Raw genomic sequence first — 85,567 nt, 5'->3', positions numbered from 1 at the left:
CCAGATCGCACCCCCCCTGCCCTTCATCCCGCCCGACCGCCACGGCGACACCTTCATGATCCTCGTCCCCTGCTTCAACGGCTCCGACGACGACGGCGCCGACCTACTGCGCACCTTCCGTGACATCGCAGAACCGGTCGCCGAGCACGTCGGACGGATGCCCTACCCGGCACTGAACAGCGCGTTCGACGCGCTGCTGCCGCCCGGACTGCAGCACTACTGGAAGGCCAACTTCGTCCCCGAACTCACCGACGAGGCGATCGCTGCGCACCTCGAGCACGGGCCGAGCGTGCCGGCGGTGCAGGCCACCATGCACCTGTACCCGATCGACGGTGCGGTCCACGATGTCGACGCCGATGCGACCGCGTTCGCGTTCCGCGACGCGTCGTTCGCCGCCGTGATCGCCGGGATGTGGCCGGACGCGGCAGACAACGCCGCGAACATCCGCTGGGTCCGCGACTACTACGAGGCCCTGGCGCCGCATTCAGCCGAGGGCGGGTACGTGAACTTCATGTCCGACGACGACCACGCCCGGGTCCGGGCGAACTACGGGGACAACTACGGCCGCCTCGTCGAGATCAAGAAGCAGTACGACCCCGACAACCTCTTCCACGTCAACCAGAACATCGACCCGTCCGGGGCCTGACCCGCGGTGTCCCGGCGAGCCACGACGCTGCGAAGGAACGTCGAAGTAGCCCAAGTCACTCAAAACGAAATGGAGGAAGACATGAACAGGATCCGCGCTTCTGAACGTCGCACTCTTGCCTGGAGCCCCCCGGGGCTTCGCGGACCACGTCAACGATCGAGGAGTGTGTTGTGACCCTGACCTTCAACCCTGTGCAGTACAAGACGACAACCCGGCAGCAGTGGCAGGACGCGGCCGAGGCCTGGCACCGGTGGGCGCCGACGCTGGAGGCGTGGCTCGGCGAGGCGACCGAGCTCATGCTGGACGAAGCGGGCATCGGGATCGGTAGCCACGTGCTCGATGTCGCGGCCGGCGCGGGCGGCCAGACCCTCGCCGCAGCGCGTCGCGTGGGACCCACCGGTCGGGTCCTCGCGACCGACATCTCGCCAGCGATCCTGACGTTCGCCGCCAGCGAGGCCGCGCGTGCAGGCGCCACCAACGTCGCCACCAGGGAGCTCGACGGCGAGAACCTCGATCTGCCCGAGGGCACCTTCGACGCCGTGGTCTCCCGCGTCGGGCTCATCTACTTCCCGGACCAGCAGGGCGCGCTGGCCGGCATGCATCGAGTGCTTCGCCCCGGTGGCCGCGTCGGTGCGGTCGTGTACTCGACGGCGACGAACAACGAGTTCTTCTCGATCCCCGTGTCGATCATCCGGCGACGGGCGAACCTTCCACCGCCCGCCGTCGGGCAACCGGGACCCTTCAGCCTCGGTTCGCCAGGCGTCATCGAAGACGCGCTCACCGCGGCCGGGTTCTCCGACGTGAGGACCCACCGCGTGGCTGCGCCGCTGCGCATGCCGAGCGCCGCGGAGTGCGTGCGGTTCGAGCGCGAGTCGTTCGGTGCGCTGCACCAGATGCTGTCGGCGCTCGACGCAACCGAACGCGAGGACGCGTGGGACGAGATCGTGGCAGAGCTCGCACGCTTCGAGGCTGGTGACGGGTTCGAAGGGCCGTGCGAGCTGATCGTCGCCTCGGGCGCCAAGGGAGGGACCGACCGATGACAGCGACCACGACCGGGGCGCGCAAGGCCCCTCGCCGCCTGCACCTGCCTTGCTCGGCCTGCTGATCATGGCCGTGCTGGCGAGCAGCGTCCTGACCGCCGCCGCCAACGAGCCATCGGCAGCACCGTCCAGCAGTGGTGTTTCTCCGGCAAGCTCGGGAAACGTCGCCACTCGCTGGATCGAACGGTCCTTCGATGCGGTTCGATCTGGGAACCCTGGACTACACACCGCAACCCCCGGTGCCGGGCGCTCTTATGCGATGACCACCGCAGCGATGTACGACGCGGTCAACGGCATCGAAGTCGCTGATGGTCTGTCGACGCGAGGCCGTGCCCTCGTCGCTTCGTACGACGGCGCACCCGCGGGAGGCAGCCGAGAGGCCGCCGCGAGCGCGGCCGCACACGCCGTGCTGTCATCGCTGTTCGCGTCCAACACGACGGTCAAGGACGCGCTTGACCAGGCACATGCCGAAGAGCTTGCCGCGCTGGGATCGGATCCCGCAGTCGAGGCCGGACGCTCCTGGGGAGCTGCCGTCGGCAGCGAAGTGGTGTCGATCCGCTCCAACGACGGGACCCAAACGGGCGAATCCAAGCCCGGGGGCACCGGTCCCGGAGCGTTCCCCCGCAACTTCGGCTCGACCCAGTTCCGCAACATGACGCCCTTCGGCGTGAACTCAGTGGCCGGTCATCTATCGAGTGGACCACCCGACCTCACCAGTGCTGAGTACGCCGAGGACTTCAACGAGGTCAAGGCACTAGGAAGCTTCACCGACGCCGATCCCGAGCGCGCGGCGATCGCGCGGCACTGGCTCGCCGAGGGCGGCACGGTCAAAGAGACCGGAATGTGGTTCAAGGTTGCGCTGAACGTGATCTCCGATCAGGACACGGCCGGGTCGCTGTCCGACACGACACGCCTGCTGGCGCTGCTCAGGATGGGCATCGCAGACTCCGTGGCCACGACGTGGAGCGACAAGTACAACTTCCATTTCTGGAGGCCGGGCGATGCGATCCGTCAGGCGAGCACCGACGGGAACCCCGCGACCGAGGAAGACCCGAACTGGAACCCGCGGCCCGGGATCTGTTCAGCGACGACAGTGCCCTTCTGTTCGGTCTTCGGAGGGACGCCGGAGCACACCTCGGGGACGTCGATGTTCGCCGGCGCGGCATCGGAGATCCTGGCGAGCTTCTACTGCACCGATCACATCGCCTTCTCGTTTACAGACGAGTCCGGCTCATCGACGCGCGCCTACGAAACGTTCAGCGCCGCGGCGCGCGAAGCCGGTCGCTCACGCATCTACGGCGGGATCCAGTTCCAGTTCACCAACGACGCCGGGCGGGAGGCCGGCAAGGAGATCGCTCGCGAGATCGTGAGGACGCGGCTGCTCGAAGCAGGCACCGGCGCAGGCTCCAGCGCCTGCAAGAGAGATTGAACGTCCGGGTCGACGGCTAGAACGTGATCGTTCGCCCCCCTAGAAGACACGCAACCTAACCAGGAGGAAGAGTCATGCGGCGAATATGGACAGCAATACTGATCGGGACTTTGCTTGTGGGCGGGTCCTTGCCGGCGACGGCCGGTTCCCCCTCACGTGAAGAGGTCCGTACGTTTCCCGGGCCCGGTTCGGTGGTAGCGGGAGCCGACGCGACGCTGGTTCGGCAACCCGATGGGGTCTCGTTCACCTTCAGCGGAAATGATCTGACGGCGGGAAACGCGTACACGATCTGGTTCGTCGCGTTCAACGACCCGCAGACATGCACGTCGCCGATGATGGACGGGGCGACCGTGATCTCCATGTGCGGAGTTCCCGACCTGTTGAACAACCGAGGCGAGCCCACTGCACTGTGGAGCGCCGGGCACGTGGTCGGAGACAGCGGGCAAGCAAGCTGGGGTGGGCGCATGGCCGTGGGAGACACTTCAGGACGCACTGAACAGGGACAGCTCCTGCACAACGACGGCCTCACCGATCCCCAAGGCGCGGAGATCCACCTCGTGCTGCGGAGCCACGGGCCGATGATCCCGGAGTTGGTCAACGAGCAGATCCACTCCTTCAACGAGGGCTGCTACAGCGGACAGCCCAACGTTGGGCAGTGCACGAACGTGCAGTTCGCCGCGTTCTTGCCGTAGCCGAAGAGAGTCGTAGAGGAGCGGAGGGGTGGGCGGGATCGCCGCCCCTCCTCTCGATCAGGCGGTAGGCGTCGGCAAGACCTCGTCTGGGAGTGTGAACCAGCGTAGGTGTTCGAAGTCTTCGCTGAGTTCCGGCTTGTCGGCGGGCCCTAAGTCTCGTGTATCCGCCTCTTCGAAGATGTGACGTGCATTGCGAAGGTAATCCTGTAGTGCCGACTCCGGCCGCTCCGCCGATGAGACGAGTAGGTCAGCCGGCCCGTTTCATAAGAGAGATCCCTCAGGCTCATCGGAGGCTCGGCGAGACCAAGCCTGTTGAACCACAGGCCGGATTGCGGCTCGAAGCCATAGTGCGGCAATAGTCGCCATCCGTCGGTCGCGACGAGATGGACCGCCTCGAGGATGTAGTTGAGAACGGCCTCGGCGATGAAGTAATTGAAGTTGATCCGAACCCATCCGGGCTTTATCCCTTCGCAGCCGCGCGCGATCTCTCGCTCGAACCGATGTGATCGCTCGATATCTATTCCCAAGAGACGATGCCCGTAAGGTGACACGCGGAAGCGCCATCCGCTCGGGCCGGGACATGCGTATCCGGGGACTCCTCGAGGTGCTCGCCCCTCCGAACGACGGGTGACGGCCGGTCACGTCGCTACTTCGGTGGCCATCGCGGAACGGCAGCGCAGCGCCCGACGAGACCGGAGCCGTCACGGACCAACGGTGGAGGCGTTGTGCTGGAGATCGCCGACCTCGCAGGCGTGGCCCTCCTCGACCTCGTGCCACGTGTCGACGCCGGCGCCGCCGTCCAGCACGTTGCGGCCGTTGTCGCCGTTCACACTCACTAATTTCGCGCGTCTGGGTCGATCCACCTGCCGCCCCGGCGATCGCGGTTGCGATGGTCATGCAGGCACCCTGGACAACGCCTGCGGATGACACCTGTCGAGATCCGTCGTTCCCCGACGCCGCCGAGCCAGGGGGACGTTGCGAATCATGCGCTGCTTGGGCCACCTGGTCCACCCGACCACAACCACGGCTTCGAGCGGTGCGGCTTCGCGCCTCGGACCATGATCCGCTCTGGACGAGTCCTACAGCCGCGGATCTACGGGGTCGCTCTCGAGGGCGAGGATGCCGAACACAGCTTCGTGAACGTCTCGGAGCGGGCGTCGGTCGACGAACCGTTGGAGCGCCTCGATGCCGAGCGCGTACTCGCGCAGGGCGAGGGAGCGTTTGCGTCCGAGTTGGCGGGCGGAGCCGGTCGAGGTGGAGGGTGTACTCGGGTCCGTAGATGATGCGGAGGTACTCGCGGCCTCGGACCTTGATGGCGGGCTGGACGAGCCCCTTGTCGCCGCGCACGGTGAACTGCAGCGCCGTCGTCGCTGCCGTCTCGGCGTGCCGGAGGCTAAGTGCGCACGAGGCGGGATCTCGGACCGTGTGGTCGCAGGCCAAGACGGTGGTGCGTCGAGGGCGATGGTGCGCCCGTGCCCTCTCACGCTCCGGCGAAGTTCGCGTGACAACGCGCGCCGAGGTGTGTACGTTATTCGGACTTCAGTTCACTATGTGAACTCGAGCGAAGGGTCCGCTCTGGGGGACGGAGCGAGGGAGACGAGTACTTCCGACAGGCCATCCTCGTCGGTGGCCGCCGCCCCGATGTCTTGGCGCGAACTCGCTCGCGCACGCGAGGAGTTCCTGACGAGCCGAACCACGCCCACGGGCGTGCGACTCGAGATCGTCAAGTCGTGGCGCCGTTCGGCGATGGTGGGAGCGCAGCCAGAAGGTGCGCCGAGTTTCGGCGACGTCGACGTCGACAGCTACCTGTACGGGGTCGCGGCCCCGGTTCTCGACCGCCTTTCGGAGCGACTGGCTGACTCGCGGACAGCGATGCTGCTGGCCAACCGGGATGCCCGCATCGTCGGTCGATGGGCCGGAGACCACGGCGTCCTGCGGATGATGGATCTGACCGGCTCCGCGCCTGGCTTCGCACTTCACGAGGAGGCGGTAGGCACCAACGGCCTCGGTTCCGTCATCGAGGAACAGCGCCCCCTGTACGTCGTCGGCCACGAGCACTTCGCGAAGCAGTTCGTCGGCTACGCCTGCTTCGGGGTCCCCATCCACCATCCCGTACTGCGGCGCATCGAGGGCGTGCTCACGCTCGTGTGTAAAGCAGACGAGGCGTCGCCCCTCATGCTGCCCTTCGTCCGACAGGTTTCCGACTCCATCCAGGACCGCATGTTCGTTCGCGCCACGGGTCGAGAGCGGATCCTTCTCGACAGCTTCTCAGCTGCGGTGCGTAGGCAGCGGCATGCGATCATGGCCGTCAGCGAGCACACGGTGATCTGTAGCCCGGCCGCATCCCGTCTACTCGACGCCAGCGACCATGCGATCGTCTGGGAGGCAGCCGCAGACGCGACGCAGTCCCGGCGGCGATCAGAGAGTGAAGTCACGCTCAAGAGCGGTAGAGGGGTGCGTGCCCGGTTCACACCGGTCGAGTTCGGGACGGAGGTCGCTGGCGCTCTCGTGGAGTTCGAGACTCTCGATGTGGCTACGGAAGGCTCCCCCCGGCGTGCCCATGCGGCACGGGCAGCATCTCCGGACGAGGAGCTGTCTCAGCACCTGCGGGGTCGTAGCTCAACGTGGAGGTCGGTGCTACGGGAGATCGCACCGGTGCTGCGTAGCTGCGAACCCGTACTCGTTAGCGGCCCCGCCGGCAGCGGCAAGACCCGCGTGGCGCGGGTGATCCACGAACTCAGTGGCCGCTCGGGACGTCTCGCCACGCTGGACGCGGCGATGCTGCCGGTCGACGGGACGTCCAGTTGGCTGAGGGCCGCGCGCCAGGCGTTCGAAGACTCTGATGCATTGCTGATCCGCCACCTGAACCTCCTAGACGACACCGCCGGTTCTGCCGTGATGGCCCTGGCCGACGCTCACGATGACCAGTCCCCTCGACTGCTGGCGACCGCGACTCTGGACCGGGACGTGATCGAACCCAGGGCCCGCGTGATCGAGCGGTTCGCGGTGCACGAAATCGCGATCCCCCGACTGATGGATCGGGCAGAGGACGTGCCTGAGCTCGTGGAGCAGATCCTGACTGACATCGGGCACGCAGGACTCGAGTTCGCGCCCGAGGCGATGCAGGCACTGCTGCGCGCGCCGTGGCCTGGCAACGTCCGTCAGCTGGAGCGCGTCCTGCGCGCCTTGGCGGGCACTCGTACCAGCGGTGTCGTTCGACTGTCGGATCTGCCGTCTGATCTGTTGCGGTCGCCACGTCGAGCGGGGGGCCAGCTCGAAGAGGTGGAACGAAGGGCCATCGTGCGAGCCCTCGACGATGCCGACGGGAACAAGACGGCCGCGGCGGCCGAGCTCGGGATCTCCCGCTCAACGCTCTACCGGAAGCTGCGTTCATTCGGGAGCGACCTGGATCGCACAACGTTCTAGTCGCGCGGCTCTGGCGTTGAGCCCGCAGAGAGCGTCCCAGCCCTGTCAGCACGTCCTGTCAACTCGTGCGACACCACTGTCCCGAACTGCAACAGTCCCTGATGTCCTGGCTGCTCCAACATCGACCTTGACGGGATGTCCGACATCCCTCTCGTAGCGCTATCAGGAGCGGAAAGGCTGAGTGTGCGGTACTCGAAGAAACGACATGGGAGTACGTCGGTCGTGGCGTTCGCAGCGATCCTGGCACTCGCTCTGGCCGCCTGCAATGGCGAGGGCGATGGTGGCGACGGAGGTGATCCCACGTCGCCTGAGCAGACCACCGGCGTAACAGGCAGTCCCACCGAGGACGCAGCCGGGCTCGACGGCGAGGCAGACCCGGAGCTGCTCCAGAAGGCACTGGGTTCGGAGTCGGCAGAAGGTGTTCCCGAGACTGTTCTCGCTGCCGTCGAGCGGGCCGGCCGCCCCATCACCCAGGACGTCCTGGACAAAGCGCTGGAGTGCTGGCGGGAGAAGGAGTGCGAGACCGGTACCGGTGGTGACGTGAGTGTGGCACTCGCCGACGGCTTCGGTGAGAACGTCTGGAGGGAGGTCACCTACATGGAGTTCATCCTCCAGGCCTTGACCTACCCCGAGATCGGCGAGATCGTCTACACCAGCGCTCAGGGGGACACCCAGAAGGCGATCTCTGACTTCCGGGCCCTGATCGCCCGCCAGATGGACGTCATCGTCACGTTCGTCGACGCGGGTGAGGCGCTGCTCCCGACGGTCCGTGAGGCAACGGAGCAGGGCGTCGTCGTCGTTCCCTACATCTCGGGGCCTGCCGGCACGCCCGGCGAGGACTACCTGTCGTTCGTGGCCGAGGACCTGTGCCAGCTCGGTGAGAACTTCGCAGAGGTCATGAACACCGAGGTGGGCGAGGGCAAGGTGGCGTTCCTCGGTGGAACTCCAGGCAACCCTCTGTCGGAGGCGTGGCAGTCCTGTGAAGAGCCAGCCCTAGCCGACGGTATCGAGGTCGTCGGCAAGGCCGACACCAACTGGACACAGGAGGGGACCCTCCAAGCGGTCTCCAGCCTCCTGAGCCAGCACCCGGACCTCGCGGGGATCAGCTACGAGTACGCTGATGGCTTCCTTGGCGGGGTCCGTGCGTACGAGGCCGCGGGAGTACCGCTGGACGTCGTGTTGACGTTGCGGACGGACGAGGCCGGCGTCTTCTGCGCCTGGGAGGAAGCCGAGAACCCCGACTTCAAGATCTTCTTCTCGTCCGGCGGCAGCTTCGACTCACGCATCGCGCTCACAGCGGGGATGATGAGCCTGGCCGGCGAAGAGGTCGAACCGAACATCGTCGTTCCGGCTCAGATGCGGCAGGTGGACGAGTCGCACTGCAACAGGTCGATCCCCCTCGAGGCGCCTGCCTCCACCTTGGTGCCCGACGAGGTCCTCACTGCGATGTACGGGGACTGATCATCGACGTCCGGGGTGGGCGCTTCGACCGGGCCCACCCCGGATACCACCGAAGGGCTCTACGAACGCGTGAGTGATGTCTCGTCGCATCCGATGGACCTGGCGCGCCCCGGCGCTCGCTGGCGAGGGACGCTGCTCGGTGCAGCCGGCTTCGTGCCGGTGTGGATCGTGGCTGCGCTCCTGCTCCTCCTCGGCTTGGTCCTCGTGCCCCGATCCCTCAGCAGCGCGTCGTGGTCTCAGATCTGGCCGTTCACGACGTTCCTCGCCGTGGCGTCGCTCGGTCAGATGCTGGTCGTGCTCACGGGCGGGATCGATCTCTCCGTGCCGTCGGTTATCACGATGGTCAGCACCGTCCTCATCGGACTCTCGGGCGGCCCGGATGGCCGCGTTCTCAGCAGCATCGCGCTCTGCCTCCTGCTGGCCGGCATCGTGGGCGCGTCGAACGGCTTCTTCGTCGCCTACCTGCGGCTGAACCCGCTCGTCGTCACCCTCGCCGTGGGCCAGATCGTCCTCGGCCTAACGGCCGGCTATCGGCTCACCATCGCCAACGAGTCCCAAGTGCCCGCGACGCTGGCTGACTGGGCGAGTGGCCGCTGGCTCGGGATCACGACGGTCATGTGGGCGGGGGTTGCCGCAACGATCATCGTTGCGATCGTCCTGACGCGATCGACCACCGGGAGACGGCTGCGAGCTGTAGGCGCCAACGGCGAAGCGGCCTGGATATCCGGGATCGACGTTCGTCGCTTCACCGTCGGCGCCTACGCTGCCGCGGGGATCCTGTACGGAGTCGCTGGGATCCTCATCGCGTCCTTCATCCGTACCCCCACGCTGGACGTCGGTGCCCCGTACCTCCTCGGTCCCATCGCGGCTGTCGTCATCGCAGGCGCCTCGTTGACCGGCGGCGTCGCCAGCTCTCTGTCGACCTGGGCGGCTGCCCTCGCTCTCACGTTCCTCTCGACACTGCTGCGTGTCACGGGGCTGCCGTCTGCACTCCAGTTCGTGGTCTTCGGTGTGGCCATCGCTGCCGGCATGGTCATCTCGGGAGACCGCATCGTGGGGCTCGTTGGGCGGCTGACGCTGAGGAGGGACGCCTCGACGGTCGGCGAACGACCCTCCGTTCCTGGTGCGTCGCGATGACCGGGGCCCCTGGCTCCCCGGTGCGGGGACCGCGACGTGAGGAGGTCGCGGCTCCACCGACCGTGCTGGCGGTTCACAACGTCTCGAAGCGGTTCGGTGCAGTACAGGCGCTCTCGGATGTCAGCGTTGACTGTCGAGCTGGTGAGGTCCACGCGGTACTGGGCGAGAACGGCTCCGGCAAGTCCACGCTGCTCGGCATCATGAGCGGCGTGTTGGAACCGGACACCGGCGAGGTTCGGATCGGACGCCACAGGGTCGAGTCGGGACACGTGGACCGGGTCCGCGATCTCGGACTCGCCATGGCCTACCAGACCTACTCGCTCGTTCGCGACCTGACCATCGCGCAGAACCTCTTCCTCTCGGCCCCGCCGTCCGTCCGGCCACCGCACGGCGAGACCTCCGCCTGGGCTCGTTCCCAGCTGGAGCGGTTCGGGATCGACCTCGAGCCCCGAGCTCGAGTCGCTGGTCTCCGCTTGGCGCAACGTCAGTTCCTGGAGGTGGCCAAGGCGCTGGTCGGTGATCCCAGCGTCCTGCTCCTAGACGAGCCGACGACCGCCCTCGGACCAGGCGACGTCGAACGTTTGCACGCGCTGGTGCTCAGTGAGGTCCAACGCGGCGTGGGAGTGCTGTACGTCAGCCATCGGCTGCCCGAGGTGCTGGGCATAGCGGATCGGGTGACCGTGCTTCGGGACGGTCTCCTCGTGGAGACGACGGATGCGGTAGGAACCGACGAGGACCGGCTCGTGTCACTCATGATCGGGCGGCCGGTTCAGCAGGCGTTCCCGGACACCGCCGGAGGTGAAGGTGCGGGCGTGGCCGTCGAGATCGATCACCTGACCGGCGATCAGTTCGGGCCCGTGTCCTTGTCGATCTCGAAGGGCGAGATCATCGGGCTCGCCGGTGCGGAAGGCAACGGACAAGACGGGTTCATGCGGAGCGTGGGTGGGATCAGCCAGGAGCGGGGAGGTCGGGTCCGAGTCGACGGTCGAGACGCCCGCACCACGTCACCCGCCTCGGCCATGAAGCAGGGGGTCATGTTCCTCAGCGGCGAGAGACTTCGCGAGTCACTGTTCCCGGTCCTGGGAGTGCGGACGAACACCACCGTCCAGATCCTGAGGCGCGTGAGCAGGCTGGGATTCATCCGATCTCGCTACGAGGCGCGGTTGGCAACAGGCGCGGTCACGGACCTCAAGATCCGCACCCCGTCGATCGAGCAGCCGATCCGGTTCCTGTCCGGAGGCAACCAACAGAAGGTCGTGCTCGCGCGTCCGTTCCTGCGTGACGTACGGCTGCTCCTCATGCAGGAGCCCACGCAGGGCGTCGACGTGCGCTCGCGGTTCGAGATCTACGACGCTCTGCGGCTGCGGGCTCAGCAGGGCACCGCGATGCTGATCCAATCGTCAGATCCCATCGAACTGGCCGGCGTCTGCGATCGCGTTCTCGTCATGTCCAGGGGGAAGATCACCGACGAGATATCGGGCGAGGAGCTGACCGAAGGGCGGATCGTCGACGCCATCGTTAGGGCCAAAGGACCCCACGAAGGATCCCCGGCGAGCGACACCGACGCGGCTTCCGCGGAAGGCCCTCCACCCGACAAGCCAGGATCCTGGCGAGCGATGGCGACCCTGGTCCTGTTGATGCTCCTCGTGGGTGGGTACGCCGCCAGCCAGTCCTCAGCGTTCTTGAGTCCCTACAACCTCGGCTCACTCCTCCAGCTGACGGTCCCCCTGGCGCTCGTCTCGATGGGCCAACTCCACGCCCTCTTGCTGGCCGAGTTCGACGTCTCTGTGGGTGCACTCATGGGGTTCGGGGTGGTCGTTGGTTCGTTCTGGTTGGCTCGCCCGACCTTCGGGGCGGTGTTGTTGGGAGCCGCAGCCCTTCTCCTGATGTCGCTCGTCGTCGGGTTGGTGAACGCCACGCTGGTGCGCGCGCTGGCGATCCCGTCGATCATCGCGACCATCGCAACGTTGAGCGTGCTACAGGGGTCGGCCCTCATACTGCGACCGACCCCGGGCGGAGCCATGAACTCCGACTTCATGCGGTACGCCACCGCCTCCGTCGGCTTCGTCCCGTACGCGTTCATCGGCGTGGTTGTACTGGCGCTTGGGCTCGACCTATGGCTCTATCGGAGCCGGGACGGACTCGAGACGAGGGCGGTGGGCTTCGACCGGACGTCCGCTGGGCGCGTCGGACTGAAGGTGGGCCGTCGATACGTCCGTGCCTTCCTGCTGTCCTCGCTGTTCGCCGGCGTCGGTGCGCTGTTCCTTGCCGCGCTCGTCGGAGTCGGGGACGCGAGACTGGGCGGAACGTTCACCCTGCCTTCCATCGCCGCAGCTGTCATAGGCGGCGCCGCGTTGAGCGGCGGCAGGGGCTCGTTCCTCGGGGCGGTGAACGGGGCACTCTTCTTCACCCTGATCCTCAACGTCTTGCCGTTCCTGGGCTGGTCCAGCTCCTGGGGCGACGTGAGTCGGGGCGCCATAACGTTGCTCGCGTTACTGTTGTTCGAGCGCCGTGGATTGGGTGCCATGACCGCGGGTCTACGTTCCCGTCTGATGGCGAGGATCGAGTCTGATCGGTCCTCGGCCTCCGTCCAGTAGCGGCCGATCCGTGATAGGACACGGGCGTCCCACTCTGCAACATCGCGACGATGCCGTCGTCGGGGAACATGGATCGAGTCACCCATCGAGGAGTCGTTCCGGCGATGGGTAGGTCGGCCGCCTAGGTCTGGAGGAGCCACATGACACACCTGGACATCGCCCCGCGCGCTTCGGCACTACCGACCGGCGCCGCTGACGGTTTCGACGTCGAGGCCGACATCGTTGTGGTGGGCGGAGGCGGAGGCGGTCTCCCGGCTGCCCTGTTCTCCCGCTGGCTCGGCAACGACGTCATCCTGCTCGAGAAGGCGCCACAGCTGGGAGGAACCGCCCGGAAGGCGGCGTTCTGGTACTGGATCCCCAACAACGTTCCGATGAGGGAGCTCGGGATCGAGGACACGGAGAAGGGCTGCCTCAAGTACATGGCGCGGCTTTCGCGTCCGCAGTCCTACGACCCCGATCACCCCACGTACGGCATGACGCAGTGGGAGTACGACCTCTGCCGAGGGATCTACCAGTCGGCCTCGGAGGCGACGGAGCTCCTCCACGAGAAGGGAGCGCTCGTCTACCGCCACTGCGCCGATGTCCCGGACTACTGGTCGAACATCGACGAGGACAACGCACCGAAAGGACGCGTCCTCGTGCCATCGGAGGCCGCCGAGTCGATGTCGGATGGCGGAGCGGTCGCGGTCCGAACGATGAGCGCCGCGGCGGAACGCGACGGGGTCGATGTCAGGACGGGACACCGGGTCCAGCGCGTCATCGTCGAGAACCGGGAAGTGGTCGGCGTCGAGGCGGGCACGGTGGCTGACGGAACCCTCCGGGTCCGCGCACGGAAGGCGGTGATCTTCGCCACGGGCGGCTTCACGCACGACAAGGAGCTGCGGCAGAACTTCCTGAACGTGCCGGTCTACGGGGGGTGCGGGGCCAACTCCAACGAAGGCGACTTCATCCGCATCGCCACGCCTGTCGGTGCGCAGCTTCGCAACATGCAGTACGCCTGGATGTGTCCGGTCCCCTTGGAGAAAGCGGTGCGAAGCGACCCCGACATCTCGGGCATGTTCTCGGTATCGGGCGATTCCATGATCTTCGTCAACAAGCGGGGGGAGCGGGTCTGCAACGAGAAGCTGCCGTACAACGAACTCGCCCACACGTTCTTCGAGTGGGACGGCGAGGACGCCGAGTACCCGAACCTGATCCTCTTCCAGATCTGGGACCAACGGAGTCAGGACCACTCGGCGAGCGACGAGTACGGACGGCTCATCGTCCCCGAAGGTTCCGACGACCGCCACGTGATCAAGGGGGACACGCTCCCCGAGCTAACTGAAGCCATCGCCGACCGGCTCGAGGACTACGAACACGTCACCGGGGGCCTACGGCTCTCCGAGGGCTTCCTCGAGACCCTTCGATCGACGATCGACCGCTTCAACGAGCTGGCCGCTGCGGGGGTGGACGCGGACTTCGGCAGAGGAGAACGCGAGATCTCGCTCATCTTCAACGGGCCGGTCAAGGAGGAGCCTGGTCGGGCCAACCCTACGATGTGGCCGATCAGTGACTCCGGTCCGTACTACGCCGCGCTCGTGACCGGTGGAACGCTCGACACGAAGGGGGGCCCCAAGACGACGCCGGACATGCAGGTCGTCGACGACACGGACACGCCGATCCCTGGACTCTTCGGCGTCGGGAACTGCGTGGCCTCTCCGTCGGCGCAGGCGTACTGGGCGGGCGGTGCCACGCTCGGACCGATCCTCGCCATGGCCCACCGCGCGGCCAACGCCGCGCATGCCCAGACGGTCAGGGAGGTCTCGGCCGTGACCCGAGCTGGCCAGGCCTGAGAACCGCGTACCACCCGCAAGGAAGACGCACAACGAACCGTGGAGGTACAACACATGGCAGTGTCAACGAAGAACATGACCGACGAGCAGCGCAAGTCCGTTGCGTTGGAGTACCTGAAGGCGTTCGACAAGGGCGGAGTCACGTCGACCGGCGGATCCGTACTCGACCTGTTCGCCGACGACGCTCAGGTGTACTTCCCGAAGTGGGGGCTCGCCAACGGCAAGGAGGAGATCGGGCGGCTCTTCGGAGACGTCGGAGGGACGCTCAAGTCGATCAAGCACGACTACGCCAACTTCAACTGGGTCATGAGCGGGACCGACACCTTCGCTTGCGAGGGAACGAGCTTCGGTGAGCACCAGGACGGTGAGTGGCGCGCAGGTGTCACGCATGCCGGTCGCTGGTGCGACGTCTTCGAGGTGAGGGACTTCCTGATCCAACGCTGCTTCATCTACCTCGACCCGGACTACGCCGGACTCGACACGGATCGCTACCCCTGGCTCTCGGCCGAAGGGCGCGACCCCGCTCAGCCCTTGGGCTGATCCGCCCTGCGTATCGGGGTTGGGCCGGCTCAGTCCCCGACTAGGCAGCGCCCTCCGGATCCCAGGCGACGGTCAGGTTCTCGTCCAGGTCGTCCAACCGGCGCAGGTCCTCGGCCGTCAGCTCGGCCTCGCCCGCCAGGGCATTCTCACGGATCCGCTCGGGGTTCGAGGACTTCGGGATCGTGATCCATCCGTGTTGCAGGGCCCAGGCGATGTGCACCTGCGCCGGGGTCAGCCCATGCTTGTCCGCGACCTGCTGGACGAGCGGGTGCCCCAACCGTTCGCCGCGTGCCAGGGGACTGTACGCAGAGACCGTCATCCCGTCGGCCTCGCACCGTTGCACGAGGTCGCGCCGTGACCCGAACACGAACGGATGCAACTCGATCTGGTTCACGGCCGGGAGCGCCAGGCCCGCCTCCTCGAGCTCGTCGAGATGCCGCTCGACGAAGTTGCTCACGCCCGCTGCCCAGATCAACCCCGACTCCTGCGCCTCGAGGAGAGACGCGTAGCTCTGGACGCGCGCTGGAGGTTCGGGCCAGTGCAACAGGACGAGATCGACCTGATCAACCCCCAGAAGCTCCAGACTGGCCTCCACCGACCGGCGGACACGATCCCGACCGACGTCCTCGCGGGCCACCTTCGTGGTGACGAAGACCCCGTCGTCGCCGTGCTGCCGGATGGCCCGTCCGACACCGGCTTCGTTGCCGTACATCGCCGCCGTGTCGATGTGGCGGTAGCCAGCCTCGAGCGCGACCCCCACGGCTTCGTAGGTGGGGTCGCCGGGCGGTATGCGGTACGTGCCGAACGCGAGCCGCGGCGCTTCCACGCCCGGGGCGATGGTCACCGACGATGGTGGCATGGGCATCGGCGCTCCTGAGGTCAAACGATCTCGTAGACGGCGTTCTCCAACTGCCGCAGGTTGCGCACCTCGAAGACTCCGTCGCAGACACGGGCGTACTCGCCCATGACCGAGTCCTTGGTGTCCCACTCCGGACGGGGCTCAGGGTTCAGCCAGTAGATCTTGCGAACACGGCGCTGGAGCTGGCGCAGTCGCTCCACGCCGGCATCGCGGTAGTTGGTTCGAGCATCGCCGGTGATGATGAGCGTGCTCTTGCTCGACAGATACCCCTCGTACTCCTCCCAGAACTGGTCGAGAACCTGCCCGTAGTCGCTGTGGCCGTCACCATGGATGACGTCGGCAGCAGCCAGGACGTTGCGGGTGTGGAGTGTCGGCTCGCCGGGTTCGAACAGGTCGGTGACCTCGTCGACGGCGTCGACGAAGGCGAAGGAGCGCAGTCGAACCAGTTCTTCGCTCATCGCGTGCAGGAAGGACATGGTGAAGCTGGCGAACTCGGCCATCGAGCCGGAGATGTCGCAGAGCAAGGCCAACTCCGGTTTCGAGACCTTCGGACGTTTGAAGGCGGGATCCAGCGGTACCCCCCCCGTCGACAGAGACCGTCGCATGGTGCGGCGGACGTCCAAGCGTCCGCGTGAGTGACGCCGGTGCTTCGCGGCTACGCGCGCCGCCAGCTTCCGTGCGAGGGGACGGACGGCATCCCGCAGCTCTTCCAGTTGGCGTGGGGACATCGCCGCGATGGCTGCCTCCTCGAGGAGATCAGGCCCCAGCTTCTCCGCGGCGTCGATGCGCCCCGCGACGGCGGTCATCTGGCGCCGGATCTCCTGAGCGATCATCTTCCGAAGCGACTCAACGCGTTCGGACAGCTCCTGTTGTTCGAGCCGACCCTCGAGCGATCCGGGATCCTCGAGTCCGGCGCGGATCGCCGCTTGGAGCAGGTTCGACAGCTCCACCTTCCGGAGGACTCGGTAGAGGTAGTACCGCTCCGATGCTGACCGTTCGCCATCGATGCCCCCGAAAGCCGCGACCGCGTCCCCGGCCAGTTCTCGGAGAGCGTCGACATCCCCCGCCTTCAACGCGTCGAGCAGGGCGCGCATGAGTGTGTCCGATGGCAGGTCCTGGGACGAGGCGTCCGGTCGCCGCTCGTCGCCCGAACGCTCCCCGCCGTGATCGTCGTCCACGCTCGATGACGACCGCGTCGCCTCCGGATCGGCGGTAGCCCGGACCTCGGGTCCGGGAGCGAAGTGGAGATCGAAGATGCGATCGAAAGTCGCCCTGTGGGCCGCGTTCTTCACCATCGTGGCGCCAAGCGCCCCCCGGATGTGTTGACGATCGAGCAACTCGAGCTCATGGAGGGCGCGGATGGCGTCTATGGCCTCGGCGAGCGACGTTCCCACTCCGGCCTGGCGCAGCCGGTTGGTGAACTCCACGACCGTTGCGGTCACCGTCCGAGGTACGGGGTCAGCGGGCGCTTGCATGGGGTGGAACCTCCCGGCTAGATTCGTTCGCAATACGGACAACTATCCGCATAGCGAACGTAGCGATTGGTCTCCTTCTCGCCCACGGAACCACCGACCGGACGACTCGTCCGCCTCTCTGTCGTACTGACCACCCGCCTGCCGCCTGGCCGACTCGAGCAGTTGAGCATGTTGAGCGATCGGGCGGGGATGAACGCCGTTTGGGTGCGGGAGGAGGGTTCGCCCTCGGGCGACCTGACACCGACCGTCAAGGTGCTGGCGTCGAAGTTGCAGCGCGCCCAGATCGGCTTCACCGTGGACGTCTCGACACACGGCGTGGAGGAGGTCGCGAACATCGGCCGCGCGGCAGCCGGCCACCACAACGTCGAGATCGGACTCGCGACAGCGGCGCTCGGCAGGTCGCAGTCGTCCCCGCCGTCTCTCGGCCCCTTCCTCAGAGTCCTGCTGACGGCGTGGCAGCATGAACGTCGTCCGCGGCTCTCCGTCGTTGCGACGGGGTCAGAGCATGTGGCGGAGGCAGTCCGCTACGCCGACGACGTCGTGCTTCCGGTGACGGCCATCCCCGACGTCGCCGTCGCCGTCCGTCAGGTCCACCGGGCCTGCACGGACGGGGGGCGACCGACAGCGTCCCTCGGGATCGCCCTGGAAGCCCCCGTGTCGATCGGTCGTACGCATGCCGAAGCTCTGGCGCGTGCGGAGAACGATCGCCACTTCTCCGTCGCAGCAGCGGCGTCTCCGGTCGGCATCATCGGGCGCCTGGAGGACTGTCAGGAACGGGTGATCGAACTGGCCCACCTGGGGGTAACCGATCTGCGGTGCGTGCTGCCCGACGCCCGGGACATCCACGATGCGATCGCCCAGCTGAACGCCATGGTGATCGGAAGCCGCGACCTGCTTGCCCCAGGAGCCCCGCGCTCGAAGGATCCTGACCCTCCGGCCGGTTGGGGCGGCCCACCGAGGTCAGCGTGACCCCGTCCACCGACGGGCCAGTTCCTGGTTGATCGTTCGCGCTGTCTCGAGAAGGGGAGGCAGGAAGCGGTCCCGCATGTGCCCCAGCGTGACGCGTCCTGCGTGGCCGGAGACGTTCAGTGCAGCAACGACCCGGCCCCCGCCGTCCCGGAGCGGGGTCGCAACGGATCGCACGCCGTCCTCGAGCTCCTGGTCCACCAGCGCCCATCCTCGTTCGCGGGTTTCGTCGAGTATGGCCCGGAGCTGCCCGACGTCGGTGACCGTGCGCTTGGTATGGGGGTGCAGGTCCATCGCCTCGAGGTGGCCGTCGAGCTGGTCCGGCGGTAGGGAGGCGAGCAGGACCCGGCCCATCGACGTGCAGAAAGCAGGGAGGCGAGTTCCCAGATCGAGAGAGATCGTCATGATCCGGTGGGTGGGGATCCGCACGACGTAGACGATCTCGTGGCCGTCGAGGACGGACGCCGACGTGGACTCGTGGAGCTGTTCGGCCAGCCGCTCCATGTGGGGATGCGCGACGTCCCCGATGCCCAGCGATGAGAGGTAGGTGTAGCCGAGGTCCAAGACGCGGGGGGTGAGCTGGAACCGCCGCTCACAGGACTCCACGAAGCCGAGGTGCTCGAGCGTGAGCAACAGCCGGCGAGCCGTGGCACGACTGAGCGCGGTGTGCTCGGCTACCTCGCTGAGGGTCTGCGACGGCCGATCACGCGAGAAGGCCTGGATGACCTCCAGCCCACGGGCGAGGGACTGGACGAAGTCAGGTCCGAGCTCGTCTCTTGACACGCTGAGAGCACCTCCGTAGGTTGGGTACGCATATAGAACTATTGTTCACATAGCGTACAGGAAGCCGTGGGGCGGGTCGAGGGACCGCGCCGTCGGGGAGGAGAGTCGTCGATGGCAACCAGTTACCAGACCAAGTTCGGATCGCTCAAGGATTACGAGAAGGGCCGTCTCGACATCATCAACGATGAGGCCAAGCACTACGCGTTCTCGAACGTGTTCGAGGTCGCCAACAACTCGGCACCCTACGAGAAGGTCGCTGTTGCACGCAACCGGGAGTACGTTCTCGAGGCTATCCGAGCCGAAGGCACCTCCGAGTGGCGGGTCGCCTCCCACGACGAGTTCGTTCTCTGCATGGACGGACAGGTGACCATCGAGCTCCACAAGGCGGGTGAGGGACAGGTTCCGCCCAAGGACAAGAAGGGATCGCTCGAGCTCGGCGCTGACCCCGCTGGCCCCCGGATGGGACGCATCATCGTGGGGCGCGGCCACCAAGCCCTGCTCCCGGCCGGCGCCGCCTACCGCTTCCACTGTGACGACGTCGCAGCACTGATCATGCAGACCATCGAGGGCGACGGCACGGTCTACAAGTGGCGTGAGATCGTGGCCACCGAGCTGTGACGTCCCCGTAGTCCGATCAGATCCGAGAGGAGTGCCCATGACCGTTGTTGAGAGCCCACCTGAGGTCCGGTCCGGCGATCCCAACCAGTTCGGTTACCCGTCGTTCGAGTTGGGCGAGTTCACCTTCTCCCGTGACGAGTACTTCGTGTACATCGAATGGCCGACGGGTCACCACATCATGTCCGCAGATGCGTTCCTCCGTGCGCTCCAGCGCGACGTTGCTTGGGAGTTCTTCTACGGGATCGTCAACTTCGACGGAGTCATCGGGACCGTGAACCATTACGGGACCGTCGACCTGTTCGCTGGGCGCTACAACGACTCCTACCGCAAGGCGGAGCTGGATCACGTCGAGAACTTCGAGACGCCGGACATCAAGGCAACCTTCCAGCGCATGCTGGACGCTTGGACGAACGAGACCTTCGACCCCTTCGCGGCCCCGGACGAGACCGGGACTGCCTTCGGTCCGAAGAACGGCGACAACCGCGATGCCATCAACCGGCACCGGGTGGCCGCGAAGCGGATGGTGAGCTGCCCCGGCGACGAGGAGCTGCGGTCCGACGAGAAGGGCTTCCCGGTCAACCGTGCCTTCGCGGACGTACCCCAGGACGAGCCGACGATCGAAGCGGAGGAGGGGTTCGAGGAGGAGTTGAACGCCTTCAACCTGTTCGCGTACCTCTCCCGCTCTGATGTGACGTGGAACCCGTCGGTGGTGTCGGCATGCGAGAACAGCCTCTTCTGCCCCACGACGGAGGAGTACATCCTCCCCATCATCCACGGGAACGACCGCGTCGAGTGGTTCGTGCAGCTGTCGGACGAGATCCACTGGGAGGTCGAGGACCGCGACAGCGGAGGAGTCCGCGCCAAGGTTGTCATGCGACCCGGTGATGTCGCGGCCATGCCGGCGGACATCCGACACCAGGGCTACGCGCCCAAGCGTGCCATGCTCCTCGTGTGGGAGAACGCATCGGAGGACCTGCCCGGACTGATCGCCAAGGGTGAGATGCGCACCTATCCGGTCGACATCTGACCCCGGAGGATGTGAAGGGTCCGGGACAGAGCCGTCCCGAACCGGCCGGTCGCGGGCGGAAGCACATGACCGGAACGTAACTGCACGCCCAAGTGCACAGGAGGACAAGCCGTGGCGATCGCACAGCAGACCATGACTGATGAGCAGCGGAAGTCGGTAGCGCTCGAGTACCTCAAGGCGTTCGACAACGGCGGCGTGACATCCGACGGAGGCAGCATCCTCGACCTCTTCGCCGAGGACGCCCAGGTCTACTTCCCGAAGTGGGGACTCGCGACGGGCAAGGACGAGATCGGAAAGCTGTTCGGGGACGTCGGGGGCACGCTCGAGGGGATCACGCACGACTACGCCACCTTCAACTGGGTCATGTCCGGCACCGACACGTTCGCATGCGAAGGCACCAGCTACGGCCAGCACCGAGACGGGTCCTGGCGGGCGGGTGTCACCCATGCCGGGCGGTGGTGTGACGTCTTCGAGGTGCGCGACTTCCGCATCCAGCGCTGCTTCATCTACCTGGACCCCGATTACGCCGGTGAGGACACCGACCGTTACCCGTGGCTCGGCGAAGGCGGTCGGGATGCCTCACAGCCCCTCGGCTGACCGACGACGCTCACCCGAGACCGAACGGAGGTCCCTTGAACATCCCGACCAAGCTGTACATCGGCGGTGACTTCGTCGATGCGATCGCGGGCGGGACGATCGAGGTCCTCAACCCCCATGACCTATCCACCATCGCACACGTCGCCGAGGCTCGCGCCGAGGACGTCGACCGCGCTGTCGTCGCGGCTCGGGATGCCTTCCCGGAGTGGTCGGCCACTCCGGCCATGGAGCGTGGCCGGCTCCTACTGAGACTCGCCGACGCCATCGAGGATCACGTCGACGAGTTGGCGGAGTTGGAGGCACTCGACGCGGGCCATCCCATCCGCGATGCACGACGACTCGACGCCCCACGCACGGCGGCGACGTTCCGTTACTTCGGGGGTATCGCGGACAAGTACCAGGGCAGCGTGGTGCCGGTCGAGCGGGGGTTCCTCAACTACGTCAACCGTGTGCCGGTCGGGGTCGTGGGACAGATCGTGCCCTGGAACTTCCCACTCATGTTCGTCAGCTGGAAGCTGGCGCCCGCACTGGCCGCCGGAAACACCGTCGTGATGAAGCCAGCCGAGCTCACGCCCCTGTCGAGCCTGCGCGTGGCCGAACTCATAGAGGACGTCGGCTTTCCCCCCGGAGTGGCGAACATCGTCCCTGGCTACGGCCACACCGCCGGCGCGCGTATCGCCGAGCATCCCGACGTCGACAAGATCTCGTTCACCGGGTCCACGGCTGTAGGTCATCAGATCGTCGAAGCCTCGGCCGGCAACCTCAAGCGCGTCCATCTCGAACTGGGGGGGAAGGGCGCGAACATCGTGTTCGAGGACGCCGATCTCGAAGCCGCCCTCGACGGCTCCGCCTTCGCGATCTACCACAACCAGGGCCAGGCGTGCATCGCAGGCTCGCGGCTGCTCGTTCAGGAGTCGGTGGCTGACGAGTTCACGAGGAGGTTCATCGAACTGACGGAGTCGATCAGGCTGGGCAACCCTTTGGACCCGACGACCGAGATGGGTCCGCTCACGTCACCCGATCATCGGGACCGGGTCCTGGCGTACGTGAAGGTCGCTGAGGACGAGGGCGGCGAGATCCTCACCGGTGGCCGTACGCCAGACGACGACTCTCTCGCGAAGGGGTGCTACGTCGAGCCGACCGTGGTCCGCGCGGATCCTGCCAGCCGGGTGTGCCGTGAAGAGGTCTTCGGACCGTTCGTGACGATCACCCCGTTCAAGGACGAAGAGGAGGTGCTCGAGGTCGCCAACGATGTCGAGTACGGCCTCGGTGGAGGGCTGTGGACGCGTGACCTCTCGCGGGCCCATCGTGTGGCCGACGCGCTGTTAACGGGGATGGTGTGGATCAACAGCTACAAGCGCGTCAACCCCGGCTCGCCCTTCGGCGGGATGAAGCGTTCTGGATACGGGCGCGAGATGGGTTTCGAGGCGATGCACGAGTACACCGAAGCCAAGTCGGTCTGGGTGAACGTGGGCGCGGAGCTGCCGCGCTGGTTCGCCGGCCCCGAGAGCTGAGCCGTGGCCGAGGTCGTGACCCTCCGCGCGGCCGTCGCCGAACTCGTCCGCGACGGCGACACGGTGGCGCTGGAGGGCTTCACGCACCTGATCCCCGTCGCCGCCGGTCACGAGATCATCCGCCAGTCACGGCGTCGTCTCCGCCTGGTCCGTCTCACCCCCGACATCGTCTACGACCAGCTCATCGGCGCCGGCTGCGCGCGCGCCGTGGCGTTCTCCTGGGGAGGGAACCCTGGGGTGGGGTCGCTACGCCGGTTCCGGGATGCGGTAGAGAACGGATGGCCGCAACCGCTGCAGCTCGAGGAGTACAGCCACGCCCAGCTCACCAACGCGTTCATCGCCGGCGCGTCGCGGATGCCCTACGCCGCCCTTCGCGAGCACCCCATCCACCCGAGCGATCACCTCACCGAGGTGGTGTGTCCTTTCACGGGCGAGGTACTCGTCGCCGTTCGTGCGATGAACCCGGACGTGACGATCATCCATGCGCAGCAGGCCGATCGTGCCGGCAACGTGATGCTGTGGGGCATCAGCGGTGTTCAACGGGAAGCCGTGCTCGCGGCCGAACGCGTCATCGTCACGGTCGAGGAGATCGTGGACCAGTTCTGGCCGCGCACCAACGGCGTCGTCCTCCCGACCTGGACCATCGATGCGATAGCGGTCGTCCCAGGCGGGACCCATCCCTCCTACGCCCACGACTACAGCGAACGTGACAACGACTTCTACCGGGGATGGGAGGACGTCTCGCAGGACCGTGAGCGGTTCGCGTCGTGGATCGAGCGACACGTCATGGGCACCGAGGACTGGGCCGACTACCGCAGGAGTCTGATCCGAAGTCCGGCTTCCTCGCTCGATGGGAGTCCATCGTGACGAGTGCTGAGCTGTCGCGTACCGAGGCGCCGGCCGCGCCCGGCCCACACGAGTACACCGCCGACGAGATGATGACCGTGGCCGCCGCCCGGTGGCTCCGCGACGGCGAGCGAGTCTTCGTCGGTATCGGCCTCCCCAGCACGGCAGCCAACCTCGCGCGGCGCAGCCATGCACCGAACCTGGTGCTCGTCTACGAGTCCGGGACGATCGGATCCAAACCCGAGGTCCTGCCGCTGTCGATCGGGGACGGCGAGCTGGCGGTCACCGCTGACGTCGTCGTGTCGGTCCCCGAGATCTTCAACTACTGGCTGCAAGGCGGGTGGATCGACGTCGGCTTCCTCGGCGCAGCTCAGCTGGACCGCTTCGGGAACCTCAACACCACCGTCATCGGCGAATACGCCCGCCCTGACGTCCGTCTACCCGGGGCCGGAGGCGCCCCCGCCATCGCTACCTCTGCCGGAGAGGTCGTGACGGTGATCCCGCACAGCACCCGAACCTTGGTTGCGGAACTCGACTTCGTGACGACCAGCGGCCACCTCGACGGCGGTGACGCCCGAAGGCGTCGCGGGCTACCGGGCCGCGGCCCCACGGTGGTCATCACGGACCTCGGGATCATGGAGCCGGATCTCCAGTCGAGCGAGCTGACGCTGACGAAGCTGCACCCCGGCGTCGAGGTCGATCAGGTGACGCAAGCGACGGGTTGGCCACTTCGGATCGCGGACCGGCTGTCTCGAACCGATCCGCCGTCCCGGGCGGAACTCGACCTGCTGCGCGAACTGAAGGCTGCGCGATGACCGCCACCGACTTCACCTACGACGCGCTGCCTGGCCGGATCGTCTTCGGTGCCGGACGAGTCTCGGAGGCCGCCGACGAAGCGAGGAGGTTGGGCTCGCGAGTGCTTCTGGTCCACGAACCCACCGAGAAGCACCTCGCGGATCCCATCATGGAGGGACTTGGCGACTCGTACGTCGGGACCTTCGACGAGATCCGCCAGCACGTTCCTGTCGAGGTCGCCGAGACCGCTCGAGCCCGCGTTCGGGAGACCGATGCGGACGTCCTTCTCACGATCGGCGGAGGCTCATGCACCGGCTTCGCGAAAGCCGTCGCGCTGGAACTGAACGTCCGCATCCTCGCGGTCGCGACCACCTACGCGGGCAGCGAGGTCACCCCCATCTGGGGCATGACCGAGAGCGGGAAGAAGACGACCGGGCGGGACATCCGAGTCCTGCCGGCCACGGTTGTGTACGACCCCGAGTTGACGGTGACGCTCCCGCGGGAGCTCAGCGCCACGAGCGGGCTGAACGCCTTGGCACACGCGGTCGAGGCTCTCTACGCCCCGGGGGCCAACCCGATCACGAGCCTCGTGGCCGTGGAGTCCATCCGAGCTCTCGCCAGCGGGCTGCCGCGGGTGGTGCTCGACGGCGCCGACCTCGACGCACGATCCAAGTGTCTGTACGGGGCGTACCTCGCCGGGACCACCCTGGCCGTGGCCGGAACGTCGATCCACCACAAGATCTGCCACGTCCTCGGCGGCGCCTACGACCTCCCCCACTCACCGACCCATGCCGCCCTCCTGCCGTACGTGATCGCGGCCATCGCGGACCGGATCCCGGACGCGCTCCCCAAGATCGCCGACGGGCTCGGAGCCGAGGACGCCGTGGCAGGACTCTTCGAACTGCAGGACGCCGTCGGCGCCCCGACCACGCTTCGGGAGGTGGGCATGGCAGAGGCCGAGTTGGATCCGGCGGCCGAGCGGGCAGCCGTCGTGACCCAGTCCGTGGGGATCCCGATGAACCGCGCGGAGATGGCGGACCTACTGGGTGACGCCTACCACGGCTCCGCCGTCGGTACGCGACGATCTCTGGATACAACGGGGGACAGGGAGTGAGACACATGCGAAGCGCACAGAGAGGGAGCGGGGACGGAGATCGCACCCGGCTTATCCGGCTCGTGGCCATGCTGGCGATGCTGGCCCTCACGCTCGCCGCGTGCGGCAGCGACGACACCGGCGGGTCGGAAGGTGACGGGGATGGCACCGACACCCCCACGACCGGCGACACGGAAGCGGGCGGGAGCGACGGCCGGACCATCAAGATCGGCTACGTCTCGCCCCAGACGGGGGCGTTAGCCGCCTTCGGCGAGGCCGACAGCTTCGTTGTCGATGCGATCAACCAGCACCTCGGCGAGGGGATCGACATCGGGGGCGCCAACCATCCCGTCGAGATCCTCGTTCGGGACAGCCAGTCCGACCCGAACCGGGCGGCGGAGGTCGCGGCTGACCTCATCCTCTCGGACGAGGTCGACCTAGTGCTCGTCGCATCGACCCCGGAGACGACCAACCCCGTCTCCGACCAGTGCGAAGTCAACTCGATGCCGTGCATCTCGACCGTCGCCCCTTGGCAGCCGTGGCTACTGGGACGAGGCGGCGACCCCGAGACCGGCTTCGAGTGGACCTACCACTTCTTCTGGGGGCTCGAGGACATCATCGCCGTCTTCACGAACATGTGGTCCCAGATCGAAACCAACCAGGTGGTCGGGGCGCTGTGGCCCAACGACGCCGACGGCAACGCCTGGGGTGACCCGGAGGTCGGCTTCCCGTCGGCCCTGCAGGAGCAGGGCTATGAGATCGTCGACCCCGGACGCTACGAGAACGGTACGGACGACTTCTCGTCGCAGATCTCGGCTTACAAGAACGCCAACGCGGAGATCGTGACGGGTGTGCCGATCCCGCCCGACTTCACCACCTTCTGGACGCAAGCGGCCCAGCAGGACTTCCGACCGAAGATCGCCTCGGTGGGCAAGGCGTTGCTGTTCCCGTCCGCAGTCGAAGCCCTCGGCGAGCTCGGCGAAGGTATGTCGACTGAGGTGTGGTGGTCACCGAACCATCCTTTCAGCTCCTCACTGACCGGACAGTCCGCTCAGGAGCTCGCGGACGCGTTCGAGGAAGCGACGGGCCAGCAGTGGACCCAACCGATCGGCTTCGTGCACGCCCTGTTCGAGGTCGCCGTCGATGCGCTCCAGCGGAGCGGGGACATCGACGACCCCGCGGCCATCCGGGATGCGATCGCCGCGACGCAGCTCGACACGGTGGTGGGGCCGATCGACTTCAGCCAGGGGCCGGCGAACGTGGCCAAGACCCCGTTGGTGGGAGGCCAGTGGAAGGCGGGCGAGGAACACAGGTACGAACTCGTGATCGTCAGCAACGAGACGGCGCCGGACATCCCGACGGGTGGTGAGCTCGAACCGCTGCCCGGCAGCTGAACGCACCGGTATGGACACGCTGTTGAGGGCCGAACGCCTGACCAAGGTGTACGGGGCCGATGCCGTTGTTGACGAACTGACCTTCCACGTCGACGAGGGCGAGGCGCTGGGCGTCGTGGGGCCCAACGGGGCCGGCAAGACCACGACGCTCGGCCTCATCGCCGGCAGCGTGACCGTGGACGGGGGCCGGGTGACGTTCGCGGGGCGTGATGTCACCCGGATCCCTGCCCGCAGCCGGACCCATCTCGGGATGGCACGTACGTTCCAGATCCCGCGGCCCTTCGCCGGCATGACGGTGTTCGAGAACGTCCTCGTCGCCGGGACGTACGGGGCCCGGGAAACGGGCGACACCGAGGAGCGGGTGGCGTCAGCGCTGGAGCGGACGGGCCTGGATGACGTCGCCAACACCGTCGCCGGGTCGTTGCCGTTGCTGCGACGCAAACGGCTGGAGCTGGCGCGGGCTCTCGCGACCGGACCTCGGCTGCTGCTCCTCGACGAGATCGCGGGCGGACTGACCGAGGCCGAGGTCCGAGAGCTGATCGCGACGATCAAGTCGTTGCATGGGGAGGGCACCACGATCGTCTGGATCGAGCACGTCGTCCATGCACTGCTCTCCGTGGTCGACCGGATCCTCGCGATTGACTTCGGGCGCATGCTGGTGGAAGGCGATCCGCATGAGGTGATGGCGAGCAGCGAGGTTCAGCGCGTGTACCTCGGCCTGGAGGAGTAGCCACATGGCGTTGCTCGAGGTATCACGCCTCGATGCTGGTTACGGAGACTTCCAGGCCCTGTTCGGCATCGACGTGCACGTGGGCTCCGGGGAGACGGTCGCGTTCATCGGGGCCAACGGCGCTGGCAAGTCCACGTTGCTCCGGACGATCGTCGGAACCGTCGAGCGGACCCGTGGCGACGTCCGGTTCGACGGCGAGTCCGTCGTCGACGTACCCACGCACCGACGGTTGGAGCGCGGGATCGCTCTCGTGCCGGAGGGAAGGAGGGTGTTCCCGTCGCTCAACGTGGAGGAGAACCTTCTCGTCGGCGCCTACAGCAGACGACCGGGGCCTTGGAGCGTCGATCGGGTGTTCGATCTCTTCCCGTTCCTCGGTCGCCGCCGGAGCGTGGGCGCCTCGAACCTGTCCGGGGGCGAGCAGCAAGCGTTGGCGATCGGTCGTGCGCTCATGTCCAATCCGGCGTTGCTCCTCCTCGACGAGGTCTCGTTGGGGCTCGCCCCCGTGATCGTCAAGGGCCTGTACGCGGCCATGCCGGCGGTCAAGGAGGAGGGCACCACGGTCGTCCTCGTCGAGCAGGACATCGGGCAGGCGCTCGCCGCTGCGGATCGCGTCTACTGCCTGCTCGAGGGTGCGATCTCGCTTCACGGGAGGCCCGCCGATCTCGTTCGCGACGACATCACCGCCGCGTACTTCGGCGTCTGAGTGACGGAGCTGCTGAACGCCGTCGCCCAGGGGATCCTCCTCGGTGGGCTCTATGCTCTGTTCGCCACGGGGCTCTCCATCGCCTTCGGGGTGATGAGGCTCGTGAACCTGGCTCACGGCGACCTCTCGATCCTGGCGGCGTTCGCGGCGTTCAGCCTGGTGAGCGTCACGGGCATGAACCCGCTCCTGTCCGCCCTCGTTCTCCTGCCGGTCTTCTTCGTGCTCGGCTACGCGCTGCAACGCTGGGTCCTGAACTTCACGCTCACCGGCGACGTGCTCCCGCCGCTCCTCGTGACCTTCGGTGTCGCGGTGATCATCCAGAACCTGCTCCTCGAGACGTACTCGGCCAACAACCGGGGGCTCGACATCGGTGGACTCGAGACGGCGAGCGTCCGGTTGACGGACTCACTCGCGATCGGGTGGTTCCCGCTCATAACGTTCCTCGTCGGCGTCGCGGTCCTCGTCACGTTGCAGTTGTTCCTGTCGCGGACGCGGCTCGGGCGAGCGTTCCGGGCCACCAGCGACGATCCTGAGGCGGCTCGACTCGTCGGCATCGACAACCGTCACGTCTTCGGCCTCGCGTTCGGGGTGGCGATCGCGACGGTCGCGCTCGCCGGGGTCTTCCTCGGCATCCGTACCACCTTCACCCCCACGATCGGTCCCGCGCGGTTGATCTTCGCCTTCGAGGCCGTGATCATCGGCGGGCTCGGCTCGTTGTGGGGGACCTTGGCTGGAGGTGTCGTGCTCGGCATGGCCCACACGCTCGGCGCCATGCTGTCGCCAGGATGGAGCATCCTCGCCGGGCACCTCGTGTTCCTGACGGTGCTCGGGATCAAGCCGAACGGGCTGTTCGGGAAGGGAGAGCCGACGTGACGGCCACCCTGACCGTCCAACGGTCCACGCGTGCGAGCCGAGTGGGCTCGGCGCTGGGGGTCGTGACGCTCGGGGTGCTGGTGACGGTTCCGTTCTGGCTGTCGTCGTCGGGCATGCGGACCCTGGTCGAGTTCCTGTCCCTCCTGGCCCTGGCGCAGATGTGGAACCTCCTGGCGGGCTACGCAGGGCTGGTGTCGGTTGGTCAGCAGGCCTTCGTGGGCGCCGGCGCCTACGCCTTGATCGCGTTCGGGAACCTGTGGGGCGTGAACGCCTTCCTGTCGGTTCTTCTGGCCGGCATCGTGGCACTGGCACTCGCCATCCCGACGGCCTTCCTCGCGTTCCGGTTGCGGGGCGGGTACTTCGCGATCGGGACGTGGGTCATCGCGGAGGTCTATCGGCTGGGCGTCATGAACAACAGCGCCCTCGGCGGTGGAAGCGGAACCACACTGACAGCGGTCGCGGGGATCGACAAGGCGACGCGGGAAGCGGTCACCTTCTGGATCGCTCTCGCCATCGGTGCGGGTGCGATCGTGGCTGTCTACGTCATCCTCCGCTCGAAGTTGGGTCTGGCTCTGACCGCCCTGCGAGACAGCGAGACCTCCGCGGACAGCGTCGGGGTCAACACCTACCGCGTGAAGTTCGTGATCTGGTCGGTTGCGGCCTTCGGGACCGGGCTGGCCGGAGCACTCATCTACCTCAACCTCCTGCGCGTGCAACCGACCGCAGCCTTCGGTATCGAGTGGATGATCTTCATGATCTTCATCGTGCTCATAGGAGGTATCGGAACCGTCGAGGGACCAATCTTGGGCACCATCATCTTCTTCGTCCTCCGAGAGTCGCTGGCGGACTACGGCACCTGGTTCCTGATCCTGCTGGGCGTGCTCGCGATCGTGACGATGCTCCGCGCCCCGCACGGCGTATGGGGGCTGATCACCAGCCGCTGGCACCTCCAGCTGTTCCCTCTACAGCGCCGACTGGTCTTGGCCACGCCGCTCGACGAAGATGAGCCGATCCCCCCGACGGGCAAGGCGCCCGCTGAGCTTGGCGAGGAGCTGGACCCCGAGGCCCGGAAACCGAACTAACCGAGAGGATCACGTGACCCACCGCTTCGCGAGCCCCGAGGACGTCGCAGAGGGACTCCGGTCCGTCGACTACCTCCCCGATGCCCGGATCGCTCGAACCATCTTCTTGGCTGACCGGCTCGAGAAGCCGGTATTGGTCGAGGGCCCTGCTGGGGTCGGCAAGACGGAGTTGGCGAAGTCCTTGGCGCGGCTGCTCTCGGCCGACCTCATACGGCTCCAGTGCTACGAGGGGCTCGATGAAGCCAAGGCCCTCTACGAGTGGAACTACAAGAAGCAGCTCCTCCGGATCCAGGCCGACCAGGGATCCGGCCGCAGCTGGGACGACGTCGAAGAGGACATCTTCGCCGAGGGTTACCTGCTGGAACGGCCGTTGTTGCGTTCCATCCGCTCCACCGCCACAGCCGTACTGCTCATCGACGAGGTCGACCGTGTCGAGGCGGAGACCGAAGCTCTCATGCTGGAGGTGCTGTCGGAGTTCCAGGTCTCGATCCCCGAGCTCGGCACCGTGACGGCGGGCCGCTACCCGCTCGTGCTCCTGACCTCCAACAACACGAGGGACCTCTCCGAGGCGCTCAAGCGACGCTGCCTGTTCCTGCACCTCGGCTACCCGCAACCGTCACGGGAACGAGACATCGTGCGGGTCCGTGTGCCGGACATCGGCGAACATCTGGCCGACCAACTGACCCAGCTCGTGGCGCGGCTCCGGACAATGGATCTGAAGAAGAAACCAGCGATATCGGAGACCATCGACTGGGCGCGGACGTTGGTGCAGCTGGGAGCCGATGAGCTCAACCGACAGCTCGTGGAGGACACGCTCAACGTCCTTCTGAAGTACGAGGTCGACATCGAACGCGCCGTCGAAACCCTGCTCCCGACGATGGGTGACTCGTAGGAGGTGACGATGGTGGAGACCAACGAGAAGCTCGATCAGGTGGTCGCGAGACTCGTGGAACAGGTCCGCTGGTTGATCGACGAGCTCGACGTCACAGCGGACGAATGGATGCAGATGCTCGCCTTCCTCACCGAGGTCGGCCGAGCTGACGAGTTCGTCCTGCTCTCAGACGTCCTCCACCTGTCGGTCTACGTGGACGCGAAGGACCACCACGGTGAGGACGGGACACCCACCAACGTCGAGGGTCCGTTCTACGACGACGACTCGCCGGAGCTCGAGCCGCCGTACCGGATCGGCCGTTCGGTCGAGGATGCCCCGTTGCTCGTCCTCTCGGGGGAGGTGCGGAACGTCTCGGGGAGGGCTGTGCCTGGCGCGACCATCGACGTGTGGCAGTCCGACCATCACGGGCTGTACGACCACCAGAACCCGGCTCTTCCCGAGCACGATCTCCGTGGGAAGCTGCGCGCCGACGCCGACGGATGCTACGAGTTCGTGACACCGATACCCGCCCCGTACGAAGTGAAGAACGACGGACCGGTCGGCCGTCTCCTCGAACGATTGGGACGGCATGCCTTCCGCCCGGCTCACATCCACATCAAGGTGGACGCACCCGGTCACCAGGCGTTGACGACCATGCTCTTTCTCCCCGGTGACGCCTGGCTCGACGACGACACCATCGATGCGGTCAAGGATGAACTGATCCTCAAGCTCGAGCATCCCGACGAGCGATCCGAGATGACGGCAGGCGGTCGCGGCCAGCCGCACGCGACCGCACGCTTCGACTTCGTCCTGAACCCGCTCGCCGGGAAGCTCAGGTCGTAACGTCGCGTGGATCGGTCATCCGGCGGAGGCGGACGTCACCACCCCTGGACGAAGGTGAGCGATCGTTCGGAGCGATCGCTGACTGGGGCCCGGCTGAGGACTGGTCGGACTGGGCTGATGCAGCGGGGTGACATCTGGTTCGCCGCCACGCCCGGCGGCGATCGTCCCGTGCTGGTGGTCACCCGTGACCCTGTCGCTGCCCGCATCGGATCGGTGGTGGTCGCCGCACTCACCCGCACGCGGCGGGGACTCGTCTCCGAGCTCGACCTATCGGCTGTCGTGGACGGCGTTCCCACGGACTGCGTCGTCAACTTCGACAACATCCACACGCTGCCGAGAGAAGTCTTCCGGCAGCGGGTGACCACCCTCTCGGCCGCCAGGCTCACTGAAGCCTGTGGGGTCCTGGCAGCCGCGGCGGGGTGCTGACGACCGCTCTCGTGGGTACGTGCCCTCGCCGGGTTCCTCCCGGTCCCGAGCTCATACCCCGGGCGTCTACCGGGGCGTTCGGTCATCCGAGGCGGTGCGTCGGCGTTGGACGAGCAGCGTGACGGCGGCCACGGCCAGGACGGCCCCGACCCCGATCGCCAGCCAGGGTGCGCGGTCACGACCCAGCTCGGTCCGCACGATGTCCGGGTCGGTCGAGAACGGGGCGTTGCCGGTGTAGCTCTGGTCGCTCTGCGCGGCGACGAAGGCCGCCCCGAACGCCCACGCCTGCTCAGGGAGCTCGTCGACCCGGGCGGCGATGTCCCAGTCGAGCAGCCGCGCGTCGCTGCGCACGTCGATGCGCGTCAGCGTGAACTCCGTCGGGACCCAGTCGGCGCGGTCGTCGCTGGTCAGGTCAGCGACGAGCAGCGAGTCGGCCCCGTAGTCGCGCTGGAACGTGACGGCCGTGCCGGGCACCTGCCCCGCGAGGATCGTCGGCGTGCCCGGGGTCATCAGGAACAGGTCGGCGACGACGACATCGGATGCGGGCTTGTCGAAGGTGAGCACCTTCACGGGGATCCACGCCTGGTCCTGGTCGGTGAACGAGAACTGCACCGGGATGCCTTCGCCCGCACCGAGCTGCTGCTCCGCGGCGCGCTCGTTGTCGAAGCGGATGGCCGCGAAGATCGGCGAGCGCTCGGCGTAGAAGTCGAGCATGGCGACGGCGTCGGAGAGGTCGTCGGGATCGCCGTCGCCCACTCCGAGGTCGAAGCCGTTGTCCTCGGCCCAGGACAGGACGTCGCCGCCACCGCCCTTCAGCACCGTGATGTCGAGGGCGTCGACCTCGTAGACGGCGATGACCTCGGCGTCGCTCGACGCCGACAACGCGGCGCCCGCCTCCTCGCGAGGCGCCGGCAGCGGCGTGGTCTCGCGCACGAGCCGCTGGAGGAACCAGCCGGGTGCCTTCTCCACCTCGGTGGGCACATCCGGCAGCGGGATGATGGCCCCGAACGCGTCGGGCGAGCCGCTGAACGAGAACGCCGTCACGTAGTGCGCGTCGCCGTCCTCGGTCAGGATCGACGCCGCCGTGAACGTCTCGAGGCGGATCGCGCCGTTCTCCGCCACGAGGAACCCGCAGGCGTACGCTGCTCCGGCTGGAGCGAGCACCGCCGCCACCACCATCGCCGCCATCCCACCGAACCGTCGCATCGCGCCGCCTCCCATCGCTCCTGGACGGTCGGACGTCGGGGCGCGCGCGATGGTTCCCTCCACGTGGAGCATGATCAGGCATCCCGCGTGTTCGCGCCTCCGCGTCAGCGGCTGGGTTCTCGGCGCCTGAGTGGGTGGGTGACGGGGGTCTCGACCAGGACGAGCTCGACACCGTCGGGGTCGACGACAGTGCACTCGATGAGCCCCCAGGGTTCCAGCTTCGGCTCCGAGGCCAAGACCACGCCCTTCGTGCGCAGCTCGTCCGCGGCGGCGTGGATGTCGCCGACCTGCAGCCACAGCCGGAAACCCTTCGGGGTGACGGAGTCTCCGCCCTCGTTCAGTTCGAGGTAGCCGCCCCCGAGGAAGTACACAACGCCCCGGTGGGGACGCTCGCCCCAGTCGCGGTAGCGCACCAGGCCGAGCCGGTCCTCGTAGAAGTCGATCGAGCCATCGAGGTCACGAGGCGCGAGCAGCACGCGGGACTGCAGGACGTGGACCAAGCGCTCGCCTTCCGTCGGGAGGTCCAACCCTACGACGGAGCTGCTCGACGTGGCGCCCACGACGTCGGAGCTCGCCGATCGGTTGCGGCTCGGTCGCTGCGCGCGCACCTCTACGGCCCTGGCAACCGCCGCGGAGGTCGCGACGTCCGATGTCCGAACCCAACCCACAGGGAGGACATCAGCATGACCACCGGAACCGAGACCGGCAGCAGGACCGACCACAAGGCCGCGGCCGAGAGCAAGCTCTGGACCATCGTCGCGATCGTCGCCGCCATCGCGTTCGCCCTGGCGGGGATGGTCTACCGCGCGGGTGGCGACGACGAGGGTGACCCGACGGGCGACGCCGCCGCTCCGATCGCTGACGGCGACCATCACGGGTACGTGCGTGTGATCGACGACGGAGGCATCGAGGTCGACCTCGTCGAGGTCCTGACCGGTGAGGAGGCCGCCGATGCTGCGCACGAGGACGGGGTCCTCGAGCCGTCGGAGCCCTCGATGCCCAACGACGTGTACATCCGGAACGCCGAGACGAAGTGGGTGGAGGTCGACCGTGCTGCGGACGCCTCGCTGGCGCTGTACGACTGCACCACCACGTGCCAGCCCATCGCCGCGGATTGGGGCGCGTTCCTCGGTGGAACGGCCTCCGCGTACAACGGTGACCTCGCCGTGTACGAGTTGACAGTCGCCGACGGTGAGATCAGCGAGCTTGCGGAGATCTACCTCCCCTGAGCACGCACATCGCCACGGACCGGGAGCGGCCCTGCGGGGCGACTCCCGCCGTTACGGGTCAGGCGCGCCATGCGGTCGGCACGACCGTCGCCATGCGGTCGGCACGACCGTGACGTGTGCGAGCAGACCGTCCCGCAGAACCTCGACGTCGAGCCGCTGCCCGACACGGTCGTGGGTCAGGATGCGGTACAGGTCGGCGCGCTCATCGATCGGGTCTCCGTCGACCGCGACGATGACGTCACCGGGGCGCAGAGGCGATCCGGGGTCGTTGACCCGGGCCACGCCCATCCGGGTCACCTCCGCCCGCTCGAGGCTGACGGTGCGCGGCTGCACGACGATCCCGAGGGCGGCGCGTCGCACCTCGCCGTCGGCGATCAGGCGGGGGGCGACGAACGTGACCGTGTCGGCGGGGATCGCGAACCCGATGCCGGTACCGCGGGCGTCGATCTGCACGTTCACGCCGAGGACCGCCCCACGCGCGTCGAGCACCGGGCCACCGGAGTTCCCGGGGTTGATCGCCGCGTCGGTCTGGACGGCGCGCTCGATGGGTCGCGTACCGTAGCGCAGCAGCGTCCGTGCCACGCCCGACACGATCACGAGGGCGACGCTCTCGCGGTAGATACCGAACGGGGCACCGACGGCGATGCACAGCAGAACAACCGAGCGCTCCGGATCGCCGCGTTGAGCTCGTTGAGGTGCTCGAGCAGCTCGGGGGACTTCGGCACGCCTTCGACGACGACGGCGTACACGCGCGCGGTCACGGGGAAGTCCTCCCGTTCGAGGAGCCGCACGTAGGCGACCGTCGAGCCGTAGTCAGGATCGCTGCGTGGAGACCTGTGCTCATAGGTGAGGTCAGGTCTCCACGGAGCGGGGGTCGTAGGCTGGATGCGATGGCGACCCGGCAGACCAACCTCGCGCTCCTCCTCGCTCTGCTCGGGGCGCTGGCGACCGGGGTGGCCGCGTTCGCGGTCGGGACCGGCTGGGTGCTGTGGGTCGTGATCGCGCACGGCGTGCTCGGGCTCTGCGTCGTCGTGCTCGCCCCGTGGAAGTCGGCGATCGCCGCGGGAGGCATCGATCGCCGCCCCGCCGCCTCCACCTGGCCCTCGATCGTGCTGGGAGTGTTGGTCGTCGTCACCGTCGTGAGCGGTGTCCTCAGGACCGCTGGCGTGGTCCGCTCCTACGGGCCGCTGACCGACATGCAGGTCCACGTCGGGGCGGCGGTCGCGGCGGTGCCGTTCGGGCTCTGGCACGTGGTGAAGCGCGGACCGCGTCCCCGCCGACGTGACCTCAGCCGGCGCAACCTGCTGCGAGCGGGCGCCGTCGTCGGGACCACGGGCCTGCTGTACCTCGCGCTCGAGGGCGTGTGGCGCCTGCTGTCGCTTGCGGGCGGCGACCGCCGGGCCACCGGGTCGCACGACCGAGGTTCGCATGATCCCTCCGCGATGCCGGTCGTGCAGTGGTTCGACGACCGCGTCCAGCACCTCGACGTCGCCGCCTGGGAACTCGCCGTGGTCGCCGCGGACGGGACCGCGAAGACGTGGAGCTACGGAGAGGTCGCCGCCGCCGATGACCGGATCACGGCGACGCTCGACTGCACCGGTGGCTGGTTCGCGGAACAGGACTGGGAGGGGATACGTCTCGGTCGGCTCCTCGGTGACCTCGGCACGGCACGGTCCGTGCAGGTGATCTCCGCGACCGGCTACAGCCGCCGCTTCCCGGTCCGAGACGTCTCCGGTCTGCTCCTCGCCACCCGGCTGGCGGGCGAGCAGCTCTCGGCCGGGCACGGCGCCCCGGTCCGGCTCGTCGCTCCGGGACGCCGGGGCTTCTGGTGGGTGAAGTGGGTCACGCGCATCGAGCTCTCGCAGCGCCCGTGGTGGCTGGACCTGCCCTTCCCGATCACGTAGTCGGCCCGACCGATCACCGCTGTGGCAGCGCGTTCGCGGTGTCCTCCGTCACGCCCGTCGTCGCGCCGGGGTGGCTGATGGACGTTCTCGTCACCCACCACCGCTGTCCGGGACGCGGATGGGGAACCAGGCGCTGACCAGCACTCGCAACCCTCCTGTGGCGACGCTCCGCAGTACGCGGGCCGCCGGAGTGTCCGGTAGCTCGTCGGCGTCGGCCACCACTGGGACATCGACCTCTAGCGCGCCATCGACCTCGACCGCCCCGTCAGCCCCGAGTTCGCGGAGAAGCTCGAGCATCGGCTCGTTGTCAGGGAGCACGTAGTTGCGGAACGCATCGATGCCGTGCTTCGTGGCGGTACGTGCGAGGAACCCGAGCAGGACCGTGCCCAGTCCCCGGCCCTGGTACTCGTCGACCACGGTGACCGCGGCCTCGGCGACGGTCGGTTCATCGTGGAGTCGGACGTAGCGAGCGACACCCATCCCGGGGTGGTCAGGGCGGTCCTCGTCCAGCGCTACCCAGGCTGCGTGGTCGATCCGATCGACCTCGGTGAGGTAGCGCAGGTGGTCCTCGGTCAGGTGATCGATCGCCGCGTGGAAGCGCAGGTAGCGCGAACGCGGCGAGAGCAGTTCCATGCCACGACGGAGGCGATCCTTGTCGTCAGGGTGGATCGGACGCACGAGTGCGCGGGTGCCGTCGCGCAGCACCACGTGGGTCTCGAGCTCGGGCATCGGCCCATCACCGTCTGAGCGTCGCGTCGCGAGCAGCCAGCGTACGGGACCCGGTGGACGCTCCCCCTGGGGTGCCGCCCACCCTGCCCGGTGCCGCCCGCGGCCACGACGCCGTGGACCGCACTGCCGACGTAGGCTCCGGCATGGCCGACCTCGACGACCTGCTCGAACTCGTGCGGCGCGGCTTCGAAGGCGAGTCGTTCGAGGCCGCGGAGGCCTTCTGTGACGACGCCACCTTCCGCGACAACGTGGACCGACCCATCCTCCGAGGTAGCAACGAGATCGTCGACCACCTCAGCGCGTACGGTGGCCGGAGGGAACGTGCGTCGATCGAGGTCGCCGTCCGGGACGGCGATCGGGTCGCGGTCGAGGTGGTCGTGCGCTTCCAGGCCGACTCCGGCGCGTACGCGCAACGCGGACTGGCGCTCGTCGCGCTGCGTGATGGCCGCATCGCATCCTGGCATGGAGTTTGGATCGAGACGTCCGAAGACGCGGCACGCTGGTCGGGGTGACCCGCCCGCGGGGAGGCGCAACAGAGGGACCCCGCTCCTGAAAGAGCGGGGTCCCTCGCTCGTGCTGGGTAGGTCAGCTGGTCGGCGTCTCGCCCACCGTGGGCACCTCAGTGCCCGTGGTCGTGGTGGCGTCGTCACCGCCGGTCGTGGTCACCCCTTCGGTCACATCGACATCCTCCACGGTGTCATCGTCGTCGTCGCAAGCGGCGCCGGTGACCGCGAGCGCGCCTGCAAGCAGCGCAGCGGTGATGGACCTCTTCGAGCGCAGTCGCATGTTCGGTTTCCCTTCCGGTAGGTGGATCCGGTCTATCGGCTCCGAGTCGGAACGATGCCGCCTCGGCGACCCGCTCCGCTGTCACCTCCTACCGTCGTAGGAGGCCCGCCTTCCGTACAGGGTCCGAACGCCGGTACTCCCTGGTCCGTCCGACCGGGGGACGCCGTATCAGATCCAGCCGGGTCGGATCCACCACCGCTGCCGGACAAGGTCATCGGCCATCGGGATGCCTGACAGCACGGGGTAGAAGTAGATGAACAACCCCACCGCCGCGACGGCCACACCGGCCGCCAACCACACGCCCACCGGTCGGTGCCGGACCCAGGCCCGGTCCCGCTCCGGCACGCCCCGATGGACCTCGAGGTCGCGATCAACGAGCGCGCCGATGGCGCCGCCGACCAGCCAGCCCACCCCCATCCACACCCACCAGGTCGCGCGCGACGAGTCCGCGATCGCACGGACGGCGAAGCCGACGCCGAAGCCCGCCGCCGCTCCGAGCAGCGCGCCTGCGAACAGGCCCAACAAGCGCCGAGGCTCACTGAGCCAGACGGCGGCGTAGGCCACGCCCAGTGCGAGGAACGGGACCACCGGGACCATGTAGAAGAGGAAGACCGGTCGTGACACGAACAGCCACGGCACGAACTGCAGCGCCCAGAACGTGACGATGAACGCGGCGCGCCGATCACGTCTCACGAGCCCCGCCACGAGCGTGAGTGCCGCCCCGATGAAACCCCACCACAGCGCCGGGTTGCCGAGGGCGATGATCTCCGCCGCGTCCCCCTGCGCGACGACGCAGGGATCGGGAACCTCCACCTCGCCGTCCTCGTCGGTCTTGGGGACGCCACGCGCACGGTCCTCGGTGCACGTCTCCCAGTAGTACACGACCGGGCGAGCGAGCACTGGCCAGGTGTACGCGGGGGCGCGGTAGGGATGGTCGGCGGTCAGGTCGCGGTGGAAGCTCCACACCGATGCCTGGTAGCGACCCCACCCCTCGATCCGATCGAACAGCGTGGCGTCGCAGGGCTCCTGGAGCGTGCCGTCATCCTCGAGGCACTCGTCACCGCCTTCGGTGGTGTGTTCGTAGTTGGCCATCCAGGGCATGTAGCTGACGACGTACACGAGCACGGGGACGAGCGCGAGCGAGGCCAGCACCATGACGATGGCGCGACGCAGTGGTGCATCGAGCAGCAGCGCGACGATCCCGCCGCCGCCCGCTCCGAGCAGGGCGATCGTGACATCGACGCCGCCCAGGACCACCGCACCAACGATGACGCCGACGATCGCGCCGATGCCGACGCCGATCATGCCGAGGCCAGCGACGCGTCCCAGCGTCGTCAGACCCCACCCGCGTCGGAGCGCCACCTCCCATCCCAGGCTCACCAGGATCGCCGCCGCGATCGCCAGCGCGGCCGACCACTTGGTCGCCGCCGCCAAGCCGAACGAGAGTCCTGCCAGCCATCGGAACAGGTGACCGCGTCGCGGGAGGGGGGGAGGATGTTCTTTTCGTGGATCGCCACTGTCGCCGAGGTCGGCCTCGAGGTCGGTCTCGAGGCCGGGCGGTGCTGCCGAGAGCCCGCTCGCGTCGTGGTCGACGACCAGCAGCCACGCGCCGAGCATCACGAACAGCGCCAAGAAGATGTCGAGCATCGACGTGCGGGCCTGCACGAAGAACAGACCGTCGGTCGCGACGAGCAGTGCCGCGAACGCGGCGACACCCCGGTGGCGGAGGAGCCGGGTCCCTGTCAGGTACGTCAGCAGCACGATGACGGCACCCGACAGGGCACCTGCGGCCCGCCACCCGAAGGCGTCGTCTCCGAGCAGCGCGATACCGGCGGCGATCATCCACTTCCCGACGGGGGGGTGGACCGCGAACGAGTCCTCGACACCGTGGTCGAGGTAGTCGCGTGCGTCATCGACGTAGTAGGTCTCGTCGAAGATGATGCGCGATGGCTCCCCGAGTTGGAGGAACAGCACGGCAGCCGACGCCAGGAAGAGGAGCGACGGGACGGCGAGGCGGAGCGCGTGCGAGCGGTCGGTCACGGGGGCGGAGACTACCCACGCCTCGCACCGACCTTCCTCACCGGGTCGTCGGCGCGCGCTGCAGCGACGGTTGGAGCGCCGCGAGCCCGGGGTCATCGGAGGTCGAGCGGTCGATCGACACCGACGTCGTAGACGAGGCGATCGTTCGCGATCCGTACTCCCTCGGTCGGTCGATGCGGGGCGAGTCGGCCGTCGTGCATCAGGTGGTGGACGTCGGCGCGGTGCAACAACGTCGCCGCGTCGGCGATCAGGCGCCGATGGCAGCGCCACCACAGGCTCTCGGCGCACATGACCGCCACCGTGGTCGCCGTGTCGAGTGCGAGGACCCGCTCCAGGGCGGCCTCGAACGGTTCGCTCGTCATGTGGTCGGCGTAGGCCCGGAACCCGGGGTCGCGGATGGCGATGTGCGGTGAGTCGGCGACGCCGGTGCGGCGTCCGCCGAGGTCCTCCTCCCAGCTGTAGCCGATGCCCGCAGTGGCGAGGGGTTCCGCCAACCTCTCTCGGTTCACGTGCGGATGTCGGCGGCTGGCCGGGAAGCGGCGCACATCAACGAGGTGTCCCACTCCAGCCGACCGCAGCAGCGCCATCAACGCTCGCTGCTCGAGGGTTCCATGGCCGACCGTCAACATCAGCCGGAGCGTACGGCGCCGCACCGCACCACATCCCCCTGCCACGTCGACCTAGTGTTGGGCGAGTGAGCACGACCCCGGGACGTCTGATCGTCGTCGCGACGCCTATCGGCAACCTCGGCGACGTGTCAACACGCGCCCGCGAGACGCTCGCGGACGCCGACCTCGTCCTCGCCGAGGACACCCGGCGCACCGGGCGGCTCCTCGCCCACCTCGGTATCGCAACGCCGCAGCGGTCGCTGCACGAGCACAACGAGGACGCCCGTCTCGGTGAGGTGCTCGCGCGCCTCGACGACGGGGCGACGGTCGCGCTCGTCAGCGACGCCGGGACGCCGGGTGTGTCCGATCCCGGCTACCGGCTGGTCCGAGCGTGCATCGACGCTGGGCACGTCCTCGAGCACGTACCAGGCCCCTCCGCGGTCCTCGCCGCGCTGGTGGTCTCGGGTCTGCCGACGGACCGGTTCACGTTCGAGGGCTTCCTCCCGCGCAAGGGGTCAGCCCGTGCGGAGCGCCTCGCTGCCTTGGCCACCGAGCGTCGAACCATGGTCGTGTTCGTCTCGCCCCACCGTGCAGCCGACGATCTGCACGACCTCGCGGCCACGCTCGGCCCCGACCGCCCCGCGGCGCTGTGCCGTGAGCTGACCAAGCTGCACGAGGAGGTGCGTCGCGACCGCCTTGTTGCGCTGGCCGAGACGGCAGACGACCTGCGTGGCGAGGTCACCCTCGTCATCGGTGGAGCACCGGAGGAGGTCGGGCTCGTGGACGCCGATGACCTCGCCGCGGCCGTGCACGTCCGTCAGGAGAGCGGGATGACCAAGAAGGCTGCGATCGCCGACGTCGCCGCGAGCCACGGGGTCCCCAAGCGGGTCGTCTACCAGGCCGTCGTCGAGGACGGTGCGTCCGGAGCAGGCTGACCGGGCCGCTCCCCGGAACGGTCGTCGGCGGGCTCCGCAGCCTCGGGCGCCGGTGCCTCACGGCCGTTGGGGGAGCTGTCGGGTTCCTGGGTCACGGCCGGGCGTGACGGGGCGGGGGCGTCCCACTCGGGCAGCCCCGTGTCCTTCGGCTGCTCGCGCTCCTGGACCTGTCGCGCCAGCCGCAGACGCTCGTCGAGCACACCGACCGACGCCACACACGCGCGGCACATCGCCTTGCTACGGAACTCCTGCAGGTCCTCGTCCGTGCCGCAGAACACGCACCGGTCCTGGGGCTTGGCGAGGATGACCTTGTCGCCGTCCACCGACACGTCCATCGCATCGCCCTCACGGATCCCGAGCGTCTTGCGGACGCCCGCGGGGATCACGATGCGGCCGAGATCGTCGACCTTGCGGCGGATGCCGGTGGACTTCATGCGTGGGCCCGATGATCGGCGCAGGACGGGGGAGCAGAGCGGGCAGCCTACGGCTGCGGTCAGCGAACGGTCAACGCGATCACGTCCCGCGGGGACCCGCCGGGGCGGTGAGGACGGAACGCAGCGGTAGCCTCGGCGCCCATGACCCGTCACGTCCTCGTCGCCGTTGCCTGGCCCTACGCCAACGGCGTGCAGCACCTCGGCCACATCGCTGGCGCCTACCTACCCGCCGACATCTTCGCGCGTTACCACCGCATCACCGGCAACCGCGTCCTGATGGTCTCGGGCTCGGACGCGCACGGGACGCCGATCATGGTCGCGGCGGACGAGGAGTCGATCACCCCGGCCGAGGTCGTCGATCGCTACCACCCGCGCATCGTCGAACAGTGGGACGTGCTGGCTATCACCTTCGATCTGTTCACGAGCACGCGCACCGACAACCACCGCGAGGTCACGTGGCAGATGTTCCGCGCGTTGCACGCCAACGGGTACCTCGAGACGCGCACGACGGAGCAGTTCTTCGACCCCGAGCGCCAGCGCTTCCTTCCCGACCGGTACGTCGAGGGGACGTGTCCGTACTGCGGGAACAGCCAGGCGCGGGGCGACCAATGCGACAACTGCGGCCGGACCCTCGATCCCGTCGATCTGATCGACCCCCGCTCCAAGCTGTCCGGGGCGACGCCCGAGCCGCGCGAGACCGAGCACTACTTCCTGCTGCTGACCAAGCTGCAGGAGCCGGTCGCGACGTGGTTGGACGGCCTCGAGGGCTGGCGCAACCACGTCATCAACTGGGCCCGGGGCTTCCTCGGCGAGGGTCTGCAGGACCGCGCTATCACGCGCGATCTGGACTGGGGCGTGCCCATCCCGCCCGAGCTCGACATCTCCACCGAGGCGAGCGAGAAGCGCATCTACGTGTGGTTCGAAGCGGTCATCGGCTACCTGTCGGCGTCGAAGGAGTGGGCCCAGCGCTCCGGCGACGCGGAGGCGTGGCGGGCGTGGTGGGAGGATCCCGACGCCGAGACCTACTACTTCGTCGGCAAGGACAACATCCCGTTCCATGCGGTCTTCTGGCCCGCCCAGCTCATCGGATCCGGTGACCTCAACCTGCCTACGAACGTGCCCGCCAACCAGTACGTGACGTTCAAGGGCGAGAAGGCATCGAAGTCGCGCGGCATCGGCACGCCGGTCGTCGCGTACCTCGACACGTTCACGCCCGACGCGTTGCGCTACGGCCTGGCGGCGAACCTGCCGGAGTACACCGACACCGACATCTCCGAGGCCGAGCTGGCGCGGCGGGTCAACGACGAGCTGGCCAACGACTGGGGCAACCTCGTCAACCGCGTGTTCGCGCTCGTGGGGCGGAACTGCGACGGGCGCGTACCTGAGCTGGGCGAGTTGGACGGTCCCGACGCGGAGCTGCTCGACCGGATCGATGCGCTGCTGGGGGAGGAGGGCGAACTCATCGAGCGCGTCGAGCTGCGCGCCGCCCTCAAGAAGGCGCTCGAAGCGGCGCAGGCGACCAACGCCTACCTCAACGCCCTCGAGCCGTGGAAGACCGCCAAGACCGACGCGCCCCGAACCGCCCAGACGCTGGCGGTGGCGTTGGCCGCGATCGCCGGCATCGCCGTGGGCTTCGCCCCCTACACCCCGTTCTCGTCGGACCGGGTGCTGCAATGGCTCGGCGTCGGCGAGGCCGTGCGGGGCGAGCCCGGCGGGGCCGGCGCCCCATCAGGTGTCTCGGGGTGGCGGCGCCCCGACCTCGTCCCCGGAACCCAGCTCGGCGACGCCGAACCCCTCTTCCCCAAGATCGAGCTACCCAACGAGTAGCCGCGGGGCGTATGACGGAAACGCGCGTGGGCGCGCGTTGTCGTCGGTCGGTGTGGTGGCTGGGCCGCAGGACGTGACGGAAACACGCGTCGGCGCGCGTTTCCGTCGTTCCCGGGCGGTCAGCTGGCCTGGGCGTCGAGACCGGGGAACTGGTCGAGGGCGGCCCGCACTTCCGACATCGACGCAGCGGCATCGCGGATGTCGGCTGCCGTGGCCGCGATGATTTCGGAGCTGGCGGTCATCGCGCCCCGCGTCTCCCCGAGCGAGGCGGTCGTGCGGTCCAGCGAGTCCCTTACCTCGTGCAGGGTCGTGTCCATGTCGCGCAGGGCCGCCTCCATCCGGTCCATCCGCTCGACCACGGCTTGCAGCGCCGGTCCGAGCTCGCCCACCGACCGGAGCGCCTCGATGAGCTTGTTGTCGCTGAACACGGGGCCCTTCCGGTCGCACGGCGGCGCAGAACCTAACGCGGCGTCAGAAATGACGCACATCGCGCCCCGCACGTCCTTCCCCCGCGCCCCGACGCGAACTTGAATGGTCGGGTGCACTCAGGCGCCCCCAAGTATGCAAGTTTGCGGCCCTCGGCCCGGGCGAGGTCGTCTCAACCCCCGGCCCGGCTCGTGCGTCGGGGAGGGTGGAGGCGCGCCGGAGCCCGACGAGCGTCGGGGCGCGGCGACGGACCGAGATGGGAGTGAGCGTGCTGGGAGCGGCACGCGGCGCATCCGCCGCGGCGGGTGACTTCGCCGCTGTGTTCAACGCCCATCACCGCGACGCCGTGCGGCTCGCGTACCTGTTGACCGGCGACCACCACCAGGCTGAGGACATCGTCAGCGATGCGTTCGCTGGCGTGTACCGCCAGTGGAGGCGCGGCCGGGTCGACAACCCGCGGGCGTACCTGCGTCGTGCCGTCGTCAACACCGCCAACAGCCGGCTGCGGCGGCGCTACCTCGAACGAGCCGAAGCGGCCAAGCGGTCGGGTGATGAGCGAGGCGTGCGTCGTGTCGACGAGCACGCCGCCGATCACGACGAGGTGTGGCGCGCCCTCGGCCGCCTGCCCGAGCGGCAGCGAGCGGCGATCGTCCTGCGCTACTACGAAGACCTCTCCGAGGCCGAGACCGCCGACGTGCTCGGAGTCAGCATCGGGACGGTCAAGTCGCAGGTGTCCAGAGGACTCGAACGGCTCCGGGACCTGGTTCCCGGAGGAGGTGTGACATGAGCTCCATCGAGGATCGTCTTCGCGAGAGCCTGCGCGACCGCGCGACCGACGTCGAACCCACTCCCCAACTCTGGGAGCGTGTGCAGAAGGAGACCCGCCGGCGTGCACAGCTCACCTGGTTGTTCGCGGGGTTGAGCGTGGCTGTTGTGGTCGGGGCGCTGACCGTCGCCATCCCCGCCGTCCTCGACGACGACGCCCTACCCCGTCCCGGCGTGCTCGACACACCACCCGCCGACGCTCCGTCCGACCAGCAGACGCCCACCGGTACCACCGGCCTTGGGGTGTACGGCATCGTCACCACCGACGGCGAGGACATCGTCGTCCGCGATGTCCACGGGGTCGGACAGGCGACCCTGCTCGACCTCGATCAGTCGGCGTGCGAGTGCGAGATCGCCTACATCGCCGTGAGTCCGCAGTCGACCGACACCGACGTCCTCGTGGTCTACACCGTCCTCGCGGAAGGGAGGTGGGAGCAGCGTTGGCTCCGCGCGACGGGCAACGATCTCGCGGATCTGACCACGACGAGCGGCGACTACTTCCTCGACGACCACGCGATCACGTCAGATACCGCCCCAGCCAGCACGCCTGCCGCTGCCTTCTCTCCAGACGGCGAGTACGTCGCGTGGGTGGAGATGCCCGCGCTGGAGGCTGCTTCACCGATGCTGCGCGTCGTGGGCTTCGGGACCCAAGGCCCGACCGATGTCACCGCCTCGTACGCACTCACCGACCTACCCAACCGCGGGTACGCGGCACAAGACTGGAACCGCGACGATGCCATCGTCATCACGACGTACCAGGAGGGCTTGGAGGCCTACCGCGTTCCGGTCCGGCTCCATGGGAACGCGGTCGAGTTTGGGGCGGTGACCCCGCTCGAGGTGGTCGGTGGTCGCGTGCCGATCGACATCGTCGACGTCGGCATGGGCCTGGACGAGTACCTGTGGGCCGTCGAGGGTTCTGGCGAGGGTTCCGTTCGGTTCTCCCTGACGATTACTGGTGGCCCGGAGGGACCCCGTGACGTGCCCCTGCCGGCGGAGCTGGCGCAGACGTCGGACCCATCGTCGGTGTGGATGACGGCAGAGGCCACGACCGTGCTGCTGGGACAGGGGGGTCGTGCGTGGCTGATCGATGCGTTCAACGGCAACACGGTGGAGGTCCCGGGCACCGCTTCCGCGGGAGCGTTCGTCGGCATGAACTTCCCGCCGCCACCCCCGCCGCCAGGTGAGGAGCAGCCGACCGCACCGCCCACCGGCGAGACTGCCCCGACCGTCGCGATCGAGGGCCTGGGCGACGTCGTCGTGCGGGACGGCACGGGCCGCGTCACGGCGACGTTGTACGACTCGCCCTGCACCGATGCCGAGGACTGCGAGTTCCGCCCCGCGCGCCTCGCCGTCCGTCCCGGCTCGACGATCGCTGACCTCACCGTCCTCGTCCTGTGGCTGGGCGACGGGGCGGAGCTCGGTTGGATCTCGGTTGTCGACGGTGAGCCGACGCCGTACACGCCGTTCCCGCAGCAGCACCAGATCTCGGCCAGCGTCGTGGGTAGCGGCTCCGAGCCGGTCGCCGTGTGGTCGAGCGACGGCCGCCACATCGCCTGGATCGAGGAGGACACCGGGACGGGCACCTTCGGCTTGCGCACCGTCGGCTGGTCCGGTGGCCCTGGCACGGGCCGCCTCGCCGATGACAACGCCAGCTGGGAGATCGATACCTCGCGGCTCGGCAGGGACCTCGACCTCGAGCTCGACGAGTGGGGACCGTGGACCACGACCGAAACCGGCAGCGAGGTGGCCTCCTTCACCGCCCGCTGGCGCAGCAGTGGGGGCGAGTTCGACCTGGCGGAGGGGCTGTGGCTGGAGCGCCAGTCCGATGGGGCGCTCGCGCTCGTCGACGACAGCCTGACGCCTGTCCCGGACGAGTAGCGGCTGGTACGCTGCCTACGCGGCCCGCCCAGTAGTGGCGGGTCGTGCCACGCCCCGCCGTCTACGACCACGGTCGTTGACCGCGGTCGAAGACCACGCGACACCGAGCCGTCGACGGGAGACGGCTCGGATCCGACGGGGCGCGAGCTCGAAGCCACATCAGCAACCGCCGGGGGAACACCGTGCCCGCCTACGTCGACACGCACTGCCACCTCGAGATGCACGACGACCTCGATCCCTCCACGCTGATCAAGCGTGCGCACCAGCAAGGGGTCACGACGCTCATCACCGTCGGCACCGACATGGCGCGGTCGACCCAGGCGGTCACCCTCGCCCACCGCCACCGTGAGGAGGGCGTGTACGCCGTCGTCGGGGTCCACCCCAACGACGCGATGGAGGCCACCCACCACGTGATGGAGGTCATCGAGCGACTCGCGGGGCAGAAGGCCGTGGTGGGGATCGGCGAGACCGGGATGGACTTCTACCGACGGGGCGCGGCTCCGGGCGTCCAGGAGCGGTCCTTCCGACGCCACATCGAGCTGGCGAAGAAGCACGACAAGACCCTCGTGATCCACTGCCGCGACGCGTGGCCGGACACGCTGCGCATCCTCGAGGACGAGGGCGCCCCCGACCGCGTGGTCATGCACTGCTTCTCGGGGGACCTCGACGTCACCGACCGGTGCATCGACCAGGGCTGGTACCTGTCGTTCGCCGGCAACGTCACGTTCAAGACCGCCGACGAGCTGCGCGCCGTCGCGGCCAAGGCGCCAGCCGAACTGCTGCTCACCGAGACCGACACTCCCTTCCTCAGCCCCGTCCCACACCGCGGGCAGCCCAACGAGCCAGCGAACATCCCCCACATCGTGGCCACACTCGCCGAGGTGCGTGGCGTCGAGCCCTCTGCTCTGGCGGACCAGATCTCGGACAACGCGCGGCGAGCGTTCGACTTGCCCTCCACGTGACCGGGTACTTGACGCCGACCGACGTGCGGCGTCTGCTCCAAGAGCACGGCCTCGCGCCCCGCCGCAGCGCGGGGCAGAACTTCGTCACCGACCCGAACACGGTCCGCAAGACCGTCCGCGACGCGGGGGTCGGGCCGCAGGACACGATCGTGGAGATCGGGCCCGGTCTGGGTTCGCTCACGATCGGACTCGCCGAGGTCGCGCGCCAGGTCGTCGCCGTCGAGGTGGACGCCGGGCTCGTACGCGCGCTCGCGACGACGGTCGGTGACTGTCCCAACGTCAGGATCGTCCACGCCGACGCGCTGGAGATCGACCTCGGCGAGCTGGTCCCCGACCGTCGTGCTCGGCTGGTGGCGAACCTGCCGTACAACGTCGCCACTCCCCTCGTCATGCAGGTGCTCGCCGGTGACCGCATCGACGAGCTGTTCGTGATGGTGCAGCGTGAGGTAGGGCAGCGGTGGGCTGCACGGCCGGGGAACGAGGCGTACGGGGCGGTGAGCGTGAAGATCGCGCTCGCCGCCGATGTCGCGCTCGTCGCCGAGGTCCCGCGACGCGTCTTCCACCCGGTGCCGAAGGTGGCCAGCGTGACCGTCCGTCTCACGCGCACCGGGTCGCTCACACGTGAGGAGCGAGCGGCGATCGGCGGGGTCGTCGACGCGGCGTTCGCATCGCGACGCAAGACGATGCGCAACAACCTCCGACGGATCCATCCCGACGTCGAGTCGCGGCTGCAGGCCGCCGGCATCGACCCCGGTGCGCGCGCGGAGCAGCTCACCCCGGTGGGCCACGTCCGGGTCGCCGTGGCGCTCGATGCGGTGTCGGAGGACGTCGTCAGTAGGCTGCGGCCGCGCGATGCGGGCCACGGGAGCGTCTAGCGGAGTCGGTGAGGGACGGGCGTGAGAAGTCGTCAACGCAACGGACCTGCCGCCCGGGTACGAGTCCGGATCCCCGCGAAGATCAACCTCTTCCTCGCCGTGCGCGGCCGCCGCGACGACGGCTTCCACGAGATCGTCACCGTGTTCCAGACCGTCGCCCTGCACGACGAGGTGGAAGCTGCGCTCGAGGGGGAGTCGGTGTTCCACCCCGCGGCGCGGCGGCTCATGTCGCTGGTGTTCGAGCACGACGGAGGCGCGCTGGTCCCTGACGACCGTTCCAACCTCGCCGTCAGAGCCGCGTGCGCGCTGGCGCGAACGATCGGCGTCGAGCGCATCGACGAGGCCGACAGCGACTCCGGGCCGGTCACGCGGTTGCGTCTCACCAAGCGGATCCCGGTCGCGGCCGGGATGGCGGGCGGGTCCGCGGACGCTGCGGCGACGCTCGTGGCGCTGAACCGCCTCTGGGACTGCGACCTCGACCGCGACGAGATCCGGGCCATCGCCGAGCGGCTCGGCGCGGACGTGCCCTTCTGCGTGGTCGGTGGGACCGCGCTGGCGACCGGGACGGGCGCCGCGACCGCCCAGGTGCTGTGCCACGGCACGTTCCACTGGGTCGTCGGCGTGCACCACCCTCCGCTCGCCACGGCGGACGTCTACCGCACGTGGGACGAGGTGGCGGCACCGAGTCAGGTCGAGCCGGATGCGGTCCTGCAGGCACTCCGCACCCGGGATGCGGAGGCGCTCGGGGCGGCGCTGCACAACGAGCTTGAACCCGCGACCTTCCACCTCCGGCCCGCGCTACGTGACGCGCGCGATGCGCTGCTGGAGGCGGGGGCGCTCGGGGCGGTCGTCAGCGGCTCGGGCCCGACGGTCGTCGGACTCGCCCCAGATGCCGTGTCCGCCGCCACGATCGCGGAGCAGGTCGCCGGACGGTTCGATCGCGTCCACGTCGTAACCTCGCCGGCCGGTGGGCCCGAAACGTTCGCCTGACGCGACAGCGGTGCGCGCGACGAGAGCGACGAGGACCCTGCGGCTACCCTCGACGCAGGATGCGTGTGCGTGCGAACGTCGCCGTGTCCACCCCTTGGGAGGTGGTGTAACTGGCAACACGCCGTCCTTTGGAGTCGGTATTCAGGGTTCGAGCCCCTGCCTCCCAGCCACCGCCAACCGTGCACGCGTCCCTCGCGGGCGCGCCGGATCCTCCCCTGCACGTCGTGGGCCGCGAGGTCAGTCCCGTCGTGTGATCGGCGTGATGGTCACGCTCGCGCCCGTGAACAGCCCGTGGGGCGAGGTCCGCACCGATTCGCGCTGGCTCCCGGCTGCGAACGTGATGCGCCGGTGCTCGAGGACCTTCGGGTCGATCACGACCGGCACGTGCAGCAGCGACGGCAGCGGGGGCACCGCGCCGAGCTCGAACTCCGGCAGGTCCGCCTCGATCTCGTCCTCGGTCGCCAGCCTCGCGGTCTCGTCGGCGAGCGCCTCACGGATGAGGTCGAGGTCGAGCCGGCACGAGGCCGGGATGACGCCCAGAGCGTGTCCCGTCTCGATGTCGAGGACGACCGCCTTGATGACCTCGTCGGGATCGAGCCCCAGTTCGTGGGCTTCGCTCATAGCGGTGACGGTCCGTGCGTGAGGCAGGACCTCGAAGTTGATGCCTTTCTGTTCCAGATGTTCGGTGACAACGGTCACGTGCACCACCTCCTGTCTGCGATACGACCGTGCGCTCATGCGCGCACCGTCGGTCACATACTCGGCCCTCTCGCGGCGGACGTCCAGGGCCGAACGCCCCGGGGTCGGATGAGCGCAAGGAGCGGGCGATGCCGGATCGTGACCGCATCGCGCGCGGTAGGTTCCGGGCGGCACGGCACGGATAGGTCGAAGCGAGAGGGCGACCAGCGGCCGCTGCTGCCACCACTCACGAGGAGCTCCGCGTGACGACCCGCCCCGACCTCGCCGTCGTGATCCTGGCCGCCGGCAAAGGCACGCGTTTCAAGTCCGACCTGGCCAAGGTCCTGCACCGTGCGGCGGGGCGATCGATGCTGCATCACGTCCTCGAGGCGGTCCGCCCGCTGGGTGCCGGGCAGGTCGTGGTCGTCGTCGGGCACCAGGCCGAGGAGGTCGAGGCGGAGGCGCGAACCGCGGACCTGCCCGGCATCACGTTCGCGCTCCAGAAGGAGCAGCTCGGCACCGGCCACGCGACCCGCGTCGCGGTCGACTCGCTCGGTGACGCGGCGCAGCACGTGCTGGTCCTCCCCGGGGACACGCCTCTGCTCGGGAGTGCCACGCTCACCTCGCTCGTGGAGTCCGCTCTGGACGGGGCTGCGCTGCTGACGGCCACCGTCGATGACCCGACGGGCTACGGCCGCATCGTCCGCGACGGCGATGACGTGGCGCGCGTGGTCGAACAGGACGACGCGACCGACGAGGAGCTGACCATCACGGAGGTCAACGGGGGGGTCTACGCCTTCCGCCGCTCTTTGCTCGCCGAGAGCCTGGCAGGACTGGGGACCGACAACGTTCAGAGCGAGATGTACCTCACGGACGTGATCGAGGTGGTGGCGACACGGGGGGTGCGCGTCACCGCGCACGCAGCTGCGCCGGACGAGGTCGCCGGAGTGAACGATCGGCGACAGCTGGCCGACGCTGCGGCGGTACTGCGGGGCCGCGTGCTCGACCGGTTGATGAGCGAGGGCGTGACGGTCCTCGACCCCGACACGACGTACGTCGACGTCGACGTGAAGGTGGGAGCCGACACCGTTCTGTACCCCAACTGCATCCTCGAGGACGCGACCGAGATCGGCGAGCGTGCCACGGTCGGCCCCAACTGCCACCTGGTGGCCGCCGAGGTCGGGGACGAGGCGCACGTGACGAACGCCGTCGTCAAGCATGCGGTCGTCGGGCCGGAGGCCACGGTGGGACCGTTCACCTACCTGCGTCCGGGTACCGTCCTCGATCGGGGAGCGAAGGCGGGCGGGTTCGTCGAGATCAAGAAGTCACGCCTCGCCGAGGGTGCGAAGGTGCCCCATCTGTCCTACATCGGCGACGCGACGATCGGGCGGGATGCCAACATCGGTGCTGGCACGATCACGTGCAACTTCGATGGTTTCGACAAGCACGAGACCACGGTGGGCGACGGCGCGTTCGTTGGCTCCGACACCATGCTCGTGGCGCCGATCGAGATCGGTGCCGGGGCGGTCACCGGCGCGGGTTCGGTGATCACCTCGGACGTCCCGGCGGACGCCCTCGCGCTCGAACGCAGCGAACAGCAGACGGTTACCGGATGGGCGGCGAAGCGCCGCGAGGCACGGTCGCAGGGGGACGCCTGACTGCGGCTGAGCGACGCGGATCGGCCGGTAGCCTGGATGTGACGGCACCCGAGGGAGCCCATGGAGATCCCCACCAAGAAGCGCATGATGATCTTCTCCGGGTCGTCGTACCCCGAGCTGTCACGCGAGGTCGCCGACCACCTGGGCATGCGGCTGGGGGAGGTGAAGCTGGCGAGCTTCGCCAACGGCGAACGCTACGTCCGCTACCTCGAATCGGTCCGAGGCGCCGACGCGTTCGTCATCCAGTGCCACATCGAGCCGGTGAACGCGCACATCATGGAGCAGCTGCTCATGATCGACGCGTTGAAGCGGGCCTCGGCCAAGCGGATCATCGCCGTGATGCCCTACTACGGCTACGCGCGGTCGGACAAGAAGACGCTGTCGCGCGAGCCGATCGCGGCCAAGCTCGTCGCCGAGCTGTACCAGGCCGCCGGCGTGGACCGCGTCATGTCGGTGGACCTGCACACGGGCCAGATCCAGGGGTTCTTCGACACACCCTTCGACCACCTCACCGCGCTGCCGCTGCTGCTGCAGTGGATCGAGGAGAACGTGCCGCCCCAGAAGCGCGTGATCGTGTCCCCGGACGCGGGGCGGGTGCGCCTCACCGAGAAGTTCGCCCACCACCTCGACGCACCGATCGCGATCCTGCACAAGCGCCGTGATCCGGTCGAGCACAACGTCGCGGAGAGCTTGGAGATCGTCGGTGACGTGGACGGACGCACGGCTGTGCTCGTCGACGACATGATCGATACCGCCGGGACGATCACGGGCGCGGCGAGGCTGCTGAAAGAGCGGGGCGCGAGGGCGGTCGTCGCTTGCGCGACCCACCCGGTGTTCTCCGACCCCGCGGCAGAGCGTTTGCGCGACAGCGCCATCGAGACCGTCGTGGTCACCAACACCCTCCCGATCCCAGAGGAGAAGCGCCTGGCGAAGATGCGGGTACTGTCGATCGCCCCGATCCTGGCGTCGGCGTTGCGCGCGGTGTTCGAGGACGAGTCGGTGTCGGAGATCTTCCGGGGCGAGAACGCGTGAGCGCGTACCGCGTCGCGGCGTACGAGTCGCCACTCGGTCTGATGACGATCGAGGCCGACGGTGACGTGCTCGTCGGCCTGTGCTACGGCGCCCCGCCCGACACCCGCACCGTCGCCGCTCACGGCGATCCGTTCATCGAGCAGGTCGTCGCGCAGCTCGACGCGTACTTCGCTGGTGACCGACGCACCTTCGCCCTCGACTGGGCCACACCGGCGTCGAGCGCGTTCGACGCCGCGGTGTACGAGGCCATGGCCGGCGTGCCCTACGGCGAACTGGCCAGCTACGGCGAGATCGCCGAGGAGGCAGGCCGCCCCGGCGCCGCCCGCGCGGTCGGCGGGGCGTGCAACCGCAACCCCATCCCCATCATCGTTCCATGCCACCGCGTCGTCGCGGCCGACGGCACGCTGGGTGGGTACGGCAGCGGACTCGACATCAAGCGCTCGCTGCTCGCGCTGGAGCGGGGCGGCGACGTCCCCGGGGGAGGCTGGGCTCCGGCGGGGCGGTCGTCAGCGCGTGAACCGCTCGAGTAGCTCGGCGGCTGAGGCACACGGCTCACGGGTCAGCCGGTCCCAGTTGGCGTGCACGTACCCGCGCACGTGGTCGTCATCCGCGTCGAGCAGGGCCGCTGCCGCGTGTCGTTCCTCGAGCGAACCGACGACCGGTGGCGTGGCGGCGAACTGCGAGCCGGTCAGTGCGTCGGCAGCGACGTCGTCGCTCGCGAGGTAGTCGCGTACGTCGCGCCCCGCCTGCCCTGCGAGCCACAGCGCCGTGACGACTCGTCCGCGGAGCGCGTCTCCGGGACACTCCGCGTCCGTCGTCGCTCCGGTCAGTACGTCACCGACCTGCACCGCGATCCCGGCCCGCGCGTACCCGACACCGACACCGCGCCCCCACGCCCGCCCCGTCGTGGCGAGCGTGAGCAGGTCCGGCCAGCCGATCCCACCGATGACGCGCAGCCCGACGGTGCCGACGGCGAGGTAGCCCACCGCGACGAGGAGTGGCACCGAGCGAGAGCGCGCGCAGGTAGGCCACTGTGTCCGCCCCGGCGGCGCGCAGGACGCGCCCCGCGCCGACCGCTGAGATGGCGGCGCCGACCGCCATCGCGGTGGCAGCGGTGAGGACGAACTCGGAGTCGTGCAGGAAGAGGACGGGTTCGTACTGGCCCGCGAGCTGGAACACGCCGTACAGCGCGATGGCCGTGCCGACCAGGAAGGCGGGACGCTGGACGACGGACCGCGATCCCCGACCCGGCCACTGACGTTCACGTGGTGTTGTCGATGCATCTTCCATCATCGTCGCGCTCACGGTGTCGATTCCTCTACGCGACCGTCGGTGTGTGTGGACCGACGGCATCGACCGGCGTCTCGCGCCACATCGTCGCACTGAGCCATGCCACAGCCAGCGTCAACGCACCGGCGAACACCACCCCGTAGCGGCCCATGTCCAGGTGGACCGCGCTGCCGATGCCCATCACCAGGATCGCCAGTGGCGGGACGGCTGCCACTGCCGCAGCCACGAAACGGGGGAGGACGTCCGCCCGCCACCAGGCGACTGCCAGGACGCTGAGGCCGGCGCCGGCGACGAACGGGAGCATGACACCGGCGCCGTACCCGGCCGGCAACGCGAGCAGAGGAGATGCGGCGAAGAGCGCCATCCCCGCGCGGGCCAGCGTGCCTCCGGTGGCACCGTGACGCCGGTAGAGACCGATGACCGTGATCACGAGGAGCATCGCCATGGTTGACCAGGAGGCTGCGCCGAGCCAACTCAGTGATGTGCCCGCGACCGACGATGCGGTGACGAGCGCGGCGAGCAGACCGACGACCGGCAAGGACATCCCTGCCGCACCAGCGAGCCGGGTGAAGCGAGTGGGCATGGCGGCACCTCCGTTGGCGTCGTTGAGGGCACGGCTAAGCGGGGCAGCTGGGCCGAACCGTCGCACTGCTTCGGCGGCGGCGGCGTCGGAGCCGAGGCCGTCCCGTTCCAGACGCTCGATCGTCTCCAGCAGGTGGTCCTGGACCTCGATGAGGATCTCCTCGGCGTCGTGGGTGCGCCGCAGCAGACGACGCAGGTCCTCGAGGTACGCGTCGATCACGCTGGTTCCGGCCACGACACTCCCTTCAGGACGGACTGGATGGCACCGGCGAATTCGTTCCAGGTGGCGTGCTCGCGCTGCAACTGGGCGCGGCCGCGGTCGGTCAGCGTGTAGACGCGGCGCCGACGGCCGTTGACGACGTCCCACGCGGAGGTGACGAGTCGCGACTTCTGGAGTCGGTGCAGCGCCGGGTAGACCGTCCCCTCCGGGAGATCGAACGTCTCGCCGCTGCGCGTCCGAAGCTGCTCCATGACGGCGTAGCCGTGGATGGGTCCCTCGGCGAGGATGGCGAGGAGGAGCAGGTCGAGGTGGCCCTTGAGCTTCTCTGGTCTCATGCATCGGGATGCTATACCTAGCAACGCTAGGTGTCAAGGCTTTCCGCGGATCCCGTCGTGTACCCCGCCTCGGCCGGTTGCCGCCCCGCCGGCGCCATCGGTACCCTGCCCGGACGACGGCCCGCCCCGGCGGGCCGGATCTGTGCCAGGCCCCCTGACCACGGCGAGCGCCGTCGATGTCGAGCCGGGCTGGCACGACCCACGGACACGCGAGGTACCGCGATGACTGACCAGGTCACGCTCACCGCAGACGGGCGCCCCGAGCGCGGCCGCAAGAACGCCAACCGTCTGCGCCAGGCGGGGCGCACGCCTGCCGTCGTGTACGGCCACGGCATCGATGCGCTCGCGGTCACCGTCGACCAGCGCGAGCTGTACCACGCACTGCACACACCGGCCGGGTTGAACGTGCTGATCCGACTCCAGGTGGACGGAGAGGAGCACCTCACGGTCGCGCGTGACATCCAGCGACACCCGGTGCGCGAGGACATCCTCCACGTCGACTTCCTCGCGGTCGCCCGTGACCAGAAGATCGAGGTCGAGGTCCCCATCCACCTCATCGGCGACACCGACGTGGCGCGCGACACCGGCGGTGTCGTCAACCACATCCTGCACACGTTGCCGCTGAAGTCCCTGCCACTCGAGGTGCCCAACAGTCTCGAGCTCTCGGTCGTTGGCATGCAGATCGGTGACGTCCGACGTGTCGAGGACATCGAACTGCCCGAGGGTGCCGAGCTGAACATCGATCCGGAGCGCACGATCGTCACGATCAACGCGCCGACCATCCTCGAGGAACCGGAGGAGGAGGAAGAGGTCGTCGGTCTCGAGGGGCTCACCGCCGAGGAGATCGCCGAGCTCTCCGAGGAGGAGAAGGCGGCACTGGTCGAGGAGGCCGCCGAGGCGGAGGCCGAAGGCGAGGGCGAAGGCGAGGGCGCGGGCGAAGTCCCCGCCGGCGACGAGGGCGGCGAGTAGGGGTCAGGAGGCGCGGTGCCCGGGGACCGGTGGCTCATCGCGGGCCTCGGGAACCCCGAGGCGGAGTACGGCGGCACCCGCCACAACGTGGGCGCCGACACCGTACGACTGCTCGCCGAACGGTACCGCCGCGAGCTCACCCGGAACCGACGCGTCGACTGCGACCTGGTGGAAGTCACTGACGGCGACCACCGGCTGGTGCTCGCGCTCCCCGACGCCTACATGAACCGGTCGGGGCGCCCGATCCAGCAGGCACTGGCTTGGTACAAGCTGGCGCCCGACCACCTCATCGTCATCCACGACGACCTCGACCTCGCACCCGCCGTGCTACGACTGAAGGTCGGCGGCGGACCCGGGGGCCACAACGGCCTGAAGGACATCGACCGGGCCCTCGGCACACGCCAGTACCTCCGCGTCCGCATCGGCATAGGTCGACCCCCGGGGCGGATGGATCCGGCCGACTACGTCCTCCGTCGCTTCGATCCCGCCGAACGCACCGAGATCGACGTCACCATCGAGCACGCTGCCGACGCGGTCCTCTCCCTCGTCCGTGACGGGCTCGAGCCGACCCAGAACCGCTACCACGCCTCCTGATCCACGCCGGAGCGGGCGGGAGGTCGTGGGGGTTGAGGGAAACCCTCGGATCCGGTGGTTCCTGACCGCCAGGGCTGGCGATGGCACGTGATGAGGCGATGGCCGCGAGAGAAACCACCGGATCCGGTGGTTTCCGGCACAGCGGACCCTGGACGGGGCGCGTACGCTCGGGCGTTCCCTGAGTGCTCAAGTAGCGAAGCGATAGCACGACCTGCCAGTGCTCAAGTAGCGAAGCGATAGCACGACCTGCCAGTGCTCAAGTAGCGAAGCGATAGCACGACCTGCCAGTGCTCAAATAGCGAAGCGATAGCACGACCTGCCAGTGCTCAAATAGCGAAGCGATAGCACGACCGCTTGGAAGCCAACTCCACCGTCGCTGCCGTTACGGACCCCGGTCTCGCCGTGGGCCCGCTCTCCGGCCTGCTCGCACACGGACGCGAGGCGCTGGAGGCAGTGCTCGACGAGCCGCGCCTCGCCGCCGGGCCCGCGGTCCGGCCCTTCGTGCTCTCGCTGCTCGCCGAGCGGCACGCCCCGCTGCTCGTCGTCACGCCCCGCACGTCCGACGCCGAGGCGTTGACTGACGGCCTGTCGGCCTTCCTCGGCCACGACCGCGTCGCCGCGTTCCCCGCGTGGGAGACGCTGCCGCACGAGCGCCTCAGCCCCCAGCCCTCCACGGTCGGTCGGCGGCTCGCTGTCCTCGACCGTCTGGTACGCCCTGATGCGTACGACCATCCGCTGCTCGCCGTCGTCGCGCCCGTGCGCGCGGCACTGCAGCCCATGGACCCCCAGCTCGCCGACCGCGCCCCGCTCCTGCTCGACCGCCACCACCGTGACGGCTTCGACGCGCTGGTCGAGCAGCTGGTGGAGCTGGGCTACACGCGCACGCCGCAGGTCGAGACCCGCGGCGAGTTCGCCGTGCGGGGCGGGCTCGTCGACGTGTTCCCCTCGGCCGGCGACCACGCGGTCCGCATCGAGTTCTGGGGGGACGACGTCGACTCCATCCGGACGTTCGGGGTCGCCGACCAGCGCTCCGTCGACGCCCTCGAGTCGGTCACCATCGACCCGGCCCGCGAGCTCGTGCTCAACGACGAGCTGCGCACGCGCGCCCGCGCTGCGGCGGCCCGCTACCCGTCCATCGCCGACCAGCTGCACCAGCTCGCCGACGGCATCCTGTTCGAGGGCGTCGAGTCGCTCGTCACGCTCGTCCACCCCCGCCCCGCCCTCCTGCCGGACTTCCTGCCCGAGACCTCCGGTATCGCCGTCGTCGACCCGCTCCTCGTCCGCGATCGCGCGGACCGCGTCGTCGCCGAAGCCGAGGTCCTGCTCGACGTCAGCTGGGAGGCCGCAGCTGGGCATCGTCCCGAGGATGCCGGCTTCGCGAGCCTCGACGAGGTGACCGACCGCGCCGGGCGCGTGCTCGAGCTGACGCCTTTCGAGGGTGAACCGGTGCCGGGTGAACCCGTGCCCTCGTTCCGCGGCGACGTGCGCGCAGCCTCCGACCGCGTCCGCGGGCTGCTGGCGGAAGGGCTCCGGGTCGTGGCCACGACGTCCGGGCACGGGCCAGCGCAGCGCCTCGGCGAGGTGCTCACGGGCGAGGGCGTCCCCGCGCTGACCGTCGACTCGGTCGGCATCCAAGGGCGCGGCGCGCGTGCCGAGGTGACCGCCAGCTCGCTGCGTGAGGGCTTCCTCGCACCCGAGCTCGGTCTGGCGATCCTCGCCGAGTTCGACCTGTTCGGTCCGCGTCGTCGCCGGCGTGCGGGGCGGCGCCTGGGGAGCAAGACCACCGCGGGGGAGACCGTCCTTCCCCTCGAGCCGGGTGACTTCGTCGTGCATCGAACCCACGGCGTCGGACGCTACGGCGGACTGGTCACGCGCGAGATCCCCGGTCCGACCGGTGAGCGTGCCAAGCGCGACTTCGTCGTCCTCGAGTACGCGAAGGGCGACACCCTCTACGTCCCCAGCGACCAGGTCGATGCCCTGTCGCGCTACCAGGGCGGCGAGCAGCCGTCCGTCATGCGCCTCGGCGGTGCCGAGTGGGAGCGGGCCAAGAACCGCGTGCGTGGTGCCGTCCGCGAGATCGCCGCCGAGCTCATCCGGCTGTACGCCGCACGGATGCACTCGCCAGGCAACGCGGTCTCGCCGGACACCGCTTGGCAGGGCGAGCTCGAGGACGCCTTCGAGCACGAGGAGACGCCCGATCAGCTGACGGTCCTCGACGAGATCAAGCGCGACCTCGAGGCCCCACTGCCGATGGATCGCGTCCTCACGGGCGACGTCGGGTTCGGCAAGACCGAGGTGGCGGTGCGCGCGGCCGCCAAGGTCACGTTCGACGCCAAGCAGGTCGCGGTGCTCGTCCCCACCACGCTGCTCGCACAGCAGCACTCCGAGACCTTCCGCGAGCGGCTCGCCGGCTTCCCGGTCGAGATCGCCGTGCTGTCGCGCTTCGCCACGCCGAAGGAGCGACGCGACATCATCGACGGCCTCGCGGCGGGCACGGTCGACATCGTGATCGGCACGCACGCGCTGCTGTCCCCGAAGGTGAGGTTCAAGGACCTGGGTCTGGTCATCGTCGACGAGGAGCAGCGCTTCGGCGTCACCCACAAGGAGCGCCTGAAGCAGCTGCGTACGAGCGTCGACGTCCTGACCATGACCGCCACGCCGATCCCGCGCACGCTCGAGATGGCGGTCAGCGGGATCCGCGACCTGTCGGTCATCGAGACCCCACCCGAGGATCGCCAGCCCATCGTCACGGTCGTCGCGCCGTACGACGAAGCGCAGGTCGCGCTCGCGATCCGTCGTGAGCTGCTGCGTGAGGGTCAGGTGTTCTACGTGCACAACCAGGTCGAGACCATCGACCGCGCCGCTGCTCACCTCCACGAGCTCGTCCCCGATGCGCGCATCCGGATCGCGCACGGGCAGATGTCCGAGAACGAGCTCGAGCACGTCATGGTCGCGTTCTGGGACCGTGCGTTCGACGTGCTCGTGTGCACGACCATCATCGAGTCGGGCCTGGACGTGCCCAACGCCAACACGCTCGTCGTCGAACGCGCGGACCTCCTGGGACTCGCGCAGCTCCACCAGCTCCGCGGACGTGTCGGGCGCTCCAGCGAACGTGGCTACGCCTACTTCCTCCACCCCGCCGACGCCGCCATCACCGAGGGCGCCTACGAACGGCTGCAGACCATCTCCCAGCACTTCCGCCTCGGGTCGGGTCTACAGATCGCGCTGCGCGATCTCGAGCTGCGGGGCGCGGGGAACGTGGTCGGGGCGGAGCAGTCGGGTCACGTCGCCGCCGTCGGCTTCGACATGTACACGCAGCTGCTGAAGGAGGAGGTCGCCGACCTCACCGGGGAGCCGATCGAGGCCGAGCTCGACGTCACGCTCGAGCTACCCGTCGACGCCCACCTGCCGGCGGATTACGTGGCCGACGAGAAGCAGCGGCTCGCCCTCTACAAGCGCATCGCCGCCATCCGCGACGCCTCCGACGTCAAGGCGGTCCGCGGCGAGCTCGACGACCGCTTCGGCGCCCCGCCCGAGCCCGCCGCGCGGCTGCTGACGCTCGCCGCCCTGAAGGCCGCCCTCCGCCGCTGGGGTGTCACCGACGTGACGTTGCAGTCGCGTCCCCGGACGACGCTGAAGGCGCGCCCCGTCCGGCTGTCGGAGTCGCTGCAGGTCCGTCTCCAACGTCGCCACCCCCATGCCGACTACCACCCAACGACCGAGACCCTGACCGTGCCGGTCCCGGCCGGGACCGATGACATCGTCGCCTGGGTCGCGGCCACGTTGCGCGACGTGCTGTCGCATCCTTTGGCGACGCCGCATCCGCGTCGTCGATAGAGATGTCACAACGCGCCCGCCGCCGAGAGCGCGGTCTCGGCGGCTCGGTACGCAAGGGGACCCGGGCGTGCTTGCTTCGCCGAGAGGGCATGACAGCGCCGGGTTAGACTCGATGATCGCTGGCTGCTCCGCCGCTACCTGAACGCTCGCACCTGACGTCGTCCCTCCGGAGTCCCATTGCGCACCCACCGCTCGACCGTCCGCGTCGCGCTCGTCGTGCTGGCGCTCGTGCTCGGTGCCTGCAGTCGCACGGGGCTGCCCAGCGACACCGTCGCGACGGTCAACGGCACCCAGATCCCCGAGGCGGTCTTCGAGCGGCTCGTCATCTCGCAGGTCAACGACCCGTCGAACCCGCTCATCGGGGCGTCCGCGACGGACCGTGTGTCGGCCATCGGGGACCTGCAGCGGCAGGTCCTGAGCCAGCTCATCCGCAACGAGCTGTTCCTGCAGGCCAGCGCCGAGCTCGGCGTCGCGGTGACCGACGAGGATGTGGAGGATCGCTGGCAGGAGGAGATCGCGTTCCGCGGCTCCGAGGAGGAGCTGCGCGAGCGGCTCGAACAGCTCGGTCTCAGCGAGACCGAGGCCCGGGAACAGCTGCGTGCCATCCTCGCCCAGGAGGCCATCTCGGCCCACTTCGAGGAGCAGGCCGACGTCAGCGAGGAGGACGTCCAGGCGCTGTACGAGCAGCGGCTCGATGCCCAGTACCGCCAGGCCGAGGTGTCGCACATCCTGGTCGCGACCGAGGAGGAGGCGACCGCGATCCTCGAGCTGCTCGAGGGCGGCACGTCGTTCGAGGAGCTCGCCGAGGCCCGATCGACGGACCAGTTCAGCGCCGCGCAGGGAGGGAGCCTGGGCACCAACGCACGCGGTGCGTTCGTCCCCGCGTTCGACGACGCCGTCTGGAACGCCGAGGAAGGCGAGATCGTCGGACCGGTCCAGACCGAGTTCGGCTTCCACATCATCCGGGTCGACGAGTTCGTGACGACCCCCCTCGACGAGGTCGCGGACGCGTTGCGGTCCGAGATCGCGCAGCAGATCTCCGGGGCGCAGTTCCAGGACTTCCTCGCCCAGGTCCTCGGTGGCGCGGAGGTCACCATCGATCCCCGCTACGGCCGTTACGATCCGGCCTCCGGCACCGTGGTCGCGCCCGATGCCGAGGAGCAGCAGCCCATCCTGCCGGGTGACGACGCGACCGCGCCCCTCCCCACGATCCCGACCGAGCCGGTCCCGACGCAACCCGTCCCCACGGAGGGCGCGACGCCGTGACGTCACCCCGGGTCGTCCTCGTCGAGACGTCGGACGTGCTCCCGGGCCTGCTGCCCTTCCAGGCGTGGGACGCGCTCGCCATCGCGGACACGGTGTTCGTCCGCGGCCTCGACGAGCACCCGGCGGCACCGCACCTCCACCTGGCGGGGCTCGACCTGACCGAGCTGCAACCGGTCGAGCTCGACGTGCGTCGGATCGACCTCGGGGCCGCCGGGGACCCCACCGAGCGGCGCCTGGCGAAGGCGCTGCTCGAACACGCCGCGGAGCGCGGCACCGCCACCTACCTGATGGGTCCCGGCGACGAGCGCTTCCAGCCCGTGGTCGCGATGGCGTCGCCCGACTACGACGCCGAGGTCGAGCTGGTGTTCTTCGCCCAGCAGCCGCGCGGCACGGAGCTGCTGCGCTTGGTCGAGGTCGAGCAGCGCCTGCGCGATCCGGACGGTGGCTGTCCGTGGGACCTCGAACAGGACCACAGCTCGCTGCGGCCGTACCTGCTCGAGGAGGTCTACGAGCTGCTCGAAGCGATCGACAGCGGCTCCGACCTCGCGATCCGCGAGGAGCTCGGCGACGTGCTGCTCCAGGTCGTCTTCCACGCCCAGATCGCCTCTGACCGCGGGACGTTCACGATCGACGACGTCGCCCGCGCGATCACGGAGAAGCTGGTGAACCGCCATCCCCACGTATTCGGCGACGTCGAGGTCGCCGATGCCGCCGAGGTGAAGCGCAACTGGGACGAGCTCAAGCAGGCGGAGAAGGGACGCAGGGGACCGTTCGAGGGCGTGCCCGAGGCGCTGCCGGCCCTGGTGCTGGCCGAGAAGCTGCAGCGCCGTGCGGCAAAGCTCGGGTTCGACTGGCGCGAAGCCTCCGAGCCCGCCGCCCGTGTCCGTGAGGAGCTCGACGAGCTCGCTGATGCCGCCGACCGAGCGTCACGCGAGGAGGAGCTGGGCGACCTCCTCGGCGCCGTGGTGGGCCTCGCCCGCCACCTCGACCTGGATGCCGAGCAGGCGTTGCGGCGGGCGGCGGCGAAGTTCCGCCGACGGTTCGAGGCGGTCCACGCAGCCGCCGAGCAGGACCCTGGCGCGGCGGAGGGGCTCGACCGAGGGGCGTGGCTGGCGCTGTGGGACCAAGTGAAGGTGGAGGAGGGCTGACCGTGACCGGTGAGGGGCCCGGGATGGGACCGTCCGACGACCGCGATCCGCTCGAGGGCTGGGATCTCGACGCTCCCGACGCCGACGTGATCGACCTCGCCGCCTACCGCCCGCAACCGCTGGTCACGCCCGCTCGGGTGGCCGTCGTCGCGGTCCTCGCCGCGGTGCTCGGTGCCCTGTGGGAGCGACGTCGACGCACGACCTGATCCTGGGACCCACCCGTCGCGTTGCGGTTGTTGCATCTGTCAACGTCTGTCACGTACCGTCACGTGCTGTGGTGGCGCAGCCGGGCGACGAAGAGCGGAGGGACCCCGGTGGAGTTCAGCAGCATCACGGCCGTCGACGCGCGCGAGATCCTCGACAGCCGCGGCAACCCGACCGTCGAGGTCGATGTCGTCCTGGCGGACGGCACCCTCGGCCGGGCGGCAGTGCCCTCTGGCGCCTCGACGGGGCGGTTCGAGGCGGTCGAGCTCCGCGACGGTGACGAGCACCGCTACGGCGGCAAGGGGGTCACCCGTGCCGTCGCCAACGTCAACGAGGTGATCGGGCCGGCGCTGCTCGGCGTCGACGCACGTCAGCAGCGCGAGATCGACCGCACCCTGACCGACCTCGACGGCACCGACGACAAGTCGATGCTCGGAGCCAACGCCCTGCTGGGGGTCTCACTCGCGGTCGCCAAGGCCGCCGCGGCGAGCCTCGACCAGCCGCTGTACGCCTACCTCGGCGGACCGGGCGCGCACCTGCTCCCGGTGCCGATGATGAACATCCTCAACGGTGGAGCTCACGCTGACAGCAACGTCGACGTGCAGGAGTTCATGGTCGCCCCCGTCGGGGCGCCGTCGTTCCGCGACGCGCTGCGGATCGGGGCCGAGATCTACCACACGCTCAAGCGCGTGCTCCGCTCCGAGGGCCTCAGCACGGGTCTGGGCGACGAGGGAGGCTTCGCGCCCGACCTCCCCGCCAACCGGGCAGCGCTCGAGCTGATCGTCCGGGCCATCGGCGAGGCGGGGTTCGAGGCGGGGCGCGACGCCGTCCTCGCCCTCGACGTCGCCTCCAGCGAGTACCACGACGACGGCACGTACCGCCTCGCGGGCGAGGGCCGCGAGCTGAGCAGCGAGGAACACGCCGCCTGGATCGCGGAGCTGGTGGACGACTTCCCCATCGTGTCGGTCGAGGACGCCATGGACGAGGAGGACTGGGACGGCTGGAAGGCGCTGACCGAGGTGCTCGGTGACCGCTGCCAGCTCGTCGGCGACGACCTGTTCGTCACCAACGTCGAGCGGCTGCAACGCGGCATCGACCAGGACATCGCCAACTCGATCCTGGTCAAGGTCAACCAGATCGGCACGCTCACCGAGACGCTGCTGACGATGCAGACCGCCCATCGCGCCGGCTACACGTGCATGGTCAGTCACCGTTCCGGCGAGACCGAGGACGCCACGATCGCCGACCTGGCCGTGGCGGTGAACGCCGGCCAGATCAAGACCGGCGCACCCGCTCGCAGCGACCGCGTCGCCAAGTACAACCAGCTGCTGCGCATCGAGGAGCACCTCGGTGACGATGCCCGCTACGCCGGCTGGGACGCCTTCCCCCGCAGCCGACCAGGCGGCTGAGCGTGCCTTCACCCTCCCGCCGACGCCGTCTGCGACCACCTGCCGTGGTGGGGCGCGTCGGGGCGCGCATCGCCGCGGTGGTGTCCGGGGTGCGCAGGGGGGTCGGGGCGGCGGTGGCGGGCAACCGGCCGTTCACCGCGGTCCTCATCGGCCTGCTCGTGCTGGGCGTGCTGATGCTCGCGGGGCCGGCACGCAACTTCCTCGAGGGCCGCAGCCGGGTCGAGGTCCTGCAGGCCAAGCTCGCGGCGCTGACCGAAGAGAACGCCGAGCTGGAGGAACGGACGCGCGAGCTGCGCGACCTCGATCAGGTCGAGCTGTTGGCACGCGAGCAGCTGGGCATGATCGAGCCGGGTGAGGTCCCCTACGCGATCGTGCCGCCGCAGATAGAGCGGCCCCGCATCACCGCGCCTCGCGAACCCCCGCCCCCACCGTCGCAGCCGTGGTACGACCGGCTCTGGCACGCCCTGTTCGGCTAATCGTGAGCTCACACGCCGGCGGGCGCGGGCTGCGAGGGTGTCGTGGCCGCCACGGTCGTGCGGGCGGCCAGAAGCTTGGCCTCTTCGGCGGCGTCCTCCAGCCCGAGCCGCCGACCGGCTGCCCAGGCCGCCTCGAACTCCTCAGCGCCGAGCCGTCGCCGAAGGTCGGCAAGGTCGCGGTCATGTTCGTCTCGCTCGTGAGCGGCCACGTGGACGCTGAGCGCGTCTCGCAGCGCCTCGGCGGCACCCCACAGCCGGGCGGCGGGTCGGTCGCTGCCGGCCGCGGTAGCCAGGCGCGCGAGGCCCTCGACCGCGGTCATGACGCCCGCGCGGTGGCCGAGGCGGTGGCAGATATCGAGGGCTTCGACGTAGCCCTGGCGGGCGGCGTCCAGATCGCCGCGGGCTCGTGCCACCGCTGCGATGGTGGCCAGCGCCGAGGCGACGCCCTCCAGGTAGCCGAACGCGCGGACGCACCGCAAGCTCTCCTCGGCCAAGGCCTGGGCGCGGTCGAGATCGCCCTGGCTGCGGGCGATCTGCGCGCGCGCGTCGAGCATGACGCCGAGATAGAGCGGCTCGTCGGTTCCGCGGTACAGCTGCAAGGCGTGATCTGCCAGCTCGGCCGCGCGCGGCAGATCCGCTTCCTGGTGGGCCAGGCGGGCGAGCATCACCCGGCAGAAGGCAGCCATCAGCACGTAACCCACGGAGTCGGCCACGGCGATGGCGTCTTCGTTGAACCGACGCGCCGCCTCACGGTCGCCCTGCGCCCACGCGGCCCAGCCAGAGAGGCAGAGGGCGTCGACAACGACCCTTTGGTCGTCGAGGACCGCTGCCAGCGACCGCAGCTGCGCCGCCGCGGCGCGCGCGCGGGCGAAGTCGCCTTCAACCATGGCGAAGTGGGTGAGATGGAAAGCGACCTTACTGCGAGCCACGTTGTCGCCAGGGCTGGCGAGTGCTCGTTCGTGCCACGCGACCGCTTCGCCAACCGGGCCGCGGAGGAACCACAGGAAGCCGGTGCCGGCCAGGATCCACGCGGCCAGTTCGTCCTCGCCGGCGGCGAAGGACCAGTTCAGCACGGAACGCAGGTTGTCACGTTCCTGCTCCACCCTGTCCGGCCATCGGGGCGAGCTCGCGCCCAACCGTTCCCAGTCGAACTCCTCGAGGCACCTCCGCGCGAAGCCGGCCAGGACATCGGCGCAGCGGCGGCGCGCCAGTTCGTCCTCGCCGGCGTCGGCCAGCCGCTCCAGCGCGTACTGGCGCACCACCTCACTCATGCGGTAGCGCGGCTCACCATCCACGCCGGCCATCCGCATCATCAGCGACTTGTCGACCAGCCGGCCCAACACCAGCGCGCCCGGTGCGGTGCGCTCGACGTCGTGATCGGCCAGCATCGCCTCCGCTGCCGCCAGCGAGCACCCTCCCGGGAACACCGCCAGACGTCGCAGCAGGGTGCGCTCGCCCTCATCGAGCAGCTGCCAGCTCCAGGCCAACGTCGCGCGCATGGTGCGGTGCCGGGCGTCGGCGGGCCGCACCTGACCGAGCAGTCCCAGCAGGTCGTCCAGTCGGTCGGCCAGCTGGTGGGGTGATAGCGCCGTCATCCGAGCCGCCGCCAACTCGATCGCCAACGGCAACCCGTCCAACCGCCGACAGATCCTGCTGACGGCACCCAACATCTCACGATCAGGCGCAAACCCTGGGAACGCCGCCGTCGCCCGTTCGACGAACAGCTGCACCCCATCGTGCGACAGCGCCTCGATGGGCCGCATCGCTTCCTCATCTTCGGGGGGGATGCCCAGCGGCGGCACCGGCCAGCGCACCTCGCCGGGCACCCCCAGGGCTTCCCGGCTGGTCGCCAACACCGTTACGTCCGGGCAGCCCTGCAGCAGCCGTGTGACCAGCCCTGCGGACGCCTCGATCACCTGCTCGCAGTTGTCCACCACCAGCAGCACCCGTCGCATGCGCAGATAGGAGACGAGTCGTTCGGTCAACGGCTCGCCCGACTCGCCGCGCACCCCCAACGCGCGAGCGACCGCCTCGACGACCCGGTCCCCGGTCGCCACCGGCGCCAGGTCGACGAACCAGACCCCCTCCCGCCAGGCCGACGCCATCCGCGCGGCGGCCTCGGTCGCCAGCCGCGTCTTGCCGCACCCGCCAGGCCCGGTCAACGTCACCAGCCGCGCCGACGCCAGCCGCTCGGCGAGGTCGACCAGCTCCAGCTGGCGTCCCACGAACGGCGTCAACGCTGTCGGCAGGTTCGTCACCGCCACCGGCGCGGCGGCCAGGTCCAACGTGGGATCCTGCCGCAGGATCGCCTGCTCCAGCTCGGCCAGCTGCGGTCCCGGGTCGATGCCCAGCTCCTCACCCAGCAGCGCACGCGCGCGGCGGCACGCCTGCAACGCGTCTGCCTGCCGCCCCGCCCGGTAGCACGCCAACGCCAGTTGCCGCCACGCCCGCTCCGCGAACGGTTCGTCGGCGACCAGCGCCTCCAGTTCGGCCAGCACCTCGCCGTGGCGTCCGCACGCCAGGTCCGCGTCGATGCGGTCGTCCACCGCCGCCCGCCGCGACGCCTCCAGGCGGCGGATCTCGGTCTGCGCGAACTCGGCATCGGCGAAGTCGGCCAGCGCCGGGCCGCGCCACAACGCCAGCCCCTCACGCAGCACCGACGCCGCCGCCGCCGGCGCCACGGCACGCCGCGCGACCGCCAGCAGCTCCTCGAACCGCCGCGCGTCCAGCCGCTCGGCCGGCACGTCCAGGACGTAGCCGCCCCCACGCGTGACGATCGTCTCGCGGCCCAACACCTTGCGCAGCCCGGACACGTAGCCCTGTACCAGGTTCGCTGCCGTCCCCGGCGGCGACTCGCGCCACATCGCGTCCACGATCGCGCCGGCCGAGACCACCTCACCCAGGCGGATCAGCAGCAGCGCGAGGACCGCCCGCTGCTGCGGCGGGCCCAGATCCAGCACGTGCCCCTCGTCAACGACCGCTACAGGGCCAAGGATCCGGAAGTCCATGACCGAAAGTGTCCTGGGGCTGGACGCGACCGTCAAGGAATCGTCCAGCCGATATCCAGCCACGGGCCGCACCCTGCGGGATCAGATCGACCAACACCGACGAACGTGAGCGCGCCATACGGACGAGGTGGGCCGCGGCGACCCCTACGTGCCGGTGTCGGCACACGTTGCGCGCGCCAACGGTGAGGACGGTTACCGCGTGTGCGCGAGGACAGCTGGACACAGACGGATGACACAACACACCGACGGAGCGAACTCCACCGGCGCGTGGGCCGGCTGGGTGCTGCTGGCCCGGGACACCGTCCCGCACCGCTGGCGCGGTCGCAGCACCCCTGTGTCGCTGGTCGCGATCACGCCCGATGAAGCCGCTGCCTTCTCAGACGACCGAGTGGTGCACCCAAGCTTGTCTCCCGAGGACGAGCTAGTTCTCAGCCTGCTGCTGGCGGGTGAGACGATCACCGCCATAGCCCGGCAGTTGCGTATCAGTCCCCGCAGCGTGCAACGGCGGTTAGTGCGTCTGCGCAACGCCTTCAACGCCGCATCCAACGCCGATCTCGTCGTCGCGGCCGCCAGGGCAGGGTTCCGGTGACGTCGATGGCATACGTAGGCCATCGCGTGTCGCAGGTGCGCATGGCATGGGCCGAGAACCACAGAATGGCAGTTCCGAGCACACGCACGCGCACATGTCCGCAGGGCTTCTGACCCACCAGTTCCGGCACCACGACACGAAGGAGGATCCGCAATGGACAGCACGAGATCGATCGCCGCGGCACGCCCGCTGATCCGGGTCTGCTTCGGCGCACTCGTGATGGCACTGGCGCTCGGCTTCGTCACGCCCGTTGCGACGCCGGCGGTCGATCCAGCGGCTGCGGAGGGCGGGGCGGTGCGACAGACCGAGGTGTGCTTCACGGTGCACATGCCGGGCGACCTCACGCCGTACCAGGTCGCCGGCACCGTGTTCCACACCGCCGATCTCGCTGAGCTGTCGACCGCGGTGCTGTTGCAGCACGGGGCGGCGGCGGATCGCACGTTCTGGGACGGTGGCTGGCCCTACGTCAAGGGCGCCCCGTCGACGGCGCGCGCGTGGGCCCGGGCCGGCTACGGGGTGTTCGCGATCGACCGGCTCGGCTACGGGGCGAGCGACTACGACGGGTCGGGCTACGCGCTGACGGCGTACGCGTACGTGGAGATGAGCCACGAGATCGTCACGCAGATGCGTGCCGGTACCTACCGGCTCAGCTCCGAACCGTGCGTCGATGGTGGCGGTGTGCCGGTCGGGCGGGGCGTTGACCGCGTGGTGATGGCTGGGCTGAGCAACGGTGCGGAGATCGTGGAGCTGTACGCCACCCGGCACCACGACATCGATGGCATCGTCGCGATGGCGTGGAGCAACCAGGGCGTCTCCGACGGGTTCTTCGAGCACTACAGCAGCGACGTGGTCCCGCAGATGCTGACCAGCGACTACGTCGACCCGTTCCGAGGCTACGAGAACTGCGTGCGCTGGCTGTTCCACCTCGCCGGGGCGCGTCACCCCGTCGTCGAGCAGGTCTGCGACCCCGACCTGAACGGTGAGAACGACGGGACCAAGCCGTTGGCCGCCAGCGGCGAGATGTCCAGCGCCGCGATCGTGCAGCAGGACATGAAGGCCTCCATCGGCTCGGTCGGGCCGACCCCGGCGCTGCTGGTCTTCGGTGAGCACGACACGATCTTCCCCGGCGAGCACGGCTCTCGGGACCTCACGACGCCGGAGATCGAGATGTGGGAGACGCGCTGCAACTGCCCGGTGTCGGTGTACGTGCAGCCCGACGCCGGGCACGCCCTGACCTACCACGACAGCACCACCGAGATGTTCGACGTGGTCATCGACTGGCTCGACGGACTGGGCGGCTGAACGGCTGCCTACCACGGAAGGGGAACGACATGAGGAAGACGATGTCGCTGACGATCGCTGTCGCGCTCGTGGCCGCCGCGATGGCCGCCCCGGCCGCCTCCTCGGCAGAGGCGGAGGTGCGCCAGACCGAGGTGTGCTTCACGGTGCACATGCCGGGCGACCTCACGCCGTACCAGGTCGCCGGCACCGTGTTCCACACCGGGGACCTCTCCGAGGTCTCCACCGCGCTGCTGCTGCAGCACGGTGCCGTCGCGGAGCGGAGCAGCTGGGACGGGGCGTGGCCGCACGTCAAGGGCGCGCGCTCGCTGGCCCGCGAGCTGGCGCAGGCGGGCTACGGCGTGTTCGCGATCGACCGGCTCGGCTACGCCCGCAGCCCCTACGACCCCTACGACGGGTCGGGCTACGGGTTGACGCTCTACGCCTACGTCGAGATGACGCACGAGATCGTCACCCAGATCCGCGAGGGGACGTACCGCATCATGCGCGCTCCCTGTGTCGCGGGCAGCGGCGTGCAGGCCGGCCGCGGGGCGGAGAAGGTGGTGCTCGGTGGCTTCAGCATGGGTGCCGCGCTGATCGAGTTGTACGCGACCCGCTACCACGACATCGCCGGGATCGTGCCGCTGGTGTTCAGCAACCACGGCGTCTCCGACGAGTTCTGGGAGCACTACCGCGACACCGTCGTTCCGTCGCTGGTTGCGAGCGACTCCACCGATATGGGCTTCTCCGATTACGAGGGCTGCGTGCGCTTCCTGTTCCACCTCGACGGTGCACGACGTCGGATCGTGGAGCAGGTCTGCGGCCCGCAGTACTACGGCGACCTCGACCGGCTGAACATGCGCTCTCCCAGCGGGGAGGTCGCGAGCGGCCCTGGGGTGAGCCAGGACATCAAGGCCAGTGTCGGGCTGGTCGGGCCGACGCCGGTGCTGTTGGTGTTCGCCGACCGCGACGCCCTCTTCCCGTACAAGTACGGCTCGCCCGATGTGGTCAGCCCCGAGATCGAGATGTGGGAGACGCGCTGCAACTGCCCGGTGTCGGTCTACATCCAGCCGGACGCCAGCCACGTGTCCTGGTTCCACGACACCGCCCCCGAGATGTTCGACGCCGTCATCGACTGGCTCGACAGCCTGGATCTCTGAAGAGGCTGCGCTATGGAGAGGGAAACGACATGAAGAGGACCGTGTCCGCGGCGACCGCTGTCCTGCTCGTGGCGGTCGCGATCCCGATGGCCGCGCCGGCCGCCTCGGCCGGGCGGCGGTGCGCCAGACCGAGGTGTGCTTCACCGTGCACATGCGTGCGGGCACCGGAGCCGCGGGCACGGGTCTGGGTGGGGTGACGTCACATCAGGTCAGCGGCACCGCGTTCCACACCGGCGAGCTCGCCGAGGTGTCGACCGCGCTGCTGCTGCTGCACGGGGCGCAGGCCGATCGCACCTCCTGGGACGGCGCCCGCCCCGGCGTCAAGGGCGCGCCCTCGCTGGCACGTGAACTCGCCGGCGCCGGCTACGGCGTGTTCGCCATCGACCGGCTCGGCTTCGGCGCGAGTCGGTACAGGGGCTCGGGCTACGCACTGACGCTGGACGCGCACGCGGAGATGACCCATGAGATGGTCACCCGGCTCCGTGGCGGCACCTACCGCATCGGCTCCGAACCCTGCATCGACGGCGGAGGGGTCGAGGTCGGGCGAGGCGTCGACCGCGTGGTCCTGTCCGGCATGAGCAGCGGTGGCCACACCGTGGAGATCTACGCGACCCGCCACCACGACATCGACGGCATCATCCCGATCGCGCACAGCAATCACGGCGTCTCGGACGAGTTTCTCTACGACTACCTGTTGCCCCTGTGGCTGGACCAGTGGCCCAGGGGCGACGATTACTACGACGTCTTCCCTGACTACGAGGCATGCGTGCGCTGGTTGTTCCACCTCGACGGTGTCCGTCGTCACATCGTGCAGCGGTTCTGCAGCGCCGAGGTCTTCTTCGACCCGCAGGTGCGGACCCCGGTGGGCGAGCACCTGACGGCGCCGCTGCTCGAGTGGGAGATCAAGGCGAAACTGCCCCTGGTGGGTCCCACCCCAGTGCTGCTCGTCTTCAGCGACCGGGACGCGATCCGGCCCTACCAGCACGGCGAACCCGACACCGTCACACCAGAGGTCGAGAAGTGGACCTCACGGTGCAACTGTCCGGTGTCGTACTACGTCCAGCCCGATGCCAGTCACGCCGGCCTCCTGCACGACAGCGCCCCTGAAACGAACGTCCGCAGTCCTGGGCCCGCCGTCGTCATCACCGGCCTCCTCACGCTCGCTAGCGATGCGTCGCGTGCTGTCGGCGCTTGCCGCTCCCCGAGGCACGCGCCTACCCTCCCGACCGGCCGTTCGGCCGCGTAGCGCGGGGTCCGAGCCGCCGTGGGAGGGTGGTTGATCCAGCAGGGCGACATCATCGAGGGGACCGTGGTCCGGCTCGAGGAGTACGGGGCGTTTATCGACATCCCCGTCGCCGAGGGATCGGACCGCACGGTCACCGGGCTGTGCCACGTCTCCGAGGTCGATCTGAACTTCGTCGACAACATCTACGCCTACCTCACGGAAGGCGAGAAGGTCGAGGTCAGGATCATCGCCATCAAGGACGATGGCAAGGTCGATCTCTCCATCCGGCAGGCCGACCCGGAGTTCGAGGACATCCCGGAACCTCCGCGCCGCAACCGGCTCGACCGCGACTTCGACAAGCGGTTGCGGCGGTTCATGCACAGCTCCCAGATGATCCAGGGCGAGGCTCGCCGCCAACGGGAGAGCAAGCGGTAGCTGCTCCGCCGCCCTCCGACGACGCCGTCCAACGTGACCCTCGCGCGTCCTACGACACCGCGGGCTCGGCTCCGCCGACGGGCCTCTCCGAACGAGCCGTCGTGTCAGCGCAGCTCGGCCGTCCTGCGCGGGGCGACAACGCGGTCGTGCACCGCTGCGTGTTCGGCCTGCCGACGGTGGTCCGAGTCGGTCCCCGACTCGAGGACGGCACGCCGTTCCCGACGACGTTCTGGTTGAGTTGCCCCGTGATGCGTGCGCGCATCGGAACGCTCGAGGCCGACGGCGAGATGGTGACCGTCAACGACCGTCTCGACGACGACGAGACGTTCCGAGCCGAGCACGCCGCCGCCTACCACCGCGCCATCGCGTTCCGCGACCAGCTGGACGAGCCTCTCCCGGGCGCACCGGGCTCAGGTGGGTCGAAGCGCCACGTCAAGTGCCTCCACGTGCACGTGGCCCACCACCTGGCGACGGGGGACAACCCGGTCGGGGCGTGGGCCTTCGACCGCGCCGCGCCCGTCCCGTGTCCTGGCCCGTGCGTGGACGACGAGGAGCGCACGGTGTGGGAGGAACGCCTCCGGACAGGTGAGCCTGGACCACGGGTGGAGGGACGTCGGTGACGACCGCTGCGGTCGACATGGGCTCCAACTCCACGAGGCTGCTGGTCGTCGACCGCGGCGGCGAGGCGATCACACGCGAGCTGACCATCACGCGGCTGGCCGAGGGCGTCGACCGGACGGGACACCTCGCCGACGAGGCGCTGCAGCGCACGCTGGAGACGCTCGCCCGGTACCGCACGATCTGGGAGGCTCACGGCGCTCGTCACGTCCGCATCGCGGCCACCTCCGCCGTCCGGGATGCCGCGGATCGCGACCGCTTCTTCGCGGGCGTTCGCGAGGTTGCGGGCGTCGACGCCCGCGTGCTGTCCGGTGACGAGGAGGCCGCCACCGCCTACGCGGGGGCGGTCGTCGCGCTGGAGCTCCCCCGGCCGTGCGCGGTCCTGGACATCGGTGGTGGCTCCACCGAGCTCATCGTCGGCGATGAGCGGGATGCCGTCGTCGGTAGCGTGTCGCTGCAGCTCGGGTGCGTGCGTCTCACCGAGCGCCTGCTCCCGGACGATCCGCCGACGGTCGAGCAGCTGGAGGCGGCCCGCGCGGAGGTGGAGTCACAGCTCCAACGGGCCGACGACGCTCTCGCTGACACGGGGTCGACGGTCACCGACGCGACGGTGCTGGTCGGTGTGGCCGGCACCGTGACCACGATCGCTGCGCTGCACCTCGGTCTCGACCGCTACGACCCCGAGCGGATCCACGGCACCGAGGTCCCGCGCACGGCCGTCACGGCGTGGGTCGCTCGACTCGCCGAGGTGCCTGCGGCCGGACGTGCCACCTTCGGGCCGATGCAGGCGGGTCGGGAGGATGTCATCGTCGGTGGGGCTCTGATCCTGGCGGGCGTCCTCGACCGGTACGGCTTCGACGCGATCGTCGCGAGCGAGGCGGACATCCTCGACGGACTCGCCCGCGGGCTCGGCGCCGCGACGTGGTGAGGGGAGACGAACGACCGTGGCGAGGCCGTACCCACGGGTGACGGTAGCGGTCTACGGTTGAGTGAACGTCGACAGGAGGTCACCGTGCCCGGCGAGTTCAAGGCAGACATGGAGACGATCCGGGAGCGTGCCCGCTCGGAGATGAGCAGGGGTGCGATCACCGACAGCTACGGCGCGGATGTCGAGCGCGTCATCGACGTGCTGAACGAGGTCCTCGCGACCGAACTCGTGTGCGTCTTGCGTTACAAGCGCCACTACTACATGGCTGACGGCGTGAAGGCCGAGGTCGCCAAGGCCGAGTTCCTCGAGCACGCCAACGAGGAGCAGCAGCACGCCGACCGCGTCGCCGAGCGCATCACCCAGCTCGGTGGGGCGCCCGACTTCAACCCCGAGGGCCTCGCGACACGCGCCCACGCCGACTACTCCGAGGGCACCGACATCGTGGACATGATCAAGGAGGACCTCGTCGCGGAGCGCATCGCGATCTCGACCTACCAGGAGATCGTGCGCTGGCTCGGCGACGACGACACCACCACGCGTCGACTCATCGAGTGGATCCTCGAGCAGGAGGAGGAGCACGCCGACGACCTCATCAGCCTCCTCGACAAGGTCGACATGTAGCGACGCCCTACACCATGCATTCACCCTGGCCGAGGATGACCTCGAAGGTCTCGGTGGCGCCCCAGTCGACGTAGAAGGCGGGGGCGTCGGCCTTCTCCGGGACCTTCTCGAGGTCGGCCACGAGTGCCGCCACCTCGGCCTTGCCGGTGCGGTCGTACCAGCTCCACAGGGGCTCGTCATCGATGCGCTCGTCACGGAACCGAGCCAGGATGCGAGCGGCTGCCTCGGGTGCGTTCCTGGCGGGCACCTTGGCGACGTAGTCGCCGAAGCGCGCCCCGCCGTCGTCGACCCGGCCCCCGACGAACACGCGGTAGCCGGGTCCCTCGTTGCCCTGGCTGTCGCGCCGCGCCATGCCCGAGAACCCCAGGTCCCAGGCCTGATGCTGCCCGCACGAGTTGGGGCACCCCGAGATGTTCATGCGCACACCGTCGATCTCGTGCAGCGACCGCTCGACGAGGTCGTTGGTGATGGCCTCGGCCAGACCACGCGACGCGGTGATCGCGAGGTTGCAGGTCTCGGCACCGGGGCAGCTGACGACATCGCCCGACTTCTCCGCCAACGGCCGGTCCAGACCCAGCTCCGCGAGCCCCGCCCACAGGTACGGCAGCCGCTCGGGGCGGACGTCGCGGAACACGACGTTCTGGCGGATCGTCAGCCGAGCGTCGTCGATGTCGTTGGCGCGCATCAGCGCAGCGAGACCACGGAACTGCGACGTGTCGAGGTCGCCGAGGTAGATGGAGGCGTACACCGCGAAGCGGTCACCCTGACGCTGGCGCAGCGTGTTGGTGCTGAGCCAGTAGCGGTACGCGGGGGTGTCGCGGTCGGCGAGGTCGGGCGGCAGATCGAGAGGGGTGTCAGCGGTCGGGCCGGTGGCGGCGGGCGGGTGGGGGACCACCGTGCTCCGCAGGCCGTTGGCGATGGCCACGTCCCGACGCTCCAGCACCTTCGTGACGAACTCGTCGCGTCCGAGCTTCTTCACGAGGAACTTCATGCGTGCGCGGACGCGGTTGCGCCGCTCGCCCTCGTCGTTGAACAGGTCGAGAGCCGCGTGGACCGTCGGCAGCAGCAGCTCCGCTGGGGTGAAGTCCTCGAGTTGGACCGCCTCGTGGGGCGACGAGCCGAGCCCTCCACCGAGCACGATGCGGTAGCCGGCGTTGTCGTCGGCATCCACCGCCGGGAGCACACCCACGTCGTGGAAGCCGGTCCCGGCGTCGTCGTCGTTCGCGGCCGAGAAGGCGATCTTGAACTTCCGGGGGAGCTCCTGGAACTGACCGTGGCGGAGGAAGTGGCGCACGACCTCGTCGGCGGCGGCCTCCACGTTCAGCACCTCGTCGGGGTGCACACCCGCGAGCGGTGACATCGTCACGTTGCGGATGGCGTTGCCACACGCCTCGCGGGTCGTCAGTCCCGCCAGCGCGGAGACGCGCATCACGTCGGGCACGTCCTCCAGCTTCACGAAGTGGAACTGGAAGTTCTGTCGCGTCGTGATGTGCGCGAAGCCACGCGACCACCGCTCCGCGATGACCGCCATCGCCTCGAACTGGCGGGCGTCGAAGCGGCCCAGCGGGGCCTTGATGCGCACCATGTGGGTCGTGGACTGCCGGATGCCGTAGCAGCCCATGTGCAGCCGCATCGGCTTGAAGTCGTCCTCCTCGATCCCGCCCGCGCGGAAGCGGCGGACGAGGCTCTCGAAGTCGTCGATCTCGGCGAGGTCGCCGTAGCCGTCGTCCGGAAGGTCCTCGGGGGTGATCGAAGCCGGGTCGACGTCGGCCGGGAACGGTTCGGCCGTGCTGGGAGCAGAGGTGGCTGCTGCGGGCGTCACTGCGCCTCCGTGGTCGTCGGCGGTCGCCATCGTCCCCGACACTGGTCGTACGTGGCACTCACGGTAGTGAGAACCGTGCGATGCCCAAGGCCCGTTCTGCCCCTCTTCTGGGTCCACGGGCAGTGGGAACCGTGTGAACCCGGGTGCACCGGCTCGCCGTGTCGCCCGGCCACGGGCCTCGTAGCCTTCCGTTGAACGGAGGTGGCATCGGTGGACCCCAGGCTCGAGCCGGAACGCTTCTGGGCGCGCCTGCGGTCCGCGCTGGAGCAGGTCGACGATCGCGCCAAGTCGCCCCCGCCTGACGCTCGGGTCGGGGCGGTGCTGGTGTTGCTCGAGGACAGCGAAGCCGGGCCCGTGGTCGTGCTGACCCGCCGCCGCCCCGACCTCGGCAGCCACCCCGGACAGATCTCGTTCGCCGGCGGTCGGCTCGATCCCGACGAGACGATCGAGCAGGCGGCGCTGCGGGAGGCCGACGAGGAGATCGGCCTCGACGCCGACTCCGTCGAGGTCGTCGGGGTCGGGCCCAGGTTCTACATCCCTCCGTCCCGCTTCTGGGTCGTGCCCGTGCTGGCACGGTGGCGAGCCCCGCACGAGCTGAACCCCAACCCGTGGGAGGTGGACGCCATCCTGCGGGTCCCGCTGGCGCAGCTGCTCGATCGCTCGACCTGGCGCACGGTCACGCTGTCGGACCAGCGTGCGCGCACGTGGGCGTGGCAGCTCGATGACGACCTGCTCTGGGGGGCCACCGCGATCGTCATGGCGCTGCTCCTCGAGGCTGCCGTGGAGGACTGGTCGGGCGGGACCCGCCCCGAGGACCTCGACGACGAGCGCGTCGTGCGCCCCTGGGAGCACGCCCCCACGTGGCAGCGCAAGGCCCGCCTCGACGGCGTTCCCGAGGTGGACTCGGCTGGCATGACCCACGTGACGGCGGAGCAGATGCGCGAGGTCGACCGTCACCTCGCGGCCGTCGGCGTGCCGCTGGCGTCACTGGCGGAGCACGCGGGACGGGGGCTGGCCGAGGCCACCCGCGGCCTGCTTGGCAGGGTCGACGGCCGTCTCGTCACGGTCCTCGCCGGCTCGGGCGGGAACGGCGCTGGCGGACTCGTCGCGGCCCGGCTCCTGGCGGGGTACGGGGCGTCGGTCGTCGTCCGCCTGACCGGTGAGCCGGTGCTGGCGGACCAGGTCGAAGCGTTGCGCCTCGCCGGGATCGACGTCGCCGACTTCGACCGTCCCGCGAACGCCGGCGATGCCGTCGTCGACGCGATGCTGGGCTACGGGGCGGAGCCGGGCCTGCGTGATCTGGTCGCCGATGCGGTCGGGTGGTTGCAGCGCCACGACGTCCGGGTCGTCAGCAACGACCTCCCCAGCGGCATGCTCGCGGACGGCCTGCACGGCCTGTGCGTCACCGCCGACATCACGGTGACCGTCGCCGCCCCGAAGGTCGGGTTCCGCGATCCGATCACCCACCCCTTCCTCGGCGACCTGTACCTCGCGGACATCGGGGTCCCGCGGGGCGTGTGGGAGCAACTCGGTCTCGAGCCGGTCGAGGTGTTCCACCACGGCCCGCTGGTGCGCCTGGTCCGGGACCAGCGGGGCGGCGATGCCGGCACCCCCGAGCAGGGCACCTACGGGTAACGCCGTGCCGCGGGTGGGATTCGAACCCACACTGGAGGTCTTTTAAGGACCCTGCCTCCTGCCGGTTGGGCTACCGCGGCGCGATCTCAGAGTACGTCGTGGCATCTCCTCCAGGTGTCGTGGGAAGTCCCGGAGAACCGGGAGTAACCACTACACCGACTCCCGACGGGCGAGACCGGCGGCGAGGACCTCGGCGAGGTGGAGGGTGCGGCGCCCCGCGAGGTCCGCGGTCTGGGTGCGGCAGCTGAAGCCGTCGGCGATGACGGTCGCGTCGTCGGACAGCTCGCGTAGCGCGGGGAGGTAGCGGCGCTCGGCGACCGCGACCGACACCGCGTGCTTGTCGCCTGCCTCGAAGCCGAACGAGCCCGCCATGCCGCAGCAGCCCGCGTCGAGGAAGCGTGTCTGAGTCGCTGCCAGCAGGGCCGCGTCGGCATCGTGGCCGACGACGGCGGCGTGCTGACAGTGCGGCTGGACCGTCACCTCGTCGGGGAGAACGGCGGGTTCGTAGCCGGCACTGACCAGCAGCTCGGCCAGTGACACCGCACGGCGGGACAGACGTCGAGCCCGCTCATCGTTCGGAAGCATCGCCGGCAGCTCGTCCCGGAAGACGGCGAGGCAGCTCGGCTCGAGCACGACCAGCGGCGCGGCGCCGGTCCCGAGCACCCGCACCAGACGTTCGAGCTGACGTCGGGCCAGTCCGAGCATGCCGCTGTCGTACAGCGGACGGCCGCAGCACAGCCACGGCAGCGGTACCTCCACACGGAAGCCGGCGTCCTCCAGGACCGAAACGGCGGCCGAGCCGACCCAGGGTTCGAACCGGTCGGTGAACGTGTCCGGGAAGAGCACGACCGCCGGCCCGCCGTCCCGACCATCCGGCGAGTGACGAGGCTCTCCGCGAAGTTCGCGCCGCTTCCACCACCGACGGAAGGTCTCGGGTGCGATGACGGGAGGCGTGCGTGCGGGGGCGATGCCGGCGAGCCGTCGCGCCCCGCTCGAACCGAGGATGCGGTTGGCGAGGCGCGGGGCGCGCGAAGCAGCGCGCGCCCACCACGGCACGAGACTCAGTGCGTAGGCCGCGCGGGGCCGGATCCGGCCGTGGTAGTGCTGGTGGAGGAACTCGGCCTTGTACGTGGCGATGTCGACACCGGTCGGGCACTCCGCCTTGCACGCCTTGCACGACAGGCAGAGGTCGAGGGCTGCGCGGATCGACTCGTCACCGAAGCCGTCGAGCTCGGAACGGGGATGCAGCATCTCGAAGAGCAGGTGGGCGCGACCCCGTGGCGAGTGCTGCTCGTCGTGGGTCGCGCGGTAGCTGGGGCACATGGTGGCGCGGTCGTCGTCACGACGACACAGGCCGATGCCGACGCAGCGTGAGGCCGCCTGCCCGAGCGAGCCGTGGTCGTCCGCGAACGCGAACACGGTCTGGGGCCGGACAAGGTCGGGCTGGGCGGACCAGCGCAGATCGGCGTCGAGCGGAGCGGGGTCGACGATGCGGCCCGGGTTCATCATCCCGTCGGGATCCCAGATGCTCTTGAAGCGCCGGAACAGCGCGACCACCTCCGCGCCGTACATGCGCTCGAGCAGCTCCGACCGGGACTGGCCATCGCCGTGCTCACCCGACAGCGAGCCTCCGAGCCCGACGGTGAGATCGGCGGCGTCCTCCACGAACCGCCGGTACGTGGCACGACCCTCCGGGGTGGTGTGGTCGAAGTCGATCTTGGCATGGACACAGCCGTCACCGAGGTGGCCGTAGAGCGCCGCCTCGAGGCGGTGTTCGCTCAGCAGATCCGCCAGGCCGAGCAGGTACGCGGGCAGGCGTTCGGGAGGGACCGCGGCGTCCTCCCAGCCCGGGAGGCGAGCCCGGCCACCCGGTGCGAACGTGGTCGCCCCGAGCCCCGCTCGTCGCACCTCCCAGACCGCTCGCTGGGCTCGGGGTTCGGTCACGACGCGGACCGTCGGACCGCCACCGGCGCGTCGGAGCTGGCTGCGCAGCCAGTCGGCTCGCGACTGCGCCTCGGCGCGGCTGGCGCCGCCGTACTCGACGAGGAGCCACGCGGATCCGTCCGGGAGCAGCTCGAGTTCCGCCCTCGCGCGGGTGCGTCCGACCCCGGCCGCCACGTGCTCGTCGATCCCTTCAAGCCCGATCGGGCCCGTCGCGAGCACGTCCACGACGTCCTCGGCCGCGGACGCGAGCGAGGGGTAGCCCAGAACCACGACGACGCGGTGACGGGGCCGGGGGATGAGCCGCAGGGTCGCGGCGAGGACCAGCGCGCAGGTCCCCTCGGTGCCCACCAACGACCGCGCGACGTGGAAGCCGTTCTCGGGGAGCAGGGCATCGAGGTTGTAGCCCGACACGCGCCGCGGCAGCACCGGGAACCGGGACCGGATGAGGTCGACGTGGTCATCCCGCAGGTGCTCCAGCGACCGGATGATCTGGGCCGCCGGGTGCGCTCCGTCGGTGCGGGCAGCGGCCGGGCCGGGTGCGGTGAGGCGGGTGCCGTCGTACAGCAGCACGTCGAGCGCCTCGACGTTGTCCTGCGTCCGGCCCGCGATCACGGAGTGGACGCCGCATGCGTCGTTGCCGACCATCCCGCCGATGGTGGCCCGGTTCTGGGTCGACGGATCAGGTCCGAACGTGAGCCCGTGGAACGCCGCGACGCGCTGGAGGTCGTCGAGGACCACCCCCGCATCGACCGTGGCGGTCGCGGTGAGGGGATCGACCTCGATGCCGTGGCGGAGGTGCCGACTGAGGTCGATGATGACGGCTTCGTTCGCGGCCTGGCCGGCGAGCGACGTGCCCGCGCCGCGCGTGGTGACGGGTACGTGCGCGTCGCGGCACACCGCGAGCGTCGCCACGACGTCGTCGACATCCGCCGGCGCGACCACGCCGAGGGGCACGTGGCGGTAGTGCGAGGCGTCGGTCGCGTAGAGGGCTCGGGATGCCGGGTCGAACCGGATCTCGCCCCGCACCTCGCGGCGGAGCTGGAACGCCAGACCGGCGAGGTCGAGGTCGGTGGTGGTCACGCTGCCGACCCTACTCGTTGTGGGTCCCAGCGCTCCCGCCCACACGCCCTACCCGCTGACGACCTCGACATCCGTGCTGATGTCGATGCAGCCGCCGATCGACCGCGCGACCGGGCAGTGCTCCGCGTGGAAGTCGAGCACCCGGTCGATCACGTCGCGGTCCGCCCCAGCATCGACGGTGAGGGTGTACGTGACGTGGATGCGACGGATGATGAGGGTCCTGCCGTCGAGACCGATGTCGCCGGTGGCGCGGGATCGGAGACGACCGTCTCCGGCGGGGATGCCGCGTGCTTCCAGGGCACCCCCGAACGTTCCGGTGAGTCAGCCGGCCGCTGCGGCGACCACGTAGTCGAGCGTGGTCGTCTCCTGCGGGTAGTCGTCGGGGCTCACCCCGTAGTGCTCGGCGATCTCGCTGTGGACGCCGAACGAGATCGGTTCGTCGCGGCCGGGGATCGTGGCATGGCGGATCGGCCCACCCTCGCGCACGACCTCAACCACGGACCGGTAGACGGTGTCGTCAACTTGCTGCACGGGATCCTCCTCCGAGTCCGTCGAGCGCACGCTCAGCGATCACCCTACCGATGGCGAGGCTAGCGGTGGCGCCGGGTGACGGGGCGTTGCGGACGTGGAGCACCCGTGGGGTCGACGACCAGGAGAAGTCGTCCACGAGCTCGCCGTCGGCTCGTACGGACTGGGCGCGGATCCCCGACGGGCCGCGTTCGAGGTCGGCTACCCCCACACCGGGCACGTAGCGGCGGAGCTCGCGTGCGGTCGCCGCGATCGACAGGTCCCGGTGCACCTCCGCGACGCCCGTGCGGAGGTGGTCGGCCGCGAGACGCCAGAACCCCGGGTGGCGGATGACATCGCGCGTGTCGCGCAGGTCGACCGCCCAGCGGTCGTAGCGCTCACGTGCGAGCGCGACGACCGCGTTGGGTCCCACCCACACCTCGCCGTCGTGTCGCTGCGTGACGTGGACTCCGAGGAACGGCAGCCCCGGCAGCGGGACCGGGTAGAGGTGACCGCGCACCAGGCTGGCAGCCGGTCCGACGAGGCGGAGGTAGCTGCCCCGGAACGGCACGATGGCCTCGCGATCCTCGACGCCGCTCAGCCGTGCGACCCGGTCCGATTGCAGGCCAGCGCAGGCGATCACCTGCCGCGCCGCGAGCGCGCCGATCGTGGTCCGCACCACGACCTCCTGGGCACGCTCACGCAACCCCTGCACGGTCACCAGTGTGAGGACCTCGCCACCACGTGCCCGCACCTCGTCGGCGAGGGCGCGGCAGACCGCTCCGAAGTCGATCGTCGCGGTCGCGGGGCTGTGCAGTGCGGCGAGACCGTGCACGTGCGGCTCGACCTCGGCGAGTTCCGCCGCGCGCAGACGCCGCAGACCAGGGACTCCGTTGGCGCGCGCGCGTTCCTCGAGCAGCGCGAGCCGTGGGAGCTCGGCGCGGTCCACCGCCACCACCACCTTGCCGTGACGGGTCACCGCGATCCCGTGCGTCGCGGCGAACTTCTCCAGGTCGCGCTTGCCGCTCACACACAGGCGCGCTTTCAACGAGCCCGGCGCGTAGTACAGGCCAGCGTGGAGGACGCCGGAGTTGTGCGACGACTGGTGCGAACCGACCTCGCGCTCCTTCTCGAGCACGATCACGTCGAGGTCGGGACGCCGTTCGAGCAGGCGGTAGGCCGTGGCCAGACCGATGATGCCGCCACCCACCACGACGACGTCGCGCACAGCAGCCTCCGGCACGGGGTCCGGAAGCGTAGGGGGTCGCGACGACGGCCTCTCGCATCTGGCCTACCCTCCGGGCCGCGCTGGACGGGGAGGTGGCAATGCTCGGTACCCGCCGGTTTCCGCGCGCCTGCGTGGCCTCGCCCCACCATCTCGCCTCCGCTGCGGGTGTCGCCACGCTGAGCCAAGGCGGCAACGCGGTGGACGCGGCGGTAGCGGCGAACCTCGTCCTCGCCGTCGTCACGCCCTACCACTGCGGCGTGGGTGGGGACCTGTTCGCGACCGTCTGGGATGGCGAGGCTCACGCCTACGCCGGGGCGGGGCGCGCCCCGGCCGCAGCCACCCTCGAACGGGTCCGTGACGAGATCGGGGAGGCCATGCCGTCGATGGGCGGTATGACCGTCACGGTGCCGGGTGCCGTGCGTGGGTGGTTCGACCTGCTGGAACGCTTCGGCCGCCGGTCGTTCGGCGAGCTCGCGACCAGGGCGATCGGGTACGCGCGCGACGGGTTCGTCGTCTCCGAGGCCGCGATGGAGTTCCTCGGGCCGGCGCAGGAGCACCTGCGCGACTACGGGGCGTGGCGCTCGGTCTACCGCGAGGCCGCCGCCGGCAAGGTGCTGCGCCAGCCGGCGTTGGCGCGGACGCTCGAGGTGATCTCCGAGGAGGGCCCCGAAGCGTTCTACGCGGGGGCCGTGGCGGAGGACATCGTCGAGACGGTCCGGGCCCGGCACGGGCTCATGACCGAGGACGATCTCGCGGCACACCGAGGCGATTGGGTGACACCTCTCTCGTGCACCTACCGCGACGTCGACGTGCTCGAGCACCCCCCGCCGACGCAGGGGATCACCGCCTTGACGGCGCTCGCGGTGCTCGACGTGCTCGGCGCGCTCCCGACTGAGCAGATCGCCCGCACCCACCTGCAGATCGAAGCGGTGAAGGTCGCGCTCGCCGACCGGGACGAGCACCTCGGGGATCCGGACCACCTCGACATCGATCCCGAGCAGTTGCTCGCCGAGCGTCGTGTCCAGCGCATCGCCGCTGCGCTCGATCCGCGTCGTGCTGCGCCGTGGCGCGGTCGTGAGGCCGCCGCCGGGACCGCGGCGATGACCGTCGCCGATGCCGACGGCATGCTCGTCAGCCTGCTGCAGTCCAACTACCAGGGTTTCGGCTCGGGTCTACACGTTCCTCAGTGGGGCATCAACCTCCACGACCGCGGGGCGATGTTCGTGCTCGAGCCCGACCACCCCAACGCCATCGGACCGGGGAAACGACCGCTACACACCCTCATCCCCGGGATGGTCCTGCGGGCGGGCGAGCCCTACCTGGTGTTCGGGACGATGGGCGGGGACGGTCAGGCACAAACGCACGTGCAACTGCTCGGACACATCGTCGACGATGGCACCGACCTGCAGACGGCGCTCGACTCGCCCCGCTGGGTCATCGCCGTGACCGACGCGTCGGTCATCCTCGAGAGCGGTCCCGGATCGACCGATCTCGCCGAGGGTCTCGAACGTCTCGGACACCGCGTCACCGTCGTCGGGCGCCGCGACCACCTCATGGGTCACGCACACGCCATCAGCGTCGATGGTCACGGCTACAGCGGGGCGACCGACCAGCGGACCGAAGGGGCGGTCCTGGGCTACTGACCGGACCCGAACCGTGGGGGCGCATGGCGCATATAGACAGCTATCTATATTGACGAACGTCGATGTGTAGCCTACGCTCACGTCGACGGCGCCACCTCGGCGCGGTCCCACAGGAGGACGACGCATGTCCCGGATCCAGCTGGCCCTCAACGTCCGCGACGTGGACGCGGCGGTGGAGTTCTACGGCAAGCTCTTCGAC

General features: G+C 69.3%; 82 protein-coding genes, 2 tRNA genes and 1 pseudogene (1 of these 85 running past the window's edge). 59 read left to right on the top strand and 26 right to left on the bottom strand.

The genetic code is table 11. The features are described from left to right. From KY469_08845 to KY469_08830, 4 genes are all read left to right on the top strand, one after another. Window positions 1-646 (top strand): BBE domain-containing protein (locus tag KY469_08845; GenBank protein ID MBW3663191.1); only part of this gene is annotated, 646 nt, incomplete at its 5' end. A gap of 170 nt (window positions 647-816) precedes the next feature. Further along, window positions 817-1,686 carry a class I SAM-dependent methyltransferase gene (locus tag KY469_08840; protein MBW3663190.1) on the top strand — a complete coding sequence of 290 codons (870 nt, stop codon included), beginning with the start codon at window positions 817-819 and terminating at the stop codon, window positions 1,684-1,686. Between the two features lie 49 nt (window positions 1,687-1,735). Next, entirely contained in the window at window positions 1,736-3,115 is a 1,380-nt protein-coding gene (locus tag KY469_08835) for a vanadium-dependent haloperoxidase (GenBank protein MBW3663189.1), read from the top strand. A gap of 74 nt (window positions 3,116-3,189) precedes the next feature. Then, window positions 3,190-3,807 carry a hypothetical protein gene (locus tag KY469_08830; protein ID MBW3663188.1) on the top strand — a complete coding sequence of 206 codons (618 nt, stop codon included), beginning with the start codon at window positions 3,190-3,192 and terminating at the stop codon, window positions 3,805-3,807. 701 nt (window positions 3,808-4,508) lie between these two features. Here the strand turns inward: KY469_08830 and KY469_08825 are convergent. Both KY469_08825 and KY469_08820 read right to left on the bottom strand, forming a co-directional pair. Continuing rightward, on the bottom strand, window positions 4,509-4,670 hold the full coding sequence (locus KY469_08825; protein ID MBW3663187.1) for a hypothetical protein: 162 nt from the start codon (window positions 4,668-4,670) through the stop codon (window positions 4,509-4,511). Window positions 4,671-4,886: 216 nt separating this feature from the next. After that, a pseudogene (locus KY469_08820) lies at window positions 4,887-5,247 on the bottom strand (hypothetical protein). A 201-nt stretch (window positions 5,248-5,448) separates the two neighbouring features. Between KY469_08820 and KY469_08815 the strand changes: the two are divergent. The 6 genes from KY469_08815 to KY469_08790 all read left to right on the top strand — a co-directional run bounded on the left by KY469_08815 (window position 5,449) and on the right by KY469_08790 (window position 14,800). Continuing rightward, on the top strand, window positions 5,449-7,233 hold the full coding sequence (locus KY469_08815; protein MBW3663186.1) for a sigma 54-interacting transcriptional regulator: 1,785 nt from the start codon (window positions 5,449-5,451) through the stop codon (window positions 7,231-7,233). A gap of 222 nt (window positions 7,234-7,455) precedes the next feature. Further along, on the top strand, window positions 7,456-8,694 hold the full coding sequence (locus KY469_08810) for a substrate-binding domain-containing protein (protein MBW3663185.1): 1,239 nt from the start codon (window positions 7,456-7,458) through the stop codon (window positions 8,692-8,694). 69 nt (window positions 8,695-8,763) lie between these two features. Beyond that, entirely contained in the window at window positions 8,764-9,831 is a 1,068-nt protein-coding gene (locus tag KY469_08805; protein ID MBW3663184.1) for an ABC transporter permease, read from the top strand. Next, window positions 9,828-12,428, top strand: coding sequence for an ATP-binding cassette domain-containing protein (locus KY469_08800; GenBank protein MBW3663183.1), 2,601 nt, complete (start codon window positions 9,828-9,830; stop codon window positions 12,426-12,428). Before KY469_08805 ends, KY469_08800 begins: the two co-directional genes overlap by 4 nt. Before the next feature lie 140 nt (window positions 12,429-12,568). Further along, entirely contained in the window at window positions 12,569-14,260 is a 1,692-nt protein-coding gene (locus KY469_08795) for an FAD-dependent oxidoreductase (GenBank protein MBW3663182.1), read from the top strand. Between the two features lie 54 nt (window positions 14,261-14,314). Further along, entirely contained in the window at window positions 14,315-14,800 is a 486-nt protein-coding gene (locus KY469_08790) for a nuclear transport factor 2 family protein (GenBank protein ID MBW3663181.1), read from the top strand. A gap of 40 nt (window positions 14,801-14,840) precedes the next feature. Here the strand turns inward: KY469_08790 and KY469_08785 are convergent, their stop codons facing one another. Continuing rightward, window positions 14,841-15,665, bottom strand: coding sequence for an aldo/keto reductase (locus KY469_08785; protein MBW3663180.1), 825 nt, complete (start codon window positions 15,663-15,665; stop codon window positions 14,841-14,843). A gap of 14 nt (window positions 15,666-15,679) precedes the next feature. Continuing rightward, window positions 15,680-17,134 carry a VWA domain-containing protein gene (locus KY469_08780; GenBank protein MBW3663179.1) on the bottom strand — a complete coding sequence of 485 codons (1,455 nt, stop codon included), beginning with the start codon at window positions 17,132-17,134 and terminating at the stop codon, window positions 15,680-15,682. A gap of 168 nt (window positions 17,135-17,302) precedes the next feature. Here KY469_08780 and KY469_08775 point away from each other — a divergent pair, with 168 nt between their 5' ends. Then, complete coding sequence (locus KY469_08775; protein MBW3663178.1) at window positions 17,303-18,103, top strand: hypothetical protein; 801 nt, start codon at window positions 17,303-17,305, stop codon at window positions 18,101-18,103. Here KY469_08775 and KY469_08770 read toward each other — a convergent pair. Next, window positions 18,095-18,883 carry an IclR family transcriptional regulator gene (locus KY469_08770; protein MBW3663177.1) on the bottom strand — a complete coding sequence of 263 codons (789 nt, stop codon included), beginning with the start codon at window positions 18,881-18,883 and terminating at the stop codon, window positions 18,095-18,097. The two genes, KY469_08775 and KY469_08770, sit on opposite strands and share 9 nt — an antisense overlap. Before the next feature lie 111 nt (window positions 18,884-18,994). Between KY469_08770 and KY469_08765 the strand changes: the two genes are divergently transcribed. The 15 genes from KY469_08765 (at window position 18,995) to KY469_08695 (ending at window position 32,295) form a co-directional block, all read left to right on the top strand. After that, window positions 18,995-19,501 carry a hydroxyquinol 1,2-dioxygenase gene (locus KY469_08765; protein MBW3663176.1) on the top strand — a complete coding sequence of 169 codons (507 nt, stop codon included), beginning with the start codon at window positions 18,995-18,997 and terminating at the stop codon, window positions 19,499-19,501. A gap of 37 nt (window positions 19,502-19,538) precedes the next feature. Continuing rightward, a complete protein-coding gene (locus KY469_08760; GenBank protein MBW3663175.1) occupies window positions 19,539-20,528 on the top strand; it encodes a hydroxyquinol 1,2-dioxygenase in 990 nt (329 codons plus the stop codon). A 132-nt stretch (window positions 20,529-20,660) separates the two neighbouring features. After that, window positions 20,661-21,125 carry a nuclear transport factor 2 family protein gene (locus tag KY469_08755; GenBank protein ID MBW3663174.1) on the top strand — a complete coding sequence of 155 codons (465 nt, stop codon included), beginning with the start codon at window positions 20,661-20,663 and terminating at the stop codon, window positions 21,123-21,125. Between the two features lie 41 nt (window positions 21,126-21,166). Continuing rightward, window positions 21,167-22,639 carry an aldehyde dehydrogenase family protein gene (locus KY469_08750; protein MBW3663173.1) on the top strand — a complete coding sequence of 491 codons (1,473 nt, stop codon included), beginning with the start codon at window positions 21,167-21,169 and terminating at the stop codon, window positions 22,637-22,639. A 3-nt stretch (window positions 22,640-22,642) separates the two neighbouring features. Beyond that, window positions 22,643-23,506, top strand: a complete 864-nt coding sequence (locus KY469_08745) for a CoA transferase subunit A (GenBank protein ID MBW3663172.1) — start codon at window positions 22,643-22,645, stop codon at window positions 23,504-23,506. Between the two features lie 68 nt (window positions 23,507-23,574). Continuing rightward, window positions 23,575-24,300, top strand: coding sequence for a CoA-transferase subunit beta (locus KY469_08740; GenBank protein ID MBW3663171.1), 726 nt, complete (start codon window positions 23,575-23,577; stop codon window positions 24,298-24,300). Continuing rightward, the gene (locus KY469_08735; GenBank protein MBW3663170.1) at window positions 24,297-25,394 is read left to right on the top strand and encodes a maleylacetate reductase; all 1,098 of its coding nucleotides are present in this window, start codon (window positions 24,297-24,299) and stop codon (window positions 25,392-25,394) included. Before KY469_08740 ends, KY469_08735 begins: the two co-directional genes overlap by 4 nt. 77 nt (window positions 25,395-25,471) lie before the next feature. Next, window positions 25,472-26,767, top strand: coding sequence for an ABC transporter substrate-binding protein (locus KY469_08730; GenBank protein MBW3663169.1), 1,296 nt, complete (start codon window positions 25,472-25,474; stop codon window positions 26,765-26,767). A gap of 10 nt (window positions 26,768-26,777) precedes the next feature. Next, window positions 26,778-27,497 carry an ABC transporter ATP-binding protein gene (locus KY469_08725; protein MBW3663168.1) on the top strand — a complete coding sequence of 240 codons (720 nt, stop codon included), beginning with the start codon at window positions 26,778-26,780 and terminating at the stop codon, window positions 27,495-27,497. A 4-nt stretch (window positions 27,498-27,501) separates the two neighbouring features. Next, window positions 27,502-28,200 carry an ABC transporter ATP-binding protein gene (locus KY469_08720; protein ID MBW3663167.1) on the top strand — a complete coding sequence of 233 codons (699 nt, stop codon included), beginning with the start codon at window positions 27,502-27,504 and terminating at the stop codon, window positions 28,198-28,200. Continuing rightward, on the top strand, window positions 28,201-29,073 hold the full coding sequence (locus KY469_08715) for a branched-chain amino acid ABC transporter permease (GenBank protein MBW3663166.1): 873 nt from the start codon (window positions 28,201-28,203) through the stop codon (window positions 29,071-29,073). Beyond that, window positions 28,986-30,155: a branched-chain amino acid ABC transporter permease gene (locus tag KY469_08710; protein MBW3663165.1), complete on the top strand. Its 1,170-nt coding sequence runs from the start codon at window positions 28,986-28,988 to the stop codon at window positions 30,153-30,155. Before KY469_08715 ends, KY469_08710 begins: the two co-directional genes overlap by 88 nt. Continuing rightward, window positions 30,076-31,047 (top strand): MoxR family ATPase, encoded by a 972-nt coding sequence (locus KY469_08705; protein MBW3663164.1) that lies wholly within the window; start codon window positions 30,076-30,078, stop codon window positions 31,045-31,047. Before KY469_08710 ends, KY469_08705 begins: the two co-directional genes overlap by 80 nt. A gap of 9 nt (window positions 31,048-31,056) precedes the next feature. After that, the gene (locus KY469_08700; protein ID MBW3663163.1) at window positions 31,057-31,869 is read left to right on the top strand and encodes a hydroxyquinol 1,2-dioxygenase; all 813 of its coding nucleotides are present in this window, start codon (window positions 31,057-31,059) and stop codon (window positions 31,867-31,869) included. Between the two features lie 117 nt (window positions 31,870-31,986). After that, window positions 31,987-32,295, top strand: a complete 309-nt coding sequence (locus KY469_08695) for a type II toxin-antitoxin system PemK/MazF family toxin (GenBank protein MBW3663162.1) — start codon at window positions 31,987-31,989, stop codon at window positions 32,293-32,295. A gap of 66 nt (window positions 32,296-32,361) precedes the next feature. Here the strand turns inward: KY469_08695 and KY469_08690 are convergent, their stop codons facing one another. Then, the gene (locus tag KY469_08690; GenBank protein ID MBW3663161.1) at window positions 32,362-33,573 is read right to left on the bottom strand and encodes a DUF2330 domain-containing protein; all 1,212 of its coding nucleotides are present in this window, start codon (window positions 33,571-33,573) and stop codon (window positions 32,362-32,364) included. 32 nt (window positions 33,574-33,605) lie between these two features. Continuing rightward, window positions 33,606-34,001: a VOC family protein gene (locus tag KY469_08685; GenBank protein ID MBW3663160.1), complete on the bottom strand. Its 396-nt coding sequence runs from the start codon at window positions 33,999-34,001 to the stop codon at window positions 33,606-33,608. Between the two features lie 183 nt (window positions 34,002-34,184). Here KY469_08685 and KY469_08680 point away from each other — a divergent pair, with 183 nt between their 5' ends. Next, on the top strand, window positions 34,185-34,730 hold the full coding sequence (locus tag KY469_08680) for a hypothetical protein (GenBank protein ID MBW3663159.1): 546 nt from the start codon (window positions 34,185-34,187) through the stop codon (window positions 34,728-34,730). A 51-nt stretch (window positions 34,731-34,781) separates the two neighbouring features. Here KY469_08680 and KY469_08675 read toward each other — a convergent pair whose 3' ends face one another. Together KY469_08675 and KY469_08670 are read right to left on the bottom strand one after the other, a co-directional pair. Further along, on the bottom strand, window positions 34,782-35,312 hold the full coding sequence (locus KY469_08675; GenBank protein MBW3663158.1) for a PDZ domain-containing protein: 531 nt from the start codon (window positions 35,310-35,312) through the stop codon (window positions 34,782-34,784). A gap of 11 nt (window positions 35,313-35,323) precedes the next feature. After that, window positions 35,324-35,491, bottom strand: a complete 168-nt coding sequence (locus KY469_08670; protein MBW3663157.1) for a hypothetical protein — start codon at window positions 35,489-35,491, stop codon at window positions 35,324-35,326. 129 nt (window positions 35,492-35,620) lie between these two features. Between KY469_08670 and KY469_08665 the strand changes: the two genes are divergently transcribed. After that, window positions 35,621-36,634, top strand: a complete 1,014-nt coding sequence (locus KY469_08665; GenBank protein MBW3663156.1) for a molybdopterin-dependent oxidoreductase — start codon at window positions 35,621-35,623, stop codon at window positions 36,632-36,634. Between the two features lie 90 nt (window positions 36,635-36,724). Here the strand turns inward: KY469_08665 and KY469_08660 are convergent, their stop codons facing one another. Beyond that, window positions 36,725-37,363, bottom strand: a complete 639-nt coding sequence (locus KY469_08660) for a GNAT family N-acetyltransferase (protein MBW3663155.1) — start codon at window positions 37,361-37,363, stop codon at window positions 36,725-36,727. 143 nt (window positions 37,364-37,506) lie between these two features. On the opposite strand from KY469_08660, the gene KY469_08655 reads away from it, so the two are divergent. Continuing rightward, entirely contained in the window at window positions 37,507-37,875 is a 369-nt protein-coding gene (locus KY469_08655; protein MBW3663154.1) for a nuclear transport factor 2 family protein, read from the top strand. 73 nt (window positions 37,876-37,948) lie between these two features. Here KY469_08655 and KY469_08650 read toward each other — a convergent pair whose 3' ends face one another. From KY469_08650 to KY469_08640, 3 genes are all read right to left on the bottom strand, one after another. Then, entirely contained in the window at window positions 37,949-38,149 is a 201-nt protein-coding gene (locus tag KY469_08650) for a hypothetical protein (GenBank protein ID MBW3663153.1), read from the bottom strand. A gap of 168 nt (window positions 38,150-38,317) precedes the next feature. Next, window positions 38,318-40,189 (bottom strand): phospholipid carrier-dependent glycosyltransferase, encoded by a 1,872-nt coding sequence (locus KY469_08645; GenBank protein MBW3663152.1) that lies wholly within the window; start codon window positions 40,187-40,189, stop codon window positions 38,318-38,320. Between the two features lie 92 nt (window positions 40,190-40,281). After that, entirely contained in the window at window positions 40,282-40,818 is a 537-nt protein-coding gene (locus KY469_08640; protein MBW3663151.1) for a DUF488 domain-containing protein, read from the bottom strand. 86 nt (window positions 40,819-40,904) lie between these two features. Between KY469_08640 and rsmI the strand changes: the two genes are divergently transcribed. Continuing rightward, window positions 40,905-41,732, top strand: a complete 828-nt coding sequence (gene rsmI / locus KY469_08635) for a 16S rRNA (cytidine(1402)-2'-O)-methyltransferase (GenBank protein ID MBW3663150.1) — start codon at window positions 40,905-40,907, stop codon at window positions 41,730-41,732. Here rsmI and KY469_08630 read toward each other — a convergent pair. After that, a complete protein-coding gene (locus KY469_08630; GenBank protein MBW3663149.1) occupies window positions 41,690-42,166 on the bottom strand; it encodes an AbrB/MazE/SpoVT family DNA-binding domain-containing protein in 477 nt (158 codons plus the stop codon). The genes rsmI and KY469_08630 overlap by 43 nt on opposite strands. Before the next feature lie 141 nt (window positions 42,167-42,307). Between KY469_08630 and metG the strand changes: the two genes are divergently transcribed. Beyond that, on the top strand, window positions 42,308-43,993 hold the full coding sequence (gene metG / locus KY469_08625; protein MBW3663148.1) for a methionine--tRNA ligase: 1,686 nt from the start codon (window positions 42,308-42,310) through the stop codon (window positions 43,991-43,993). 119 nt (window positions 43,994-44,112) lie between these two features. Here metG and KY469_08620 read toward each other — a convergent pair whose 3' ends face one another. Then, on the bottom strand, window positions 44,113-44,421 hold the full coding sequence (locus tag KY469_08620) for a hypothetical protein (protein ID MBW3663147.1): 309 nt from the start codon (window positions 44,419-44,421) through the stop codon (window positions 44,113-44,115). A gap of 254 nt (window positions 44,422-44,675) precedes the next feature. Here KY469_08620 and KY469_08615 point away from each other — a divergent pair, with 254 nt between their 5' ends. The 6 genes from KY469_08615 to KY469_08590 all read left to right on the top strand — a co-directional run bounded on the left by KY469_08615 (window position 44,676) and on the right by KY469_08590 (window position 50,119). Further along, window positions 44,676-45,206 carry a SigE family RNA polymerase sigma factor gene (locus tag KY469_08615; GenBank protein ID MBW3663146.1) on the top strand — a complete coding sequence of 177 codons (531 nt, stop codon included), beginning with the start codon at window positions 44,676-44,678 and terminating at the stop codon, window positions 45,204-45,206. Then, window positions 45,203-47,122 carry a hypothetical protein gene (locus KY469_08610; protein ID MBW3663145.1) on the top strand — a complete coding sequence of 640 codons (1,920 nt, stop codon included), beginning with the start codon at window positions 45,203-45,205 and terminating at the stop codon, window positions 47,120-47,122. The genes KY469_08615 and KY469_08610 overlap by 4 nt, the downstream gene beginning before the upstream one ends. A gap of 182 nt (window positions 47,123-47,304) precedes the next feature. Beyond that, window positions 47,305-48,084, top strand: a complete 780-nt coding sequence (locus tag KY469_08605) for a TatD family hydrolase (GenBank protein ID MBW3663144.1) — start codon at window positions 47,305-47,307, stop codon at window positions 48,082-48,084. Next, window positions 48,081-48,959 (top strand): 16S rRNA (adenine(1518)-N(6)/adenine(1519)-N(6))-dimethyltransferase RsmA, encoded by an 879-nt coding sequence (rsmA, locus tag KY469_08600; GenBank protein ID MBW3663143.1) that lies wholly within the window; start codon window positions 48,081-48,083, stop codon window positions 48,957-48,959. Before KY469_08605 ends, rsmA begins: the two co-directional genes overlap by 4 nt. A gap of 21 nt (window positions 48,960-48,980) precedes the next feature. Then, window positions 48,981-49,949, top strand: a complete 969-nt coding sequence (locus tag KY469_08595; protein MBW3663142.1) for a 4-(cytidine 5'-diphospho)-2-C-methyl-D-erythritol kinase — start codon at window positions 48,981-48,983, stop codon at window positions 49,947-49,949. A gap of 95 nt (window positions 49,950-50,044) precedes the next feature. Next, window positions 50,045-50,119, top strand: a tRNA-Gln gene (locus tag KY469_08590). A gap of 67 nt (window positions 50,120-50,186) precedes the next feature. Here KY469_08590 and KY469_08585 read toward each other — a convergent pair. Next, entirely contained in the window at window positions 50,187-50,648 is a 462-nt protein-coding gene (locus tag KY469_08585) for a YbaK/EbsC family protein (protein MBW3663141.1), read from the bottom strand. 242 nt (window positions 50,649-50,890) lie between these two features. On the opposite strand from KY469_08585, the gene glmU reads away from it, so the two are divergent. The 3 genes from glmU to KY469_08570 are packed head-to-tail and all read left to right on the top strand — an operon-like array spanning window position 50,891 to window position 53,847. Continuing rightward, window positions 50,891-52,285: a bifunctional UDP-N-acetylglucosamine diphosphorylase/glucosamine-1-phosphate N-acetyltransferase GlmU gene (gene glmU / locus KY469_08580; GenBank protein ID MBW3663140.1), complete on the top strand. Its 1,395-nt coding sequence runs from the start codon at window positions 50,891-50,893 to the stop codon at window positions 52,283-52,285. A gap of 60 nt (window positions 52,286-52,345) precedes the next feature. Beyond that, a complete protein-coding gene (locus KY469_08575; protein MBW3663139.1) occupies window positions 52,346-53,317 on the top strand; it encodes a ribose-phosphate diphosphokinase in 972 nt (323 codons plus the stop codon). A 41-nt stretch (window positions 53,318-53,358) separates the two neighbouring features. Then, entirely contained in the window at window positions 53,359-53,847 is a 489-nt protein-coding gene (locus tag KY469_08570; GenBank protein MBW3663138.1) for a methylated-DNA--[protein]-cysteine S-methyltransferase, read from the top strand. Here KY469_08570 and KY469_08565 read toward each other — a convergent pair. The 3 genes from KY469_08565 to KY469_08555 all read right to left on the bottom strand — a co-directional run bounded on the left by KY469_08565 (window position 53,824) and on the right by KY469_08555 (window position 55,744). Beyond that, window positions 53,824-54,321: a hypothetical protein gene (locus KY469_08565; protein ID MBW3663137.1), complete on the bottom strand. Its 498-nt coding sequence runs from the start codon at window positions 54,319-54,321 to the stop codon at window positions 53,824-53,826. The genes KY469_08570 and KY469_08565 overlap by 24 nt on opposite strands. 314 nt (window positions 54,322-54,635) lie before the next feature. Beyond that, a complete protein-coding gene (locus KY469_08560; GenBank protein MBW3663136.1) occupies window positions 54,636-55,424 on the bottom strand; it encodes a permease prefix domain 1-containing protein in 789 nt (262 codons plus the stop codon). Beyond that, window positions 55,406-55,744, bottom strand: a complete 339-nt coding sequence (locus tag KY469_08555; GenBank protein MBW3663135.1) for a helix-turn-helix transcriptional regulator — start codon at window positions 55,742-55,744, stop codon at window positions 55,406-55,408. The genes KY469_08560 and KY469_08555 overlap by 19 nt, the downstream gene beginning before the upstream one ends. A 222-nt stretch (window positions 55,745-55,966) precedes the next feature. On the opposite strand from KY469_08555, the gene KY469_08550 reads away from it, so the two are divergent. The 8 genes from KY469_08550 (at window position 55,967) to KY469_08515 (ending at window position 65,647) form a co-directional block, all read left to right on the top strand. Next, on the top strand, window positions 55,967-56,713 hold the full coding sequence (locus tag KY469_08550; GenBank protein MBW3663134.1) for a 50S ribosomal protein L25: 747 nt from the start codon (window positions 55,967-55,969) through the stop codon (window positions 56,711-56,713). A 15-nt stretch (window positions 56,714-56,728) separates the two neighbouring features. After that, entirely contained in the window at window positions 56,729-57,307 is a 579-nt protein-coding gene (gene pth / locus KY469_08545; GenBank protein ID MBW3663133.1) for an aminoacyl-tRNA hydrolase, read from the top strand. Window positions 57,308-57,661: 354 nt separating this feature from the next. Beyond that, window positions 57,662-61,144 carry a transcription-repair coupling factor gene (gene mfd, locus KY469_08540; GenBank protein ID MBW3663132.1) on the top strand — a complete coding sequence of 1,161 codons (3,483 nt, stop codon included), beginning with the start codon at window positions 57,662-57,664 and terminating at the stop codon, window positions 61,142-61,144. A 177-nt stretch (window positions 61,145-61,321) separates the two neighbouring features. Beyond that, entirely contained in the window at window positions 61,322-62,410 is a 1,089-nt protein-coding gene (locus KY469_08535) for a peptidylprolyl isomerase (GenBank protein MBW3663131.1), read from the top strand. A gap of 326 nt (window positions 62,411-62,736) precedes the next feature. Further along, window positions 62,737-63,558 carry a nucleoside triphosphate pyrophosphohydrolase gene (gene mazG, locus KY469_08530; protein MBW3663130.1) on the top strand — a complete coding sequence of 274 codons (822 nt, stop codon included), beginning with the start codon at window positions 62,737-62,739 and terminating at the stop codon, window positions 63,556-63,558. Window positions 63,559-63,560: 2 nt separating this feature from the next. Continuing rightward, window positions 63,561-63,764 carry a hypothetical protein gene (locus KY469_08525; protein ID MBW3663129.1) on the top strand — a complete coding sequence of 68 codons (204 nt, stop codon included), beginning with the start codon at window positions 63,561-63,563 and terminating at the stop codon, window positions 63,762-63,764. Window positions 63,765-63,872: 108 nt separating this feature from the next. After that, on the top strand, window positions 63,873-65,171 hold the full coding sequence (gene eno, locus KY469_08520) for a phosphopyruvate hydratase (GenBank protein ID MBW3663128.1): 1,299 nt from the start codon (window positions 63,873-63,875) through the stop codon (window positions 65,169-65,171). A 2-nt stretch (window positions 65,172-65,173) separates the two neighbouring features. Then, on the top strand, window positions 65,174-65,647 hold the full coding sequence (locus KY469_08515; GenBank protein ID MBW3663127.1) for a septum formation initiator family protein: 474 nt from the start codon (window positions 65,174-65,176) through the stop codon (window positions 65,645-65,647). Between the two features lie 8 nt (window positions 65,648-65,655). On the opposite strand, the gene KY469_08510 is transcribed toward KY469_08515, so the two are convergent. Next, window positions 65,656-68,607, bottom strand: a complete 2,952-nt coding sequence (locus KY469_08510; GenBank protein MBW3663126.1) for a winged helix-turn-helix domain-containing protein — start codon at window positions 68,605-68,607, stop codon at window positions 65,656-65,658. Window positions 68,608-68,884: 277 nt separating this feature from the next. On the opposite strand from KY469_08510, the gene KY469_08505 reads away from it, so the two are divergent. From KY469_08505 to KY469_08470, 8 genes are all read left to right on the top strand, one after another. Further along, a complete protein-coding gene (locus tag KY469_08505) occupies window positions 68,885-69,244 on the top strand; it encodes a LuxR C-terminal-related transcriptional regulator (protein ID MBW3663125.1) in 360 nt (119 codons plus the stop codon). Between the two features lie 153 nt (window positions 69,245-69,397). Continuing rightward, window positions 69,398-70,546 carry an alpha/beta hydrolase gene (locus KY469_08500; protein MBW3663124.1) on the top strand — a complete coding sequence of 383 codons (1,149 nt, stop codon included), beginning with the start codon at window positions 69,398-69,400 and terminating at the stop codon, window positions 70,544-70,546. 29 nt (window positions 70,547-70,575) lie between these two features. Continuing rightward, window positions 70,576-71,682, top strand: coding sequence for an alpha/beta hydrolase (locus tag KY469_08495; protein MBW3663123.1), 1,107 nt, complete (start codon window positions 70,576-70,578; stop codon window positions 71,680-71,682). A 118-nt stretch (window positions 71,683-71,800) separates the two neighbouring features. Further along, window positions 71,801-72,928, top strand: coding sequence for an alpha/beta hydrolase (locus tag KY469_08490; GenBank protein ID MBW3663122.1), 1,128 nt, complete (start codon window positions 71,801-71,803; stop codon window positions 72,926-72,928). A gap of 30 nt (window positions 72,929-72,958) precedes the next feature. Further along, on the top strand, window positions 72,959-73,342 hold the full coding sequence (locus tag KY469_08485) for a S1 RNA-binding domain-containing protein (GenBank protein ID MBW3663121.1): 384 nt from the start codon (window positions 72,959-72,961) through the stop codon (window positions 73,340-73,342). Window positions 73,343-73,443: 101 nt separating this feature from the next. After that, complete coding sequence (locus KY469_08480) at window positions 73,444-73,962, top strand: DUF501 domain-containing protein (protein MBW3663120.1); 519 nt, start codon at window positions 73,444-73,446, stop codon at window positions 73,960-73,962. Between the two features lie 17 nt (window positions 73,963-73,979). After that, window positions 73,980-74,888 carry a Ppx/GppA family phosphatase gene (locus KY469_08475; protein ID MBW3663119.1) on the top strand — a complete coding sequence of 303 codons (909 nt, stop codon included), beginning with the start codon at window positions 73,980-73,982 and terminating at the stop codon, window positions 74,886-74,888. A gap of 108 nt (window positions 74,889-74,996) precedes the next feature. Further along, window positions 74,997-75,509 carry a bacterioferritin gene (locus tag KY469_08470; GenBank protein ID MBW3663118.1) on the top strand — a complete coding sequence of 171 codons (513 nt, stop codon included), beginning with the start codon at window positions 74,997-74,999 and terminating at the stop codon, window positions 75,507-75,509. A 7-nt stretch (window positions 75,510-75,516) separates the two neighbouring features. Here the strand turns inward: KY469_08470 and KY469_08465 are convergent, their stop codons facing one another. Continuing rightward, window positions 75,517-77,331 (bottom strand): nitrite/sulfite reductase, encoded by a 1,815-nt coding sequence (locus KY469_08465; protein MBW3663117.1) that lies wholly within the window; start codon window positions 77,329-77,331, stop codon window positions 75,517-75,519. Between the two features lie 210 nt (window positions 77,332-77,541). Between KY469_08465 and KY469_08460 the strand changes: the two genes are divergently transcribed. Then, the gene (locus KY469_08460) at window positions 77,542-78,966 is read left to right on the top strand and encodes an NAD(P)H-hydrate epimerase (protein MBW3663116.1); all 1,425 of its coding nucleotides are present in this window, start codon (window positions 77,542-77,544) and stop codon (window positions 78,964-78,966) included. A gap of 5 nt (window positions 78,967-78,971) precedes the next feature. On the opposite strand, the gene KY469_08455 is transcribed toward KY469_08460, so the two are convergent. The 5 genes from KY469_08455 to lhgO all read right to left on the bottom strand — a co-directional run bounded on the left by KY469_08455 (window position 78,972) and on the right by lhgO (window position 83,707). Further along, window positions 78,972-79,046 (bottom strand) — tRNA-Leu (locus tag KY469_08455). A 70-nt stretch (window positions 79,047-79,116) separates the two neighbouring features. Then, complete coding sequence (locus KY469_08450) at window positions 79,117-81,990, bottom strand: FAD-binding oxidoreductase (GenBank protein ID MBW3663115.1); 2,874 nt, start codon at window positions 81,988-81,990, stop codon at window positions 79,117-79,119. Window positions 81,991-82,038: 48 nt separating this feature from the next. Continuing rightward, the gene (locus KY469_08445; protein MBW3663114.1) at window positions 82,039-82,287 is read right to left on the bottom strand and encodes an OsmC family protein; all 249 of its coding nucleotides are present in this window, start codon (window positions 82,285-82,287) and stop codon (window positions 82,039-82,041) included. A 24-nt stretch (window positions 82,288-82,311) separates the two neighbouring features. Beyond that, window positions 82,312-82,521 carry a hypothetical protein gene (locus KY469_08440; GenBank protein ID MBW3663113.1) on the bottom strand — a complete coding sequence of 70 codons (210 nt, stop codon included), beginning with the start codon at window positions 82,519-82,521 and terminating at the stop codon, window positions 82,312-82,314. Next, window positions 82,508-83,707: an L-2-hydroxyglutarate oxidase gene (gene lhgO, locus KY469_08435; GenBank protein ID MBW3663112.1), complete on the bottom strand. Its 1,200-nt coding sequence runs from the start codon at window positions 83,705-83,707 to the stop codon at window positions 82,508-82,510. The genes KY469_08440 and lhgO overlap by 14 nt, the downstream gene beginning before the upstream one ends. Window positions 83,708-83,823: 116 nt before the next feature. Between lhgO and KY469_08430 the strand changes: the two genes are divergently transcribed. Together KY469_08430 and KY469_08425 are read left to right on the top strand one after the other, a co-directional pair. Beyond that, window positions 83,824-85,368: a gamma-glutamyltransferase family protein gene (locus KY469_08430; GenBank protein MBW3663111.1), complete on the top strand. Its 1,545-nt coding sequence runs from the start codon at window positions 83,824-83,826 to the stop codon at window positions 85,366-85,368. Between the two features lie 124 nt (window positions 85,369-85,492). Next, window positions 85,493-85,567, top strand: the 5' end (the start) of a protein-coding gene (locus tag KY469_08425) for a VOC family protein (GenBank protein MBW3663110.1). Its footprint extends 327 nt past the window's final position; the window shows 75 of its 402 coding nt (coding positions 1-75); the start codon lies at window positions 85,493-85,495; its stop codon lies beyond the right edge, outside the window.

This window comes from Actinomycetota bacterium (assembly GCA_019347575.1).
Lineage (GTDB): Bacteria > Actinomycetota > Nitriliruptoria > Nitriliruptorales > Nitriliruptoraceae > JAHWKY01.
Note: the sequence above shows the minus strand (reverse complement) of the source record. Positions and strands in the feature narration are given on the sequence as shown.

Coding starts and splice junctions, on each gene's coding strand:
- KY469_08720 (MBW3663167.1), top strand. CDS start 27,502: ATGGCGTTGCTCGAGGTATCACGCCTCGATGCTGGTTACGGAGACTTC.
- KY469_08705 (MBW3663164.1), top strand. CDS start 30,076: ATGAGCCGATCCCCCCGACGGGCAAGGCGCCCGCTGAGCTTGGCGAGG.
- KY469_08775 (MBW3663178.1), top strand. CDS start 17,303: ATGTTGAGCGATCGGGCGGGGATGAACGCCGTTTGGGTGCGGGAGGAG.
- KY469_08760 (MBW3663175.1), top strand. CDS start 19,539: ATGACCGTTGTTGAGAGCCCACCTGAGGTCCGGTCCGGCGATCCCAAC.
- KY469_08475 (MBW3663119.1), top strand. CDS start 73,980: ATGGGCTCCAACTCCACGAGGCTGCTGGTCGTCGACCGCGGCGGCGAG.
- KY469_08470 (MBW3663118.1), top strand. CDS start 74,997: ATGGAGACGATCCGGGAGCGTGCCCGCTCGGAGATGAGCAGGGGTGCG.
- KY469_08740 (MBW3663171.1), top strand. CDS start 23,575: ATGATGACCGTGGCCGCCGCCCGGTGGCTCCGCGACGGCGAGCGAGTC.
- KY469_08795 (MBW3663182.1), top strand. CDS start 12,569: ATGACACACCTGGACATCGCCCCGCGCGCTTCGGCACTACCGACCGGC.
- KY469_08570 (MBW3663138.1), top strand. CDS start 53,359: ATGACGATCGAGGCCGACGGTGACGTGCTCGTCGGCCTGTGCTACGGC.
- KY469_08680 (MBW3663159.1), top strand. CDS start 34,185: ATGACCACCGGAACCGAGACCGGCAGCAGGACCGACCACAAGGCCGCG.
- KY469_08755 (MBW3663174.1), top strand. CDS start 20,661: ATGACTGATGAGCAGCGGAAGTCGGTAGCGCTCGAGTACCTCAAGGCG.
- KY469_08710 (MBW3663165.1), top strand. CDS start 28,986: ATGGAGCATCCTCGCCGGGCACCTCGTGTTCCTGACGGTGCTCGGGAT.
- KY469_08640 (MBW3663151.1), bottom strand. CDS start 40,818: ATGTTGACGGTCGGCCATGGAACCCTCGAGCAGCGAGCGTTGATGGCG.
- KY469_08615 (MBW3663146.1), top strand. CDS start 44,676: ATGGGAGTGAGCGTGCTGGGAGCGGCACGCGGCGCATCCGCCGCGGCG.
- KY469_08700 (MBW3663163.1), top strand. CDS start 31,057: ATGGTGGAGACCAACGAGAAGCTCGATCAGGTGGTCGCGAGACTCGTG.
- KY469_08690 (MBW3663161.1), bottom strand. CDS start 33,573: ATGCTCCACGTGGAGGGAACCATCGCGCGCGCCCCGACGTCCGACCGT.
- KY469_08695 (MBW3663162.1), top strand. CDS start 31,987: ATGCAGCGGGGTGACATCTGGTTCGCCGCCACGCCCGGCGGCGATCGT.
- KY469_08730 (MBW3663169.1), top strand. CDS start 25,472: ATGCTGGCCCTCACGCTCGCCGCGTGCGGCAGCGACGACACCGGCGGG.
- KY469_08610 (MBW3663145.1), top strand. CDS start 45,203: ATGAGCTCCATCGAGGATCGTCTTCGCGAGAGCCTGCGCGACCGCGCG.
- KY469_08830 (MBW3663188.1), top strand. CDS start 3,190: ATGCGGCGAATATGGACAGCAATACTGATCGGGACTTTGCTTGTGGGC.
- KY469_08575 (MBW3663139.1), top strand. CDS start 52,346: ATGGAGATCCCCACCAAGAAGCGCATGATGATCTTCTCCGGGTCGTCG.
- KY469_08765 (MBW3663176.1), top strand. CDS start 18,995: ATGGCAACCAGTTACCAGACCAAGTTCGGATCGCTCAAGGATTACGAG.
- KY469_08665 (MBW3663156.1), top strand. CDS start 35,621: ATGGCGACCCGGCAGACCAACCTCGCGCTCCTCCTCGCTCTGCTCGGG.
- KY469_08555 (MBW3663135.1), bottom strand. CDS start 55,744: ATGAGACCAGAGAAGCTCAAGGGCCACCTCGACCTGCTCCTCCTCGCC.
- KY469_08785 (MBW3663180.1), bottom strand. CDS start 15,665: ATGCCCATGCCACCATCGTCGGTGACCATCGCCCCGGGCGTGGAAGCG.
- KY469_08815 (MBW3663186.1), top strand. CDS start 5,449: ATGTCTTGGCGCGAACTCGCTCGCGCACGCGAGGAGTTCCTGACGAGC.
- KY469_08550 (MBW3663134.1), top strand. CDS start 55,967: ATGACTGACCAGGTCACGCTCACCGCAGACGGGCGCCCCGAGCGCGGC.
- KY469_08505 (MBW3663125.1), top strand. CDS start 68,885: ATGACACAACACACCGACGGAGCGAACTCCACCGGCGCGTGGGCCGGC.
- KY469_08495 (MBW3663123.1), top strand. CDS start 70,576: ATGAGGAAGACGATGTCGCTGACGATCGCTGTCGCGCTCGTGGCCGCC.
- KY469_08800 (MBW3663183.1), top strand. CDS start 9,828: ATGACCGGGGCCCCTGGCTCCCCGGTGCGGGGACCGCGACGTGAGGAG.
- KY469_08650 (MBW3663153.1), bottom strand. CDS start 38,149: ATGCGACTGCGCTCGAAGAGGTCCATCACCGCTGCGCTGCTTGCAGGC.
- KY469_08430 (MBW3663111.1), top strand. CDS start 83,824: ATGCTCGGTACCCGCCGGTTTCCGCGCGCCTGCGTGGCCTCGCCCCAC.
- KY469_08630 (MBW3663149.1), bottom strand. CDS start 42,166: ATGAAGTCCACCGGCATCCGCCGCAAGGTCGACGATCTCGGCCGCATC.
- KY469_08660 (MBW3663155.1), bottom strand. CDS start 37,363: ATGCCCGAGCTCGAGACCCACGTGGTGCTGCGCGACGGCACCCGCGCA.
- KY469_08500 (MBW3663124.1), top strand. CDS start 69,398: ATGGACAGCACGAGATCGATCGCCGCGGCACGCCCGCTGATCCGGGTC.
- KY469_08780 (MBW3663179.1), bottom strand. CDS start 17,134: ATGCAAGCGCCCGCTGACCCCGTACCTCGGACGGTGACCGCAACGGTC.
- KY469_08725 (MBW3663168.1), top strand. CDS start 26,778: ATGGACACGCTGTTGAGGGCCGAACGCCTGACCAAGGTGTACGGGGCC.
- mazG (MBW3663130.1), top strand. CDS start 62,737: ATGGCGTCGCCCGACTACGACGCCGAGGTCGAGCTGGTGTTCTTCGCC.
- KY469_08790 (MBW3663181.1), top strand. CDS start 14,315: ATGGCAGTGTCAACGAAGAACATGACCGACGAGCAGCGCAAGTCCGTT.
- KY469_08655 (MBW3663154.1), top strand. CDS start 37,507: ATGGCCGACCTCGACGACCTGCTCGAACTCGTGCGGCGCGGCTTCGAA.
- KY469_08735 (MBW3663170.1), top strand. CDS start 24,297: ATGACCGCCACCGACTTCACCTACGACGCGCTGCCTGGCCGGATCGTC.
- metG (MBW3663148.1), top strand. CDS start 42,308: ATGACCCGTCACGTCCTCGTCGCCGTTGCCTGGCCCTACGCCAACGGC.